Below are 111,965 nucleotides of genomic sequence, written 5' to 3'. Positions count from 1 at the left end.
CGGCCCTTGAACTCGGGCCAGAAGGTGCGGCCGTAGGGGTCTTGCAGCAGTTCGAAGGGCACCTCGGCTTCGGGCAAGCCGAGCTCCTCGCCCTGGTAGATGCTGGCGCTGCCGCGCAGCGCGAGCAGCAAGGCGAGCCAGAGGCGGTCGCGGCGCGTGTCGGGCGGCGCGCCATCGCTCCAGCGCGTGGCCACGCGCGGCACGTCGTGGTTCGACACCGCCCAGCAGCCCCAGCCGCTTGTGGGCGCCAGCGCCTGGTCGAGCGCTTCGACCTGATGGCGCAGATGTTTGGCGCTGTGCTCCGCCGTCAGCAGGCTGAAGCTGTAGGCCAGGTGCAGGCGCTTGCCCAGTTCGGTGTACTGCGCCATGACGGGCGGCGCGTTCTCGTCGCCGACCTCGCCCAGAGCCACCGCACCGTAGCCGTCGAGCAGCTGGCGCAGGCGCTCGAGGAACACCAGGTTCTCCTGCTGGCTCTTGTCGTACAGGTGCTGCTGCATCGCATACGGGTTGTCGGCGCGCACCGTGCTGACTTCGTCGATCGACGCGAGCGAGGCCGGCGGGTTGTCGCGCAGCAATGCGTCGTGGAACTGGTGGTTGCAGGCGTCGAAGCGGAAGCCGTCCACGCCGCGCTCGCACCAGAAGCGCACCTCGCCGAGCAGCGCGTCTTGCACCTCGGTGCAATGGAAGTTGAGGTCGGGCTGTTCGGTGAGAAAGCTGTGCAGGTAATACTGCCTGCGGCGCGAATCCCACTGCCATGCGGAGCCGCCGAAGACCGAGAGCCAGTTGGTGGGCGGCGTGCCGTCGGGCTTGGGGTCGGCCCAGACGTACCAGTCGGCCTTCGGGTTGTCGCGGCTCGAGCGGCTCTCGGCGAACCAGGCGTGCTGGTCGGAGGTGTGCGAGAGCACCTGGTCGATGATGAGCTTCAACCCCAGCGCATGCATGCGCGCGAGCATGGCGTCGAAGTCGGCGAGCGTGCCGAAGAGCGGATCGACCGCGCGGTAGTCGGACACGTCGTAGCCGAAATCCTTCATCGGCGAGCGGAAGAAAGGCGAGACCCAGATCGCATCGACGCCCAGGCCGGCCACATGGTCGAGCCGGGCCGTGATGCCGGGCAGGTCGCCGATGCCGTCGCCATTGCTGTCCATGAAGCTGCGCGGGTAGATCTGGTAGATCACCGCGCCGCGCCACCATTCGCTGTTGCTGCTATTGATGCTGCTGCCCATGCCTGCCCCTGTGGTCGGAATTCATTGTGGCATGCGAAATCCGGGCCAGTCATACGCACTTGCGGGCCGCCGGTCGCGATTCGCCGGGCCGCGAAGCTTTCTACACTGGGCGCTGTTTCCGGCTCTCCCAAATGACGACCTCAGATCCCGTTTCATCCCTCGCCGCGCTCGAGGCGCGGCTCGCCCAGGACCTCGACTACCTCGGCTTTCCCGGCCGCCAATGGATGCCCGTGCGGCAGAAGGACGGCGAGGCGATGCTCGACGTGGCCGTCATCGGCGGCGGGCAGGCCGGCCTCGCGGCCTCGGTGGCGCTGGCGCAGCAGGGCATCCGCGCCGTAATCTTCGACAGGTCGCCCGTCGGCAAGGAAGGCCCGTGGGCCACCACCGCGCGCATGGAAACGCTGCGCTCGCCCAAGGAACTCACCGGCCCCGCTCTCGGCCTGCCGTCGCTCACCTTCCGCGCGTGGTTCGAAGCGCAGTTCGGGCGCGAAGCGTGGGCGGCGATGGACAAGATCCCGCGCCTGCAGTGGATGGACTATCTCGCCTGGTACCGCCGCGTGATGAACGTGGACGTGCGCAACGACACTGCGGTCACCGGCATCCACCCGCTGCCCGATGGCACGGCGGTGCGGCTCGATCTGCGCACGCCGGCCGGCGTCGGTCGCGTGTTCGCGCGCCGCGTCGTGCTGGCCACCGGCCGCGACGGCCTCGGCGGCCCGGCGGTTCCGGCGTTCGTCAACGCGCTGCCGCGTTCGCAATGGGCGCACTCGTCCGACGACATGGACTACGGCCAGCTCGCCGGCCTGCGCGTCGGCGTGGTCGGCGCGGGCTCTTCGGCGATGGACAGCGCCGCCACCGCCCTGGAGGCGGGCGCGCGCAGCGTCGAGTTCCTGATCCGCCGCCCCGACCTGCCGCGCGTCAACAAGGGCAAGGGCGCTGGCGTGCCGGGGCTCACGCAGGGGCACTTCGACCTGTCGGACGAGCGCAAGTGGCGCATCCGCCACTACATCAACGTGGCGAACGTGCCGCCGCCGCACGGAAGCACGCTGCGGGTATCGGCATTTCCGAATGCGTTCTTCAACTTCGGCTGCCCGATTCTTTCGGTGGCGCCGCAAGGCGACTCGATGCGCGTCTCGACGCCCAAGGGCGATTTCGAATTCGATTTCCTGATCGTCTCGACCGGGTTCAAGGTCGATTGGCCGAACCGCCCCGAGTTCGATGCCATCGCTTCGCACATCCGGACGTGGAAGGACCGCTTCGTGCCCGCGCCCGGCGACGAAGACCAGGAGCTGGCCGACTCACCCGACCTCGGCCCGGTCTTCGAGTTCAAGGAGCGCGTGCCGGGCGAGTGCCAGGGGCTCGAACGCATCCATTGCTTTTGCTACCCCGCGGCGCTCTCGCATGGCACGGTGTCGGGCGACATTCCCGCGATCAGCGATGGCGCCAAGCGGCTGGCGAGCGGCATCGCGAGCCTGTTCTATCGCGAGGATTTCGATCACCACTTCGCCAACCTCGAGGCCTACAGCGAGCCCGAGCTGTTCGGCGACGAATGGACGCCCGCGCCGCCGCCCGGCGAGCGCAGCTGAACCTTCTGTTTCAAGGACTCCCTGCATGACGAATCTTTCCGTGGCGCTGCCGGCCATCGACGTGGTCGATGACGCCGTGCCCCTCGCCCCGAACCAGTCGATCTGGGCGCTGCGGCGGCGGCGCGACAAGGTCGTGGCGGCCACCCAGAGCAGCTACGACGCGATGTTCTCGCACGCGGTCGAGGGCCTGACCCGCACCGAGCGTTTGCTGGTGGCGCTGCATGCCTGCCGCGTCTCGCACGCGCCGAACCTCGCCGCGCGCTACCGCGAGGAACTGGCGGCCGAGAAAGCCGATGCCGCGGTGGCCGATGCGGTGGAGCGCGGCGACATTGCCTCGCTTGCCGATGCGCGCCTCCGCGCAATGCTGGACTTCGCGGGCAAGCTCATCGCGCGCCCGATCGAAGGCGACCGCGCGGCCATCGAGGCGCTGGCGGCCCACGGGCTGTCGACGCCCGCGCTCGTGGCATTGAGCCAGCTGATTGCCTTTCTTTCCTACCAGGTCCGCCTCGTCGCCGGCCTCAAGGCGCTGGCCGCCGCGGAGGCTTCGGCATGACGCTCCCGATCCGCATCAAGGGCTTCACCAACGAGGTGCTCAAGTGGAAGCCGTGGCTCGACATGGTGAACGTCGACACCGCCGCGCCGGCCCAACTGGCCGCGCTGGACGAGATGAGCCCGCAGGCGCGCAGCTCGCCGTATTTCCTGGTGCTCGCGCATCAGCCCGAGATCTTGCTGCAGCGCTCCATCGCCTTCAACGCGATCATGTTTGCGCCCGGCGGCATGCCGCGTGCCGAGCGCGAGCTGGGCGCCACGGTGGAGTCGCGCGTCAACGGCTGCGTGTACTGCGCGTCGGTGCATGCGCAGCGCTTCGAGCAACTGGCCAAGCGCAGCGACGTGATCGCGCAGGTGTTCGAGGAGCCGGCGTCGGCGGGAACCACGCCGCGCGAGAAGGCCATCGTCGCGTTCTCGATCAAGCTGGGCGCCGAGCCGGACAAGGTCTCGGCCGAGGACATCCGGGCGCTGAAGGAGGTCGGGCTGGAGGAACTGGAAATCCTCGACTTGGTCCATTCGGTGGCCCTGTTCGCCTGGGCCAACCGGCTGATGCTTAACCTGGGCGAGCCGGTCTTTCCCGCGGACGGGTCATAGGCGCGCGAGCAGGCCGGCGACGGTTTCGCGCTCCAGGCCGAGCGGCCCCAGCAGGTCGTTCTGCGCGCGGAAGTCGATGCCGTTGACCAGCGAGGCGGCATCCACGATGGTGCGCGTCGCGGGGGTTGGCACCCCGGCGATCCGCCCCAGCGCCTCCACGAAGGCCAGCCCGTAGGGCATGTCCTCGGTCACGTAGCGGGTGTCGGTGCGCACCGGCCCGGGCGGGCCGCCGCGCTTGGCGTGCAGCTCGGCCGCGATGTCCTCGAGCCGCGCCGACGCGGTGCCGAAGGAGCGCGCGAAGTGCTCCTCGATGGGGCCGAGCGCGATGCCGAAGGCCTGCGCCACGGCGCGGCGCTCCAGATCGAGCGCCTCGATGGCGCGCGACACGCCGGGTGTCATGCAGTGGTACTGCGGCCAGTTCTCGGCGCGCTCGATGCGGGTCCAGTTGAAGATCGCGAGCGGGCCGTGGGACTGCGGGTTGACGTTGGCGAGCGCGCTCGCGAGCACGCTGTCCTGCGGGAAGAAGCCGTCGCCGAACAGCGCGGTGCAGAGGGCGACGGCCTCGGCGACGTTCGCGCCCGGAAGCGCCGACACGCCGACGGCCTTGCGCCGCGTCATCACCCTGACCTGCGTGCCCGATTCGCGGCGCGCGGTCAGCACGGTCGTGCCGAAGCTCGCGACCGTCACCTGCTTGCCGGCGCGCCGCGCGGCTTCGTGAAGATAAAGAGACGAGAGCGAGGCCATCGAGCTGACGATCACGGTCTGGCCATCGCGCAGGGAGGGCAGGAGCGCGTCCATCACCTGCTTGTGTCCGTTGACCGGCAGGGCGAGCAGCAGCACATCGGAGGCGTGGCAGAGCTGGGCCGCATCGTCGGCGACTTCGACCGTCACGGTGCAGGGCTGCACGCCGCCGGCTTCCAGCGGCTGGGTGCGCAGCGTCTCGGCGCCCCGGCCGCCCGGCGACCAGAGCGTGACGCCGTGGCCCGCCTGGCGCAGCCATGCGGCGCTGGCCAGCGCGATGGCGCCGGTGCCTGCGATGCCGACGCGGTACTTTCCTGCGGAAACCTCAGTCAACCTTGATCCCGCCCTGCTTGATCACCTTGGCCCAGCGCTGGCTGTCTTCCGTCACAACCTTGCCGAGCGCCGCCGCATTGCCGCAGGTGTTGACCGCGCCCAGTTGGGCAAAGCGCTGCTTCGTCTCGGGCAGGTTGCACACCTCGACCAGCGCGGCGGAGAGCTTGTCGAGGGCCGCGGCCGGCATGCGCGCGGGCGCCATCACGCCGACCCAGACCGGCACTTCCATGCCCGCGAGGCCCGTGGCCTCGCCCACGGTCGGCGCCGTGCCCATGCTGGGCAGCGCCGCACGCGAGAAGGTGCCGAGCACGCGCGCCTTGCCGGTCGCGACCATGGGCTCGATCGAGGCGACGCTGGTGACGATCGTCGCGACCTGCCCGCCCAGGAGGTCGGTCAATGCCGGCGCCGCGCCGCGATAAGGCACGTGCAGCAGGTTCACGCCGCCCGCCTGCGCCAGCAGCGCGCCGGTGAGGTGCGACACGGTGCCGTTGCCGGTCGAGGCGTAGGTGACCTGGCCCGGCCGCGTCTTGGCGTCGCGCAGCACGTCGGCGATGGTCTTGTAGGGGCTCTCGGCGCGCACGGACAGCGTCATCGGCGTGTCGGCGACCAGCGCCACGGGCACCAGTTCGTGCACCGGGTCATAGGGCAGCTTGGATTGCAGGTGGGGCGCGATGGTGACTGCGCCGCCGGTGGCCAGCAGCACGGTGGCTCCGTCGGTCGCCTTGGCCACCGCATCGGCGGCGACGATGCCGCCGGCGCCGGCCTTGTTGTCGATGATCACCGGCGTGCCGAGCCTGTCGGTGAGCTTGGCGCCCAGGTAGCGGGCGATGACGTCCTGCGCGCCGCCAGGGGCGAAGGGGACGACGATGCGCAAGGGCTTGTCGTGGGCCGGCTGCGCCCACGAAGGCAGGGTGGCGAGGCAGGCGGCAAGGCCCAGGGCCAGGGGTTTCCAGAGCAGTTTCATGGCGTTCAGGCAGTACGAAAGCAGACGTTACCCAGGCAACATGCAGGTTGCGTGCCCCAAGTCTAGGGTCTGCCGCGCGGAGGGCATCGCCCGGGCGCGATAATCCGCCTTCCCCGGCCAGCCCGCGCCGGGCTCTTGCCGAACCGCCATGAACCCCAGCTACAAACCCAGCGACGTCGAGTCCGCTGCCCAGGCGCAATGGAGCGCCGCCGATGCCTACCGCGTCACCGAAGACGCGAGCCGCAAGAAGTACTACGCCTGCTCGATGCTGCCGTACCCCAGCGGCAAGCTGCACATGGGCCACGTGCGCAACTACACGATCAACGACATGCTCACGCGGTATCTGCGCATGAGCGGCTACAACGTGCTGATGCCCATGGGCTGGGACGCCTTCGGCCTGCCGGCCGAGAACGCGGCGCTGAAAAACGGCGTTCCGCCGGCCAAGTGGACCTACGAGAACATCGACTACATGCGCGGCCAGCTCCAGGCCATGGGCCTGGCGATCGACTGGAGCCGCGAGATCGCCACCTGCGATCCGAGCTACTACAAGTGGAACCAGTGGCTGTTCCTGAAGATGCTGGAGAAGGGCATCGCCTACCGCAAGACCCAGGTCGTGAACTGGGACCCGGTCGACCAGACCGTGCTGGCCAATGAGCAGGTGATCGACGGCAAGGGCTGGCGCACCGGCGCCACGGTCGAGCGCCGCGAGATCCCTGGCTACTACCTGAAGATCAGCGACTACGCCGAGGAACTGCTCGAGCACACCCAGCACAAGCTGCCGGGCTGGCCTGAGCGCGTGAAGCTGATGCAGGAGAACTGGATCGGCAAGAGCGAGGGCGTGCGCTTCGCCTTCACGCACGACATCCAGGACGCGAGCGGCCAGCTCATCCAGGACGGCCGCATGTACGTGTTCACCACGCGCGCCGACACGATCATGGGCGTGACCTTCTGCGCCGTGGCGCCCGAGCATCCGCTGGCTGCGCACGCCGCCACGCTCGATCCGAAGGTCGCGGCCTTCATCGAGGAATGCAAGAACGGCGGCACCACCGAGGCCGAGCTCGCCACCCAGGAGAAGAAGGGCGTGCCCACGGGCCTGACCGTCAAGCACCCCATCACCGAGGAGCAGGTGCCGGTGTGGGTCGGCAACTACGTGATCATCGGCTACGGCGACGGTGCCGTGATGGGCGTGCCTGCGCACGACGAGCGCGACTTCGCCTTTGCCAACAAGTACGGCATCGAGATCATCCAGGTCGTGCTGGTCGATGACGAGCCGCACTTCGACTATCACAAGTGGCAGGACTGGTACGGCGACAAGCAGCGCGGCGTGACCATCAACTCCGACAACTTCAGCGGCATGTCGTACAAGGAGGCCGTGGCCGCCGTGGCGCATGCGCTCGGCCAGAAGGGCCTGGGCGAGTTGCAGACCACCTGGCGCCTGCGCGACTGGGGCGTGAGCCGCCAGCGCTACTGGGGCACGCCGATCCCGATCATTCATTGCGAAGAACACGGCGCGGTGCCGGTCCCCGAGAAGGACCTGCCCGTGGTGCTGCCGACCGACTGCGTGCCGGACGGCTCGGGCAACCCGCTGAACAAGCACGAAGGCTTCCACGCCGGCGTGGTGTGCCCGGTGTGCGGCAAGGCCGCGCGGCGCGAGACCGACACCATGGACACCTTCGTGGATTCGTCGTGGTACTTCATGCGCTACTGCGACCCGAAGAACGACCAGGCCATGGTCGCCGAGGGCGCCGACTACTGGATGCCGATGGACCAGTACATCGGCGGCATCGAGCACGCGATTCTTCACTTGCTCTACGCGCGCTTCTGGACCAAGGTGATGCGCGACCTGGGCCTTGTGAAGGCCGACGAGCCCTTCGCCAAGCTGCTGACGCAGGGGATGGTGCTCAACCACATCTTCTACAAGCGCAACGAGAAGGGCGGCAAGGACTACTTCCCGCCTTTGGAAGTGACGCCCGTGCTCGATGCGCAGGGCCGCATCACCGGCGGCACCACGGCCGACGGCACGAAGGTCGAGTACGGCGGCGTCGGCAAGATGGGCAAGAGCGAGCGCAACGGTGTCGATCCGCAGGACCTCATCGAGAAGTACGGCGCCGACACCGCGCGCCTGTACACCATGTTCACCGCGCCGCCCGAAGCCACGCTCGAGTGGAACGACGCGGCCGTCGAAGGCAGCTACCGGTTTTTGCGCCGGGTGTGGAATTTCGGCGTGACGCAGGCGGACGTGGCGCCGGCCAAGGCCGGCACGCAGACGTTCGGCAAGGCCGCCCAGGCGCTGCGCCGCGAGGTGCACACGGTGCTGCGCCAGGTCGACTACGACTATCAGCGCATGCAATACAACACGGTGGTGTCGGGCGCGATGAAGCTCCTGAACGCGCTCGAAGGCTTCAAGCCCGACGGCAGCGCGGGTGACGCGGCCGCGGTGCGCGAGGGCTTCGGCATCCTGCTGCGCTGCCTGTACCCCGCCACCCCGCACATCGCCCAGCAACTGTGGACGGAGCTCGGCTACGACAAGGACCTCGGCGGCCTGCTCGACGCGGCCTGGCCGACGGTCGATGTCGAAGCGCTGGTGCAGGACGAGATCGAACTCATGCTGCAGGTCAACGGCAAGCTGCGCGGCAAGCTGCTGGTGCCGGCCGGCGCTTCCAAGGATGAGATCGAGAAGCTCGCGCTCGCCTGCGACGACTTCGTCGCCTTCGCCGAGGGCGCGCCGCCCAAGCGCGTGATCGTGGTTCCCGGCCGTCTGGTCAACGTGGTCCTCTGAACGATAGAAGCATGAACAAACGCAATGCCTCGTTGCCGCGCCGCGGCTTTCTCCTCGGTTTGACGGCCGTGGGCGCCAGCGTGGGCCTGGCCGGCTGCGGCTTCGAGCTGCGCAAGGCGCCGGTCTTCGCGTTCAAGACGTTGTCGGTCGAGGGCAATTCCGCGCTGATCAACCAGATCCGGCGCGACCTGCGCGCGGCCGGCACGGTGACGCTGGTGCCCAAGGAAGACGCCAAGACCGCCGACGCGGTGCTGGTGGTGCTGGGCGAAGACCGCGACCGCTTCGTGATCTCGACCAATTCGGCCGGCGCGCTGCGCGAACTGCAGCTGCGCCTGCGCGTGCGCTTCAGCCTGAAGACGCCGGGCGGCAAGGAACTGCTCGCGGCCTCCGAGGTGTCGCAGACGCGCGACCTGAGCTTCAACGAAACCAACGCGCTCGCCAAGGAAGGCGAGGCCGAACTGCTGTTCCGCGACATGCAGAGCGACATTGCGCAGCAGTTGATGCGGCGCCTCGCGGCCGTCAAGGAACTCTAGGCGCTCCGCGCCGCAGCGATTCCATGCAACTTGCCAGCGCCCAACTCGGGGGCCACCTGCAGAAGGGGCTCAAGCCGCTCTACACGATCCACGGCGACGAGCCGCTGCTCGCGCAGGAGGCGGCCGACGCCATCCGAGCCGCCGCGCGCGCGCAGGGCTACACCGAGCGCAGTTCGTACACCGTGGCCGGCGCGCATTTCGACTGGAGCGCGGTGCTGGCGGCGGGAGGCTCGCTCTCGCTCTTCGCCGACAAGCAGATCGTGGAGATCCGCATCCCTTCGGGCAAGCCCGGCAAGGACGGCAGCACGGCGTTGCAGCAACTGGCCGAAGCCGCGCCCGGCAACGACAGTACGCTCACGCTGGTGATGCTGCCGCGCCTGGACAAGGCCACGCGCACCGGCGCCTGGTTCTCGGCGCTGGAGAACAACGGCGTGAGCATCCAGGTCGATCCGGTCGAGCGCAATGTGTTGCCGCAATGGATCGCGCAGCGCCTCGGGCAACAGGGCCAGCGCGTGATGCCGGGCGACGAAGGCCAGCGCACGCTGCAGTTCTTTGCCGACCGCGTCGAAGGCAACCTGCTCGCGGCGCACCAGGAAATCCAGAAGCTCGCGCTGCTGCACCCGGCCGGCGAACTGAGCTGGGAACAGGTCGAAGGCGCGGTCAACAACGTGGCGCGCTACGACGTGTTCAAGCTTTCCGAAGCGGTGCTGGCCGGCAACCCGCAGCGCGTGGCGCGCATGCTCGATGGCCTGCAGGCCGAAGGCGAGGCCGAGGTGCTGGTGCACTACACGATCGCCGAGGACATCCGCGCCTTGAAGCGCGTGAAGGACGCCATGGCTGCCGGTCGGCCGCTGCCGATGGCGCTGCGCGAGAACCGCATCTGGGGCCCGCGCGAGCGTGCCTTCGAGCGCGTGCTGCCCCGGCTGGACGACCGCATGCTGGCGCGCCTGCTGCGCGCGGCCCACCTGGTGGACGGCATCTGCAAGGGCCTGAAGCAGCCCGACTGGCCCGCCAGCGGCTGGCAGGCGCTGCAGCGGCTGGCGCTGATGCTGTGCCGTGCGTGCAGCAGCGCGCCGGCGGCAGCGCGCCGCGCCTGATCTCTTTTCTTTCTTTGGCGGCTCCAGGCACCAAAAGGCCTGTGTAAGCCGGGCCACAGGTCGGCGTGGGAAAATGTTCGCATGAATGCGTTCAACGTCAGCGAGCACATGCAGGCCCTCGGCCTGCAGGCAAAGACCGCTGCTTTCCTCATGGCCCGTGCGGATGCAGCTACCAAAAACATAGCATTGAAGGCGCTCGCCCGGCGCCTGCGCGAAGCCGGCCCGGTGCTGGCGGTCGCCAATCAGAAAGACCTGGAACGCGCCACCGCCGCCGGCCTCTCGGCCCCGATGGTCGATCGCCTCAAGCTCACGCCGAAGGTCATCGAGACCGTGGCCCTCGGTTGCGAGCAGCTCGCCGGCATGGCCGACGTGATCGGCGAAATCATCGGCATGAAGCAGCAGCCCAGCGGCATCCGCGTGGGCCAGATGCGGGTGCCGATCGGCGTGTTCGGCATGATCTACGAGAGCCGCCCCAACGTGACCATCGAGGCCGCGAGCCTCGCGATCAAGTCGGGCAACGCCGCCATCCTGCGCGGCGGCTCGGAAGCCATCGAATCGAACAAGGCGCTGGCGCTGCTGGTGTCCGAGGCGCTGGCCGAAGCCGGCCTCCCGGTCGAGGCGGTGCAGCTGGTGCAGACCACCGACCGCGAGGCCGTGGGCCAGCTCATCGCCATGCCCGAATTCGTGGACGTGATCATTCCGCGCGGCGGCAAGGGGCTCATCGAGCGCATCAGCCGCGACGCCAAGGTGCCGGTCATCAAGCATCTGGACGGCAACTGCCACGTTTATGTAGACGACACGGCCGAATTCGGCATGGCGCTGCGCATCGTGGACAACGCCAAGACCCAGAAGTACAGCCCCTGCAATGCCGCCGAAGGCCTGCTGGTCTCGGAGGTGGTGGCGGAAGACTTTTTGCCCCAGATCGCCGCGATCTTTGCCGCCAAGGGCGTGGAAATGCGCTGCGACCCGGCCGCCGCCCGCATCCTGCGTTCGGACGAGGCGGCGCTCGACCCGGCTGCCAAGGTCATCGATGCGGTCGAGACCGACTGGTCCGAGGAATACCTCGCCGCCGTGATCAGCATCAAGGTCGTGGCCGGCGTCGATGAGGCCATTGCGCACATCAACCGCTATTCGAGCCACCACACCGACGCCATCGTCACGCGCGACCACGTGCATGCTCAGCGCTTTTTGCGCGAGGTCGATTCGGCCAGCGTCATGGTCAATGCGAGCACCCGCTTCGCGGACGGTTTCGAGTTCGGCCTTGGCGCTGAAATCGGCATCAGCACCGACAAGTTCCACGCCCGCGGGCCAGTCGGCATCGAAGGACTGACCTCGCTCAAGTACGTGGTGCTCGGCCAAGGCGAAGTGCGGACGTGATGCGTGCTGCTCCCGCGGTCTTGTCATCGGGGCATGTACCCCCAATTCCTACAATTCCGCTCCACCTCTAAGAAATCGAAGAAGGCCGCCGCATGGTTCCGCATCTCGTCACCGCCCTGACCGGCCCGATCAACGAACTGGAACAGCGGGTGCTCGACTCGATGCCCGCCATCGAGCGCTGGTTCCGCCTCGAATGGATGGAGCACACGCCGCCGTTCTACAGCTCGGTCGACATCCGCAATGCCGGCTTCAAGCTTGCGCCGGTCGATACCAACCTTTTCCCGGGCGGCTGGAACAACCTCACCAAAGAGATGCTGCCGCTGGCGGTGCAGGCGGCCCAGGCGGCCATCGAGAAGATCTGTCCGGAGGCGCGCAATCTGCTCGTCATTCCGGAAAATCACTCCAAGAACACCTTTTATCTCGCCAACATCGCGCAACTTGTGCGCATCTTCCACATGGCGGGACTCAACGTGCGGATCGGCTCCGTCGATCCGGCCATCAAGTCGTCCAAGAAGATCGAATTGCCCAACGGCGAGACCGTGACCCTCGAGCCGGTGGTGCGCGGCAAGCGTCGGCTGGGGCTGAAGAACTTCGATCCCTGCACAATTCTGCTCAACAACGAGCTTTCTGCAGGAACGCCGGGCATCCTCGAGGATCTTCACGAACAGTACCTGTTGCCGCCGCTGCACGCGGGCTGGTCTGTGCGCCGCAAGAGCAACCACCTGCACAGCTATGAAGAGCTGTCCAAGCGCCTGGGCAAGCTCTTGGGCATCGACCCCTGGCTCATCAACCCGATCTACGCACGCGCCGAAGGCGTCGACATTGCCGAGGGGCGCGGGATCGACGTGCTGACCAGCCATGTCGATGCGGTGCTCACCAAGGTGCGCCGCAAGTACAAGGAATACGGCATCAACGAAAAGCCGTTCGTGGTCGTCAAGGGCGGCCACAGCGGCAGCGGCAGCCCGGGCGTGGTGACAGTGCGAGATGCCAAGGAAGTCGAGGCGCTGATCGGCAAGTCGCGCACCAGCACGTCCTCTGCGGCAAAGACCTCCGCCGGCCGCGACCTGCGCGAACCCACCGAGCTGATCGTCCAGGAAGGCGTGCTGACCAACGAGCGCGTGCACAACGGCGTGGCCGAGCCGGTCGTCTACATGATGGACCGCTACGTGGTCGGTGGCTTCTACCGGGTGCACGCCGAGCAGGCCGCCGACGAGAACCTCAAGCTGCCGGGCGCGAGCTACGTGCCGCTGGCTTTCTCGGAAAGCACGCACATGCCCCAGCCTGGTGCCAAGCCCGGCGCGAGCGCGCCGAACCGTTTCTATATGTATGGCGTGGTCGGCCGCCTGGCCATGGTGGCAGCCAGCTACGAGATGGAAGCGACCGACCCGGACGCCGAAATCTACGAATGATTTCCGCCGCCGGGTTGCGGCGTCACCGGGCAACGGCAAAATAGCGGCCCCACAGCAACGGAAACAAAAGGGCGGGAGGGGTGACGCGTGGTGGAACAACGAATGAATGTTCCGCCGTCATGGCACCTCCGCGTGTCTGACGCGTCGATCCACAACGGCCAGCCCTTTTTCCCATCGACTTCGTGTCAGCCCCCAAAACAATCTCTGCCGGCCTGATCGTCGGCGCCATCGGCGTCGTCTACGGCGACATCGGCACCAGCGTGCTGTATGCGGTCAAGGAAGTGTTCGGCCACGGCCACGTGCCGTTCACTGTCCAGAACGTCTACGGCATCCTGTCGATGTTCTTCTGGACGCTCACCGTCATCGTCTCGATCAAGTACGTGGTGCTGGTGCTGCGCGCCGACAACGAAGGCGAGGGTGGCCTCGTCGCCATGCTCGCGCTGGCGTCCCGGGCCGTCGCGGACAAGCCGCGCCTTCGCCATGTGCTGCTGGTGATCGGTATCTTCGGCACCTCGCTCTTCTACGGCGACGGCGTCATCACGCCGGCCATCTCGGTGCTGTCGGCGGTCGAGGGCCTGGAGGTGGTGTCGCCGCACTTCAAGCACTACGTGATCCCGATCACTTTGGTCGTGCTGTTCTGCCTCTTCGCCGTGCAGAAGCGCGGCACCGCGGGCATCGGCAAGTTCTTCGGCCCGGTCACGCTGGCGTGGTTCGCGGCCATCGCGGTGCTGGGCGTGTGGCAGATCCTGCATCACCCCGAAATCGTCAAGGCGCTCAACCCCTGGTATGCGCTGAAGTTTATCTGGGACAACCCGGGCACCAGCTTCATCCTGCTGGGCGCGATGGTGCTGTGCGTGACCGGCGCCGAGGCGCTGTACGCCGACCTGGGGCATTTCGGCAAGAAGCCGATCCGCATCGCGTGGTTCTCGGTCGTCATGCCGGCGCTCACGCTCAACTACCTCGGCCAGGGCGCGCTGCTGCTGGAGAACCCCGAGGCGGTGAAGAACCCCTTCTTCATGATGGCGCCCGAGTGGGCGCTGATTCCGCTGGTGCTGCTGGCCACGTTGTCGACGGTGATCGCCTCGCAGGCGCTCATCACCGGCGCGTTCAGCGTGACGCGCCAGGTGATTCAGCTGGGCTACCTGCCGCGCCTGAACATCGAGCACACCAGCGTGCGCACGGCCGGGCAGATCTACATTCCGCTGGTCAACTGGGGCCTGTTCGTGGCCATCGTGCTGGCGGTGGTGATGTTCCGCACCTCGAGCAGCCTGGCCGCGGCCTATGGCATCGCGGTGACAACCGACATGCTGATCACCACGATCCTGACCTTCTTCGTGATCCGCTACGCGTGGAAGCTGCCGCTGGCGCTGTGCATCGCATCGACCGCGGTCTTCTTCGTGGTCGACTTCCTGTTCTTCGCCTCGAACCTGCTCAAGCTGTTCGAGGGCGGCTGGTTCCCGCTGTTGATCGGCGGCTTCGTGTTCACGCTGATGATCACCTGGAAGGAAGGCCGGCGCCTCATGGGCGAGGCGCAGCACGCCGACGCGATCGACTTGAAGTCGTTCCTCGACTCCGTGTTCGTGAGCCCGCCGGCGCGCGTGGACGGCACGGCCGTGTTCCTCACCGCGGAGCCGGGCGTCGTGCCCAACGCGCTCTTGCACAACCTGAAGCACAACAAGGTGCTGCACGAGCAGAACATGTTCGTCACCGTGCGCAACCACGAGGTGCCCTGGATTCCGATGGACAAGCGCATCGAGATCGAGGCGCTCGGCCACCATTGCTGGCAAGTCATCGTGCACTACGGCTTCAAGAACGACATCGACCTGCCGCGCGCGCTCGAGCATGCGCGCCTGCGCGGCTGCCAGCTGGAGCCGATGGCCACGAGCTACTTCCTCTCGCGCGACGTCGTGATCCCGACGCTGGGCAGCGGCATGGCGCCGTGGCGCGAGAAGCTGTTCGCGCAGATGCACCACAACGCGAGCGGGGCGGCGGCGTTCCTCGGGCTGCCGAACAACGCGGTGGTGGAGCTGGGGTCGAAGATCGAGATCTGAGGCCGATGAAGAGGCCGCGGCCTCTTCAGCCGAAGTCGTCTTCGGGCCGCTCCGCCGCAAGCTGCGTCATGTGCCCCGCGATCGCCCCCGGCGTCGTGAACCAGATCTCCCCACGATCCCGCGCACGCGCCAGATGCGAGAGGGCCGTGCGCAGGTGGCGCAGCCGGTATGGCTGGCCGACGATGTACGGATGCAGCGCGAGCCCCATCACCAGCGGCTGCGCGCGCGACTGCTCCAGCATCTCGTCGAAGTTGTCGACCACCATCGCGCTGAAATCCTTCGCATCCATCAGGCGTCCCACGATCATCGGGATGTCGTTGAGCTCCTGCGGATAAGGCACCGACCAGATCGAGCCGCCGCCGCGCGTGCGCATGCGCACCGGCTGGTCGTCGTGGCACCAGTTGAGCGTGTAGCCGTAGCCGGTTTCGCGCAGCAGGTCGGGCGTGACGGCGCTTTCCGAAATCCACGGCGACAGCCAGCCCGCGGGCGCCTGGCCGCTTTCGCGCAGCATGCGTTCGCGGCAGCGCAGCAGCAGAGCACGTTCGTGTTCTTCGTCGAGCGCGCCCTGGCGCTCCGCGTTGCTGTGGCCGTGGCCGATGAGTTCGTCGCCGCGCGCCACGCAGGCCGCAACCAGTTCCGGGCAGTGGTCGTAGAGCGCGGTGTTGATGAGCGCGCCGGTCGGCAGCGCGAGCGTGTCGAAGAGTTCGAGGCAGCGCCACGCGCCCACGCGGTTGCCGTATTCGCGCCAGCCGTGGTTCAGCACATCGGGCTGCGGCGAGGCCGGGCCGATGCAGGCGCCCAGGCCATCGCCGAAGGCAAAGTGCTCGATGTTGAAGCCGAGGTACACGGCCAGCCGCGCGCCGTTCGGCCAAACGTAGTCGGGGCGCTGCGTGATCGGTCGGTAGCCGAAGCGATCGTGCGAGGGCAGGAGGTCGGGCCAGCGTGTCGTCATGCGCTGTGCCTCACAGCACCGCGAGGCCGGCGCGCACCAGCAGCCACTCGGCGCTGTCGTTCCACACGTCCATCTGCACGATGAGCCCGTGGCTCACCACGTAGCGGTCGACATACCGGTTGCCTTCGAAGGCCGTGCCGTCGGGCCAGGCGCCGTACAGCGTGCCCAGGCTGTAGACCACGGTGGCTTCGGGCGTGCCGCCGGCCACCGTTTCGGTGCGCTCGATCTTCTTCTTGACCCAGGCGTAGCGCTTGGCGTTGAAGGCCGAAGTGTCGCCGGGCGCATGCATCTCGCGGTTGCCGGTGAAGCGGATGCGGATGTCGGGTGCGGTGAAGCGCGAGGCCGACTGCGGGTCGGGGATCATCACGAGCCGGAGGAATTCGTCGACGATCGCGGCGGGGTCGATTGGGGCGGGCGTGTTCATGAGGAGTCTCCGTCGAGCGGGCCACGCCGGTGCATGGCATCGCATGGTGAAAGAAATGAGTCCGGAAAGCCCGCAAGTCCTGTGCCGATCGGGCGTCGGGCGGCGACTCTTCCGCTCCCGGCACAATCGCGCGATGTCGTTTTCCAGAGACCTGCGCCTTCGGGTGCCCGCGGCCCGACAGAGCGGGCGCCGCCGCTTCGCAAAGGCCTCCGCCGGCAAGGGCATGGCAGCCTCCGGCAACATCGCGCCACAAACCAACGCGGCCGCCGCATCCGGCGCCGGAAAGAACGCCAGATGAAAAACATCCTCTTCGTCGCCGACCCGCTCGATCACTTCAAGATCTACAAGGACACCACCTTCTCGATGATGCGCGAGGCCCAGCGCCGCGGCCATCGCATCGCGGCTTGCCTGCCGCAGGACATCCAGTGGAAATCGGGCGGGCTGGTCACGGCGACGGTGCAGCAGATCACGCTGACCGGTGACGCCAAGGACTGGTACACGGTCGACATCACCGAATCGAAGGCGCTCAAGGACTTCGACGCGGTGCTGATGCGCAAGGACCCGCCCTTCGACGCCGAGTACATCTATTCGACGCACCTCCTGCAGCAGGCCGAGCGCGAGGGCGCGCAGGTGGTCAATTCGCCGCGCGCGTTGCGCGACCACCCCGAGAAGCTCGCGATCATGGAGTTTCCGCAGTTCGTGACCCCCACGCTGGTCACCCGCAGCGCGCAGGCCGTTCGCGACTTCCATGCCGAGCACGGCGACATCATCCTGAAGCCGCTCGACGGCATGGGCGGCATGGGCATCTTCCGCGTGAAGCAGGACGCGCTGAACCTCGGCTCCATCGTCGAGACGCTCAACAAGGACGGCGCCGAAACGATCATGGTGCAGCGCTTCGTGCCCGAGGTGGTTCAGGGCGACAAGCGCATCCTGATCATCGCGGGCGAGCCGGCGCCCTTTGTGCTGGCGCGCATTCCGCAGGGCACCGAGGTGCGCGGCAACCTTGCGGCTGGCGGCAAGGGCGTGGCGCAGCCGCTGACGCCGCGCAACCGCGAAATCGCCGAGGCCATCGGCAAGGTGCTCGCACCGCGCGGGCTGCTCCTGATCGGGCTCGACGTGATCGGCGACTCGGTCACCGAGATCAACGTGACCAGCCCGACCTGCTTTCAGGAAATCACGGAGCAGACCGGCTTCGACGTGCCGAAGATGTTCATCGACGCGCTGGAGAAAACCCTGCGTCCTGCCTGAACCCGGGCGCCGCGGTGCGGGCCTGTTCCCGCTCGCGCCGCGCCTGCAGGCGCCGTGAGCGCAGCTTGCGCGCCCAGATGACGATGCCGGTGATCGACAGCATCGCCACCACCAGCCCCAGCGCCGACATCATGATGCGGCCCGGCATGCCGAGGATGCGCCCGCCGTGCAGCGGCAATTGCAGCTGCGCGAACACGTCGGCCGCGGTGCCGTGCCACGGCTGGTTGCTGCCGATGAGGTGGCCGTCGCGTCCATCGAGGTAGAGGTTCGACAGGTCCATGCCGTCGCTGTCGTCGTGCGTCGCGTGGTCGAAGAACGAGATGTTGTAGAAGCCGCCGCGCGCGTTGTAGAACGCGCCGCCCAGCGGCGTCGTCCAGCCGCGGCGCCGGGCTTCGGCCTCGGCTTGCGCCACGATCTCGCGGAAGCCGATGGTGGGCTCGATGCGCGTGCCCAGCGGCGCGAGCGGCACCAGTGCCGAGGGCCCCGGCGTGGTCTTGGAGACCAGCGAGAGCATCGGGTGGAACACCTCCTTGTAGAGGTTCAGCGAGAACGAGGTGAAGGCCACGACGATGATCAGCCCCCAGATCCACAGCCCGCCCGCGCGGTGCAGGTCGAAGTTGAGCTTGTAGCCGCCGGCCGCCCAGCGCACGGTCCACGACGGCTTCCAGCGCTGCCACCAGGCGGTTGCCGGCCGGTGCGCCGGCTGCACGGCCTTGCGCAGGCGCCGCGGCATCGTGAGGTAGAGCGCGACGAAGCTGTCGAGCAGCCACACCAGCGCCACCGTGCCCATGATCCACCAGCCGATGCGGTCGGTGCCCCACATCGCCGGCACATGCAGCATGTAGTGGAGCTTGCGCAGGAACGGCATCAGCGTCTCGGGCTTGAGCGAGATGGCCGTGGAGTCGCGCCGGCCGCGCACCTCGGCAGTGACCGGGTCGACGAACACCTGGTTGTAGCCGAGCCTGAAGGGCTTTCCGGTGGCCGGATCGACGCGGGGCTGCACGAAGTAGCCGGCGGCGTGACCCTCTTCGAAGCCGAGCGGCATGTACGCGACCCGCGCGCGCGGATCGTGCGCCTCGACCGCGGCGGCCAGCTCGAACGGGTCCTTGAAGGGGCCGCGGCTTTGCGTGTCGTAGAGCTTGCGGTTGAGCCAGCCGTCGATCTCGTGGTCCCACGAGATGACGGCGCCGGTCAGGCCCGAGACGATGAGGAACAGCGCAACCGCCAGGCCCGCCCAGCGGTGGATGGCGGTCGCGAAGGCGCGCATCAGAAGTCGATGGTGCCGCTCACCGCGAAGGTGCGCGGCGCGCCCATCACCAGGTAGTTGGAGCCCTGCGTGCCACCCACCGAACCCCAGTACGACTTGTTGAAGAGGTTGTCGATGCGCGCCCGCAGCGTGAGCGCGCGGCCGTTGCCCAGGTCGACCAGGTAGCGTGCGCCGATGTCGACACGCGTCCAGCCAGGAATCTGCTGCGTGTTGGTGGCGTTGGCGTACTGCTTGGAGGTGTAGAGCAGGCGCGCATTCAGCGACAGGTTGCGCACGCCGGTCACATCCCATTCGGCACCGAGGTTGAGCTGCTGCTTGGCCACGCCGATGGCGGTGAGGCCGTCGGTGGCGCCGCCTTGCGTGTTCTTCTGCTTGGCATCGAGCAGCGTCAAGCCGCCGAGGAGGCGCAGGCCCTTCGTGGGTTCGCCGAACACCGAGAACTCGAGGCCCTGGTTGCGCTGCTTGCCGTACAGGCCGTAGACCTGGCCCGCGGCCTCGTCCGCGTATTGGTAGACGGGCTGGTCGATCGTGAAGAACGCGGCGCTCGCGCCCAGCGAACCGCCGTCGTACTTGACGCCGATTTCCTTTTGCTTGGCCTGGTAGGGCGCAAAGACTTCGCCGCCATTGGCGACCGGGCGATTGTTCGCCGTGGCGGGCGCCACCTTGCCCTGGACCAGGGCTTCGATGTAGTTGGCATAGGCCGACACGGTCGGCGTGATCTTGAACACGACACCCGCCACCGGCGTGGTCTTGCTCTTGTCGTAGGCGCTCGTTTCCTTGATCGTGTTGTAGGCGAAGCTGGTCTGCTTGATGGTCTGGCGGCGTGCGCCGAGCGTGACCAGCAGGCGGTCTTCCATGAAGGACATGGTGTCGGCGACGGCGACGCTCGAGGTGTCGATCTTGTCGGTCAGGCGCGGGTCTTCCAGCCGGTTGCCCACGAAGCCGCCGGTGCCGTTGGCGACGGGGTAGGGCGAGAAGAAGGGCGCATAGATGTTGTTGCGCACGCTGCCCGAAGAGATCGCATAGGCGTTGTCGCGGTCGTTGCTGTACGTGGTGGCCGAGGCCACCACCGTGTGCTTCACCGGGCCGGTGGTGAAGTTGCCGCGCACGCCGATTTCGGCGGTGCCGATGCGGTCCTTGCGGGTGTTGCTGAAGCGCGTGTTGCTGGTGTTGCCGAAGGAGTTGACGAGCGTCGGATTCGACAGCACGTTGTCTTCGTCGCTGCGGCGCACGCCGCCGGCGGCCCAGGCCGTGATGCTGTCGGTGATGTCGACCTCGCCGCGGAAGGTGGCGAACTTGTCCTTTTCCTTCGAGTAGGTCCAGGGCTGGGCGAAGTTGCTCTTCGCGTCGGGCACGCGCGGGATCGGCAGGCTCGAGGAGGGCGTGAGGCTCGGGCGGCCGTCCTTCAGGTCGTAGTCCTGATAGCCGAAGTCGGCCGAGAGGCGCACGTTGCGGTTGTGCCAGTCGAGGCCGACGGCGAAGGCGCTCAGTTGCTGGCTTTCCTTGAACACGCCCGTGCCGCCTTCGCGGCGCACGGCATTCACGCGAACGCCCAGGCTGTCGTCGGGGCCGAAGCGGCGCGCCAGGTCGAGGTTCACGAAGCCCTGGCCACCGCTTTGCACGCCGAAGCCGACGCGGGTGAGCGGCTCGTTGGGCGCGCGCTTGGGCAGCAGGTTGATCGCGCCGCCGATGCCGCTGCCGCCGGGCGCGGCACCGTTCAGGAAGGAGTTGGCGCCGCGGAACACTTCCACGCGCTCGAAGAATTCGGAGGCGATGTACTGGCGCGGCAGCATGCCGTAGAGGCCGTTGTACGCCACGTCGTCGGAGAACACGGGGAAGCCGCGCACCACATAGAGCTCCTGGAAGTTGCCGAAGCCGCGGGCCTGGCGCACCGACGGATCGTTGAGCAGCACGTCGGCGACGCTCTTGGCCTGCTGGTCCTGGATCAGTTCATTGGTGTAGTTGGTGCTCGAGAACGGCGTGCTCATCATGTCCTGGTTGCCCAGGATCCCGACCCGCCCGCCGCGCGCCACCTGGCCGCCGGCATAGGGCTTGGTCAGGCCTTCGGCCGAGGCATCGGCGCTGGCCTCGACGTTGACGGTCGCCAGTGTGCCGCTCGATGCAGCCGGCTCGGCAGCCGGGGTCTGCGCCAAGGCGCCGAGAGCGTGGAGGGCGAGGAGCGAAGCCGCCACGGTCGGGCGAAGGCGAAGGGAGGAAACTGCGGGCATGAACGGTCCGATGGTGTGCAAATGAGAACCGTTATTATTCCCTCGGGCATGCACGCCATCGATACTTTCTTGCAATGTTGCAAAAAAGTGTCAGTCAAAAGACTTCGTTTGGACCTCAGCCGACCGACAGTTGCCCGTCCACGAACACATGCAGTTCGCCTGGCGCGAACTGCGTCCATGTTTCGTTCGTGGTGAGCGGCGTGGTCACCACCACGGCCACGCGATCGGTCGGCGTGGTGTGCTGGGCGAAGTCGATCTCCAGGTCTTCATCGGACAGCTGCGCTGTCACGAACGGATGCCGGCGTTCCACGTACCAGAGGTGGGTCGATGCATGCGCCCACAGCGCCTGACCGTTCGACAGCATGAAGTTGAAGGTGCCGTGGCTCGCGAGTTGCGGCGCCAGTTCGCGCAGCGTAAGCGTCAGCTCCTCGATGCTCGGCACGCCCGCGTGCGACTTCGCCAGTTCCTGCATGAGCCAGCAGAAGGCGTGCTCGCTGTCGGTGTTGCCCACGGGATGGAAATTGCCATGCAGGCGCGGCCGAAAGTCCTTCAGGTCGCCGTTGTGGGCGAATACCCAGTAGCGCCCCCACAGCTCCCGCACGAACGGGTGGCAGTTCTGCAGGTTGACCTCGCCCTGCGTTGCCTTGCGGATGTGCGCGATGACGTTGCGGCTCTGGATCGGGTAGCGCCGGATCAGCTCCGCCACCGGCGATTCGCTGGCCGGCTGGTGATCGACGAAATGGCGCAGGCCCCGGTCCTCGAAGAACGCGATGCCCCAGCCGTCGGCGTGGTGGTCGGTGCGGCCACCGCGCTGCGCGAACCCCGTGAAGCTGAAGGTCACGTCCGTCGGCGTGTTGCAGTTCATCCCTAGCAATTGACACATGCTGACGATTAGACCGCGATTCCCGCCGGCTCCGCGCGCAGCTAGCGGATGAACTTGCCTTCCTTGGTCACGCGCACCATCTCGATGAAGCGCGAGCCTGTGTTGCTGGCGCCGGTGAAGTCGATCTCCATGCCGCCGATGCGCAGCTTCATCGCCTTCAGCGCGGCGTGCAGCTTCGCGCGCGTGAGGTCGCGGCCGGTGCGGCGCAGGCCCTCGATCATCACGAGCGCGTTCACATAACCCTCGTAGCTCAGGTAGCCCAGGTCCACCTTGGCGCGCTCGGCCAGTTGGCGGAATTCGCGCGCGGTGGCGTCGACCTCGCTCCAGGGGTACGGCACGATCTGCGAGATCGCCAGTCCGCTGGTCTTGTCGCCCACGAGCCTGGCGGTGACGTCGCCCGGCACGATCGACATCCCGTAGAACATCTGCCGACCGCCCGCGGCCCAGGCCGCCTTCATCACCTCGCCGCCGATGCCGCCGCCCAGATACATGATCACGGCCTGCGCCTTGCTGTCGGCCAGGGCCTTGCCGGATGCTTCGTTGGTCGTGCCGTCGCCCTTGACGGCCGCCGCGGCTTCGGGCTTCAGCTTGAGCGTGTCCAGTGCGGCTTCGACCAGCTTGGCGACTTCCGCCCCGCCGGGGTTGTCGAGGTACGCCACGGCGATCCGCGAGACGCCGATGGTCGTCAGGTGCTGCACCAGCGCCTGGGCTTCGCGCGCGAAGGTGGCGCGCACGAAGTAGCCGGCACCGCCCATCTTCTCGCGGGCCGAATCCGACACCGCATAGCCGCCCACCGTCGGCGCGCCGCTCTGGTTCACGACCTTGGCGCCCGCGGCGGTGGTGCCCGAACCCACGCAGCCGAAAAAGGCGAAGACGCGGTGCTCGGCCAGCAGCTTTTCGTAGTTGGCGAGGGCCTTCTCGGGCTTGAGTTCGTCGTCGAGCGAAACCAGCCGGATCTTGCGGCCCGACAGTCCGCCCTGCGCATTGACCGCATCGAAAGCCAGCCCGGCGCCCGCCATCACCACCTTGACCGGCACGCCGAGCGGGCCGCTCAGGATGCCGGTATGGCCGAGGACGATTTCGCTGTCCGAGACGCCGCTCTCGGCGGCAAAGGCTGGAAAGGAAAGAGGGCCGAGTCCGGCCGCTGCCGCCGCCGAGGCGGCGATGAAAGTTCTGCGATGCATGGAACCGTTTCGTTATCAGATACAACTGATAACAATTGAAAGCGAAAGCGCCTTCCGGGTCCGCCGGTGTTTACCCCGTGTTGCGCGCTGTCACGTCCGGCTGCTTCGGGCCTTCGCGCAGTTGCCATGCCGCGCAGATCGCCAACGCGCACAGCCCCGCCAGCATGGCGAAGACCTCGTCGAATGCAGCCAGCCGCGCCGGGCTGCTCACCGGATTGGCCAGCGAATCGCCGTGTGCCGCCAATCGCCACTCGAGCACGATCGCGCACAGGCTCACGCCGGCCGCACCGCCCAGCATGCGCACGAAGTTGATCGCGCTCGCGCCCTGCGGAATCAGCGGCTTGGCCAGCGGCCGCATCGAACCCAGGTTGAGCGACGGCAGGATGAACCCCAGCCCGATGCGCCCGATGATCGCGAACGCCACCAGCAGCCACAGCGCGCTGTCGAGCCTGAGCACCATCATCAGCGCGAACGAAGCCGCCAGCAGCGCGAGGCCGATGGTCACCAGCACCCAGGTCGGCTGCCGGTCGGCCAGCCGGCCGACGCCCGCGATGGTTACGGCCAGCACGATGCCGGCCGGCAGAAGAATGGTGCCGACATGCGACGCCGACAGACTCAGCCCCACCTGCATGTACACCGGCAGCAGGTAGGTAGAGCCGAACAGCGCCGTGCCGTAGATGAAGGCGACCACGCTGCCCATCGCGAACTGCCGGTACTGGAAGAGCGCGAGGTTCATCAGCGGCGTGCCGCCCGAAGCCGCGAGCCGGCGCTGCCACCACACGAATGCGATGAACGAGACCAGCGCACCGGCCAGCAGCAGCGCGGCCTGCAGCGGCGAATCGCCGCGCAGCTCGACCAGCCCGTTCAACAGGCACAGCGTGCCGACCGTGCCCAGCGCGAGGCCTCGCGCATCGAGCCCGCCGCCGCGCACCGCGGCCACGCCGCCCGGCGCCGTCTTGGGCACGAACTTGTAGGCCAGCCAGATCGACGCCAGGCAGAACGGCACCACCATGAAGAAGATCGAGCGCCAGCCGAACAGGTCGACCAGCACCCCGCCGATGCTCGGCCCGATGGCCGGCGCGAGCACCACGCCCATGCCGAAGATGCCGCTCGCGCGCCCCTGCTCGTGCGGCTCGAAGGCGCGCAGGATGATGATGGCCGGAATGGGCTGCACCACGCCCGCCGCGAGCCCTTCGGCCACGCGCGCGAACAGCACCAGCGAGAAGTTGTTGGCCAGCCCGCCGACGATGCCGCCCACGAGCAGCAGCAGCATCGTGCCGACGTAGGTGCGCCGGTAGCCGTAGCGCGACAGCAGCCACGGCGTGGTGAGCATCGAGACCGTCATCGCCACCATGAAGCCCGAACTCACCCACTGCGCGCGCTCCTGACCGAGCGAGAAGTGATGGCTCATGCCGGGAATTGCGACGTTGACGATGGTCGACGACATGATCGATGCCATCGTCCCCACCATCACCGACAGCAGCAGATACCAGCGGTAGCGCTCGCCATAGCGTTCGCGCAGGATGCTCATGGCGGGCGGCGCCGGCGTGACGGCGGCTTCGGGCGTGGGTGGGGAGGTCATGGGGCGGCGGAATGTCTCGGGGTCCGTCGTCCTACAAGCATATCGGTGTTTGCGCGGCGAAGGGCTCGGCGCGAGGCCGCAAAATGCGGCGGCTGTCCCCTCTGCGTCAAGTTCAAGAAGACAACAACATGGAGTCCCCGATCAACGAACCCGTCAACGAACAGGCCGCGAACCAGCAGGCACAGACCGCCCCCACGCTCGCCACCGAACTCGTCGCGCCGACTGTCAGCCGCGCCTACCGCTGCCAGTGCGGCCGCCCCGTGTTCCTGCGCAACAGCGAGTGCCTGGCCTGCCACACGCCGCTCGGCTACGTGATCGACCGCCTCGGCGTCATGCCGCTGGCACCGGCCGAAGGCGGGGGCGCGCTGCCCGACACCTTCACCGTGTTCGGCGATCCGCACGGCAAGACCTACCACCGCTGCGCGAACCTCATGACGCCGGCCGCCTGCAGCTGGATGGTCGCGGTGCCGCGCGAAGGCGAGACCATTCCCGCCGACACGCAGGGCCTCGCACCCGGCTACTGCCTCGCGTGCAGCGTGACGCGCACCATCCCCGATCTCTCGGTGGAGAGCAACGGCGAGCTCTGGCGCAAGCTGGAGACGGCCAAGCGCCGGCTCATCTCGCAACTGCTCGCGCTGGGCCTGCCGGTGGTGAGCCGGCATGCCGATCCGGTGCATGGCCTGGCGTTCGATTTCCTCAGCAACGTGCCGGGCGGTCCGCACGTCATGACCGGCCATGAGCACGGCGTGATCACCCTCAACGCCGAGGAGGCCGAGGACGCCGTGCGCGAACGCATCCGCGCCGAGATGCGCGAGCCCTACCGCACGCTGCTCGGCCACTTCCGCCACGAGATCGGCCATTACTACTGGGACCTGCTTGTGTTGCCGACCCCCTGGATCGACGACTTCCGCGCGCTCTTCGGCGACGACCGCGCCGACTACGCCGCCGCATTGCAGACCCACTACGAACAGGGCCCGCCGCCCGACTGGGCCGACCGCTTCGTGAGCAGCTACGCAAGCACGCACCCGTGGGAAGACTGGGCCGAGACCTGGGCCCACTACCTGCACATGGCCGACACCGCGGACACCGCGATGAGCTTCGGTGTCGATGCGACCAACGTCGAGCTGACGAGCGACCTCTTCACCGCAGACGACCTCTGGCAGCCCGACCATCCCGACGCCGCGAAATTCCTCGACTTCATCAACGGCTGGGTGCTGCTGACGAACGTGCTCAACGAGCTGTCGCGCAGCATGGGGCAGCCCGACTATTACCCGTTCGTGCTGCCGCGGGCGGCGGTGGGCAAGCTGCAGTTCATTCACCGCGTGATCACGGAGCAGCGGGCCGGGTCGGCGCCGACGATGGTGGTGGCCGGCGATGTGGCGGCGACTGAGCCTGAGCCCGTCGAGCCTGCACCCGAGCAGGTGCAGTCGCAATCACAGACGCAATCCCAGAGCGGCGTTCAGTCCTGAGGCGGTGTCCCCGCGGCGCAGCGCACGCAGATGCAGGCGAGACCGCGCGTCGACTCAGGCAACTTGGCGAGCGGCGCATTGCTGAAGTCGGCCTGCATGCACCAGCAAGGTGGCTGCGCCTGGCCCGTCTCGCGTTCGACCTCCATCGCGCAGCGGTTCGACTCGCCGCACAACGGGCAGCGCGAGACGTCGATGACCGCAGCGCCGGTCGTCATGCGAGCTCGAAGGCCGGCAGCTTCTTCGCCACCGCGACGTTCTGCAGCGTCACATACACCGGCAAACCGTTGCGGTAGGCGGGGTAGTCCTCGCCCTCGATCAACGGCAGCAGGTAGCGCCGGCACTTTTCGGTGATGCCGTAGCCGTCGTCCGAAATGAAATCGCGCGGCATCGGCTTCTCGACATTGGCCACCGATTCGAGCGGCGCGCTGCCGAGCGTGTACGCATAGGGCACGTCGGACGTTCGTTCGATCGTCGGCATCACCGCGTTGCGGCCTTCGAGCGCGAGCTCGACCGCGCGTTGCCCCAGTTCGTAGGCCTGCTTCACGTCGGTGGCCGAGGCAATGTGCCGCGCCGCGCGCTGCAGGTAGTCGGCCACCGCCCAATGGAACTTGTGGCCGTGCGCGTCCTTGATCATCTGCGCCACCACCGGCGCGGCGCCGCCGAGCTGCGCGTGACCGAACGCGTCGCGCGTGCCTTGCTCCGCGAGGAAGGTGCCGTCGGGGTAGTGGCAGCCCTCGGACACCACGACCGAGCAGTAGCCGTGCTGCTTCACCAATTCATCGACACGCGCGAGAAAACGCGGCTTGTCGAACTCGATCTCGGGGAACAGCACCACCACCGGAATGCCCTGGTCCGCGGCGAGCCCGCCAGCCGCGGCGATCCATCCCGCATGCCGCCCCATCACTTCGAGCACGAACACCTTGGTAGAGGTGGCGGCCATCGAACGCACGTCGAACGAGGCTTCGATCGTGGACACCGCCACGTACTTCGCGACCGAGCCGAAGCCCGGGCAGCAGTCGGTCAGCGGCAGATCGTTGTCGATGGTCTTGGGCACGTGGATCGCCTGCAGCGGATAACCGAGCGACTGCGAGAGCTGGCTCACCTTGAAGCAGGTGTCGGCCGAATCGCCGCCGCCGTTGTAGAAGAAGTAGCCGATGCCGTGCGCCTTGAAGACTTCGATCAGCCGCTCGTATTCGCGGCGGTTCTTCTCGAGCGACTTGAGCTTGTAGCGGCACGAACCGAACGCGCCCGATGGCGTGGTGCGCAAGGCCGCGATGGCCTCGGCCGATTCGGCGCCCGTGTCGATCAGTTCTTCCGTCAGCGCGCCGATGATGCCGTTGCGTCCGGCGTAGAGCTTGCCGATGCGGTCCGGGTGTTTCCGTGCCGTCTCGATCACGCCGCAGGCCGACGCATTGATGACCGAGGTGACGCCGCCCGACTGGGCGTAGAAGGCGTTGAGGATGGGCATGCAGGCATTCTCCCGCAGCCCCATGACAGGCGCCAGTACCGGCGTGTCGGGATGTCAGCGGCTTTCGAACGCAGGCGGCCGCTTCTGCAGGAACGCGCTAACGCCTTCGCGGAATGTCGGGCGATCGATCAGCTCGCGCTGGCGTTCGCTTTCGTAGTGCAGTTGTTCCTTCAGCGTGTGGCGCTCGGAGGCCTCGAAGGCTTCACGTGCCTCGATCACCGCATGCGCGGGCAGGCGTGTGAGGCGCTGCGCGATGGCGCGGGCATCGTCCATCAGTTGCTCGTCGTCGGCGCAGGCCCAGATCAGCCCCCACTGCACCGCGCGTCCGGCGCTCAGGCGCTCGTCGAGCAGCGCCATGCCCATCGCGCGCGCCTTGCCGGCCCGCCGCGGAATGGCCCAGGTGCAGCCCAGGTCCGGCACGATGCCGAGCTTCGGGAGAAAGGGCAGATAGAAGTACGCGCTGCGTGCCGCGATCGTCACGTCCGCGGCAAGTGCGAGGCCGACGCCCGCACCGGCCGCGGCACCGTTCACCGCGGCGACCACAGGAACCGGCAGCGTGCGCAGCGTCTCGATCAGCGGATTGCTCAGCGACTGCATCCACTCGGCCGTCTGCGTGCCGAGCGACTTGCCTTCTTCGCCGGGCGTCATCGCGCTCAGGTCGGCACCCACGCAGAAGGCCTTGCCTGCGCCCGTGAGGATCACGGCACGCACCGCGCGGTCGTCGCGGATGTGCTCCAGCGCGTCGCGCAGTTCGACCTGCAATCCATGCGCGATGGGATTCAGCTTGGCCGGCAGGTTCAGCGTGAGCGTCGCAATGCCGTCGGCCAGTTCGTAGAGGATCGGTGCTTGGGAGTCCATGGCATCGAGGGTCGATGCCGATGGCGTGCCGGTCAAGCCGGGGACAACCCGTGGGGCCGAAGTCGCCAAGGCGACCAGGCGCGGGCCGGTGGTGCAAGGGGCATCGCGGCGGGCTGTGCATCCGACACGGTGATGCACGACGAGGTCAGCGCCGAGACCAGGATGCGCCGGTGCTCGGTGCCGTCGAAGCGCTCGCCGGCTTCCAGAAAGATGTCGCGCGGATCGCGGTCGAGGGTGATCCAGACGGTGCCGCTGCGGCATTCGATGCCCACGCCCGCGCCGTCGGGCACGGCAAAGACAGTGCGTGTCGGCAGCGTGATGTGAAAGCGGGAAGAGGTGGTCGGTTGGGTGCTCATGGCAAGCTCCATTGCATTCGGGATACGAATGAATATAGTGAGCCGACCCTCTCTTTACACGCGGTCATTCGGAACTCGTTGCATGCCTCCAGCGAATGCGAAACCCCCAAAATTGCCGAACAGCGAGCTCCCGCCGCTGGATTTGCTGCGCAGTTTCGATGCCGCCGCGCGCCAGCTCAGCTTCACGCTGGCGGCCGGCGAACTGCACCTCACGCAGTCGGCCGTGAGCCGGCAGATCCAGCAGCTCGAAGCCAGCCTGGGCGTGCTGCTGTTCGAGCGCCGCCATCGCGCGCTGGCGCTCACCGAGGCCGGCGGCGTGCTGCAGCGCGCGGTCACCGACAGCCTGGAGCGGCTGCGCGATGCCACGGCCCGCGTGCGCGCGAGCGCCGCGCCGCGGCAGGTGGCGATCACCTGCACGCCGGGTTTCGCATCGCTCTGGCTCATTCCGAAACTGGCGCGCTTCACCGGCACGCATCCACAGGTCGACGTGCGCCTGTCGGCCACGCTCGACGTGCTCGACCTGGACGTGAGCCGCCTCGACCTCGCGGTGCGCTTCGCGCCCATCGCCCGCGGTGTCGGGCCGGCGCTGTTCGAGGAATCGGTGATCCCGCTGTGCGCGCCGCAGGTTGCCGCGTCGCTGCGGGCGCTGTCGGACTTTTCCGGGCTCACGCTGCTCACCATCGAATACCCGGACCACAGCGAAGCCCCGACCGCCGACTGGGAGCCGTGGCTCAAGGTGATGGGGCTGGAAGACCTGCGCGTGAAGAGCACGCTGCGCTTCACGCAGTACGCCGATGCGGTGGCCGCCGCGGTGGCGGGGCAGGGCGTGGTGATCGGGCGCTTGCCGTTGCTGCGCGAACTGGTGCGCGACGGCCGGCTCGTGGCGCCGCTCGGCGAGGGCGCGGCATCGCACCGCGGCTATTTCATCCAGATGTCCCGCCGCGCCGCGAGCAACCCTGACGCGCAGGACTTCGCGCAATGGCTTCGCGACGAAGCCGAGGCGGCGCAGCGGACCTGAGAACGTCCGCCGCGTTCATGCTCCGGGAATCAATCAGCCCGGCAGCAGCACCTTGTTCACGACGTGGATCACGCCGTTCGACTGGTACACGTTGGCGATCGTTACGGTCGCGGTGCCGCCCTTGGCATCGGTCACCATCACGTTGCCGCCGCTCATCGTCGCGGTGAGCGTGCCGCCGCTCGCGGTCTTCAGCACGGCCTTGCCGCCGCCCGCATTGATTGCGCTCATGAGCGCCGGGCCGTCCATCTTGCCGGGCACCACGTGGTAGGTCAGCACCTTGGTGAGCGTGGGCTTGTTCTCGGGCTTGAGCAGCGTGTCGACCGTGCCGGCCGGGAGCGCGGCGAAGGCGGCGTTGGTCGGTGCGAACACGGTGAACGGGCCCGGGCTCTTGAGCGTGCCGACCAGGTCCGCGGCCTTGACTGCGGCGACCAGCGTCGTGTGGTCCTTCGAATTCACGGCGTTGTCGACGATGTCCTTGGTCGGGTACATCGCGGCGCCGCCGACCATCGGGTTCGACGCGCCGCTGCCGCTCATGCCCATGCCGCCCGCGCAAGCGCCGAGCAGGACCGAAACGCCGAGTGCGATCACGAGTTTTTTCATGGAAGTCTCCTGGAAAGAAATGGTTGTCGAGGTTCTCTGTGGAAACCGCCAACAGCTCGGAGGCGCGATGCGCTTGCAACCAATACGGAGGTCGGATGCAACTGGATTCGTAGGACGGCATCTCGTCGACATCGTGTGGACATCGCGTAGGCTTTGCGCCACAGCGTTGCAAGTGGCGCTTGCGCATCACGCAGGGGCTCGACAGAATCCGCCCTTCGTTTTTCAGCAACAGTTTTTCCCAACGCGCCTGGCGACTTGCAACCTCCCGGGCGACAAACCAATTCAATGAACCGTTTCCTGAACACCTGACCCGCACACCGACCGCCCCGGCCGGATGTGCATCCATGCATCCGCCGAGGCCCTGTCGACAAAGGCCCCGCGCAGCCATTCGCCGGGGCCTTTTTGTTTTTGGAGTGTGCGCACATGAGTGCTCAACGAAAGGCCCGCGACGACGAGAAACGTCTGGGCCGGTTTTACTTTTCGGTGCCGTCCACGGCACCTCGCAATCCCGTCGTGGCCGCGATGGCACGCCGCGAATCGAGCCAGGGCGCCGGGCGCCACCTGCGCACGCACCGTGCGGAGCGGCGTGCGCAGAAGGTCGCGTTGCAGAAGGCTGCACGCAGCGTTGTACGAGGGGGCGAAGATGCGTGACGACATGGACAAGGTCATCGTCGAGCGGCCGCGCCGCGGCGGCAGCTGGCAGGGCGACGGGCGTGCATGGCGCAACAGCAAGGAGGCCGGTTCGCACCTGGGCATGAAGCGCGGCTACCACCGCACGAAGTGGCTCAACGAGAACCTCGCGCCGCTCAAGCGCTGGCTGCACAAGCAGGTGCACAAACCCTGGGACAAGGTGTACGCCGAACTCTGCAGCGGCATCGACCGGCGCAGCACGGTGCAGGCGCACATCTTCGAGCACATCGACCAGTTCGTCGTGCGCGACGCGGTGATGCGCGATGGCCAGGTGTGGGTGAGGGCGTCCTGGTGGGGACGCGGCGACCGCGCACCGCTCGAGGAGGCCTCGCATGTCGAGCTGTTCGTGCACCCGCTCACCGGCATCCTGCTGCCCAACCGGCGGCTGCGTGAAGCGCGCGCGGCGCAGAGGGCGCGCCACGGCAGCTGGGCCGAACGAAACGGCGACCAGCCCTATGCGGTCTACCACGTGCTCGACGAGCACACGCAATGGCACCGCGTCGATGGCTGCTGGTTCGAGATCACGCTCGCCAGGTTTCCCGAAAGGACTGGCGCGATGCAGCCGGAAGAGAAGTGCCACGACGTGCTGCGTCGCTGCCTTGTCACCCGCAGCGGCGCTGCACAGCGGCCCGGGCCCGGCATGCCCACCCACTGCGGCCTGTACGGACGCAACGATGTCTATGCCGCAGCCAAGCGCCAGTTGAGCCGCCGCGAAGTGCGCGCGCGTCTGGGCGCTGCCGCCTGAGGCGGCGCGCTGCCGCTAAGGGTTGTCGAGCTCGCGCTTGATCGACGCGTTGCCGATCTTCTTGCGGCACAGCAGCCGACGCGGCCCCGGCCCCACGGCCATGCCGAGGTCCAGCAGGAGCGCGTCGCGCAGCCGGGCGTCGCCTGCGCGCAGTGACTTGTCGAGCGCATCGACCTTGGCGACCAGTTCATCGAATGGGTCGTCGCCGTTGTCGAGGTTCTCTGCGCGCGGCCCCTTGGCATAGGCGCGCACCAGCAACTCTTCTTCCAACCCCGGCGTCGATGCGAACAGCGCCGGATGCGCGTCGATCCACGCGTGCATCGCCTGCACGCTGGCGGCGTCCGCATAGCTGCGCATCGCTGTCGCGCGATAACTCTCGCCGAAGCCCTTGGCCTCGTCGCACAGGCGAAGCGCAGCGTCGACGCCCTGCTGCGCAGCCACCTGTTCGACCAGCAGGTTGCGTGCATCGACCAGCGTGTGCCGCTCCTGGCGCTGACTGGCTTTCTTGTGTTTGCGGAGGAAAGCGTCGGCGTCGCCGCGACGTGCGTATTCCATCAGCAGCACGCGGTCGGCGCGGTACGCCATGTCGGGCTGCAGGCGCGGCGTGATCTCCTGTTCGACACGCGCCATCTCGCCTTCGAGCGCAAGGTCGGCGGCGATGTGCAGCAAGAGGTGGTCGCGCAGAATCTCGTCCTCGACCTGCAGCGTCCAGGCCAGCATGTCTGTCGCGCCGAGGCCGGCCGTGTCGAACAGCACCTCGATGCGGTCTTTCCAGTTCAGCCCATGGCTGCCGCGGCTGCCTCGCAGGCGGTACATCCTGTCGGCCCACGGCGTGCGATAGCCGCGGTGGCCGAGGTAGCCGCAGCCCAGGCCCTTGCCGGTGTAGGGCTGCGCGGCCAGCGCCTCGATCAGCGGCTGAACCTCGACGGCCAGCGCGTCGAGCTGCGCCTTCTGTTCGTCGCTCGGGTGATAGCCGAAGGCGTTGTCGAGGTTGATGGCGTGGATGCAGCGCGTGAGCGCGTCGTGGATGCGTGGGTCCATCGACGGGATGATAGAGGGGCGTCTTTGCAGGCGGAGCCGGCGCGCTTCGCCGCGATCTATCTCGGCGAGCGGCCCTTCGGGCGGGACGGCACGCTACCCAGGACGTGCAGGCGCCACGGCCCGCGGCAGCACGAGAAATGCCACGGTTCCCACCGCCAGCATCCCCGCCACCGTAAGGAACACCGCGCGGAACGGTTCGACGCCGTTCGCCACGCCCCATGAGGCGGCCACGCCGGTCGTCCATTGCATCAGCGACACGCCGAGGAACATCGCCATGTTGAGCAGCGCCATGGCACGTCCCGTCATGTCGGCCGGATAGGCGCTCTTGGTGTAGGCGTACTGCAGCACGCCGTAGCCCGAGAGAAGGCCATAGACGATCGGAAGGCCGATGTCGACCGCACGCGAATGCGTCAGGGCCATCGCGGCGAACATCAGCGCACCGGCGGATGCGCAGGCCGTCATCCAGCGCGCGCGCTGCGCGGGACCGGGGTCCAGGCGGCCGAAGAGCGCGGGGCTGATCATCCCGGTGACCGTCATCACCAGCGCCACGTTGCCGCTCGCCACGAGCGACAGCCCGTGGCGCTCGTGCAGCACCGGCCCGAGCCAGAGGCCGCGCAGCGTGATGAAAGCCGCATACGACACGCAGGCGAAGCAGAGCAGGCCGAGCGTGTGCGGCATCGCGAACAGCGGCAGCAGCTCGCGCACGGCCTTGCGCAGCGACTGGCGTTCGGCCGGCGCGGCCTGATCCACCCGGTCCGCCGCACGCGCCGGCTCGCGCACGCGCCAGAAGATGACGATCCACGACAGCACGGCGAATGCCGCCAGCACCGTGTAGCCGGCGCGCCATGAAGCAGCCTCGATCAGCAGCGCCAGCGGCGTGCCGGTGAAGAGAATGCCCAGCCCGGCGAGGCTCATCACCAAGCCCGACATCGCGGTGAAGCGCGCGGCATCGAAATGCCGCGCGATGAACACCGTGCACGCGAGGAACGCCGGCGCGCAGCCGACGCCGATCAGCGCCTGCCCGAGCAGCAGCATGTGAAAGCTCGACGCCACCGCGCAGAGCGCAGCCCCCGCGATGGCCAGCGGAAACGTGGTGAGCACCGTGCGGCGCACGCCGAACATGTCGATCGACACGCCCATCGCGAGCTGCATGATGCCGAAGGTGAAGTGGAAGGTGCCGGCCCACGTACCCAGTTGCTGCGGCGAGAGACCGAAGTGGCTGCCGAGCGGCGTGGCCATCATCGCGCCGACGGTTCGGAAGGCCTGGCTGAGCGCGAAGGCCGAAGCGAGGGCCACGAGCATGGCGGCCGCGGAGGTCGACCAGCGCGGCGGGGGCGGCGATGCCGCGTTCGTGTTCATCGGGAGGGGAGAGGCTGAAGGAAGAAGGGAGCGGCACGATGCTAATGGCATGCCGCCCTCCATGCAGAACGGCGCCCGAAGGCGCCGTTCGTTGGCTCAAGCCCGGCGCAGTGCCGGACGCAGGCCGATCAGGCCTCGCCCTTGACCTTCAAACGCCATGCATGCAGCAGCGGCTCGGTGTAGCCGCTCGGCTGCTCGATGCCCTTGAACACCAGGTCCTGCGCCGCCTTGTACGCGGCCGAGGTCGCGAAGTTGCCGGCCATCGGCTGGTACAGCGCGTCGCCCGCGTTCTGTTCGTCGACCACCTTGGCCATGCGCTGGAAGGTCTCGTCGACCTGCGCCCTGGTCACCACGCCGTGCAGCAGCCAGTTGGCGATGTGCTGGCTCGAGATGCGCAGCGTCGCGCGGTCTTCCATCAGACCCACGTTGTGGATGTCGGGCACCTTGGAGCAGCCCACGCCCTGGTCGATCCAGCGCACCACGTAGCCGAGGATGCCCTGCACGTTGTTGTCGATTTCCTGCTGGCGCTCTTCGGCCGTCCACTTGGCTTCGGGTGCGATCGGCACCTGCAGCAGCGCGTTGAGGATGTTGTCGCGCTCGGCGTCGGCATCGATCTTTTCCAGCTCCTGCTGCACCGCGGTCACGCTCACCTGGTGGTAGTGCAGCGCATGCAGCGTGGCGGCGGTGGGCGAGGGCACCCAGGCGGTGTTGGCGCCGGCCTTGGGGTGGCCGATCTTCTGCTCGAGCATCGCGGCCATGAGGTCGGGCATGGCCCACATGCCCTTGCCGATCTGCGCCTTGCCGCGCAGGCCGCACGAGAGGCCGACCAGCACGTTGTTCTTTTCGTAAGCACCGATCCAAGCGCTGGACTTCATGTCGCCCTTGCGGATCATCGGGCCGCCCTGCATGGCGGTGTGCATCTCGTCGCCGGTGCGGTCGAGGAAGCCGGTGTTGATGAAGGCCACGCGCGCGGCCGCTTCGGCGATGCAGGCCTTCAGGTTCACGCTGGTGCGGCGCTCCTCGTCCATGATGCCGAGCTTGACGGTGTTGGCGGGCAGACCGAGCAGTTGCTCGACGCGGCCGAACAGCTCGCTCGCGAAGGCCACTTCGGCGGGGCCGTGCATCTTCGGCTTGACGATGTAGATGCTGCCGGTGCGCGAGTTGCCCTTGCGCTTCAAGTCGATGGTGGCGATGGTGGTGGTCACCACGGCATCGAGGATGCCTTCCGGAATTTTCTTGCCGCCCGCGTACAGGATGGCCGGGTTGGTCATCAGGTGGCCCACGTTGCGCAGGAACATGAGCGAGCGGCCGTGCAGCTTCACGGGTTGGCCATCGGCGCCGGTGTATTCGCGATCGGCGTTCAGGCCGCGCGTGAAGGTCTTGCCGCCCTTGGCGACTTCTTCCGTCAGCGTGCCTTCGACGATGCCGAGCCAGTTCGCGTATGCGACCACCTTGTCGGCCGCATCCACCACGGCCACCGAGTCTTCGAGGTCGAGGATGGTCGAGAGCGCGGCTTCGAGCACCAGGTCGCTCACGCCGGCCGCGTCGGTCTTGCCGATGGCGGTGCTGCGGTCGATGCGGATATCGAGGTGAATGCCGTTGTGCTTGAGCAGCACCGAAGACGGCGCAGCAGCGTCGCCCTGGTAGCCGATGAACTGCGCGGGGTCAGCCAGGCCGGTGCTGCTGCTCTGCAGCGCGACGACCAGCTTGCCGTCCTTCACGCTGTAGCCGGTCGCCATCTTGTGCGAGCCGTTTTCCAGCGGCGCGGCCTGGTCGAGCACGTTGCGCGCGAACTCGATGACCTTGGCGCCGCGCACCGGGTTGTAGCCCTTGCCCTTTTCAGCGCCGCCGGTTTCGGGGATGGCATCGGTGCCGTAGAGCGCGTCGTACAGCGAGCCCCAGCGCGCGTTGGCGGCGTTGAGCGCGTAGCGGGCATTCAGGATCGGCACCACGAGTTGCGGACCGGCTTGCAGCGCGAGTTCGGAGTCGACGTTCGCGGTCGTGGCCTTCGCGCCCTTGGGTTGCGGCAGCAGGTAGCCGATCTTCTCGAGAAAGGCGCGGTAGGCCGGCATGTCGGCGATCGGGCCGGGGTTCTTCTTGTGCCAGGCGTCGAGTTCGCTCTGCAGGCGGTCGCGCTCGGCGAGCAATGCGACGTTCTTGGGCGCGAGGTCGCTCACGATGGCGTCGAAGCCTTTCCAGAAGGCGTCGCTGGCCACGCCGGTGGCGGGCAGGACCTTGTCCTCGATGAAACGGTGGAGCTCGGTCGCGACCTGAAGTCCGTGGGCGGTGGTGCGGGCGGTCATTTTTCTCTCCTGGAAATCGAAATACGGCGGAATACGGAAGCTAAAGACGTGGGTGTCGCAATGACGTAGGTCAACTTTATTCGATACCTTACGAAGGAGTAAGAGCCGAAAGTGGGATTTATCAATGACAAAAATGAGGGTAATGGCGGTTCGGCGCCGCTTTTTACGCAAAGGGTAGGCACTGATGGAGGCGCTGCGGGCGCGGGATATATTTAATTTCTTAAATAAATCCAGCACGCGCCGAAATGATCCTCCTGGCTTCCAACGAAAACCCGCTCGGCATGCCCGAGTCGGCCCGCCGCGCCGCGGCCGCCGCCCTCGAAGGCGCCGGCAACTACCCCGACAGCAACGGCACCACGCTCAAGAATGCACTGGCCGCCCGGCTCGACGTGTCGCCCGAGTGGCTCACGCTCGGCAGCGGATCGAGCGAAATCCTCGAACTCGCCGCGCAGGTGAGCTTGAAACCGGGCGAGAACGTCGTCTATTCGCAGTACGGCTTCATCGTCTACGCGCAGGCCACGGCGCATGCCCATGCACGCGCCACCGTCGTGCCCTCGCAAGATTTCGGCCACGACCTCGACGCGATGCGCGCCGCGATCGCCGAAGACACCAAGCTGGTCTTCGTCGCCAACCCGAACAACCCGACCGGCACCTTCATCGATGCTGCGCCGCTGCTGGCCTTTCTGCAATCGGTGCCCGCGCACGTGACGGTGCTGCTCGACGAGGCCTACACCGAATACCTCTCGCCCGCGCAGCGCTACGACAGCATCGAATGGGTGCGGCGCCTGCCGAACCTGATCGTCGCGCGCACCTTCTCCAAGGCCTTCGGCCTCGCGGGGATGCGCATCGGCTACGGCGTGTCGCAGCCGCCGCTGACTTCGCGCATGAACGCGCAACGGCCGCGCTTCAACGTGACGACGCCGGCCCAGGCCGCCGCGGTGGCCGCGCTCGGCGACACGGAATTCCTCGCGCGCACCTACGAACTCAACAGCGCCGGACGCGAGCAGCTCGCCGCGGGTTTCACCGAGCTGGGCCTGACGTGCATCCCATCGTCCGGCAACTTCCTCATGGTGCAGGTCGGCGATGCACAAGCTGTGCACGCGCGCCTCCTGGCCGCCGGCATCGAGGTCTCGCTGCTCGGCCCCTACGGCCTGCCGCAGTGGCTGCGTGTGAGCGTCGGCCTGCCCGACCAGAACAAGGCGCTGCTCGCCGCGCTGCGCTGAGCGCGATCCCGATTCCCACCACGACCCCCGAGGAGACAGAAGCATGAAACGCCGCCAGTTCGCAGCGCAGGCCGCTGCCGTCATTGCCGCCGCGGCCACCGCGCCGAGGGCCTTCGCGCAGGAGCGCACGACGCGCATCCTGATCGGGTTTCCGCCGGGCGGCTCGGCGGACGTGGTGGCGCGGCTCCTGGCCGACAAGATGCGTGTCTCGCTAGGGCATAACGTCATCATCGACAACAAGCCCGGCGCGGCGGGGCGCCTCGCGCTGGCGGAGCTCAAGCGCTCTCCGCCCGACGGCAGCGTGCTGATCTTCTCGCCGAGCGGCGCGATGGTGATTCACCCGTGGCTCTATGCGAACCTCGGCTACGACCCGGCGAAGGACTTCACGCCCATCGCGCTCGGCAGCACCTTCGACTTCGCGATAACCGCCGGCCCGGGCGCGCCGCCCGGCGACCTGAAGACGGTGCTGGCCTGGATGAAGGCCAACCCCGGCAAGGCCAACTACGCAACCTCGGGCGCGGGCACGGTGCCGCACTTCGCGGGCCAGTTGCTGGCGCAGGCGGCAGGCGTCCCGATGACGCATGTCGCCTACCGCGGCGGCGCGCCGGCCGCGCAGGACCTGATCGGCGGACAGGTGCCGCTGATGGTCGACACCGCCTCCGAAACCATCGAGCATCACCGCGCCGGCAAGGTGCGCATCCTTGCAGTGACGGGCGAGCAGCGCAGCCGCGCGCTGCCCGACGTGCCGACGCTGAAGGAGGCCGGCATCAACGTGACGGCCGATGCGTTCTTCGGCCTCTACGGCCCGCCGGGGATGTCGCCCGAAACGGTGGCGCGCATCGACAAGGCCGTGGCCGACGCGCTGCGCATGCCCGATGTGCAGGACAGGATCTATGCGCTGGGGCTCGTGCCGGCGCATGCGAGCCCGGCCGAACTGGCCGCTATTCAAGCGGCGCACCTCAAGCGCTGGGAAATGCCGATCAAGAACTCGGGCTTCAAGGCCGAATCCTGAAGGTCCCGCATTTCTCCCTCCCCTCCCGGGGGAGGGCCGGGGTGGGGGCAAGCGGCGGTCGATGAAACACATCGCTGAACAAGTGCCGCTTGCCCCCCATGCCAACCTTCCCCCGGAAGGGGAAGGGGCAAGAGCTTCACATCAGACCTGCCCGCTGAGCTCCTTCGCCGCAGCGCGCACGGGCTCGATGTAAGCCTCGTCATAGCGGTGCGTCGGCATCGTCAGCGTGACTGCCGCGGCGAGGCTGCCGTCCGCATGGAACACCGGCGCCGAGATGCCCGCGAGTTCGGCCGTTCGATCGCCCACCAGCGCGCAGAAACCCTGCGCGCGGATCGCTTCATACAGCTTGCGTTCCCTCGCGCCGCGCGGCCGTTCGGTATCGGGACCAAAGGCGATCAGCACGCGCGCACCGGCGCCGCGGTCATTGGGCAAGAGGTCGCCCGCGCGGACGTGGTCGCGCACCACATGCGATGAATCGACGCGGAACTGGCACAGGCGCACCCAGCCGTCGCCCTGGTCCTGCCGCACGTGGTACGCCGCGCTTTCGCCAGTGGCGGCTGCGAGAGCACGCAGCATCGGCAGCACGATGCGGTCGAGCGACTGCGACGCGGTATAGAGCCCATGCAGCCGCGCGATCTCCATGCCCAGCGCGTAGCGGCCGTCGTCCTGCCGGCGGATCAACCGCGCGTGTTCGAGCGATGCCAAAAGCCGCAGCGCCGTGCTCTTGTAGAGCTGCGTGCGCTCGGCGAACTGCGCGAGCGACAGCGCTTCGTCGCCCGGCTGGAACGCCGACAGCAGGCTCAGCGCGCGATCGACCGCGGCGGCACCGCCGGGTGCGGCGTTGAGGTCGGAAAGCGATTCGGTCTGGGCTTTGCGGGGCATGGGCGTGACTTGACAGGGAAAGTCGATCGACGGTGTAATTCTGTTTAACGGAATTTAGTTCTGTCCAGCAGAACAGTCAAGCGATCCACACCAAGATCGCTCCAAGGAGACGAAGTTGATGACACCCCCCGACGTCCTCATCAGCGAGGTCGGCCCGCGCGACGGCCTGCAATCGGTCAAGGCCACCATGCCAACGGCCGACAAGCTGCGCTGGATCGACGCGCTCTACGCCGCCGGCGTGCGCGAGATCGAGGTCGCTTCCTTCGTGCCAGCGAAGCTGCTGCCCCAGATGGCCGACGCCGCCGACGTGGTGCGGCATGCGATCACGCTGCCCGGGCTTACCGTGATGGCGCTGGTGCCCAACCGCAAAGGCGCACAGGCCGCGCTCGAAGCGGGCGTGCACAAGCTCACGATGCCGGTGTCGGCGAGCGTGGCGCATTCGCTCGCCAACGTTCGCAAGACGCCGACGGAAATGGTCGAGGAGGTGCGCGCCATCTCCGACCTGCGCCGCGCCATTGCGCCGCAGGTCAAGCTCGAAGCCGGCATCTCCACCGCATTCGGTTGCACGCTGCAGGGGCTGGTGCCGGAAGACGACGTGATCCGCCTCGCCGCGCAATGCATCGAAGCCGGTGCCGAAGAAGCGGGCCTTTCGGACACCGTCGGCTACGCCAACCCGGCGCAGGTGCGTCGACTCTTCAAGCGCCTGCGCGCGGAACTCGGCACGCACGCCGGTGCGGCCCACATGCACAACACGCGCGGCCTCGGCATCGCGAACTGCCTGGCAGCGTGGGACGAAGGCGTGCGCACCTTCGACGCCTCGCTCGGCGGTCTCGGCGGCTGCCCCTACGCGCCCGGCGCCTCGGGCAACGCCGTGACCGAAGACCTCGTCTTCATGTTCGAGGCCATGGGCGTCCGCACCGGCATCGACATCCGGAAACTCATCGCGGCGCGCGCGCCGCTCATGGCCGGCCTGCCCGGCGAACCGGTCTACGGCATGACGCCGGAAGCCGGGTTGCCCAAAGGTTTTGTCCAGGAACACAACACACATGTCTGAAGCCAATCCACCGCCCTCCCTTCCCTATGCGGGCGTCCGCGTCGTCGAGTTCACCCACATGGTCATGGGCCCGACCTGCGGGCTGCTGCTGGCCGACCTCGGCGCCGAGGTCATCAAGGTCGAGCCCATCGAGGGCGACAACACGCGCCGCCTGCTCGGTTCGGGCTCGGGTTTTTTCCCGACCTTCAACCGCAACAAGAAGAGCATCGCGCTCGACCTGAAGAAGCCCGAAGGCGTGGAGGCCGCGCTGCGCCTGATCGCCACCGCCGACATCGTGAGCGAGAACTTCAAGCCCGGCACGATGAAGAAACTGGGGCTCGACTACGAGACGCTCAGCAAGCTCAATCCGCGCCTCATCTATGTGAGCCACAAGGGTTTCCTGCCCGGCCCCTACGACCACCGCACGGCGCTGGACGAAGTGGTTCAGATGATGGGCGGCCTCGCCTACATGACCGGCCGCTCGGGCGACCCGCTGCGCGCGGGCACCAGCGTGAACGACATCATGGGCGGCATGTTCGGCGCCATCGGCGCGATGGCCGCGCTGCGCCAGCGCGATGCGACCGGCAAGGGCTGCGAGGTGCAGGCGGCGCTGTTCGAGAACAACGTGTTCCTCGTCGCGCAGCACATGATGCAGTTCGCCGCCACGGGCAAGGCGGCCGACCCGATGCCCAGCCGCATCTCGGCCTGGGCGGTGTACGACGTCTTCACCGTGAAGGACGGCGAGCAGATCTTTCTTGCGGCCGTCAGCGACAAGCAGTGGGCCATCTTCTGCAAGGCCTTCGGCCTGGAAGACATGCTGGCCGACCCGCGCCTGAAGACCAACAACGACCGCGTGCGCGCGCGCGACTGGATGATGCCGATCCTGCGCTCGCACCTGGCCGACCGCAGCGCGGCCGAACTCGCTGCCGTGTTCGAGCAGAACGAGTTGCCGTTCGCGCCGATCACCAAGCCAGAGGAGCTCTTCGACGATCCGCATCTGAACGCCACCGGTGGCCTCGCACCGGTGCGCATGAACGACGGCCACATGGCCAAGGTGCCGCTCGCGCCCTTCACGCTCGGCGGCCAGCGCCCCGGCATCCGCCTGCAGCCGCCGCGCATCGGCGAGCACGGCGACGAGTTGCTGAGGGAAGTGGGCTACAGCGAGCCGGAAATCGCCGCGCTTCGCGCCGCTGGCGCAACCTCCGGCGGCTGAGGCCTTATGGCGGGCTCTATCTATATAGTTCCCGCCCCATGGACCGCCTGAAGCAACTTGAATCCTTCGTCTCGGTCGCGACCCGCGGCAGCCTCACGGCCGCGGCCAAGGCCGAGGGGGTGGCGCCCGCGATCATGGGACGCCGGCTCGATGCGCTGGAGGAGCGCCTCGGCGTGAAGCTGCTGGTGCGCACCACGCGGCGCATCACGCTCACGCACGAGGGCAGCGCCTTTCTCGAAGACTGCCAGCGGCTGCTCACCGAATTCCAGAACGCCGAGGCCAGCGTGAGCGCCGGCGGCGTCAAAGCGAGCGGGCATCTGCGGGTGACGGCGCCGGCCGGCTTCGGGCGCCGGCATGTCGCGCCGCTGGTGCCGCGCTTTCATGCGCTGCATCCGGAGGTGACGATCTCGCTCAACCTCAGCGACCGCGTGGTCGACGTGACCGGCGAGAGCTTCGATTGCGCGGTGCGCGTGGGCGACCTGCCCGATTCATCGCTCGTGAGCGTGCGCCTCGCCGACAACCGCCGCCGCTGCGTGGCGACGCCCGATTTCCTGCGCCGCCACGGCACGCCGAAGCACCCGGGCGATCTGTCGCGCTTCGCCTGCCTCACGCTGTCGAGCGATGCCTCGCAGACGCGCGGCTGGGCCTTTCGCGTCACCACCGAGGCCGGCGTGGAAGAGCTGATCCACCTGCGCCCGAGCGGCCCGCTCGATTGCTCCGACGGCCAGGTGCTGCACGACTGGTGCCTGGCCGGCCACGGCATCGCCTGGCGCAGCACCTGGGAGGTCGAGGCCGAGATCGACGCGGGCCTCCTGGTGCCGGTGCTCGATGAATTCGCCGCGCCGCCCAACGGCATCTACGCGGTGTTCGCGGGCGCCAAGCACCTGCCGCTGCGGGTGCGACTGTGGCTTGATTTCCTCAAGGACCAATACGGACAACCGGAATTCTGGGGACGAACGGCCTGACGGTGCGAGAGCGGCGGCACAATCTGTTTGCATTTGCAACCCGTTCCGGAAGAAAGCCATCGATGACCCTCGAAGCCATCCTCGCCTACGTGCACTTGCTCGCCATCCTCACGATGGTCGTGTTCATTTCCAGCGAGGCCGCCCTGTGCCGCGTGCAGTGGCTCAACGCCGCGGTCGTCGAGCGGCTTGCCAAGGTCGACATGGTCTACGGCATCGCCGCCATCGCGGTGCTCGTCACCGGCATCGCGCGCACCTGGTGGGGCGTGAAGGGCACGGCCTGGTACTGGACCAACCCGCTGCTGCACGTGAAGCTGGGGCTCTTCATCATCGTGGGCGTGCTGTCGATCTTTCCGACGCTCACTTACTTCCGCTGGCGCAAGACGCTGCGTTCCACCGGCAAGCTGCCGGTCGAGGACGACATCAGGAAGACGCGCAGGCTGGTGATGGTGCAGGCCCACCTGATCGCACTGATCCCGCTGGTCGCCGTGTTCCTGGCGCGCGGCTTCGGCAAGTAATAAAAAAGCCCGCACGGGTCGGGCTCTTTCTTTCTGCGCTGTTCTTTATCAGCGCGACGCGGGCCTCATCAGGCCTTGGCGTCCTTCTCGCACTTCTTGATGAAGCTGTTCTTGGCGGCGCCGGCCAGCGGCTTGCCGTTCTTGTCGATGGCCTTGGCGGCGCAAGCGGGGGCTGCGGCGGCCTTGGTGTCTTTCTCGCATTTCTTGATGGAGCTGGCCTTGGCGGCGCCGGCCAGGGGCTTGCCGTTCTTGTCGATGGCCTTGGCATCGCAGGTGGCGCCAGCGGCGGGTGCCGCGGCAGCGGGAGCGGCGGCGGCCGGGGCGACAGCGGGCGCGGGAGCCTTGTCTTGTGCCTGTGCGGCGCCGAAAGTCAGGCAGGCGCCCAGGGCGACCAGGGAAAGGAACTTCTTCATGGTGATATGTCCTTGCAAGGTGGAGTTGTGACAGGTGCCCCGCCCCGGGGCCGCTCATCCTAACGGCCGGAGGCAACGATCGGATGACGATCGTCAACAGCGCCCGGGTTTGCCCCCGGTAAAATTCACAGATGCTATTGGTCAAACAGGAGCTGCTCGCGGCGCTCGCGAACACGCTCGAATCCCTCTCCCCCGGTGCCGGCGCCAAAGCCGCGTTCGAATCGCCCAAGGTGGCGGCGCATGGCGATTTCGCCAGCACCGCCGCCATGCAGCTCGCCAAACCGCTCGCGAAGAAGCCCCGCGAACTGGCCGAGCAACTGAGCGCTGCGCTGCTCGCCACCCCCGCTTTCGGCCAATGGGTCGAGGCCATCGAGATCGCCGGGCCCGGCTTCCTCAACATCCGCCTGAAGACCGCCGCCAAGCAGCAGATCGTGCGCGAAGTGCTGGCTGCAGGTCACACTTTCGGCCAGCAGCCCGCCACCGGCGAGAAGGTGCTGGTCGAGTTCGTCTCGGCCAATCCGACCGGTCCGCTGCATGTGGGCCACGGCCGCCAGGCGGCGCTGGGCGACGCCATCTGCAACCTGCGCGCCTCGCAGGGCGACAGCGTCTGGCGCGAGTTCTATTACAACGACGCCGGCGTGCAGATCCAGACACTGGCCAACAGCACGCAATTGCGCGCCCGCGGCTTCAAGCCCGGCGACCCGGAGTGGCCGAGCGGCGAAAAGGCACCCGCCTACAACGGCGACTACATCGCCGACATCGCCGAGGACTTCAAGGCCAAGAAAACCGTCAAGTCGGACGACCGCGAATACACCGCGAGCGGCGACATCGACGACATCGACTCGATCCGCGAATTCGCCGTGGCGTACCTGCGTCGCGAACAGGACCTGGACCTGCAGGCCTTCCGCGTGCGCTTCGACAACTATTACCTCGAGTCCAGCCTCTACATCAGCGGCCGCGTCGAGGCCGCCGTGGGCAAGCTCGTGGCCGCCGGCAAGACCTACGAGGAAGACGGCGCTCTCTGGCTCAGATCGACCGACTACGGCGATGACAAAGACCGCGTGATGAAGAAGAAGGACGGCACGTACACGTACTTCGTGCCCGACGTCGCCTATCACATTGCCAAGTGGGAGCGGGGTTTCCACAAGGTCGTGAACATCCAGGGCACCGACCACCACGGCACGATCGCGCGGGTGCGCGCCGGGCTGCAGGCGGCGGGCGAAGGCATTCCCGAGGGCTATCCCGACTACGTGCTGCACACGATGGTGCGCGTGATGAAGGGCGGCGAAGAGGTCAAGATCAGCAAGCGCGCCGGCAGCTACGTCACGTTGCGCGACCTGATCGAGTGGACGAGCACCGATGCCGTGCGCTTCTTCCTCCTGAGCCGCAAGCCCGACACCGAATACACCTTCGACGTCGACCTCGCGGTGACCAAGAACAACGACAACCCGGTGTACTACGTGCAGTACGCGCATGCGCGCATCTGCTCGGTGCTGGCCGGCTGGGGTGGCGACGCCGCCACGCTGAAGGATGTGGACCTGTCGCCGCTGGAAAGCCCGGCAGCGCAGGCGCTGATGCTGCTGCTGGCCAAGTACCCGGCCATGCTCACCGCCGCGTCGAAGGATTTCGCCCCGCACGACGTCACTTTCTACCTGCGCGAACTGGCCGCGAGTTACCACAGCTATTACGACGCCGAGCGCATTCTGGTGGACAACGAAAAGGTCAAGCTGGCCCGCCTGGCGCTGGTCGCCGCGACCGCGCAGGTGCTGCACAATGGCCTCGCGATTCTCGGCGTCAGTGCGCCGAACAAGATGTGAACAACCTCACTCCCATGAAGAAGACAACCAGACAACGCGGCAACATCGTCATCGGCCTGATCATCGGGCTGGTGATCGGCCTGGGCGTGGCGCTGGGCATCGCGGTCTACGTGACCAAGGTGCCGATCCCGTTCGTGACCAAGACGCAAAAGGGCGGCGCCGAGCAGGACGAAGCCGAGGCCCGCAAGAACCGCGACTGGGACCCCAACGCACCGCTGGCCGGCAAGGCCGGCGCCGCCAGACCGACGCCGCCGGCCGCTACCGGTCCGGTCAACCCGGTCACCGGCGAACCCGCCACCAGCACCACCGCCGTCGCACCCGGCACGCCGCCCCCGGCCACCGCACCGGTGCCGGTGGTGGTCGCGCCCAAGCCGACGCGTGCGGCGCCCGTGCCGGCCGAAGCCAATGCGCTGCCGGCGTCGAACGATCCGCTGGGCGACCTGGCCCGTGCCCGCGCGGGCACCGGCTCGGGCAGCACGACCGTGGCATCCGCCGCGCCAAGCAGCAATGCCAACAACAGCGCCGCGGCGTCTTCCGGCGCCGACCCGTTCATGTACTTCGTGCAGGCCGGCGCCTTCCGCACCACCGACGATGCCGAGGCACAGCGCGCCAAGCTGTCGCTGATGGGCGTCGAGGCCCGGGTCACCGAGCGCGAGCAGGCCGGCCGCACGGTCTACCGCGTGCGCGCCGGTCCGTTCAACAAGAAGGACGACGCCGACCGCCTCAAGGAGCGGCTCGATGGTGGCGGTCTCGAATCGGCCCTGGTCCGCGTGCAGCGCTGACCGTCCGGACGCTCCGTTGCTACCACAAATAGCCCTTAAGCTTCGCCGCGCGGCATTTGCCGCCACCATTCAGCGCCCCGGGCGTGCCGGGTGATCGCTTGCGAGGAACTCCTCGCCGCGCCCCGGCTCAGTCTGCCGTACCAACAGGAGAACCCTTTCAATGAAACGTCGTGACTTTTCGCTGGCCGCCACTTCGCTCGGGCTGCTTTCGCTGGCCGCCAACCCGGCCCACGCCCAGGCGCGCATGCCCAAGGCCGGCGCGGACTACCTCGTGCTCGACAAGCGGGTGCCTGTCGATGCACCGGCCGGCAAGGTCGAGGTGGTCGAGTTCTTCTCGTACAACTGCCCGCATTGCAGCGACTTCGAACCGTCGCTCGAAGCCTGGGCCAAGACGGCGCCGAAGGACGTGGTCCTGCGCCGCATCCCGGTGCCTTTCGTGGGCAACGACGTCGAAGCCAAGCAGCGCCTGTACTACGCGCTCGAGGCGATGGGCAAGGTCGACGAATTCCAGCCGAAGGTCTTCAACGCGATCCACAAGCAGCGTCAGAATGTGAACGGCGACGCCAACATCATTGCCTGGGTTGCGGCCAACGGCATCGACGGCACCAAGTTCAAGGAAATCTTCACCTCGTTCGGCGTGGCCAGCAAGGCCAAGCGCGCCTCGCAGATGACCGACGCCTACAAGGTGGCAGGCGTCCCGGCGATGGCCGTGGCCGGCCGTTGGTATGTGGACGGCGAGACCGCCGGCAACATGACCAACGTGCTGCAAGTGGTCAACTTCCTGGTCGGCGAAGCAAAGAAGGGCTGACCCCCCGGGCTGCGCGGTACATCGTGTCCGCTGCGCCACCCCTTGCAGGGAGCGACACCTGCGGCCGGCGGAGCCGGTTCCGCGGTGTCTCCCGATGGGAACACCGGCCCGCTTCAGCGGGCCTTTTTCATCGGGGTTGGTAACTGGTGTTAATCCGCCGCATACAATGGTTCAGAGCAAGTTTCGTGCCTCTATGACATTGCCCTCCTACCCAAACAACACCCCCCTCATCCGTCGCATCGGCCGCCTGGCCATCGGCGCGCTGTTGCTGGCTGGCCTCGCTTCGGGCGTCCTGGCCGAGACCGCCGACCGCAGCAAGCCGATGAACATCGAGTCGGACGCCATGCGTTACGACGACCTGAAGCAGACCAGCGTGTTCACCGGCAACGTGCTCGTCACGAAGGGCACGATCATCATCCGCGGCGCGCGCCTCGATGTGCGCCAGGATGCCGAGGGCTACCAGTACGGCGTGGTCACCGCGGCACCCGGCAAGCGCGCTTACTACAAGCAGAAGCGCAATGCGCCCGACGAGTGGATCGAGGGCGAATCCGAAGTCATCGAGTACGACAGCCGCGCCGACAACGTCAAGTTCATCCGCAACGCCACCATGCGTCGCCTGCTTGGCGCCACCCCGAACGACGAAAGCCAGGGCGCGCTGATCGTCTACGACCAGAGCAACGACACCTACACCGTCAACGGTTCGACCGTGCCGCCGAACACGGCGGTGAACGCATCGACCCCCACCGGCCGCGTCAAGACCATCCTCACGCCCAAGGCCGCCACCGCGCCGAAGCCCGGCGCCTCGGCCCCGGCCGGCGCGAAGCCCGCGGCACCGGCTTCCACCCCCGCGCCCGGCACCGGCCTGCGCTCGACCACCACGCTGAGTGGAGAGGGAGAAGGGCGCAAGTGATCGAAACCGCCGGAATCCAGGAAGCCAACACCGTCCCGGGCAGCCGCCTGGTCGCTCGCGGCCTGCAGAAAAGCTATGGCAGCCGCACCGTCGTGAAGGACGTCTCGCTCGACGTGCAGAAGGGCGAAGTCGTCGGCCTGCTCGGCCCGAACGGCGCCGGCAAGACCACATCGTTCTACATGATCGTCGGGCTGGTGCGCGCCGATGCGGGCGAGATCACCATCGACGGCGAGCCGATCGCCCACATGCCGATCCACCGGCGCGCCCGCATGGGCCTGAGCTACCTGCCGCAGGAAGCATCGATCTTCCGCAAGCTCACGGTCGAGGAAAACGTGCGCGCCGTGCTCGAGCTGCAGCGCGAACCCGACGAGAACGGCAAGGTGGTGGCGCTCTCCAAGAAGCACATCGAGGAGCGCCTGTCCGAACTGCTGACCGACCTGCGCGTCGATCACCTGCGCGATTCGCCCGCGCTTGCGTTGTCGGGCGGCGAACGCCGCCGCGTCGAAATTGCACGCGCGCTGGCCACCCAGCCGCGCTTCATCCTGCTGGACGAGCCGTTCGCCGGCATCGACCCGATCGCGGTGATCGAGATCCAGCGGATCATCAGTTTCCTGAAAGAACGTGGCATCGGCGTGCTCATCACCGACCACAACGTGCGTGAAACGCTGGGCATCTGCGATCACGCTTTCATCATCAGCGACGGGCACGTGCTGGCACAAGGCACACCCTCGGAGATCGTCGACAACGCCGAGGTACGCAGGGTGTACCTGGGCGAGCATTTCCGGATGTGATCGTGCGGCGAGGGTCAAGGATGAACGTGGCCAGCGCCCGCGCGGAGTTTTTTCGCGGGGGCCGCCGCGCACGGCCGCCCGAAGCGGCCGGCCCGCCCCCGGTAGGGGGTTGGCGAAGCGCGCAGCGCGCAGCCTGGGGGGGAGCCGTTTTTTCATGAAGCAAGGGCTGTCCCTTCGCGTTTCGCAGCATCTGGCGCTCACGCCACAGCTGCAGCAGTCGATCCGGCTGCTGCAGCTCTCCACGCTCGAACTGAGCCAGGAGGTCGAGCAGATGCTGGACGAGAACCCGTTCCTCGAGCGCACCGCTGAAGAAGCGGCCCGCGAGGAATTCGGTCTCGATGCCGTCGATACACCGGTGCCCCGCGACGACGGTGGCGAAACCGGCGAGAGCGATTTCGCCTCGGCCCCGCCCAGCAGCGCAACGACCTCCACCGCGGACGCCCCCTCGACGCCGGACACCGACGGCCCCGCCGCCGAGATCGCCGAGCGCGAGCCCGACTGGGAAGGCGACGGCACCGTCGACATGGCGCCCGATGACAGCGAGTGGGGCAGCGACGCCCCCGCGCGCCAGAACAACCTGGGCGACGACGAGCGCGCCGATGCCACCGAACTCGCGCGCAGCCAGGAGTCGCTGCAGTCGTTCCTGCACCGCCAGGCGCTGAGCCTGCGCCTGAACGAGAACGATAGCGCCGCGCTGCGCTTTCTCATCGAATCGCTCAACGACGACGGCTACCTCGAAGACTCGCTCCCCGCGCTGGCCTCGGGCCTCGCAGGCGACGACAACGACCAGTTCGACGACCTCGTGCACCACTTCCAGGTGGCACTCGGCCTGTTGCAGAGCCTGGAGCCCGCGGGTGTCGGCGCGCGCGACCTGGGCGAGTGCCTGGGCATCCAGCTGCGCGCGCTCGCGAGCGAAGACGAGACCGAGGACGAAGAACTCGTCCGCAAGACCGCCATCGCGATCTGCAAGCAGCCGATGGAGCTGCTTGCGCGGCGCGACTTCAAGCGCCTGGCCACGCTCACGCGCACCAACGAAGAACTCGTGCGCTCGGCGCTGCAGATCATTGCGCGGCTCGAACCCAAGCCGGGCCGCCGCTTCGTCGATGTCGAGCGCAACATCGTCATTCCCGACGTGATCGTCACCAAGACCGGCCGCGGCACCAACATCAAGTTCCGCGTCATGCTGAACCCCGAGGTGATGCCGCGCCTGCGCGTGCACGACATCTACGCCGGCGCGCTCAAGTCGCACAAGGGCGAGGGCAGCCAGGCGCTGTCGCAGCGGCTGCAGGAGGCGCGCTGGTTCATCAAGAACATCCAGCAGCGCTTCGACACCATCCTGCGCGTGAGCAACGCCATCGTCGAGCGGCAGAAGAGCTACTTCGTGCACGGCGAGCTCGCGATGCGCCCGCTGGTGCTGCGCGAAATCGCCGACGAACTGGGCCTGCACGAATCGACCATCTCGCGCGTGACCACCGCCAAGTACATGTCCACGCCCTTCGGCACGGTCGAACTCAAGTACTTCTTCGGCTCCGCGCTCGGCACCGAGACCGGCGGCAATGCGTCGAGCACCGCGGTGCGCGCGCTCATCAAGCAGTTCGTGAGCTCCGAGAGCATCAAGAAGCCGCTGTCGGACAGCCAGATTTCCGAGATGCTGAAGGAGCAGGGCATCGAGTGCGCGCGCCGCACCGTGGCCAAGTACCGCGAAGCGCTGCGCATCGCGCCCGCCAACCTCCGCAAAGCCCTTTAAAAAGTTACCGATGACCCGTCGCCTGCTGTCGCGTTGTGGGCACTGGGTCTTCGCCATGGCGACCGTGTTGCTTTTCGCGGGTTGCGCCACCTTGCCCGACGAGGCGCCGCGTGCGCCCACCAAGGCCATCGCCGTCTCGACCGACACCGCGCTCGGCCGTATCGCGCTGGCCTCGCAACCCGATGCCGACCTCAGCGGCTTTCGCCTGATGCCCGGCGGCGATTTCGCCTTCGACACCCGCATCCAGCTCGCGCGCCGCGCCCAGCGCACGCTCGACGTGCAGTACTACCAGATCGAGAACGACGAAACCGGCCGCTACCTCTTGCGCACCCTGCGCGATGCGGCCCAGCGCGGTGTGCGCGTGCGCCTCCTGATGGACGACCTCTATACGTCCGGCGAAGACGAGCTTTTGCTCGGACTGGCCGCCACGCCGAATGTCGAGCTGCGCCTCTTCAACCCGTTCCCGGCCGGACGCGGCAGCCTGCTCAAGCGCTTTGCCGCGTCGCTCTTCGATTTCAGCCGCGTCAACCGCCGCATGCACAACAAGCTCTTCATCGCCGACGGTGCGATGGCGGTGGCGGGCGGCCGCAACATCGGCAACCAGTACTTCACCCGAACCTCGGGCGAGAACTTCATCGACCTCGACACCTTCGTGACCGGCGCGCTGATTCCGCGCCTGGGTGTCTTGTTCGACCAGTACTGGAACAGCGTCTACGTGCGGCCGGTGCAGTCGGTCATCGCGAGCGACCTTTCGCGCGAGGAGTTGCAGAAGCGCTTCGATGCCGCCACCGGCCCCGACACCACGCCCCCGCCGCCGAAGCCCGCGCCCAACGACCTGCTCGGCTACAGCCCGATGGCCGAGGACCTGAACGCCGGCAAGCTCGGCCTGATCTGGACCCTGGCCGAGGCGTACGCCGATTCGCCCGAGCGCGTGATCGGCAAGACCGCGTCATACGGCGGCGTGCCGCTGCTCGATGTCGACAGCGTGCGCTACAACGTGGTCGAGCAGATGCGCCGCGCGCGCAGCGAGGTGACGATCGTCTCGCCCTACCTGATCCCGGGCGCCGCGGGGCTGGAGGTGATGAAGGAGATCCGTGGGCGCAACGTGAAGATCAGCGTAGTCACCAACTCGCTAGCCGCCACCGACGAGCCGCTGGTGCACACCGCCTACCGCCGCTACCGCCCCGAGATGCTCAAGCTCGGCGCCGATCTCTACGAGCTGAGCACCACGCGCACACGGCGAAGCGTTCGGCTGGGGTTGTTCGGTACTTCGGTGGGCCGGCTGCATGCGAAATCGGCGGTGATCGACCGCAGCATCCTCTTCGTCGGCTCGATGAATTTCGATCCGCGCTCGGAGACGCACAACACCGAGATCGGCCTCTTCATCCGCAGCGCGGAGATGGCGCAGCAAGCGCTCAAGCTCATCGATGTGCTCAAGCAGCAGGGCGCCTACCGGCTGCGCTTTGTCGAAGGCAGCGGGCAAGCGCACATCGAGTGGATCAGCGAAGACGCGGGCAAGACCACGGTGCTGAACGAGGAGCCCGACTCCGGCTTCTGGGACCGAACGATGCTCGAACTGCTGGCGCCGCTGACGCCGGAGAGCCTGCTGTGATTCCCCGGCAGCCTGCGTTCAAAATACCGTTCACGCTGAGCTTGTCGAAGCGCCGCGCGAGGCTTCGATCCTTCGACAAGCTCAGGACAGGCCAAGCTCAGCCCAAACGGTTGGGCCTCAGCTTTCGCGCACAGCGGACCACACGAGCCGCAGGCCGAGCAGTCCCATCACGCCACCGGCCGCGCGATCGATCCAGATCTTGTAGCGCAGGTACGCCGAACGCGGCGCCGCTGAAGAGAGCGCGAGCGCGACGATCGCGTACCAGCCCGTCTCGATGCAGAAGATGACTACCGGCACCGCGAGCGCCAGCACCAGCGGCACCTCGCGCGGCAGGAACGCCGCGAAGATGCTCGCGTACACCACGGCCGTCTTCGGGTTGCTGACCTGCGTCGCCAGCCCGAGAAGGAAGGTGCGGCCGCCGCGGCCCTGTTGCCGGGGCGATGCGTCGGTTGTGTCCTGCGTCATCGCAAGCGGCTGCCGCGCACCACGCCAGATGCGAAGGCCCAGGTAGATGAGGTACGCGCCGCCGAAGCCCTTGATCGCGAGATAAAGCCCCGGCACCGCGAGGAACGCCGCCTGCAGCCCCGCGAGCGCGGCAATCGCGAACACGAGTCCGCCCGCGCCCATGCCCAGCGCCGCAGCGAGCCCGTCGCTGCGCGAAGCCACGGCGGTGCGCGCGACCATGACGAAGCTCGGGCCCGGACTCATGGCGCCGACGGTCATCGCGCCGGCGATGCCCAGCAGGGAAAGGGTGGTGTCCATCATCGCGAGGCTCCCTTTATTACTGCACGTTCACCGCTTCCACCTGCACCAGCAGCTTCACCTTGTTCTCGAAGCCGAAGTTCAGCCCCCAGTTGATGCCCCAGTCGCTGCGCTGCACGGTGGTTTCGAAGTCGCCGCCGCAGACCTGGCGGTTGATCAGCGGGTTCAGGTAGCAGTTGAAGCGCACGGCCTTCAGCGTCACCGGCTTGGTCTGGCCCATGAGGGTGAGGGTGCCCGGCACGTCGACCACCTTGTCGCCGCTGAACTCTATGCGGTCGGCCACGAAGCGGCCGGTGGGGAATTCGGCGACGTTGAAGAAGTCCTTGCTCTGCACGTGGCGGTTGAGCAGGTCGACGCCGGTGTTGATGGTGCCGATGTCCATGGTGATGTCGACCTTGCCGCTCGTGCCCGTGCCGTCGATCTGCACCGAGCCGTCCTTGGTGCTGAAGCGGCCGCGGTTGGTGGTGGTGCCGTAGTGGCCCATCTCGTACATCACGAAGGTGTGCGTGGGGTCGATCACGTAGTTGCCGTTCTTCACCGGGCCGCCCGCGGGCTTGGCGGCGACGGCGGGGGCCGTGTATTCCTGCGCGATGGCGGCGAACGGGAGGGCGGCGGCAGAGAGCGCCGAGGCGAGAAGGAGCTTCTTCATGGCGTAAGGAATGAGGGACATGGAATGCAATCGAAAAAAGAGAGGCGGACTCAGAGCGGCCCGAGGCCCGCGAGCGTGAGCTTGAAGCGCACCTGCACGTCGTTGCCGACCACCGAGGTGTCGGTCCATTCGCCGTCGCCCACCTTGTAGTCGAGCCGCTGGATGGTGAAGTAGCCGGTGGCGACCGCGTAGTTGCCGCCGGCCGGCGCGATGGTGACGGGCACTGTCAGGTACTTCGACGTGCCCTTGATGGTGAGCTTTCCGGCCATCTCGAACTTGCCGTCGCCCAGTGCCTTGATGGCGCTCGACTGGAAGCTTGCCTGCGGAAACTTCGCCGCATCGAACCACGGGGCCTTGGGCAGTTCGGCATCGCTCATCGGCACGCCGAAGCCGGCGCTGGCGGTGTCGATCTGCAGCGCGACCGTGCCGCCTTCGGGCTTCTTCGGATCGAAGGCGATCTGCGCGTCGAACTTCTTGAAGGTGCCTTCCATCGGCACGCCCATCTGCTTGGTGACGAAGGCGATCTGGCTCTTGTCGGCCACCAGCCGTGCGGCGGGGTCGGCCGCGGCGGGCATTGCCGCAGCGAGGGTCAGCAGGATCGGGAGAAAGAGGCGCGTCATCCGGCAGGTTCCTTCAGTGGCGTGGGTGGCGCGGTTCGCGCGGTTCAGGCCACATGCGTTGCAAGAGACCGTCGCGGTCGATCCAGTGGTGCTTCAGTGCGGCCGCCACGTGCAGCAGCGCCACCGCTGCCAGCGTGAAGGCGCTGCCCTTGTGCAGCGGCTTGAGTATGGCCTCGGCGAGGTCCTTGTCGACCGGCACGAAATCGGGCAGCGGCAGCACGCCGAACCACACGACCGGAATGCCCAGCGCCGAGGTGTAGGCCCAGCCGAACAGCGGCACCGCAAAGAACAACAGGTACATCGCCGCGTGGCTGGTCCGGTAGCCTGCGATCTGCCAGCGCGGCATGGCGGCCAGCACCTGTGCCGGCAGCGCGGGCGGGCGGTGCGCAAGCCGCCACAGGAGCCGCGCCGCCGACAGCAGGAGGATCGTGACGCCGGCCCACTTGTGCCAGTTGTAGAGCTTGATCCGCTGCGGCGAGAACGGCAGCCCCGTCATGTATAGCCCCACGCCGAGCGAGCCGACGATCATGGCCGCGAGCAGCCAGTGCAGCACGATGGCCACGGTGCCATAGCGCTGGCGATGCGGAATGGCGGAAAGGGGAGGAAGAGGGGTGTCGGCAGACATCGGGGGCAGGGCGGGGGCCTGTGCGCGGAGCATATCCGGAAGGCGTGGCCTCCGGCTCGCATGGGTCGTGCCAGACCTGCCTCAGGGCCGCTGCCGCGCGCGCAGCAGCACCCCGCGCAGTTCCTCCGGCTGCACGGGCTTGCGCAGCGCATGCCAGCCGCGTTCGGTGGCCAGGCGCTGGGTGGCCTCGTTGATGTCGGCGGAGATCAGCGCGATGGTGAGTGCCGGGTTCTGCGCCTGGAGCCGCTCCGCCAGCGCGATGCCGTCGAGCGCGCCCGGCAGGCGGATGTCGCACAGCGCCGCATCGAGGGCGCGCAGGTCGGCCAGCGCCAGCGCCTCGGCGGCGCTGGCGTAGACGCGCGGCGACACCTCCCACTGCCGCAGCAGCGCATACAGGCTGTCGGCCACCACGGCGTTGTCTTCCACCACCAGCACGGCGAGGCCGGGGCGCAGCGCGGGTGCCGCTTCGGGGCGAGCCTGTGGTGGCGGCGCCGGCTGCAACGCCGCCGCGCCATAGCCCTGCGCCGCGGGCAGTTCGAAGCCGAACACCGAGCCCCGGCCCGGCGCCGAGCGCAGCGACACCTCGATGCCCAGCTGCGCCGCCAGCCGCCGCACGATCGCGAGCCCCAGGCCATGCCCGTGCTGCAGGTTGCGCTCGGCGTTGCCGATCTGCTCGAAGTCGTTGAACACGCGCTCCTGCGCATCCGCCGCGATGCCGATGCCGCTGTCGCGCACCTCGACGCGCCAAGCCCGTTCCGTGCCCCGGCGGCGCGCCCGCACCGCCAGCAGCACGCGGCCGCGCGGCGTGAACTTGACGGCGTTGTCGACCAGGTTGGCCAGCACGCGGCGCAGCGACACGGCGTCGGTCCACGCGACGGCGCCGGCCGGGCAGCGCACCTTCACGCGTCCGTTGCCGGCCTGGCGCGCCAGGTCCTGCAGCAACGGGGCCAACGCCACCGCCACGGGCCGCAGCGGATCGACCGCGGCCTCGATGCGCCCGATTTCGAGCAACTGGTTGGTGAGCCCTTCCAGCGCCTGCTGCGCCCGCGCCAGCGAGACCACGGTGTGCTGCACTGCACTGGCGTCCGCGCCGGTGTCCAGTTGCTGGCGCAGCACCTCGGCCTGGAGGCCGATGGCCATCACCGGCTGGCGCAGGTCGTGGTTGGCGGCCGAGAAAAACCGCAGCCGCTCGGCCTGCGCCTGCTCGGAGGCGCGCAGGCCCGCGAGCGCCTGTTCGCGCAGCGTGCGCTCGTTCAGGCGGAGGCCGATGTTCTCCTCGAGCTGGCGCGAGCGCTCGGCCACCAGCTTCCACATCATGGCCGTGAGCCCGATGCCGATCACCGAGACGGCCATCATGGTCGGCGCGCCCAGCGTGAGGCCGGTCACGATCACCGGCGCGAGCAGCAGCGTGATCGCCAGCTGCGTGGCCGGCGTGTAGAACGACACCGAGAACGCCGACGAGAGCGTCATGCCCATCAACATGAGGCCGAGCAACAGTTGCTGGTCAGGCCGCTCGGGATTGAAGAGCAGCACGCCGGCCAGCCCGTGCGCCAGCTCCCAGACGGCGGTGCGCAGCGTGTGCATGCGCTGGGCGTGGCGCAGGCTTTCGGGTGTGAAGGGATCGGGCAGGCGCTGGGGAAAGAAGCCGCGCATCACTGTCACCCCGGTGATGAGCGCGATCCACACCAGCGCGCGCGTGAGCGAGTACTGCCAGGCGAAGAGCGCCGCCACGCCGCAATTGAGCAGGTATTGCACCAGCAGCACCGGGCCGATGGGCCGGATCGAGAGCCGCAGCACCTCGCACTGGATCGCGAAGCGGTCGCTGCTGGCGTCGGCGGCCGGGGCGACCGAAGGTGCGGGTGTGGGAGTCATCGGCAAATCGACTATATAGAGAAGAACTGTGACGGGGCGACAATGGAGCCCCCCAAGTCGGGCTTCCCGATGGCCAACTTTCCGTGAACGATCTTTCCTTTTTCCTGCCTTGCGCCGCCGGCGTCGAGGAATTCCTTGCCCAGGAGGTGCACGCCTTGACGGGCCGCGTCGGGCAAGACCTGCTCACGCTGCGCGGCGGCGTGCGGGTGCGTGCCGACTGGCGCGATGCCCTGAAGCTCAACCTGCACAGCCGCCTTGCGCAGCGTGTGCTGGTCGAACTGGCCCATGCGCCTTACCGCAACGAGAACGACCTGTACGCCATCGCGAGCGGCGTGGCCTGGGAGATCTGGTTCACGCCCAAGCAGACGTTCAAGATCGAGACCACCGCCCAGCACAGCCCGCTGCAGAGCCTGAACTTCGCCACCCTGCGCATCAAGGACGCGATTGCCGACCGCTTCCGCGCCAAGGCCAACGGCGTGCGCCCGAGCATCGAGACCCAGTGGCCCGACACCCGCGTGTTCGCCCACCTGACCACCGAACACTGCACGCTCTACATCGACACCTCGGGCGAACCGCTGTTCAAGCGCGGCTGGCGCCAGGACAAGGGCGACGCCCCGCTGAAGGAAACCCTGGCCGCCGCCATGCTGGCCGCCAGCGGCTGGTGGAACCCCGAGACCGGCACCGTGTCGGAGCAGCCGCTGTACGACCCCTGCTGCGGCAGCGGCACCATTCCCATCGAGGCGGCGCAGATCGCGCGCGGCATCGCGGCCGGATCGCTCAGGCGCTTCGGCTTCGAGAAGCTGCTGCCGTTCCAGGCGCACGTGTGGGACGCGATCAAGAAGGAATCGCTCCTGGCCGTGAAGCCGGGCAGCGTCGCGATCTTCGGCTCGGACGTGTCGCACCGCATGGTCGACTTTGCCGAGCGCAACGCGGAGCGCGCCGGCGTCGCCGATGCCATCGAGTTCCGCGGCGGCGACGCGCTGCAGCGCATGCCGCCGGCCGAAGGCGGCGTGGTCATGCTCAATCCGCCCTATGGCGAACGGATCGAAGTCGGCGGCGTGGCCCGCGCGGGTGCACGCGAAACCGCGCAGACCGAGGAGGGCGATGGCAGCGAGTTCTTCCCCCAGCTCGCCACCCATTGGAAGAAGAACTATGCCGGGTGGACGGCCTGGGTCCTCACGCCGGACCTGAAGCTGCCCAAGCAGATGCGCCTGAAGGAATCGCGCCGCGTGCCGATGTGGAACGGGCCGATCGAATGCCGGCTGTTCCGCTTCGACATGGTTGCAGGGTCCGCGCGGAAGTAGGCCTGTCGTTCAGGGCGGCACTCCCGCCGACGGTGGGCTCTGTTTCGCGAATGTCCTCCGGCCTGCGGCCTCGCCCTTGATTTCGCGAAACAGAGCCCACCATCAGCGTGAGCGCTTCAGAGGGCCGTCGATCAGCTATCTGGTGCCGACATTGCAAGCCGCGTTCACCGTGCGCGCGGCCAACTCGGGCGGAGCGCCGGGCAGCGTCATGGGGCGGATGTCGTCGTCCTCGAACTGCTTGATCGCCACCGGCTCGCCGACGAAGTTCGGCAGGCCGTAGTAGGTGGCGCTCACATAGCGCGCGGTGCGCGCCTCGCAGTCGACGGTGACCCGGGCTTCGAACGAGCGCAGCTTGAAGCCGTCCTTGCCGGTGAAGTCCCGCGCGAGGCTCATGCGCAAGGTCACGCCGCGGCGCGCGCCGTCGACCTCGATGCGGGCCGGGTCGACCTGCACGTAGCTGCCGTTCGCATCGCCGGGCGTGCCGCTCAGGGTCAGCCATTCGGCCCGTGCGAGCGCAGAGGCGAGCAGTGCGAGGCAGAACAGCGGGAGTCGTTTCATGAGGGAGTGAAGGCGGCGTGTCCGGAAGCGCGCGCGGTGCGCGCCGCAGCATTGTGGGGCGTCGCGCCCGACCCGCGGCTGACAAGGGGCGCACATGGTGCAACATCGGCGCTCCTCTCTTCGCCGCCATGACCCTTCCTCAAGAAACCGGCCTTGTCGTCATCGACACCAACATCGCGCTCGACCTGCTCGTGTTCGACAACCCCGATTGCCTGCCGCTCGCGGCGGCGCTCGCATCCGGCGCGCTGCGCTGGATCGCCACCGCGCCGATGCGCACCGAGCTCGCGCGGGTGCTCGGCTATCCGCTGATCGCGCGGCGGCTGGCCCAGCGGGAGATGGAAGCAACCCGCGTGCTCGAAGCCTTCGATGCCCGCGTAAATCTTTTGACCGACACGCCACCGCGCGCGCCCTGCGTGTGCAAGGACCCCGACGACCAGGTCTTCATCGACCTCGCGGTGGCGCAACGCGCGCGCCTCTTCAGCAAGGACCAGGCGGTGCTGACGATGCGCAAACGTTTGGCTGCGCAAGGCGTGGTCGTGGCGACGGTGCTGGCCGCTGCCTGAGTGCGCTGAAAGCGGTTGGCGTGGGGTCGTCTAGACAAGCATCGCCCATCGATCGCCTCGCCCATGGCCGCACCGGCGTGCCCGCGTGCAAAGCAGTTGTCTAGACAACGCTGGCGGTGCAAATCGGGTGCTTGCCGTGCGCGCATACGAATCTTCGTAGTCCGCATAGGGTCTGGCAATTGCAAGGCCCAAACAATATCTTCCGCCCCGCGAACCCGGCCCCTGCGCTCACCATGACGTGCCCGCGCGCCGCAGGCCTGTTTGCTCCCGAAGATGCCATTCATCGCCGCGTCGCCCGCGAATCCCAGGATCGCGGGCGTGTTGTCTCCTGTCAGTCCAACAAAAAGCCATGACGAGTTCCAGCCAACGATCCCCGCGTCAACTGCTCCCCGAAGTGGAGGTCGAGCGCAGCCGCTCGACCGAGCTCGGCTACGAGCCATCGACCGAGGTGGGGCTGGTGCGTTGCCTCGAGCACGGCTTTCCGACGCCGCTCGCGCGCTGGCATTGCCATGAGGAGTACGAGCTGCACCTGATCGTCGCCACCTCGGGCCAGGCCTTCGTGGGCGACTGGATCGGCGCCTTCGAACCGGGCCACCTCGTGCTGTGCGGCCCGAAGCTGCCGCACAACTGGATCTCGCTCGACATGCCGCCCGAGGGCGTGCCGCAGCGCGATCTGGTGATCCAGTTCCTGCACGACCCGATCTTCGAGGCGGCCCAGCGCATTCCCGAACTGCAGGAGGCGGTGCGCATGCTGGAGCGCGCGCGCTACGGCATCGAGTTCTTCGGCATGGCGGCCAGCGCCGAGGCGCACTGGCACCGCGTGAAGGACGCGCGCGGCCTCAAGCGCTTCAGCCTGTTCTGCGACTTCCTCGCCGACATGGCGATGTGCACCGACTACCGCCTCCTGTCAGGCATGCAGACCGACGGCGACCACGGCATCGAGGCCATCAACGATGTGGTGACGCGCATCACCAACGAGCCCGCAAAGGACATCAGCGCGGCCGACATCGCGGCCGAACTCGGCATGAATGCGGGGCGCTTCGGCCGGCTCTTCCGGCGTGCCACCGGCCACAGTTTTCTGGGCTATGTGAACGAGGTGCGCATCAACAAGGCGTGCCTGCTGCTGATGCAGAGCGAGCGCTACGTGACCTCGATTTGTTACGAAGTTGGTTTCAATAACGTCTCGAATTTCAATCGCCGGTTTCTCGAGATCAAAGGTGTGACGCCGACCGAATTCCGCAGGCAAAGCCAACTGCGTTTCGAAGGCGCGGGCAGTTTGGAGAACTAAAGAATTCCGAGTGTTTTGCGATCTTTTTACGAATGTTAATTTGTATCGGGATTCGCAAAAACTGTATCGAACACGCGACGGATGCGTCCCTACGATCCGCCTGTTCTTTCAGCCACCTTTCAGGAACTTCCCTCATGCAAATCCATCGTCTGACCCAGCTGAGCCGCCAACTTGCCTCGAAGATCAAGATCCGCGGGCAAGGCATGACCGAGTACCTCGTGATCCTGGGCCTCATCGCCATCGCCGCGATCGCCGTGTTCAGCTTCTTCGGCCAGACCATGCGCAACCAGGTCGCCGGCATGGCCAAGGAAGTGGGCGGCCAGTCGGGCGCCACCGAAGTCACGAACGCGCAGACCGCCGCCGGAAAGGCGTCGACCAACGCCCAGGTCAACATGAACATGAGCACCTACACCAAGGGCGGTGCCGAGGCCACGAAGTAAGGCTTTCCTCGACGTCCTGACGGCCTGACCGACATCGCGCGATGCCCCCAGCCGCCGCTTCGCTCCCCCTGGCCCCTGCCGGCGCATCCGCGCGCCGGCGGCGCCAGTCGGGCCAGGCGATCGTGTACCTGGTGGCGATGCTGCCGGTCATCTTTTTGAGCGTGCTGGTGGTCTACAACACCGCCACCGCGGCGCGCGAGAAGATGAAGCTGCAGAACACGGCCGATGCGGCGACCTACAGCGCCAACGTGCTCACGGCGCGCACCCTCAACTACCTGGCCTACACCAACCGCGCGATGGCCGCCAACGAGGCGAGCATCGCGACGCTGGCGAGCGTGCAGACCTCGATGGCCATGCTCATCACGAGCGCGGCCAACATCCAGGAAGGGCTGGTCGTCGCGGAGGCCATGAAGGGCATCCGCAACCTGGAGCGCAGCCGCATCCCGATCGTCGGCCCGATCTTCTTCCTGCAGTACCTGGGCAACCTGTTCAAGGCACAGCGCCTGCAGCGCACCGCCGACCGCATCGCCGGTTTCGTCGAGCCCTCGGCCAAGCCGCTGCAGATCGGCGCCGACATCCTTCGCGCGTTCAACCAGGGCATCTCGGCCAGCCAGGCCGTGATGCTGCTGGGCACGACGGCGCAGCTGCCGCAACTGGTGAAGGACGTCGTCAACGCCAACGATCCCGACGCCTCGGTCCCGCCGACCGAGACAGCGATCTTCGTCATCAAGTTCGTGGCCGACGTGGGGACCTACCTGAAGACGTACCACCAGTCGGGCAGCCTCGGTTTCGACGACGAGGAGTTCAACGAGGTGCTGCGCTTCGCGCACGCCGCGCAGGCCACGCGCGACGACTGGACCAAGAACCGCCGCTTCCTGCCCAACGTGCTCGGCTGGGTCGCCTCAGGCATGTCCGGCGCGCTGCAGGGCATGGTGTCCAGCAGCCCGAATTCGCCACCGGGCTTCAGTGACATCACCGGCGACATGATGGGCGGGCTCCTCGAGTGGAAGGGCGGCACCGAGCTGGTCGCGACCGAAGGCATCGTGGGCGACGAGACCGGGCGCATCCGCTGGCAGTCGGCCGATTCGATCGAGATCAAGCTGCCCATCGGCGTGCTCTACACCGACCTCATCGGCGGCTGGGACGACATCTTGCGCGGCCGCTTCGGGCTTGGTGCAGGCGCAGCCGCCGCGGGCGGACCCAACTACATGAAGAGCTGGGAAGGCCAGCGCCTCACCCTTCGCAGCTACGCCCGCGAGGGGCGCACCTACGGCGGCCTGAACGGCGAGGTCGGGGACACCGCGTACATGGAGCGCGAATCCTTCGAGCGCGCCGCGCGCGACCGCGACGGCGAGATCCTGCTGGCCCCGCTGGCGGTGCTGGTGTTCAACGCCAAGCTGCACTACAGCCCGCGCACCGACATCGGCATCGTCACCAAGAACTGGGCGATGCCCCGCTTCACCGAGATCAAGGACCATCCGCCGATGGTGGCCAACGAGTCGGACAACTGGCTCAAGGAAAACGGCTTCAGCGGCGCCAACCCGCTCAAGTGGGGCAAGAACACCGACAAGGGCCCGGCCTTCACGCTCGTGGTGCAAAAGGGCGGCGACAAGGTGCGCACGGGCGAGGTCGCCGGCTTCGGCAATTCCGCGGCCGACGGCAAGGCGGGCCTGCGCGACAACTTCCAGGGCCGCGAGATCAAGGCGCTGTCGACCTCGCAGGTCTACTTTCGCCGGCCGCAGGACCGCTGGGCGCGCCGCGACAACGCGGTGGCCGATCCCTCGACCATCGGCAAATACAACGTGGGCTTCGCCGGCGGCTACATCGAGCACCGCAGCCTCTTCAGCCCCTACTGGCACGTGCACAACGTGGAGCCCTCGCTGTGGGCGCGCGCCATCGCGATGGGCGGCGCGGCGGTCGGCGGCTCGGCCGACGAAGACAACGGCAACTGATGAAGGACGCCCGCGCATGACCCGCCCGCATCGACGCCCGTTTGCACATCAGGCTCGCGCGAGCGCCGCCGTCGCCGGCCACGCGATGGTCGAGACGCTGCTCATCGTGAGCTTCGCGGCCATCGTGCTGGCAGCGATTCCGGCCATTGCCGAGTACGGCACCAAGCGCATGCAGACGGTGGCCGCCGCCAAGCTGGTGGCCTGGCAGCGCACCGTGTGGATGCCCGAGGCGCAGGGCATCACCGCGGAAGAAGCCAAGGGCGCATCGGGCGCCATCAAGAAGACCGATGCGGAGGTCACGCGCGACCTGCGCCGCCACATCTTTCGCGACCGCTCGGCGCCCGGCATCTCGATCCACGCCGCCGATATCGCCGAGTTCGAGCCGATGCTGCCGGCCATCGACCAGCGCACCACGGCGGTCACCGCATCGAGCACGGCCGCGCCCTTGCCCTCGCTGCTCAATGCCAGCGACGTGGTGTTCGACGGCATCCGCGTGGCGCAAGCCGCGCTGGGGGGCAACGCGATCACCGGGCCGCTGGGCAAGTTCCAGTTCGTGAGCAGCGGGTACCTGCGCCACGAGGTGAAGGTGAGCCAGACCTATACCAAGTTCAAGGATGTGCCGGCGCTGGACATGACCGAGCAGGTCACCATGCTCACCGAAGCCTGGAACGCCGGCGGCACGAACCGCGAGGAAACCAAGATCCAGGGCCTGGTGCCGATGAAGCTGCTGGACGCCGCCTTCTACCAGCAGCTTCGCGGCGGCATGCACCAGACGGCCTACCAGATCAAGCAGATCTTTCCGGCCTTCGACATGAACAACCTCACCATGGGCTTCACGCCGGGCGACGCACTCGAGAAGACGCCGCTGGACCGCTTCGAGCGCATCCCGCCCGGCGCCACCGGCGAGACCGGCGGCGATGGCGAAGCGAACGGCGGCAGCGTGAAGGACCACTTCCGCTACTACCGCGCCTTCCCGCCGACCCCCGTGGTCAACACGCTGCCCTGATGAGCCTCGCCGCGCCGTTTCTGCGATGGATGCTCGCTGCCGCATGGCTGTGCCTGTGCGGCGCGGCAGTCGCGGCGCCGCCGCAGCGCGACTGGCCCGCGATTCCATCGCCCGCGGCGGCCAAGACCTTCTGGATCGCCGAGTACATCGAGCAGAACACCATCCCCATGCAGATCCGCGGCATCGAGTCGAGCGATCCGCTGGAGGTCGTCTCGCGCTTCTACGAGAAGTGGCTGGCCGACAAGACGGGCTACGGCGTGACCACGCTCGGCCCCATGCGTGTGCTCGGTGCGCGCTTCGGCCTGTACCAGGTCACGGTGCAGTTGCGCGCGGTTCCTTCGGGCACGGCGGGCCGGCTGGTGGCTGCGGTGGTCTACGACGAAGTCAAGAGCGAGCAGGCGCTGCGCGAGCGCGCCGAGCGCATCGGCAAGGGCTTTCCGCGCCCGGCCGGCTCGCAGGTGGTGTCGGACACGCTCTCCTTCGACGAAGGCCAGCGCAACCGCACCATCGTCGTCACCAACAACGTGAGCGTGGAGACCAATGCGCTCTACCTGCGCGAACAGATGATCCGCCTGGGCTGGACGCTGATACAGGACCGCACGCTGGAGGGCGGCACGCGCTCTTCGCTGGTGTTCCGCCGCAACAGCGAGGAGATGACCGTGGCCATCTCCAGGCGCGACGACGGCTACTTCATCGTCGCCAGCCAGACCACGCCGGAATGAGCGCGACCGCCATGCGTCCACGTCGCCCATGTCGCCCACGTCGCCCACGTTCTTCTTCCCGCCGCGCCCAGCGCGGCCAGGTCATCACCGAATACGTGATCGTCGCCGGCATCCTGGCCGTGATGCTGTTTGCCACCTTCCCGGGCGCCGACCGCTCGGTGGTCGCGCTGCTCATCAAGGCCTTCCGCGACGCCTGGTCGACCTACTCGTACACCCTTTCCTATCCTTTGTAGCCAGGCATGAAATCATCTCCGGGACTCCTCAAGTTCAAGCAAAGCGTCAAACGGCTGTCCCCCCTGATCGGTGCCCTGATGCTGGGCCTTCTGGCCGCCGGCCTGGGCTGGTATTACCTCAGGGCCAGCGAGCGCGAGATCGCTGCGAGCCTGGAGAAGGACGCCGACAGCCAGCGCCGCGACGTGGTCGTGGCGAACCGCGCGCTGGGCGACGGCACCACCGTGCTGCCCACCATGGTGGCCAAGCGTTCGGTGCCCAACGAGTACGTGCACAACGACGCGATCACGCCCGAGACCTTCTCGCAGTTCGCGGGCCGCCAGCTCTCGGTGCCGGTGGCCGCGGGCAAGCCGCTGCTCGCGTCGTTCTTCTCGGCGCCGCGCAAGGTGTTCGCGCAGGAGATCGAGCAGGGCGTGCGCGCCATCACCATTCCGGTGGACGAGATCAGCTCCATCTCGGGCATGCTGCGCGCCGGCGACCGCATCGATTTCATGTACATGGTGGAGAAGTCCGCGGCCAACGATCCCTCTGTGGTGGTTCCGCTCCTGCAGGACGTGGAGGTGCGCGCCACCGGCCAGATCACCTCGGAGCAGTTCGCCGCGATGCGCAAACGCTCCGACGTCTCGGCCGACACCGACCCCTACGCGCAGCAGCGCTACTCGACCGTGACCGTGGCGATCCAGCCGCAGGACGCGCAGAAGCTCATCCTCGCGCAGCGCCTCGGAAAGATCATCGCCACGCTGCGCAACCCCGAGGACCGGGCCACCATGACCAGCGGCGTCGACGCGGGCGACCTCGACGCCATCGTGGCCGGCTTCAGGCCGCAGCGTTCGCATGCGATGGCCGTGTCCAGCGGACCTTCGGGGCCGAGCGTCGAATACATCGTCGGCGGCAGCGGCAACCGTGGCGCTCCGCCCGCGCCCGGCCTGGGCGCCGCACTGCCGACCGGCGCCGCGTTGCCGCGCTGAAGCCTCGCCTCCCTGACCTGAACGTCGCCCTCCGGGGCCGCGGCCCGATTGACTGATCTCCAGAAAAGTTCGATGAACCTCAAGCGATGCACTTTGGCAGCGACGGCGCTGTGTCTTGTTTTCCAGGCCGAGGCGCAGGGTCCGTACCCCGGCGCGCCGGCGGCATCGCCCGTGCCGCTGGGCACCGTGGCACCCGCGCCGCTGGGCGCGGTGACGGCTCCGCCGGCGTTCTCGTCGCCGGGCGCGCCGGCAGCCGCCCGCGCTGAAACTTCGCCGGGCATCCGCCCGCCCGCGCCGCCGCCCTCGCAGGCCTCCATCACCGAGGCCGAGTTGCAGCGCATCGCCGCGCGCGCCACCGTGCTGCAGCGGCTGCCCGACCTGCTCACGCTCTATGTCGGCCAGATGGCACTGGTCAAGATGCCGGGCGTCTCGCGCGTGGCCATCGGCAACGGCAAGGTGCTGGAGGCGCGCGTGCTCGACGGCGCCAACATGCTCATCACCGCGCAGGACGCGGGCGACAGCACGCTGCATGTCTGGGACAAGAACGGCACCGTGCGCAAGCTCAAGGTGCGGGTGAACGTGGCCGACCTGGAACGCATCGCCGACGAGCTGCGCGAGATCACGCGCGGCATCTCGGGCGTGAACATCCGCCGCATCGGCGAACGCATCATCATGGACGGCAACAGCCTCGATCCGGCCGCGATCGAGCGCCTCAATACGGTGGCGCAGCTCTACGCGCCCGCGGTGGTGTCGCTGGCCACGGCCGACCGCATCCGCGTGGACCGCATGGTCGACATCCAGGTGCGCATCGTCGAGTTCAGCAAGACCGCGCTGGATGACCTGGGCGTGCGCTGGCAGAGCTCGGGCGACGGCTTCAATTTCGGCCTGTTCTCGGACATCGCCTCCAGCGGCAGCTACCGCATCCTGCCCGATGGCTCGGCCTTCAACACCTCCACGCCGCAGGGCACGGCGCTGCTGGGCCAGAACCGGCGCATGCCCGAGGCGTACTTCGGCATCGGCCTCAGCCTCACCTCGCGCATCAACCTCCTGGTGCAGCGCGGCAACGCCTTCTTGCTCGCCTCGCCCAACCTCTCCACGCGCAGCGGCGGCGAGGCCAAGTTCCTGGCCGGTGGCGAGATCCCGCTGCCCGCGCTCAGCACGCAGGGCGCGGGCTCGGTCGAGTTCAAGCCCTACGGCGTGCGGCTGAACATCAAGCCCATCGCCGACGGCGAGGGCAACGTGTCGGGCAGCATCCTCACCGAGGTGAGCAGCATCGACCGCAGCGTGGCGGTGCAGGGCATTCCGGGCTTGCTGATCCGGCGCACCGACACCGAGTTCAATGTGAAGGCCGGCGAGACCATCGTGCTGTCGGGCCTCTTGAGCCGCGAATCGACGCGCTCCAGCGACGGCGTGCCGGGCCTGCGCAAGACGCCGATCATCGGCCGCGCCTTCCGTGCCGACAACGACACCGACAAGGAACAGGAAGTGGTGGTGTTCATCACGCCGCGCGTGGTCGGCCCGGCGGACAGCCGCCCGCGCATCGAGCGCGCGCGCGAACTCGAACGCGACGTGGGAAGCAACTTCGGCACGCTGACCGAAGACAAGTCGGACCCCAACGGTTCGCGCCCGCCTGCTGCTGCCGCGGACATCGGCGGCATCCCCGCCGGCACGCCGGGCCAGCCCGTCGCTCCTTAAGACCCGAGAGTCCGCCACCATGCACAAGGTCTTCGTCAATTCCCCGCAGCAGGTCGTGCGCGAGATCCCGATCGATGTCTCGGAACTCCAGGTCGGCAAGGATGCCGGCAACCACATCGTGCTGTCGGGCTGGAACGTCGCCAAGCTGCACGCCCAGTTCGTGCTGCACGACGAGGAAGTGTTCGTGCAGGACCTGGGCAGCCTCTTCGGCACCTGGGTCGACGGCAACCGGGTGACGCGCTTCGGCCCTATGAAGGGCGGCGAGGAAATCATCATCGGCGGCCACACGCTGGTGGTGTCGCTCGACGTGGCGCTCAAGCCCGCGGGCGCCGATCCGCAGGAGGCGGCCGAGGCCGCGCAGTACGCCGAAGCGGCGCTCGCCATCGAGGACCCGCTGCTGCAATGGCGCCGCTCGCTGCACCGCACGCTGCTGCAGCAACTGGACAACCGCCGCATCGACACCGCGCAGATGAAGGACGAGGAGCTGCGCTCCAACATCCGCGCGCTGATCGCCGAGATCATCCGCGACACGCGCGACATGCCGCCCGAACTCGACCGCGCGTTGCTGAGCCAGCAACTGCTGGACGAAGCCATCGGCCTCGGTCCGCTCGAGGTGCTGCTGAAGGACGAGAGCGTGACCGAAGTGATGGTCAACCGCTTCGACGAAATATGGATCGAACGTGCGGGGCGCCTGGAGCGCACCAACGTCGCCTTCACCAGCAACATCGCGGTGCTGGGTGCCATCGAGCGCATCGTGACGCCTCTCGGCCGGCGCATCGACGAAAGCTCGCCGATGGTGGATGCGCGCCTCAAGGACGGCTCGCGCGTGAACGCGATCATTCCGCCGCTGGCGCTGCGCGGACCCAGCGTCACGATCCGGAAATTCCCCAAGAACCGCATGGGCCACGAGGGGATGATCCGCACCGGCTCCATCACCGCGCAGATGGTGGACTTCATGCGCATCGCGGTGGAAGAAAAGCTCAACATCATCGTCTCGGGCGGCACGGGCACCGGCAAGACGACGCTCTTGAACATGGTGTCGAACTTCATTCCGTCCAACGAGCGCATCGTGACCATCGAGGATGCGGCCGAGCTCTCGCTGGGCCAGCCGAACCTGGTGTCGCTCGAATCGCGGCCGGCCAACATCGAAGGCAAGGGCGCCATCGCGATCCGCGACCTGGTGCGCAACTCGCTGCGGATGCGGCCCGACCGCATCGTGGTGGGCGAGTGCCGCGGCGGCGAGGCCCTGGACATGCTGCAGGCCATGAACACCGGCCACGACGGCTCGCTCACCACGCTGCACAGCAACTCGCCGCGCGATGCGATGTCGCGGCTGGAAGTGCTGGTGACCATGGCGGGCATGAACATCCCGGTGGCGGCGATCCGCGAGCAGATTGCTTCGGCGGTCGATCTGATCGTGCAGCTCACGCGCTTTCCGTGCGGCAGCCGCAAGGTCACGCAGATCACCGAGATCACGGGCTTTGCCGACGGCATGATCCAGATGCAGGACGTGTACGCCTTCCGCAAGACCGGCGTGGACGACAGCTTCAAGACCATCGGCCACTTCACCGCCGCGGGCACCGTGCCCGAGTTCTTCACGCGCCTGCAGGAGCATGGCCTGAAGCTCGACCTGGAATACCTCTTCGGGGAGACCACGGCATGAAGGGAATGATCCTGCTGGCCTCCGTGCTGTGCGGCATGGGCTTCATCACGCTGTGCGGCTACCTGCTGCTGCAGCGCTCGCCGGAGCTGGTCGGCAGGATGATGAGCAAGCTGCAGGCGAGCGGCCGCCGCACGCTGAACCTCTCGGAGTTCCAGGCGCAGCACGCGGTCGCGTTCGCTTCGGGTCATGCATTTCTTGTGGCGCTGTGCGGCGCGATCGGCTGGCTCATCTCGGGCAACCTGATCGGCGGCGTGGTAGCCGCGGTGGTGCTGTACCTCCTGCCAGCGCGTTGGTTCGCATGGCAGCGAAAAAAGCGCAGGCAGCAGATCGAATCGGAGCTGCCCGATGCGCTGCTCTTCATTGCGAGCGCACTGCGCGCCGGCAGCGCGCTCTCTGTGGCCATCCAGGTGCTGGTGCGCGACCAGGTGGGGCCGCTCGGCCAGGAGTTCGGCCTGGTGCTCAAGGAGCAGCGCCTGGGCGTGAGCTTCGACGATGCGATCCAGAAGATGTCGCAGCGCCTGGGCATCCCCGACTTCGTGCTGGTGGTGGTGGCGCTGCGCGTATCGAAGGAAGTGGGCGGCAATCTCTCGGAGCCGCTGCAGGTGCTGGCCGAGACACTGCGGCGCAAAGCCATTCTCGAAGGCCGCATCAAGGCGCTCACGGCGCAGGGCCGCATCCAGGGGCTGGTGATGACGCTCTTTCCGCTGCTCCTGATGGGCGTGCTCTACCTGATGCAGCCGACCATGTCGCTCCTGTTCACCACGACGATCGGCTGGGTCGTGCTGACCGTGATCGCCATCATGCTGATGCTGGGCTACGCGATGATCCGCAAGATCGTCGCCATCGATATCTAGGAAGAATCATGCGCTCGCTGATCCTCCTGGCCATCATCTTCCTGTGCGCGACCACGGGCGTGATCCTGCTGCTCTACATGATCTCGCTGATCCGCAAGGCCAGGCCTTCGGAGCGCACGCACATGGACCCGCTGCCGCGCTTGCTGCGCCTCGTGTGGCCGGTGGTGAACATCCTGCAGTTCCATGTGTCGGAGATTGCGCCGACCTCGATGCTGGTCAAGCGCAAGCGCCAGTTGCAGCTCGCGGGGCTGGAGTTCGTGCTGAAGGCCGAGGAGTTCATCGCGGTGCAGTGCGTATCGATGCTCATCGTCGCTGCGCTCGGCCTCTGGACCGCTGGCCTGCTCGACGCAACGGCCGGCACCAAGATCTGGGTCACGCTGGCATCGTGCGTGACGGGATGGCTCTACCCGGTGATGTGGATGCGCGACCGCCGCAAGCGCCGCGAGAAAGACATCCTGCGCACGCTGCCCGGCTACCTGGACATGATCACGCTGTGCTGCCAGGCGGGCCTGAGCCTCACCGGCGCCATCGCGCAGGCGGTGCAGAAGGGCCCCGGCGGCGCGCTCGGCCAGGAGTTCGACCGGATGATGCGCGAGATGCGCACCGGCGCAAGCCGCATGGACGCGCTCAACGCGCTGGCCGATCGCCTGGACAACAAGCACATCAAGAGCCTGGTGTCGAACCTCACGCAGGCCGAGTCGCTGGGCGCGAGCCTGGCCGACACGCTCTCGGCCATTTCGGACCAGCGCCGCACCGAGCGCTTTCAGATGGCCGAGAAGCTCGCGATGGAAGCGCCCGTGAAGATGATCGGGCCGCTGGTGATCTTCATCTTTCCGGTGACCTTCATCATCATTTTCTTCCCGCTGGTGATGCAGTTCCTCGAAACGCAGAACCACTGACACCACCGCAACCGCCGACACCACCGATGCGCATCGTCTCCCTACGCTCTCCCCAGGCCCAGCCCTTCGGTCCCGTGCGCGTGGCCGAGCGCGGCTGGGACCGCACGCGCGGGCTGCTCGGGCGGCCCCGGCTGGCCGCGAGCGAGGGCCTTCTGATCATGCGCTGCAGCTCGGTGCACACGGTGGGCATGCGCTATCCGATCGACGTCGTCTTTCTCGACCGGCATGGCGGCATCGCGCGCGTGGTCGAGAGCCTGCGCCCGATGCGCGTGGCCATGTGCCTGCGCGCGGCCCACGTGCTCGAACTGGCGGCGGGCCAGGCGCGGCGGCTCGCGCTGCGTCCGGGGTCGAAGTTGTCGGGCTGGTAACTACACACAGAGGAGAACAGCAATGCATTCCACTCTCCAGCAGAACCAGAGGCGTCGCCTTGCGCGGCGCCAGCGCGGCGTTTCCATGACCGAGACCATGATCGCGCTGCCGGTGCTGATCCTGTTCGTGATGTGCGTGGTGCAGTTCGGCCTCATCTACCGCGCGCGCCTCACGCTGGAGTACGCCGCGCACGAGGCCGCGCGTGCGGGCTCGCTCAACAACGGCATGCCGCTGCCCTTCATCTTTCGCATGGGCAACTCGACCGTGCCGGGCCTCTCCACGCTCAACAGTGCGGCGCTGGAACTCACCACCAACGCGCTCACGCGCGGGAGCGTGTGGCAAGGACTGGTCAAGGGGATGATGCCGCTCAATGTGCGCGAGGCCAGCGTGGGCGGCATGTTCAAGGGCTGGATCGACACCAACACCGACCTCATCCAGTCGGCCTGCATCGAGTACCTGAATCCGACGCAGACCACTTTCATCGACTGGGCCTTCATCGAGAACTTCGGCCAGAACCGCTGGATCATGCAGATTCCCAACGACACCATGCGCTACCGGAAGCCACTGCCCTACGACTTCAAGGCCAAGGCCATGAGCACCACCGTGGGCATCGGCGATCCGCTGCCGCCCGATGCGGAACTGCGCGGCAACGTGTCGAACAAGACGCTGGGCGAAGCCAGCGTGCTGCACCTGCGCGTGCACTACGGCTACCGGCTCGGGATTCCGGTGGCCAACAAGATCATCCTCACCGCGCTCAAGGGCTACCAGTTCGTGGGCGAGGCGTGGTTCAAGCTCATGTCCACCGACGGCGCCACCGCGCCCGGCACCGATTTCCGCCTTAACCAACTGGATGCTTACTACATCGCCAATGGCAAGATCCCGTTGTCGGCCGAGGGCGTGGCGGGCATGGAGTCGCCGATGTTCTGGCACCCGTTCTATTCGTTCGGCCCGCGGGGCGATCGCAGCATCGAGCTGCAGTGGGACCCGGCATGGAGCAACAATCTGGGCATCAACGTGCTGGAGAAACCGCAGGACGCCATGACCAACATCTTCGCCTTCGTGCGCAACAACAGCACCGAGTGGGCTTCGCAGTTGCTGGCCAGCGGCGTCGACGCGCTGGCCGACAAGGTCGGCGACGGCAACTCCTTCTGCCCGGCCATCTGGGACGCCTCGGTCAAGGGCCAGCTCGACCAGGTGCCGAACCCGGGCAAAGCGCCCTGATGCAAGAGGCAGTGCACGACGGGCATGGCGCGGGCGCCGCGCAGGACGCGCATGCTGCGCGCGGCGCTGGCGCGCTGGCGCTCTGTGCATCGACGATCTTCGTCTCGGCCTTCCTGCTGTTCCTCGTCCAGCCGCTGATCGCGCGACAGATCCTGCCGTGGTTCGGCGGCTCGGCCGCGGTGTGGACGCTGTGCCTGGTGTTCTTCCAGGTCGTGCTGCTCGTCGGGTACTTCTATGCCGATTGGCTCTCGCGCCGGCCGCTGCGCACGCAGGCCGTAGTGCATGCACTCCTCCTGCTCGCGGCCTGCGCGATGCTGCCGGTGATTCCCGATGCGGCGTGGAAGCCGACCGGGCAGGGCGACCCCTCGGCGGGCGTGCTCGCGGTGCTGGCCGCCACGATCGGCCTGCCGTACCTCGCGGTGTGCACCACCGGGCCGCTGGTGCAGAGCTGGGTCGCGCGGCTGCATGCGGGCGATGCACCGCGGCAGGCGAAGGTCTACCGGCTGTTCGCATTGTCGAACCTCGCGGCGCTGGCCGCGCTCGTGGTGTATCCCTTCGTGCTGGAGCCGGTGTTCGCGCTGCGTGCGCAGGCCATCGCGTGGTCGATGGGCTTCGGGCTGTTCGCGCTGCTGGCGATCGTGTCCGTGGTGGCCGTAGGCAAGGCGCGACCGACGCAGACTCGCGCCGAAGCGGCTGCAACGACTGCCGCCGCACCTGCGGCACCGTTGTCGTGGGGTGACCAACTGCTGTGGCTGGTGCTGGCCGCACTCGGCACGGTCGCGCTGCTCGCGGTGTCGGCCTTCATCACGCAGGACATCGCCTCGGTGCCGATGCTGTGGATCGTGCCGCTCGCGCTCTACCTGCTGAGCTTCGTGCTGTGCTTCGACAGCGACTTCTGGTATCGGCGCTGGCTCTTCTGGCCTGCGGTGGTGGTGCTCCCACCGGTGATGGGCTGGTACCTGAACACGCCGCAGCGATCGCTGCCGATCGCCGCGGCCATCGGGCTCTATTGCGTCGGCCTCTTCGCGATCTGCATGTTCGCGAACGGCGAGCTCGCGCGGGCGCGGCCCGGGCCCGAGCGCCTCACGCGCTTCTACCTGCTGCTGGCATTGGGCGGTGCGGTGGGCGGCATCTTCGCTGGCGTGGTCGCGCCGCATTTCTTCAACGGCTACTGGGAACTGCCGGCGAGCCTCGCGGCGCCGGGGCTGATCGTGCTGTGGCTCACGCGCGGGCGCCTGCAATGGGTGTGGACGGTGTTCGCGTTCGCCGTCGTGGTGGGCTTTGCGGCGTTTCTGCGGATGGACGCGGTGGCCGTGTCGCTCAACGTGCTGTATGCGGCGGTGAGCGCGCTGGCGCTCTTCGCGGTGGGCTACACCGCGTGGCGCGCACGCTCATGGCCGGCTGCCGCGGGGCTCGCCGGCGCGCTGGCCGCGGTGGCGGTGGCCTGGCTCTCGGTGTACAGCGTGCTCGAAGCCGACAACCGCACGATGCTGCGCGTGCGCAACTTCTACGGCGCGCTGCGCGTGGAGCAGTTCGGCATTCCGGGCGCGCTCACTGCGTCGCGTCGGTTGATGCACGGCGTGATCTCGCACGGCGAGCAACTGCAGGGCGCAGTGCAGCGGCGCCTGCCGAGCACCTACTACGGGCCGAAGTCGGGTGCCGGTCTCGCGCTGCTCACGAACCGCAGCGAGACCCAGCGCGTGGGCGTGATCGGCCTGGGCGTGGGCACGCTCGCGGCCTACGGGCGTGCCGGTGACACGGTGCGCTTCTACGAGATCAACCCGCGCGTGACGGCGGCGGCGCGCTCGCATTTCACCTATCTTGCCGATTCGCCCGCGACGGTCGAAGTCGCGCAGGGCGACGCGCGCCTCTTGATGCAGCAGGAGCTCGATGCGCAGGGTTCGCAGCGCTTCGATGTGATCGTGGTCGACGCCTTCTCGGGCGATGCGATTCCCATGCACCTGATGACGCGCGAGGCACTGGCGCTCTACGGCAAGCACCTGCTGCCCACGGGCGTGATCGCTTTCCACATCAGCAACCGGCACCTGCTGCTCGCGCCGGTGGTCAAGCGCCTGGCCGAGGATGCGGGCATGCAGGCGCTGCGCGTGCATTTCGAGCCCGTGCCCAACAACCTCACGCTCGACCATTCGTCGGAATACGTGCTGCTCACGCGCGACCCGCGCTTCCTGCAGGACCCGGTGATCCGCGAGCGCGGCGAGGCCATCGATGCCGCGGGCGTGACGACGTGGACCGATGACCACAGCAACCTGCTGGGCGCGCTGCGGTGGACGGTCAAGCCTTGATCTAGAGAGTCAGGCGGCTGCGTCGTGCCAGCGACCGAGCAGCCGGGCCACCGCGCGCACGCGCTGCGTATCGCGCCCCCAGCGGCGGCTGGCGGGCAGCTTGCGCGCCCACTTCATGCGGCGCGCTGCATTCGCGATGCGCTCGCGCACCTCTTCGTTCACCGTGGCGAGCGCCGCATGCCAGTGCTGGCCGGCGGCTTGCGGCGCGGCGGCCTCCAGCATCATGGCCGTGGAGTGCAGGTAGCTGAGCCAGTCGCGCGCCTGGCATTCGGCCAGCGTCATGACCTCGGCGGGGTCGTCCTCGAAATCGATGTAGCCGATCACGCCGTCGGGGCACTGCACGAGGTTGCGGTCGAAAGCCTGGCTCAGGTGCTGGCCGCGCACATGCACGGCCGCGATGGCGGCAAGCCCTTCGCGCCATACCGCGAGCAGCGCGGCGGGGCCGGCCGCGGCTGCTTGATCGAGCCGCTCCTGCAGCACGACGGTGGCACGGCCGCTTTCGCCGAGGTCGGAGATCAGCAGGCCGTCGGGTTGCTGTGCCAGCACGGTCGGTACGCGCAGGCCCGCGGCCGCGAGTTGCTTCAGGCGCCGCGCCTCGGTGGCAATGGCGGCCTCGCCGCCCGGATTGGGCACCGGCTTGATGATGTCCAGCCGCGCCATCCGCGCGACCGCCGCCATCACGCGGTAACCCCACTTGCCGTGGCGCGGCCCGGCCTTCTTGAGCCACACGCGCTCGCTGCCGAGACGGTGGCTCGCCACGTTCTTCTCTTGCTTGGGCAGGGTGACGCGCAGGAACTCGGCGTAGTCGCCGGGCGCGGGCGGATTGGGCAGCGCGTCAAGCGGCGCCGGCGCGGAAGCCGCGCCTTTTGCGCTGTGCAGGCGCGTCGAAGCGCCTCGTCTCAGTGGATTCATCAGGTAGGTACCTCCGCACTTTGTGCTGCGGTACAAGCTTGCTTGGGGCGGCCCGGCGCTGCGCTCATGCGGCCATTGCAAAGCCCGGAACCAAGCCCTGCGGGCTCTGCGTCACGGGCTGAAAACTCTCTGCACTGGCCAGCGGCCAGTAGGTACGAAAGACATTGTGCTGCGCGTCGAGCGGCCCGAGCAGCGCGCCCGGCTGCACCTGCATCACCAGGTTGCTCAACAGGCGCACCTCGGTGTCGGAGATGCGGCGCACGATGTGGTGGGCGGTGATCTGCTGCGGATGATCGAGGCCCGCGGCCTGCACCAGCTCCTGCAGCGCATGCAGCGTGCTGCGATGGAAGTTGCGCACCCGGTCGGCCTTGGTCCGCACCACCAGCGCCTGCTGGCGCAGCGGGTCCTGCGTGGTCACGCCCGTCGGGCAGTGGCCGGTGTGGCAGCTCTGCGCCTGGATACAGCCCAGCGCCATCATGAAACCGCGCGCCGCGTTGCACCAGTCGGCGCCCAGCGCCATCATGCGGGCCACGTCGAAGGCGGTGATCACCTTGCCCGCGCAGCCGATCTTGATGCGGTGGCGCAGGTTCACGCCGATGAGCGTGTTGTGCACCAGCAGCAAACCTTCCTGCAGCGGCGCGCCCACGTGGTCGCTGAACTCCACCGGCGCCGCGCCCGTGCCGCCCTCGGCGCCATCGACCACGATGAAGTCGGGCGTGATGCCGGTCGCCTGCATCGCCTTGACGATGCCGAACCATTCCCACGGATGGCCGAGGCAGAACTTGAAGCCCGTCGGCTTGCCGCCCGAGAGCTCGCGCAGCTTCGCGATGAAATGCATCATTTCCGTCGGCGTGGAGAACGCGCTGTGCGAGGAGGGCGAGATGCAGTCCACGCCCACCCGCACGCCGCGCGCGGCTGCGATCTCGGCCGTGACCTTGGGGGCAGGGAGCACGCCGCCGTGGCCGGGCTTGGCGCCCTGGCTCAGCTTGAGCTCGATCATCTTCACCTGCGGGTCGCGCGCGTTGGCGGTGAAGCGTTCGGCGTTGAAGCTGCCGTCGTCGTTGCGGCAGCCGAAGTAGCCCGAGCCGATTTCCCAGATCAGGTCGCCGCCGTGCACCCGGTGGTGCTGCGAGATCGAGCCCTCTCCGGTGTCGTGCGCGAAGCCGCCCATCTGCGCGCCCTTGTTGAGCGCAAGGATGGCATTGGCCGACAGCGCGCCGAAGCTCATCGCGGAAATGTTGAACACGCTCGCGCTGTACGGCTGCGTGCAGACCTGGGCCGGGTTCGCGTCGGTCGGCTGCGGCGTACCGATCACGATCCGGAAGTCGTGGTTCGCGAGCTTGGTCGGCTGCATCGAATGGTTGATCCACTCGTAGCCCGCGATGGTCACGTTCAGCTGCGTGCCGAAGGGCCGGTTGTCCGGATCGCCCTTGGCGCGCTGGTAGACCAGCGAGCGCTGCGCGCGCGAGAAGGGGGCAGCTTCGGAGTCGCTCTCGATGAAGTACTGCCGCATCTCGGGCCGGATGAATTCCAGCAGGAAGCGCAGGTGGCCGATGACCGGGTAGTTGCGCAGGATCGCGTGCCGCGCCTGCCGCAGGTCGTGGATGCCGGTGGCGGTGAGTGCCGCGAAAGCCGCCACGCCGATCCACGCAAGCCACAGGTGCGGCGACACCAGCACGAAGGCCAGGCAGGCGACCAGGCCGACCACGCACAAGGCAAAGGCGCTGTAGCGCGCCGGAAACGGAATAATCGTGGGCATAGAAATAGATGACTCCGGGAGCCTGCTGCATCATAGAGGGCTGCCCCGAACCTGCCATGACGACTTCCCCCCCTACCCCCGAGACCCCACAGACGCCCGTCACACCCGCCCAGGAACCCCTCGGCCCCGACGATTTCGATGCCCTGGACACCGCGCTGGACGCCATGCGCGAGCACGACGAGGAAATCCCCCAGTGGGAGTTCTGCGAAGGCTTCATGGCCGCGCTGATCTGCACCCGCCGGTCCATCGAGCCTTCTGAATACTGGCCCGTGCTGCTGGGCGACAGCTTCGTGCCGGCCCAGCACATGGAGTTCGTCTGGAACTGGAAGCGCCGCTGGCGCGAGATCGAAGAAGGCCTGGACGCCCCCGTCGAAACGCTCGACGACGAACGCAGCTGGCAGCCCGAGGTGCTCGACACCCGCGGCGCCATCGCATCGCTCCCTGAGGAAGAGCGCGCCGAAGTGGCCGGCGAGGAGATCCCCTCGTTCGCCCAGGTCTGGGCGCTCGGCTTCATGTACGCCGTCGAGAACTGGCCTGAAGACTGGGCCACCCCGCGCGACAAGGACGCCGCGCAGATGCTCGACGACGCGCTCGACAACATCGTCGCGCTGACCGAAGACGACAAGGCCAAGCCCACGGTGTCGATGTACAGCGACGACGGCCCGCCCAGCGTGAGCCAGCAGCGGCTGGACGACTTCGGCGCCGCCATCTGGGCGGTGTACGACCTGCGCCAGCTCTGGAAGAGCCTGGGGCCGAAGGTCGAGACGATCCGCAAGGAAGCCACGCCGGGGCGCAACGATCCTTGCCCTTGCGGCAGCGGCAAGAAGTACAAGAAGTGCCACGGTGCCACCTAGCACTGGTCCGGAGAGCGCCGCGCCGCTGACGCCGCGCGCGGCCTGGGTGATGGTCCTGGCGCTCTGCGCCGGGGTCGCACTCAGTCAGGCCTTCCGCACAGTCGGCGCCATCATGGCCAGCCCGCTGCAGACGGATTTCAAGCTCTCCGCCCAAGCCCTCGGCATCTTCTCGGGGGCTTTTCATTTCGCCTTCGGCGCGATGCAGCTTTTCATGGGCATCGGCATCGACCTGCACGGCGTGCGCCGCACGGTGCTGGTGGCTTTTCCGATCGCCATCGCGGGCGCGCTGCTCTCGGCCGTGTCGTCCAGCTATCTCGTGCTGGTTGCGGGCCAGGCGCTGATCGGCGTGGGCTGCGCGCCGGCCTTCCTGGTGTGCACCGTCTTCATCGCACGGCACTTTCCGGCGGCGCGCTTCGCCACCGTGTCGGGCATGGTGCTCGCCATCGGCGGCATCGGCATGCTGGTCACCGGCACGCCGCTCGCGTGGCTGGTCGAGGCGTATTCGTGGCGCGCGGGGTTCCTTGTTCTGGCCGTTGCCGCCGCGCTTGCATGGCTCGCGATCTGGTACTGGGTGCATGAGCCCGCGTCCGCCGTGCCGCAGGTGAAAGAGTCGATTCCGGAAGCAATCCGCCAGTTCGGCGCGCTGTTCGCGATGCCGCACACGCTGGGCATCATGGTGCTCGGCGCGGTGACGTATGCGGCCTTCATCTCGCTGCGGGGCCTGTGGCTCGGGCCGCTGATGATGGAGCGCCACGGCTACTCGCTGGTGCAGAGCGGCAACGTCGCGTTGGCGGTGTCGGTGATCTCGCTCGTCGGCGCGCCGCTGTTCGGACGCCTGGACCGCGACGGCGCATCGCGCCGCCGCTGGATCGTGATCTGCGGATGGATCTACGCCGCGCTCTTCGCGCTCATCGCCGTGCTGCACTCGGCGTGGCTCGACATCTTCGGCATGGTGCTGATCGGCGTGCTATCGGGCTTCATCGTGTGGCAGTACGCCGATGTGCGCGTGGCCTATCCGGTCACGCTCACCGGGCGCGCGATGGCTGTCTTCACAATGGCGATGTTCCTCGGCGTCGCGCTGATGCAGTGGGGCACCGGCGTCGCGGCTTCCATTGCCACGGCGCATGGCGGCGATCCGCTCACGGCCGTGCTGGCCACCATCGCCACGCTGCTGGTGACCGGCATCGCGGCCTTCGCGTGGCTGCCCGCGCCGAAGGCCGTCAGCCTCAGATCTTGAAGGCGCGCTGAATGTCCGGCCGCACGAGGTCGGCGTATTCGCGGTGCTTGCGGATGTAGCCCGCGATGAACTGGCACACCGGAATCACATGCAGCCCCTTCGTGCGCGCCTCGCCGAGCACATGCTTCGCGATGCCCGAGCCCACGCCCTTGCCTTCGAATTCGGGCAGCACCTCGGTGTGCGTGAACATGATCGCGTCGGTCAGCAGGTTGTATTCGGCATAGCCCGCGAGCTTGCCGTCGATGGCGGCTTCGTAGCGGTGGGCTGCTTCGTTGGAAGTGAAAACGATGTCGTTGTTGCTCATGAGGGTTGGCTCGAAAGAAATTTGGAAAGATTGCCGGCCGCCGTGGCGCGCACCTTGTTGCGCAGCATCGGCGTCCAGCCCAGCAGAAGGCCCGGCGTGCCGAGCGCCTGGCGCGACCATGTCCAGAACGCAAAAGTATCGCGGTGCGTGGCGATCAGCCCCTCGGGCGTGAAGGTGAAGCGTGCATCGATGCTGTTGTCCACCAGCCGGCCCGTGGCGCTGAAGCGGTAGTGCGCGTCCCAGTGGGCGCTGCCGGTGGTGTCGTCGGCCTGCACGTCGCGAAAGGTCAGGCGCCACACGTCAGCGCCCTTGGCCTTGGTGGCGCCGGCCAGCATGCGCCACATGCCGCCCACCTCGCGCCGCCCGCGCAGGGAAAAGGCCTCGTCGTCGAACACCGCATCGGGCGCGTAGCAGGCCTCCATGGTGGCGGCGTCGAGCTTGGCGAACGCGCTGTAGAAGCGCTCGATGGTCTGGGCGTTGGTGGCTGCTGTCATGAGGCTTTCTTGGAGTTCTGGGGGACTTAGATCGACGCCGGGATGTTGCGCGCGAGGAAATCATAGACGGCGCGGATGCGCCGATCGGTGCGGATCTCGCGGTGCACCGCGAGCCACACCGGCAGCGACGGGATCTTCAGTTGCGGCAGCACGCGCTGCACCTGGCTGTCGGTGCGCGCGAGCGATTCGCTCACGAAGCCGATGCCCATGCCCTGGCGCAGCGCCTCCCAGTAGGCGCCCATGTCGTCGGTGCGAAAACAGAAGTCCTCGCGCTGCAGCGGCGTGCCCAGTTGCGCGGACATGCGAACGATGGTGTCGATGCGGTCGTAGCCCAGCACGTCGTGCCGCAGCAGATCGGCCGTCTGGCGCGGCGTGCCGCGGCGGCGCAGGTAGTCGGCCTGGGCAAATGCGCCGAGCGCGAAGCGCCCGATGCGCCGTGCCACCACCGTGGCGGTGGTGGGCTCGGTCATGCGGATCGCGATGTCGGCCTCGCGCCGCAGCAGGTTGCTGACCTCGTTGGTCGACACCAGCTCGACCTGGATCTCCGGCAGTTCCTGCCGCATGCGCACCAGCAGGGCCGGCAGCATCTGGCGCGCGGTGGCCTGGCTGGCCGAGATGCGCACCGTGCCCGCGGTGGTCGCATTGGCGCCCGACACGCTGCGCGACAGCGAGACCGCGCCGCTTTCCATGGCCCGCGCCGATTCGGCGAGCCGCGCCGCCATCGCCGTGGGACGGAGGCCCCGGCCGGTGCGCTCGAACAACACCACGCCCAGTTGGGTTTCAAGTTCGGCGATGTGGCGTCCCAGCGTCGGCTGGCTCGACCCCAGTGCGCGCGAGGCGGCCAGGAGGCTCCCGTGGTCGAGTGCGGCGAGGAAAGCGCGCACCAGTCGCCAGTCGAAATCGAGGTTGCTGTTCAGACCCACGTATTCAGTTCCGCATAACAGGTATCAAAAGTTGACGCATTGTGAATTGAAAGGCGTCTTTCGATAATGCGGGCAATGGACGAACGAAGAAATTTTGTCCGGCTGCTGGGAGGCGGTGTGGTGGTGGCGGCAGGCGCGGTTGCTCTGGCAACCTGGTGGCTGCACTCCGACATACCGGCTGCCGCACTCGAGATATGGAACGGCCCCGGCAACGAGCCCGATGCGCGCAGGCGCGCCGTGGCCTACGCGGTCACCGCGCCCACTGCCTACAACTGCCAGCCGTGGCTGGTGGACCTGCGCGAGCCCGAGGCCATCGTTCTTTACTGCGACCGCGAGCGCCTGCTGCCCAAGACCGATCCCTACGGCCGGCAGGCCCTCATCGGCCATGGCGCCTTCATCGAGCTGCTGGTGATGGCGCTGGCGCAGCAGGGCATCCTGGCCAGCGTGCAGCTGTGGCCGCAGGGCGAATTGCCGCTGGAGCCGCGGCATTGGCCGCACGTGCCGGTGGCGCGGCTGCGGCTGGCGAGTGGCGGCGCGCCCGATCCGCTGTTCGCGCAGGTGCTGCGCCGCCGCACGCCGAAGCAGCGTTTCGACACCGCCCGGCCGGTGTCGAGCGACATGCTGCAGGGGCTCACCGCCATCGCGCCCGCCGGCGGCACGGTGCAGGCCGACGGCACGGTCGACATGGCCCGCGTGCGGGTGCTGCGCAAGCTCTGTGCGGCGGCCGCGCGCGTGGAGATCGCCACGCCCGGCACCGCGCTGGAGAACCTGCGGATGCTGCGCGTCGGGCCGCAGGAAATCCTCGAACACCGCGATGGCTTCTCGCGCAACGATCCGGCGCTGCGCCTGGCGATCGCGCTGGGGCAGTTCGACCGCAACGTGCCCGCGCCGGAAGACAGCGAATCGTTCAAGCAGACCTTCCAGGTGTTCGAGGACCAGGCCAACACGGCGATGGGCTTTGTCTGGCTCAGCACGCGCGGCAACAGCCGCACCGACCAGATCGCCGCGGGTCGCGCCTATGTGCGCCAGCAGCTGCGCGCCACCGACCTGGGCGTGGGCCTGCATCCGATGAGCCAGCCGCTCGAGGAATTCGCGGAGATGGCGCCGCACCACGCGGCGGCGCACGACCTGCTGCTGGGCACCGAGCCGCCGCGCAATGCGCGCAGCCCGACGCTGCAGATGATGTGCCGGCTCGGCTACCCGATCTCGCCTGTGCAGGCCGCGCCGCGCCGCGCCATCAGCGATTTCATGATGGCGTGAATAGGCACTCCCCCCAGGCTACGCGCACTTCGTGTCGCTTCTCCAACCCCCTCGCCGGGGGCAACACCTGCGGCCCGGCAGAGCCGGTTCCGCGGTGTTCCACGAAGAAGACCGGACGGCTGCGAACAAGCGCAGGCGGCCTATTCCGTGAGCAGCGTCACCAGCGTCTGCAGCGCGTAGTGCACCGTGGCCGCGCGCACTGTGGCGCGGTCGCCGTCGAAGCGGCGGCGCTCGGTGCGGATCTGCCCGTCGACGCACCAGCCGAACCACACGGTGCCGACCGGTTTCTCGGGCGTGCCGCCCGTGGGGCCGGCGATGCCGGTCACCGCGATGGCCGCGCGCGACGGGGCCGAGCGCGCGATGGCGCCGAGTGCCATGGCGCGTGCCACCGGCTCGCTGACCGCGCCGTGGGCATCGATCGAGGCCGCATCGACGCCCAGCAGCTCGGTCTTCGCCGCGTTGGAGTACGTGATGAAGCCGCGCTCGAACCAGGCGCTGGAGCCGGCCAGCTCGGTGCAGGCCGCGGCGATCAGGCCGCCGGTGCAGCTCTCGGCCGTGGAGAGCATCCAGCCTTTTTGCAGCAGCCGTTCGGCCACCGCGGCGACCAGCGCGGGCGTGTCCTGGTCGGGGAGTGGCGACAACAACGTCGAAGGAAAAGAAGAATCCATGGTGTTCACCAGGCTCGCCACAGGGCAATGACCAGCAGCGTGCAGAAGGCCGCCACGAGGTCGTCGAGGATGATGCCGAAGCCCGCGCGCCACCAGCCTACCTGGGTGGTGTCGCGCTGCTTGAACAGCGCGTCGGCCCAGGCGACCGGACCGGGCTTGGCGGCATCGAAGAAGCGGAACAGGCCGAAGGCGATGGCCTGCGCGAAGAGCCCGGCCGGCGTGACCAGCCAGAGCACGATCCAGAAGGCGACGACCTCGTCCCACACGATGGCGCCGGGGTCGGCAATGTTCATGTCCCGCGCCGTCACCGTGCAGGCCCACCAGCCGATGGGGAGCGACGCCAGGATGATCCAGCCGATGGTGGCGGGCGTGAACCACAGCTGCATCACCGCGAAGGCGACCCAGGCCCAGAGCGTGCCCACGGTGCCCGGCGCGAAACGCGGCAGGCCCGAGCCGAAGCCCAGCGCGATGGCGTGCGCCGGGTGCCCGAACAGGAAGCGCAGGGTGGGGCGGCGGATCGAGGGTTGCGGCATGGCGCCGGAAGCGGTGGCGTGGGAGGAGGAAGAAGGGGAAGCGGCTTGCATCAGGCCCGAAGTGTCGCGCATCCGGGCTCCGGGCGATCAAGGGCTTCGGCCTTTTTATCAAAGCAATAGCTTGTTTAATTGGTCTTGGGCGCCTAGGATCCGGGCTCCTTTCCAGTCTTTCGGGTTCGCCATGCCGCCTGCCGCCGCTTCCTCCTCCGATCCTTCCTCGATCTCGCCGCCGGCCACGGCCGGGTGGGGCGAACTCTTCACCGGCCGCAACGGCTGGCGCGCGCTGGCGCTCACCGGCGGCGTCGCGCTGCACGCGGTCAACGTCCATATCGTGACCACGGTGCTGCCCTCGGTGGTGCGCGAGATCGGCGGGCTCGATTGGTATGCGTGGAGCACCACGCTCTTCGTGGTCGGCTCGATCCTCGGCGCCACGCTGTCGGTGCGGCTGCTCGCGGTGCTGGGACCGCGCGGTGCATGCCTTGCAGCGCTGGCCGTGTTCACCGCCGGTTCGGTGGGCTGCGCACTCGCGCCGGCGATGCACTGGCTGCTCGCCGGACGCACGGTGCAGGGATTGGGCGGCGGGATGCTCGCGGCGCTGAGCTATGGGCTGATCCAGTTGGTGTTCGCGCAGCGGCTGTGGCCGCGCGCGGTGGCGCTGGTGTCGGGCATGTGGGGCGTCGCCACGCTGTGCGGGCCGGCGGTGGGCGGGCTGTTCGCGCAATCCGGGCACTGGCGCTGGGCTTTCTGGTTCCTGCTGCCAGTGGCCGCGGCGCAGGCGCTGCTGGTGGCGGTGCAGTTGCGGCCCGGCGCCGGCGTGCATCACGCAAGGCCGGCGAACATGCCGCGCATTCCGGCGCTGCAGATCGCGCTGCTCGCGATTTCGGTGCTGGTGATCGCGGCGAGCGGACTCCTCGCCGACCTCGTCTTGCAGGCGGCGGGCGTGGTGCTCGGCCTGGGCATCGGCGTCGTCGCCACGCGCGTCGATCGCCAGGCCACGGTGCGGCTCCTGCCGACCGGCGCGTATGTGTTGAGCGCGCCGCTGGGCGCCATCTACGCGAGCGTGGCGCTGCTGCTGATCGGCACCACGACCGAAATCTTCGTGCCGTACTTCCTGCAACTGCTGCACGGCCATTCGCCACTTGCGGCGGGCTACCTCACGGCCGCCATGGCCGGCGGCTGGAGCGCGGGCTCGCTGTTGTCGTCGGGGCGCAGCGGTGCGGATGCCGACCGCATGCTGCGCGCCGGGCCGGTGGCCTGCCTGCTGGGGCTCGGGGCGTTGGCGCTGCTGCTGCCGTTCCCGGGACATCTGGGCGCGGGCTTCGAGACCGCGCTGGTCGCCGTGGCGCTCGCCGTTGTGGGCGCGGGTGTGGGCATCGGCTGGCCGCACCTCGTGACGCGCGTGCTGTCGCTGGCACCCAAGGGAGAAGAGGGGCTGGCCTCCGCCTCGATCACCACGATCCAGCTCTACGGCATGGCGGAGGGCGCCGCGGTGGCGGGGCTGGTGGCCAACGCGGCGGGCCTCACGCTGCCGGGCGGCGTCGAGGGTGCGCAGTCGGCGGCGGTGTGGCTCTTCGCGAGCTTCGCGCTCGCCCCAGCGCTGGCCGCGTGGCTGGCGTACCGCGTGGTCGCGGCACGTTCCTAGGCCACGCGCTCAGGCAGCGGCGACGACACCTTCCCAAGCCAGCGCCCGCTTGCGCTCGCGCACCCGCTTGGCATCGCCGCGCAGGATGGCGACGAAGTCGTACACGTCGAACGGCAGGTGCGCACCGCGCCAGGCGACGTGCTGGTCCGCGCGGCACAGCACCAGGCGGTGGGCGTAGACCTTGGGCACCTCGGCGGTCTCGATGTCGAGCACCGTGAGCGGCATGTTGTAGCTCTGCGCGGCGCGCTCCAGCGGCCGCACGTCGACGCTGCGGTCGAAGCGCAGCAGCGTGTAGCCGGGGCCGAACGCGTCGTACAGCGAGCGGCCGTCGGCCAGCCAGAAATGCGGCGCGCGGCAGCCCGGCACGGTGGACGGCGTGAAGTCGCCCATCGAGTAGGGCGGCGCGGTGTGCTCGCCGTCCGCGATGATGATCGGCGAGCCCGTGTAGAAGTAGCCGAAGTTCAGCCCCGCGCAGCAGAACTGCTGCACGTTGAGCGCGTAGGCCTCGCTGCCGATGTCGGCGCGCAGCGCGTCGCCCTCGGGGCCGGGCGCCTCGATGTTCTGCGGCACGGCGCGGCGCGCGCGGATCATCTTCTGCGCATGGTCCATCGCGAAGTTCGACACCTGCTCGGTGATCGGCTGGCGCTCGGCCTCGTAGGCGTCCAGCATCGCCTCGTCGCCCCAGCCCTGCACGCAGGCGCCGAGCAGCCACGAAAGATTCAGCGCATCGGCGATGCCCGCGTTCATGCCGTAGCCCGCGTACGGCACCCACAGGTGCGCCGCATCGCCCGCGAGGAACACGCGGCCGTCGCGGAAGCGGTTGGCCACGAGGCGGCGACCGATCCAGTCTTCCTTGCTGATGACTTCGTACTGGAAATCAGCGCCCACGCCCAGGATGTCGCGCAGCGCCTGGTCGCGGTCGACCGAATCGAACTCGGGCTCCTCGGCATTCAGGTGGTTGTGCACGAGCCAGGTCTCGTGTCCGTCGATGGCGAACATCGTGCCGCAGCGGCGCGGGTTCATCGCGTAGGTCGACCACGCGGGCTTGCCGGGGATCATGTCGCGCAGTTGCGGCGCGCGGATGAAGGTCGACTGCACGCGCTGGATGACGGCCGTGCCTTCGAGCTTGGCGCCGATTTGCTTGCGCACCATGGAGCTGCCGCCGTCGCAGCCGACCATGTAGCGGCAGCGGATGCTGCGCGTGACGCCACTGTCCATTTCGATGGCGATGGCGGTCACGCCTTCCCTGTCCTGCGTGAAGCCCGCGAACTGCGTGCGGTTGAGCAACTGCACGCCCGGCAGCGCCGCCGTGTGCTTCAGGAGGATGGGCTCCAGGTAGATCTGGTTGATGCGGTGCGGCGGCTCGGGCGTGGGCCACCAGGCGTCGGGGCCTTCGGTCTCGGTGTAGCGGTCGCGCCGGCACGGGATCGGAATGCGCGTGAGCTCCGTGCCCGTCACGGTGGTGCGGAACACCACGTCGTTGGGATAGTCGGCGGGGAGGCCCGCATCGCGCAGTTTCTGCGCCACGCCCAGACGCCGGAACTGCTCCATGGTGCGCGAGGCCACATGGTTGCACTTCACGTTCGGCGGTTCGGCGAAGCGGCGGGTCTCGCAGACGATCACCGAGACGCCGCGCGATGCGAGGTCCATGGCCAGCGTGAGGCCCACGGGGCCCGCGCCGATGATGAGAACGTCGGCCTTCAGTGTGGTGTCGTTCATGGTTCGTTCTTCCCTGTTGTCTCTGTCTGTCTTGTTCTGTACTGTCAGTCGAGCTTGATGTTGGCGACCTGGATCACCTTGGCCCACTTCTTCGTCTCGCTGCGGATGTAGGCCTCGAAGGCCTCGGTCGATGTCGGCGCGGGCTCCGCGCCGAGATTGCGCATCGAGGCCTTGATCTGCTCGTCGCCGAGCGCGGCGTTGAGCTCGGCGTTGAGCCGCGCCACGATGGGCGCGGGCGTGCCAGCCGGTGCCACCACGCCGAACCAGCCGGTCGAGTCGTAGCCCGGCAGGCCCGCTTCGGCCACGGTGGGCACATCGGGCAGCATCGGCACGCGCTGTGCGCTCGTCACCCCGAAGGCGATCAGCTTGCCGGCCCGGATCTGCTGCAGCGAAGCGGGCAGGTCGACCAGCGCGAGCTGCACCTGGCCCGCCATGGCATCGAGCGCGGCCGGGCCCGAGCCGCGGTAGGGCACCTCGATCAGCTTCACGTCGGCCATCTGCGCGAAGAGGGCGGTCGAGAGGTGCATCGCGGTGCCGTTGCCGCCGTGGCCCATCGAGAGCGTGCCCGGCTTCGCCTTGGCCAGCGCGATCAGTTCGCGCAGCGTGCGCGCGCCGATGGAGGGATGCCCGACGATCACGAACGGCGTGGCGGCGACCATGCCGACCGGCTTGAAGTCCTTCACCGGGTCGAAGGGCATCTGCGGATAAAGGTTCACATTGGCGGTGAGCGCCCCCGCCGCGCCGAGGCCGAGCGTGTAGCCGTCGGCCGGTGCCTTCGCCACCAGCGTGAGGCCCACGTTGCCGCCCGCGCCGGGCCGGTTGTCCACCACCACCTGCTGCCCCAGCTTCTCGTTGAGCCGGGGCACCAGCATGCGCACCACCGCGTCCGCGCTCCCGCCGGGCGGAAAGGTCACGACCATGCGGATCGGATGGGAGGGGAAGTCGGCGGCCGGGGCCTGTGCCAGGGCGGTCCCGGCCAGGAGGGTGAAGGCGGTGGCCAGCAGCAATTGCCTGCGAAGCGGTGGCGCCTTGCGGGCGATCGATGCTGTCATGGAGGGCTCCTTGATTGTCTTTTTACTTTGTTTGGAGCCATTGAACGATGCGGAAATTCATTCGTAAATCCAGAAATTTCGTATCAAATATCAGATTGCCTTATGAATGAAAACTTCAGTCCTACGTTCAGCCCGACGATCCGGCAACTGCGCGCGTTCCTCGCGGTGCACCAGTTGCGCAAGCTGAGCGCGGCTGCGCAAAGGCTCTTCGTCACCCAGTCGGCGGTGAGCATGCTGGTCCGCCAGCTCGAGGAGGGCCTGGGCACGCGCCTGTTCGACCGCACCACGCGCTCGCTCAAGCCGACGGCGGCGGCCAACGAAATGCTGCCCGTGGCCGAGCGCATCCTGCGCGACGTCGATTCGCTCTCCACCGGCTTTCGCGAACTCACCACGCTGGAGCGCGGCCGCGTGTCGGTGGCGATCACGCCCACGCTGGCCACCTTCCTGCTGCCCGATGCGATCCGCAGCTTCAGCCAGGAGCACCCGAAAGTTCGCGTGCTGGTCAACGACTGCGCGCCCGACCAGTTCATCTCGCGCATCCTCGGCGAGCATGTGGACTTCGGCATCGGCACGCCCGAGCGGCCCGGTGCCGAGGTCGAGGTCGAGCGGCTCATGCGCGACCACCTCGCGCTCGTGTGCCGCGACGACCATCCGCTCGCCAAGGCGCGCGTCGTGCGCTGGACCGACCTCGCCGGCCATCCCTTGATCACCGTGCGCGCGGGCTACGGCGTGCGGCCGCTGATCGACGGCACCGCGGCCGATGCCGGCGTGGCGCTCGACGTGGTGAACGAGGTGTCCTTTCTCTCCTCCGCGATCTGGATGACGGCCATCGGCATGGGCGCATCGATCATGCCCTCGGCCTTCGCCCGCGCCGCGGACGATCCGTCGCTGGTGGTCAAGGTGCTCAGCGCGCCGCGGGTCTCGCGCGACATCTCGCTGGTCATCAAGCGGGGACATTCGCTGTCGGTCGCGGCGCGCGCCTTCATTGCGGCACTGAAGAAATCTCTGTAGCTACCTCGCCGGTCCGCTCGGGCGATCGTGCGGCGCCTCTGAAAGCCATATGCCGGACGTATGCTTGACGACTCACATCCACAAAGAAAACACTCCCTCCATGAAGAACATCGTTCGTCTCGGCGTCCTCGGCCTGTGCCTCGCCTTCAGCTTCATGCTCGCGGCCTGCGGCAACAAGGAGGCTGAGCAGCGCACCGCCTTCATCGAATTCCTGCAGACCCGCGTGCTCGACAAGCCGGGCCTGCGCGTGCCGTCTCCGAGCGAAGAGCAGAAGAAGTCCTTCGGCGACTACGCCCAGCACTACGCGGTGATCACCGATTTCACCGAGGGCATGAACAAGTCGGTGAGCCAGCCGATGGGCGAGGTCATGGCCAAGGGCGCGCTGCGCTCCATCGGTGATCTCGCGACCCGCCGCGACGACCTCAAGGCCGCAAAGGAAGGCCTCGCGGGCCTTCGCACCGCGCTCGACCAGCAACTGGCCAAGGCCGATGCAGCGCGCGCGGCGCTCAAGCAGCCCGACGACCTCAAGCAGGTCTACGACAAGGCCTACGAGAAGACCGTCTCGACGCCGGCCGCCACCTTCAAGGAAGTCTTCCCCGCGCTCGACACCACCTTCGACGGCGCGCTGGCCGTGGGCGAGTTCCTGCAGCAGAACAAGTCGAAGATCCAGATCTCCGGCGCCTCGGTGACGGTGACCGATCCGGCCGTGCAGGCGGAGCTCAACAAGATGCTGCAGAACCTGAACGGCCAGTCCGCGGCGATCAACGCCGCACAGCGCAAGATGCAGGCGGTGGTGCGCGGAAGCTGATCAGACGAAGTGGTCGAACGAGCCGAAGCGCTGCGCCACCGGCGCGCCGCTTGCGTCGGCGATGCGGAGGCCCGCTTCCGCATCGATGCGACCGATGCGCGTCACGCGCGTGGCGCTGTCCTTGCCGGCCTGCTCCACCGCTGCGCGCGCCGAGGACGATGCGGTGAACACCAGCTCGTAGTCGTCGCCGCCTGACAAAGCGCAGGTGCGCAGCATCTCGACACTCAGGTCGGGCGTGCCGACCGCAGCCACGGTGCCCACGGCCGCATCCACATCGAGCGTGGCGCCCACGTTGCTCGATCCGAGGATGTGCCCCAGGTCGCCGACCAAGCCATCGCTCACATCCACTGCCGACGAGGCAATGCCGCGCAGGGCCTGGCCCAGCGCCACGCGCGGCGTGGGTTGCTCCATCCGCATGCGGGCTTCTGCGAACACCTCGGCAGGCAGCGCGATCGTCCCGCGGAACACTTCGAGCGCCAGCCGCGCATCGCCGAGCGTGCCGCTGACCCAGATGTCGTCGCCCGCCCGAGCGCCCGAACGCAGCAGCGCCGAGCCGGCCGGCACTTCGCCGAATACCGTGATGCAGATGTTGAGCGGGCCGCGCGTGGTGTCGCCGCCCACGAGTTCGCAGCCGTGTTCGTCCGCGAGCGCAAAGAGGCCGCGCGAGAAGCCTTCGAGCCAGTGCTCATCCACGCCCGGCAATGCGAGCGCGAGCGTGAAGGCCAGCGGCTTCGCGCCACAGGCCGCGAGGTCGCTGAGGTTCACCGCCAGCGCCTTGTGGCCGAGCCTTGAAGGCTCGACGGTCGAGAGAAAGTGCCGACCCTCGACCAGCATGTCGGAAGACACGGCAAGCTGCATGCCCGGTGCGGGCGCGAGCAAGGCGCAGTCGTCGCCCACGCCCAGCGGGGAGCGCTTGGCGGGACGCTTGAAGTAGCGTGTGATCAGGTCGAATTCACCCATGGGGGCTGCGTTTGTGCTGAGCTAAAGGGTCAGTCCGCGAGAACAAAGCGGGCATCTAGGCGGTCCAACATATCGAAGGTGTTGATGCACTCGACACCGTAATGCGCACAGACATTAGGGATCAAAAATTTCCGGCGGTTGTTCGCATCCAGTCGCTCGTGCGTGACCACTGTATGACCTGTGACGCGAGCCTTGGCAATCAACCAAGGGTCTGCACCGCCGAGAAATTCTTCAAGCGCTCCGACCTTCATGATCGCGGCTTGACCTGCAATATGCGCTGCAATCTCCGCAAACGCACCTTGTGTCGCTTCATCGGATTCCGGCAAGAACAGGTTGGTTTGTGTTGTCACCCATTGTGCGAGTTCATCATTGCCGCGGCGAAGCTCTGTGCTGACGCTTTCGACGCTCGCTAGTCTTCCCGCTTCTTTGGTTCGAGTCAGCCACGTCCAATAACCGGGACAAAAACGCATCTGGTAGTAGCGATTTTTTGCCTCGATGAGAGTGTTTGAATCTAGGAGGTAGCTCATATGCCGATTTGATCCGCGAATTCTCGAATCTTGTTTGGCTGCACTCCTAGCAAGCGCCCCGCTTCTCTGAGGAGCAGGCGGCCACTCAACGCTTCAGTCACAACAGCTTGCGCGAACCGCGTGCTGTTTTTTGCACCCGCAGTGCGATAGAAATTCCCGCCGCCATTCTCTTGATTTCTGAATGCTGCGAGGACCGCCAGATAGTGATCGTTGTACGTCGCGTGATCTACCAGGCCCAAATCAAATGCGCGGCGCATGATGACAAGACGACTGACGTGAAATCGTCGAGCTAACTCCGCTACCCGAAGGTCTAGCTCTGCGGGACCTCTTTGCCAATGCGGCAAGAATATTTCTTGAGGAACGAGAAACTCTCCGGCGACTGCATTGCAGAAAGCTTCCTCGCGACGGTTATTGCCAGGTGCACCGCTAGAAACACCACTGGTACCGATCCAGATGTGCGCCAGCTCATGCATCAGCGTGAAAAGTCTTGCTGCGGGTGCGTCTGCCGAATTGATGAAGACGACGGGCGCGAAATGGTCGCTGATCGCGAATCCCCGGAACTCACTGACGTCGAGCTTGCGATGCGTGTTGCTACCTACGATACCGCTACGCATTATCAGGACGCCTGCGCGCTCTGCAGCCTCTATGAGTTCACGGAAATAGATCTCCCAGGTCCTCTGACCTTGCTCGACGGTCACGTTCAAAGTATTTCTGATATCCGCTGCGACCTCGATCACAGGCGAGTCCAATCTAAAGCGCCCGACAAACGGGAGCGGTTCAAGACCATGATCCTTCTGGTAGTCGAGGTACCACTCGAGCCGCTGCAATGCGATGCGTACCGTTTCCAGCAGATCAATGCTGGGCCGCGGTACCGGAGCTCCGCCTACTGTCCGTAGATCAGGTAACGGAAGAGGCTCAGCAGGTGGCTCCTGCAGGAACAGGTAACCAAATGGAGCGTGATAAATATGCGCAAGATTCTGAGCTTGGCGGAACGTAGGGCGACTCTCCCCTTTTTCCCAAGACTCTAGCTGTGTTGGCTTAACGTTGGCACTCAGCGCAGCGTCTTCGAGATCAAGATCTGCGCGTTCCCGTGCCCAACGCAGAAGCGTCGGGTTGATGAGTGCTTGGGTCGCCATGGGCTAAGGATAAGGGATGCCGCCCGCAGAATGGTCAGGAGTACTAACCGAATCTACACGTCTACTACCGTCTCATGGGCGCAGTGAATCGCACCCTCTTGGAGTAGCTCCTCCGCTCAGGCCGCGCCCCTGAACCTCAACGCCGCCTGCCGCACCACCTCCGCCAGCAGCCGCTCCTTCCCCTGCTTCTCCCGCAGCCATCGCGCGTCATTGCGGTTGGCCTCCACGCTGGTGCGAAGTTCGCCCAGTGCCTGCGTGGCGTTCAGCGCCTCGCTGTGCCATTCGAGCTGCGTCATCGTCATCAGGATGTGGTCGCGCAGCGGCATGTGCTGGCCGCTGGCCGGGTCGACATACACCGCATCGAGCCCGAAGCGGCAGGCCTGGAAGCGGTTGTAGGTGTAGACGAGGTAGTCGTCCTCGCTCGGCTCGAAGGGCTGCTCCTGCAGGAACCATGCGGCGAGCGACTGCACATAGCCCGCGAGCGCGGCGGCGCGTTCCACCGTGAGCGGCGTGTCGAACACGCGGATCTCGATGGTGCCGAACTCGGGCTTGGGGCGGATGTCCCAGTAGAAGTCCTTCATGCTGCGCACGACGCCGGTGCGGGTCATGCGCTCGAAGTACGCCTCGAATTCTTTCCAGCTCGTGGTGAACGGCGCGCGGCCCGAAAGCGGGAACGCGAACACCGAGTTCAGGCGTGCCGAGTCGAACTGCGTGTCCTGCCCCTGCACGAACGGCGACGAGGCCGACAGCGCGATGAAGTGCGGGATGTAGCGCGACATGCGGTGCAGCATCAGCAGGGCCGCATCCGCATCGGGGCAGCCGATGTGCACGTGCTGGCCGAAGATGGTGAACTGCTTGCTCAGGTAGCCGTACAGCTCCGAGAGTTCGCGAAAGCGCGGCTTGTCGTATATGCGCCGCTCATGCCACTGCTGGAACGCATGCGTGCCGCCGCCGACCACCGCGATGTTGAGCTTGTCTGCGTTCTTGATCAGCGCCTCGCGGATCGGCGAGAGCTGCTTGATCACGTCCGCCGCCGAGTGGCAGATGTCGGTGGAGATCTCGATCATGCTCGAGGTCATCTCGGGCACTACGCTGCCGGGCAGCGGGGTCTGCGCCATCAGGCGCAGCATGTCCTCGGCGTAGGGCGCGAGGTCGTAGTCGTGCGTGTTCACGAGCTGCAGCTCGAGCTCGACGCCGAGCGACAGCGCCTCGGACTTGTTGAACGGCTCGAGCTTGACCGCGCGGCTGTCGGGGTCGGCCGCAAGCGGCGCCGAGCGCACGTCGTCGCTGTCCGGATCGATGGGGGTCTGGAGGGCGGTGCTCATCGCTGCGTGTCCTCGGTGGTGCTGAAGGCCTGGGGCGCCCAGGGCACCGAACTCTCGCCGACCGCATGGATGGCCACGGTGGCGAGCACGGCGCCCACCACTTCCATCAGCAGGATCGAGGGCAGGGCGACCTGCGTGATCATGGTGCCGAGCAGCGGCGACGCGGTGGCGAAATTCGATGCGATCAAAAGGGCGATCGACGACAGCGGCGACATCGCGCAGCCGACCCAGAAGGCCTGCTTCCAGCTCGCGCCGCTGCCGGGGTTGGCGATGGCCACGCCGGAGATCTTGGCGATCATGCGCACGCCGATCACGGCGAGCACCACGCTGGCCACCGGCAATGTCCAGTCGGCCTGCGCCGCCACGATGGAGACCAGCACGAACATCAGCATGGTGAGCAGCGACGCCGCGGTGCCGAGCTGCCGCTGCCACGCCCAGGGCTTGGGATTGAGCGTCTTGAGCAGCACGCCGCCGATCAGCGCGGCAAGCGGTGCCGAGCCGCCGACATGCGCGGTGAGCGCCGCGCCGGCCGCGATGATCGCGAGCAGCAGGATCGATGTGTTCTCGCTCGTCGGGCTCATCACGCGCAGCGCGGAGCGCAGCGCAAGCGCCATCAGCGCACCGACGACGAACGAGAGGCCGAGCACCACCGCCACCGGGTAGAGCTTCTGCAGCATCGTCTGCGGCGCGCGCTCGATGAGGCCGGCCTGCGCGTAGCCGAGTGCGAGCGCGTAGAAGGTGTTGAGCGTAGCCAGCGTCATCGCGCGCTCGGTGACGGGGCCCGCGGCGCGCGTGTCGATGATCACGCGGCTCAGCACGGCCGGCGAGGCGACGATGGCCATCAGCGCGATCGGGTTGGCCACGGGCTCGGGCAGGCCCAGCAGCGTGAGCACCCAGTACACGCCGAAGTAGGTCAGCGTGGCTTCGAGCAGGCTCTGCACCAGCACCATCGGGTTGTGGCGGAACCAGCGAAGCGGCAGCCGGCCGCCGGCCTCGAACAGCACCACGGCCACGCCCAGTTCAAGAAGGAAGAGGCTGATGCCGCGCAGCGGCCAGATCGCGCCCTCGAAGCCGGCAAAGCCGACGACCGCGCCGACCAGCGAATAGCCGATCACCTTGGGCAGCCCCAGGTAGCGTTGGACCAGGTGGCCGGAGGCCGCAGCGGCCGCCAGCAGCAGCGACCACAGCACGGTGGGCAGGCCCGCCGAAGGGCGCACCCATTCGGACCAGAAGCCCAGCAGATCGTTGATGAAGCTCGTCAAATTCATGCAGGTAGAAAAAAGCTCACAGGCCGGCTGCGCCAGCGCGCCCAGATGGCGCTGCGGATGCGGGCGCGGTCACCGAGGCTCACGCTGTGCGCACGCAGCGCAAGGCGGAATGCGAAATAGAAACTCACGCTCACATTGAGCGCGCCGATCACCGGGATCGCCGCCACCGCCCACCAGAGGGCGGGCTGCTGCAGCACCGACAGGCCCGTGGACGCCGCGGCCGCGGCAATCTGCCCGGCCGAGAGTGTCACGTGACGCACATCCAGCCCGAGCCCGAAGAAACCCGCGAACGCGGGCAGCAGGCCCAGCATGAGTCCCAGCGAGATGTTGGAGGCGAAGCCTGAGATGTGTGTGCGCATGAAGGTGGCCCAGCGGCGAGCCCGGGCGGCACCCAGAAAGGCGCCGATGCGTGGGTTGTAACGCATGGCGGAGTCCAGGCGATGCAGGACAAAGGCGTTTTCTGTCCATCCGGCGACGATGCTGGCCGAAAACAGCAGGATGCCGGTGATTGCCGCGAAAAGCGCGGTCGGCCCGGCGAGCGAGAGCGAATGCAGCGTGGCCGCGGCATGCGCCGCGTCCAGCAGCGGCCGTCCGAGCGCGTACTGCACCAGAAGCGCAAGCGCGACCATCGCCGGCACCACCACCAGCACGTTGCCCAGCACGGCGGCCACCTGCGAGCGCACGAGGTTGGCCACTTCGTCGACGAAATCGTCGACCGCGCCATCCGCCTTGATGTCGCGCAGCCGCGCCGCGAGCGCCGGTGCCGTCATCGCGGGTTGCTTGGTGGCCAGCGTCAGGTGCAGCAACTGGATCGCGACGAAGCTCGCCGCATACATCAGGCCCGAGGCGAGGCCGGCCCAGAAGGCCGACAGCGCCAGCGCGTAGATGCCGAACTTCAGCAGCACCGTCACTGCAGTGAGCGCGCCGCCGCCCGCGGCCTTCTTCACCATCTGCAGGTAACTCGCGCGGTCGCGGGTGATGTAGTGCTCGCCGGTCTCGGCGCTGCGCTCGGTCACCTTGGCCGCGAGCATCGACGAGTTCGTGGCAACGAGCGCGCGGATGCTGTTGCGCTCGCCGCCCGCCAGCACCAGCTTGCCGATGAGCCGCGCCACGCTCGGCGCGGGCGAGGGCGACATCAGGCAGTCGAGCAGCTCGCGGATGCGCAGCACGCGCTCGCGCAGCTGGCGCAGCCGGAACACCAGGCCGACCGAGATGCCGTTGTCCTCCAGGTGCGTGTAGACCGATGAGGCGCTGGCGCGGCAGGCGTCGAGCCGGTCGCGGAAGGCCACGAAGGCGGCCTGCAGGGCCTCGTCGCTTTCTTCGCCTTCGGGCTGCTCGAACATCTGCTCGCGCAGTTCGTCCAGGTCGGCCATCAGCGCGTGGAAGGGACGGTTCTCGTGGTGCTCCGCGCTGATGCGCAGGCGCAACTCGGGCGAGAAACCGGCCGCCACCACCTGGCTGCCGCAGTAGGTGACCGCGTCCATCACGGTATGGCGCCAGCGCGGCGAGCCGTCGGTGTCCACGGTGGCATCGGCCAGCAGCGCGCCGATGCGGGTGAGCTGGGTGTCATCGAGCAGCGCGATCCAACCCGCGTCGAACACGCCGGGCAGCACCATGCGGAACAGGTCCGAGGCATCGGTGGTCTCGGGCGTGCCGGGCAGGATCTTCCGGCGCAGCCGTTCGCTCAGTTCGCTCACGAACGCGGTGCGCGGCGCGAAGCCGTAGTCGGCCAGGAGCGTGGTCAGGTCGACCGATTGGGTGAATACGCGCCACCAGACGCGCAGCCGCTCGCGCAATTCGGGCCGCGCCTCGACGGCATCGAGCAGCAGCGAGACACGGCCCATGGCCGCCTGCGGCGAGGCGCGGTCACCGCGCAGCCAGTCGAAAAGATTGATGAGCCAGATGTGGCGCTGCGCCACATCGGCCGTGGGGTCGAGGCCGGCAAGCAGCCCCTGCAAGTCGCGCGATGCTGCGGCCATGGTGAAAGGAGAGGAGAGGAGAGGAAAGTCAGCGCGGTAACACCGCGGAGCCGGCTTCGCCGGGCCGCTGGTGCCGCCCCCGGCGAGGGGGGAAGAGGAGGCGATACGAAGTGTGCGAAGCCCGGGGGCGTGCCTAGTGCAGCACCCGCGAAACGGGTGCACCGCCGATGTCGGCTTCGAGCACGAACATGGGAACCGGCACGTCGAAGCGCTCGCCTTCCTCGGTCACCACGAAGAAGCTGCCGTGCATCGTGCCGCTCGCCGCCTGGAGCCGGCAGCCGCTGGTGTAGCGGAACGATTCGCCGGGCGCCAGCAGCGGCTGCTGGCCGATCACGCCCAGGCCCTTCACTTCCTGCGGATGGCCCGAAGCGTCGTTGATGAGCCAGTGGCGCGCGATCAGTTGCGCGCCCACCGTGCCCACGTTGGTGATGGTGATCGTGTAGGAGAAGGTGTAGACGTCGTCCTTCGGGGAGGACTGGTCGGCCAGGTAACGCGGTTCGACCTGGACGCTGAAGGGGCTGTGTGACATGGGGCGGATGGTAACGGAGGCCTCAAGCCTCCGGGGTCGAGGATGGCGCTACTTGCCAGACTGGGACGGAACCACGGCTCGCGCCAGTTGCCCGCAGATCGCCTGGGCCAGTGCGTCGCCTTGCGTCCCGGGCTCGATCGGCTTCATGGCCGCGGCGGCTTCATCGTGCGAACGGACCATTTCACCCACCACGGCGCCCCGACCCTGCGGGCTTTCGTACTTCGTGATCTTCTGATCCGCCACCGTCCGGCGTTTGCAGTCGAAGCGGGTGTAGCGCACGTCCGAGAGGTAGCGCTTGCCATCGAAGCGCTTGGCCCTGGCGTCGTCGAACATGATTCTCGCGTAGACAGCGCCTTCCTTGGCGGCCACGCTGGCCGGCTCGAAGAACGCCCCGGCCTTCGGATTCCCGGCCACCTTCCATTCCTGGGCCGCAGCGGGCGCGGCGAAAACCGAGCAGGCAATCGCGAGAACGCAGAGGCCGGCGGCGCGGTGCAGTGGGGGCGTGAGGGTGGTCATTCGTTGCCATGGAAAAAGCCCGCACCAGGTGGTGCGCGATGCCCGAATGTATCGGCAGGCAGGAAACCCCCAAAGGCTGAAAAGACGGCACCGGAGCGACAATCGCAGCCATGAGCACCCCGTTCCGCATCGCCCCCTCCATCCTTTCCGCCGATTTCGCGCACCTCGGCCAGGAACTGACCGACGTGATCGCCGCCGGCGCCGACTGGATCCACTTCGACGTGATGGACAACCACTACGTGCCGAACCTGACCTTCGGCCCGATGATCTGCCAGGCGCTCAAGCCCTATGCCAAGACGGCGGACGGCACGCCGGTGCCCATCGACGTGCACCTGATGATCCAGCCGGTCGACGCCCTGGCGGCCTCTTTCGCGCAAGCGGGCGCCGACTACATCAGCTTCCACCCCGACGCATCGCCCCATGTGCACCGCAGCATCCAGGCCATCAAGGCCGCGGGCTGCAAGGCGGGGCTGGTGTTCAACCCGGGTCTGGGGCTGGAGGCGCTGGACTGGGCCATCGACGACATCGACCTCATCCTCATCATGAGCGTGAACCCCGGCTTCGGCGGCCAGAGCTTCATCGACTCGGCCCTGCGCAAGATCGAACTCGCGCGCAAGCGCATCGAGCAGAGCGGGCGCGACATCCGCCTGGAGGTGGACGGCGGCATCAAGGCCGACAACATAGCGCGCGTGGCCTCTGCCGGCGCGGACACCTTCGTGGCCGGCAGCGCGATCTTCAACGCCAAGGACTACGGCGCGGTGATCGGCGAGATGCGCAAGAACCTGGCCGGCGTCAGCGCCTGACCTTGTCGTTGTAGACGCGGTCGGCCTCCGGCCCGCGGTCGGTGTCGACCACGCCGCGTTCCACGTCGTCATGCGCTTGGCGGCCCACCTTGGGCGGCCGGCCGTCCTGGGTCTGCTGGCTGTCCGAGGACTGGTCTCGTTCGTGCGGCAGGCGCGGCGCCGATTCGCCGCCCTGCTCGACCTTGGTCTTGCCGCCGCCCGCGTCCTTCGACGGGTCTTTCGGGTCGGTGGGCGGGGTCTTGCTGGTCTTGGCTTGGGTCATGCGATGGCTCCTTCGTGCGTTGCCTTGCAGCGTGCCCCGCAGGGCGCGCCCCGGCGGTAGGACATGCAAGGCAGGCCCTGTAGGTGGCCGCTCGGGCGCTATGAAACGGATAGCGGCTTTGCGCCGGCGGACGGGCCTCCGCAATAATCCCCGCATGTCTTCCGATCCTTTTGCCGGCGTGGCGACCGACAGCCTGCGCATCCACACCTTCGCCTCGCTCCAACCCGGTCCGCGCCTTCTCGTGATCGGCGGCGTGCACGGCAACGAGACCTGCGGCACCGCGGGCATCGAGCGCATCCTAGCCGAGTTCGATGCCGGCACGCTGCAACTGCAGCGCGGCGAACTAACGCTCGTGCCCGTGGCCAACCCGCTCGCGCGACGGCGCCTGCAGCGCGAGGGCGAGCGCAATCTCAACCGCCTGTTCCGCCCGACCGACGAACCCGCCGACTACGAAGCCCGCATCACCAACCGCCTTGCACCGGTCATCGCGCGCCACGAGGTGCTGCTCGACCTGCACTCCTTCCAGAGCGAGGGCGAGGCCTTCGCGATGATCGGCCCGCGCGACAACACCGGCACGCTGGAGCCCTTCGCCCGCTCGTACGAAGAGGGCCAGCTCGCGCTGCACATCGGCACGCCGATCGTGGTGGAAGGCTGGCTCGACATCTACGCCGCCGGCCTCGCGCAGCGCGCGGGCGGCGCGCCGGCCGACGAGGCCGCGCTCGACTTCGGCCGCGGCACCAACGAATACATCCGAAGCTGCGGCGGCTACGGCGTCACGCTCGAATGCGGCCAGCACGACGACCCCCAGGCGCCCGAGGTGGCGTGGCGCGCCATCCGCCGAACGCTCGCGCTGCTGGGCATGGCCGCCTTGCCGCCCGGGCTCTCGGGCGCGCCGGCGCAGCCGCCGAAGCTGCTGCGCCTGGCCAGCGTGACCGACCGCCTGCATGAAGAAGACAGCTTCGTGCGCGACTGGGCCACCTTCGACGAGGTGCGGCGCGGCGAGCCCATCGGCATGCGCCACGACGGCACGATGCTCAACGCGCCGGACGACGGCTTCATCGTGTTCCCCAATGCGCTCGCGCTGCCGGGCACCGAGTGGTTCTACTTCGCACACCCCAGCGAGCGCTTCCTCGGGCCGGTGACCGGCACGGCCTGAGGCCGCGTTCCTACACCGCGCGGCCCGGGGCGCGGCACACATTCCGAACCTGAAGGAGTGTGCCCATGCCCGTCTCGAAGAAAGCCCCCGCGCCGCGCGTCCTGTGGAAGGGCGCGATCAGTTTCGGCCTCGTCCACATTCCGGTGGCGCTCTATTCGGCCACCACCGACCACGGCATCGACTTCGACTGGCTCGACAAGCGCAGCATGGACCCGGTCGGCTACAAGCGCATCAACAAGAAGACCGGCAAGGAAATCACGCGCGAGAACATCGTCAAGGGCGTGGAATATGAAGACGGCGAGTACGTGGTGCTCAGCGACAAGGAGATCGCGGCCGCCTACCCCAGGACCACGCAGACGATCGAGATCGAGACCTTCGTGCCCGCGAACGGCATCCCGTTCGTGTACCTGGAGCGGCCCTACTACGTGGCGCCGATCAACAGGGGCGCCAAGGTCTACGCGCTGCTGCGCGAGACGCTGCAGCGCAGCGAGCGCGTGGGCGTGGCCCGCGTCGTGATCCAGACCAAGCAGCATCTCGCGGTGCTCGTGCCCGTCGGCCCCGGCCTCGTGCTGAACCTGCTGCGCTGGGGCGCCGACATCCGACCCTGGAACGACCTGCCGCTGCCGTCCGAAGATGCGAAGAAGGCGGGCCTCACCGACCGCGAGCTCAAGATGGCCCAGCAGCTCGTGGAGGACATGAGCGGCGAGTGGGACCCGACGGAATACAAGGACGAGTTCAAGGACGAGATCCTGCGGCTGATCGATCGCAAGGTGAAGGCAGGCCAGACCGAGACGGTGACGCAGCCCGATCCCGAAGAGGGCCAGTCCACCGAGGGCAAGGGCGCCAAGATCATCGACCTCACCGAGCTGCTGCAGCGCAGCCTGCGCAGCAAGGGCGGCAAGACGAAGGCCGTGGCCAACGATGAGGACGAGGACGAAGAAGCCGACGCGCCCGCGCCTCGCGCCAAGCCGCCGGCCAGGAAGCGCAAGCCCGCCGCAAAGGCCGCTTCGAAAGCGGCCTCGAAGACCGCAACTCGCCATCGCCGCGCAGCCTGAGGTGCCTTCGCCATGGGAACCCGCACCGCATCGACCGCGCGCAAGGCGCTTTCCCGCTACCACGGCAAGCGCGATTTCTCGCGCACGCCGGAGCCCAAGGAGGGCGGCCGCACGGGGCAGGGCGTGCTCTCCTTCGTCATCCAGAAGCACCACGCGAGCCGCCTGCACTACGACTTCCGGCTCGAACTCGACGGCACGCTCAAGAGCTGGGCGGTGCCGAAGGGCCCGTGCCTCGATCCGACGGTCAAGCGCATGGCGGTGCATGTCGAGGACCATCCGATTTCGTATGCGGACTTCGAGGGCACCATTCCGCCGAAGCAATACGGCGCCGGCACCGTCATCGTGTGGGACCGAGGCGACTGGCTGCCGGAGGGGGGCGGCGAAGCCGAGGCGCGCAAGGCGCTCGCGGCCGGCAAGCTCAAGTTCGAGCTGCGCGGCGAAAAGCTCAAGGGCCACTGGACGCTGGTGCGCATGCGCGGCAAGGGCGACGAGAAGCAAGAGCCGTGGCTGCTCATCAAGGAGCGCGACGACGCGGCGCGCGATCTTGCCGACTACGACGTGCTCGAAGACCAGCCCGCAAGCGTGCTGACCGGCCGCGGCGTGGACGAGGTGGACAGTCCGCCGAAGAAAGCGGCGCCCGCCAAAAAGGCCGCGGCGAAGAAGCCCGAGAAGAAAGCGGCAAGGAAGGAGGTCAAGAAGAAGACCGCCTTGCCCGCCACCTTTCAACCGCAACTCGCGACCCTCGCCGCTTCGCCTCCGTCATCGCCCGACGACTGGCTCTACGAACTCAAGTTCGACGGCTACCGCCTGCTCGCGCGCATCGACAAGGGCAAGGTGCGCTGCTTCACCCGCAACGGCCATGACTGGACCGACAAGCTGCCCGTCATCGCCAAGGCCCTCGCGAAGCTGCCCACCGATTCGGCCTGGCTCGACGGCGAGATCACCGTGGAAGGGGGCAACGGCGCGCCCGATTTCCAGGCGCTGCAGAACGCCTTCGACCGCGGCGCGACTTTATCCATCGTCTACTGGCTGTTCGATGCGCCCTTTCTCGACGGGCAGGACCTGCGCGACGAACCGGTCGAAGCGCGGCGCGCGCACCTGGCCCGCCTGCTCGGCAAGCGGCCGCCGGCGCCGCTGCACTTGAGCGAGGCCTTCGATGCGTCGCCGCGCGACCTGCTCGCGTCGTCCGCGCGCATCGGCTTCGAGGGCATCGTCGGCAAGCGGAAGGGCTCGCCGTATGTGTCGCGCCGCTCGGCCGACTGGATCAAGCTCAAGAACCAGCAACGCCAGGAGTTCGTGATCGGCGGCTACACCGCGCCCAAGGGTTCGCGCTCGGGGTTCGGTGCGCTGCTGCTGGGCGTGCACGACGACAAGGGGCGGCTGCGCTATTGCGGCAACGTGGGCACCGGATTCAACGCGGATCGCCTCGCCGACATCAAGGCGCGGCTGGACAAGCTGGCCACCGACGACTGCCCCTTCACGCCCACGCCGGACGGCGCGAATGCGAAGGCGCAATGGGTCAAGCCCACGCTGGTGGCCGAAGTCTCCTTCGGCGAATGGACGCGCGAAGACCGCGTGCGCCAGGCGGTGTTCCAGGGGCTGCGCACCGACAAGCCCGCGCGCGGCATCGTGCGCGAACGGGCGGCGCCTCCCGAGACATCGCCCGAGGCATCAGCCGACACATCAACCGACACAGCCGCGAAGAAGCAAGGAGCAAGGAAACCCATGGCGCTGAAGATCACCCACGCCGACCGCGTGATCGATGCGAAGAGCGGCATCACCAAGGGCGAACTCGCCGCCTACTACGACGCGGTGGGCACGCTCATGCTGCCGCACCTGCGCGGGCGGCCGGTGTCGCTGGTGCGCGCGCCCGACGGCGTGGGCGGCGAGCTGTTCTTCCAGAAGCACATCCAGAACCGCGAGATACCCGGCGTCAACCTGCTGGACCCCGCGCTCGATCCGGGCCACGAGCCGCTGCTGCAGATCGACAGCAAGACCGGGCTCATCGGCGCCGCGCAGATGAACGTCATCGAACTGCACACCTGGAACGCCACCTCGCGCGCCATCGACCGGCCCGACCGCATGACCTTCGACCTGGACCCCGGCGAAGGCGTGGACTGGCCGCAGATCCAGGAAGCGACGCTGCTGGTGCGCACGCTGCTCGACGAACTGGGCCTGCCGTCGTTCCTGAAGACCAGCGGCGGCAAGGGCATGCACGTGGTGGTGCCGATCCGCCGGCAATACGGCTGGGACGAGGTCAAGGGGTTCTCGCAGGCCGTGGTGGTGCACTTGGCGAAGACGATTCCGGAACGCTTCGTCGCCAAGAGCGGGCCGCGCAACCGCGTGGGGAAGGTGTTCGTCGATTACCTGCGCAACGGCTTCGGCGCAACCACGGTCAGCGCGTGGTCGGCGCGGTCGCGCCCGGGGCTGGGCGTGTCGGTGCCGGTGGCGTGGGAGGAGTTGCCCGCCCTGACCGGCGCCGCGCAATGGACCATCGCCAACGTGGCCGAGCGCCTCGCCACCGGCAACAAGCCGTGGGCGGCGATGGAGCGCAGTCGGAAAGGCATCGCGGCGGCGATGAAGATGCTCGACTACAAGCCGCGGTAGTGCCCGTTTTTCTCCCTCCCCTTCCGGGGGAGGGTTGGGGTGGGGGCACGACGGCCTGCACAACAGCACGGCGCCTCATTGAAGGCCTGCCCCCATCCCAGCCTTCCCCCGGAAGGGGAAGGAGCGAATACCGAACCGCCTACTGCAGCACTTCCTCCGTCGTCACATCGAAGCGCTCCAGCGTGTTCGCGCCGAACACCATCGTGATCGGCACGTCCGCCGCGTCGCGCCCCCGCGCCATCACGATGCGGCCGATGCGCGGCGTGTTGTGGCGCGCATCGAAGGTGTGCCAGCGATCGCCCAGGTACACCTCGAACCATGCGCTGAAGTCCATCGGATAGCGCACCGGCGGAATGCCGATGTCCCCCAGGTAGCCAGTGACATAGCGCGCCGGGATGTTCATGCAGCGGCACAGCGTGATTGCCAGGTGCGCGAAGTCGCGGCACACGCCCGTGCCCTCGCGAAAGCCCTCGAGTGCGGTGCGTGTGGCGCGGGCGTTCTGGTAGTCGAAGCGCAGGTGGCCATGCACGAAGTTGCAGATCGCCTGCACGCGGCTCCAGCCCGGGGCCAGGTTCGCGAAGTTGGCCCAGGCGAACTGCAGCAGTTCGCTGTCGACCTCGCAATAGCGGCTGGGCAGCACGAAAGGCAATGTGCCCACCGGCAGGTCGGCCGGCGCGTGCTCGATGGCCCCGAGGTCGACCGGATCGGGCGCGCCGGTGTCGAACACGGTCGCCGTGTTGCGCAGCCGCACGCTGCTCACGCCCAGGGGCACATGCACGCGCGCGCAGTGGTTGTCGAAGCTGTCGCGGTAATGGTCGGTGACCAGCGGCGGACTGATGGTGATGTGCTCGCTGCCCTGGATGTCGGCGGCGCGCGAAGGGTGCACCTGCAGCATGTAGATCAGCGCGGTGGGGGCGGTGACGCCCAGCTGGATGTCGTAGCCGATCCTGATCTGCATTTTGGATTTCTTCCCTGGATGAACCAACCGGTGAGGCGACCGGTGCGCAAGAGACGCCGAGAACACGACAAGCACGATCGGTGCCGTCTTCGGCCCATGCTATGCGACCGGGGGGAGGAAGCCGCGCGCCACATCCCGCAAACCCTCGTAGGCCGCCGCGAGGCGCCGAGGAACGTGTAGTCGCGCTCCTACCCCCGGGGCGCGCGCCCTCCCACATGCGAGGGCGGGGCGCCACTACGGGTAACAGACGGTGCAAAACATAACCTTCCAGATCTGTACAGATCGATTCCTTGGAGGGAAATCATGGAGTTCGCAACCCTGTTCGATTCGCTCACCGGTGCGTGGGGCGACGAAATCCTGGTGTGGGCCGTTGCCGCGGTCGCCGGCTGCATCTGCCTGGTCGCGGTGGTGAACGTGCTCGACATGTTCCTCGACAGCAACGAAATGGGCTGACGACCCCGGGGCCAGGCGCCTTTTTTTCTTCTCCCGTTTTTCCATGAAAGATTCCAGGTCCCCGATGACGCCACAGAACAAAGCCGCCGCAGGTCGCCGCGCCAATGCCACCAAGACCGCCAAGTCCGGTGATGGCCGCAACACCAAGCAGCTGCAGCTCGATGGCTTCACCACCGAGCATCCCGCGCACCTGACCACCAACCAGGGGCTGCAGATCCCGGACAACCACAACTCGCTGAAGGCGGGCGTGCGGGGACCCACGCTCTTAGAAGACTTCATCCTCCGCGAGAAGATCACCCACTTCGACCACGAGCGCATTCCCGAGCGCGCGGTGCATGCCCGGGGTTCGGCGGCGCACGGCTACTTTCAGGTCTACAAGTCGATGTCGCAGTTCACCTCGGCCGACTTCCTGCAGGACCCGGACGTGAAGACGCCCGTTTTCGTGCGCTTCTCGACCGTGGCCGGCGAACGCGGATCGGCCGATACGGTGCGCGATGTGCGCGGCTTCGCGGTCAAGTTCTACACCCGCGAAGGCAACTACGACCTCGTGGGCAACAACATCCCGGTGTTCTTCATCCAGGACGCGATGAAGTTTCCCGACCTCATCCACGCCGTCAAGCCCGAGCCGCACCACGCGATGCCGCAGGCCGCGAGCGCGCACGACACCTTCTGGGACTTCGCCTCGCTCATGCCCGAGAGCACCCACATGCTGATGTGGGCCATGAGCGACCGGGCCATTCCGCGCAGCTACCGGATGATGGAAGGCTTCGGCGTTCACACCTTCCGTTTCGTCAACAGCCACGGCGAGAGCCACTTCGTGAAGTTCCACTGGAAGCCCAAGCTCGGCATCCACGGCCTGGTGTGGGACGAGGCACAGAAGATCGCCGGCAAGGACGCCGACTTCCACCGCCGCGACTTGTGGGAAGCCATCGAGAACGGCGACTTTCCCGAATGGGAGCTCGGCGTGCAGGTCATTCCGGCCGACAAGGAGCACTCGCTCGGCTTCGATCTGCTCGACCCCACCAAGCTGATTCCCGAAGAAATGGTGCCCGTGCAGCGCATCGGCAAGCTGGTGCTCGACCGCAACCCGGACAACTTCTTCGCCGAGACCGAGCAGGTGGCTTTCCATCCCGGCCACGTGGTGCCCGGCATCGACTTCAGCAACGACCCGCTGCTGCAGGGGCGCTTGTTCTCGTACACCGACACGCAGATCTCGCGGCTGGGCGGCGCGAACTTCCACGAGCTGCCGATCAACAAGGGCGTGTGCCCGTTCCACAACTTCCAGCGCGACGGCATGCACCGCCAGACCATCGCGCGCGGCCAGGTGGCCTACGAGCCCAACACGCTGGGCAGCGGCACCGAGTTCCGCGTCGATGGCGGCAGCAACGGCTTCCAGTCGTTCCCCGAAGAAATCGATGCGCCCAAGGTGCGCCGCCGCAGCGCGTCGTTCGACGACCACTTCACGCAGGCGCGCCTGTTCTTCAACAGCCAGAGCGTGGCCGAGAAGGAACACATCATCGCGGCCTTCCGCTTCGAGCTTTCCAAGCTCGAGGTGCCGGCGATCCGGCAGCGCATGGTCGACAACCTCGCGCACGTGGACGAGAAGCTCGCGCGCCGCGTGGCCGAGCCGCTGGGCATCGGCGAGCCCGATGCCAAGGCGGCGGCGGGACGCGCGGGCTTTCGCGATCACCGCATCGCCCTGCCCATCGACGAGTCGCCCGCGCTCAGCATGGCGGACACCGGCGACGGCTCGATCCGCACGCGCAAGATCGCGATCCTCGTGGCCGACGGCATCGATTCGGCTTCGCTCAAGCCGATCCGCGAAGCGCTCGAACAAGCGGGCGCGCAATGCAAGATCGTCGGTCCGCGCCTGGGCACCGTGGCCAGCGCATCGAAGCGCCAGATCGATGTGGAGATGACCTTCTCGAACACCCCCTCGGTGATGTTCGATGCGGTGCTGGTGCCGGCCGGCGCCGACAGCGCGGCCACGATGTCGGCCACCGGCGATGCGGTGCACTTCGTCCTGGAGGCCTACAAGCACTGCAAGGCGATCTGCACGGTGGGCGAGGGCGTGAAGCTGCTCGCGTCGCTGGGCATCGGCGCGGAGGGCGATGCGCCCGCAGGCGTCGTCGTGGCCGCGACGCCTGTCACCAACCTGGGCGACACCACGGCGGCCCAGCAGATCGCGCAGGACTTCGTTGCGGCGATTGCGAAGCATCGGCATTGGGACCGGGCGAATATCGAGGCGGTGCCAGCGTAAATGTTGTAGAGGCGAACGGCGCTAACTGTCGATGATGGCCAGCGTCACATGCACGTGGCCCGAGGCATCCTGCCGATTGGCATCACCGATCCAATGCCACCGGATGTCCCTCTCGGCCACGGTGAGTCCTCCCGCTTCGTGCAGCGTGGTTGGCACCGGGAAGGGGTGGCCCTGCTCGATGTAGGTTTGCTGCCACTGCTCATGGAATACCGCGTAATGCGGGTGCTCCCTCTTCAGGCGTGCCGACCAGATACCGGTCTGCGGACAAAGAACGGTTCCACTGCAACTGCGGGGCGCTTCAGGTACCGGCACATATCGCGCAATGCCCTGTGCGACGTATGGATGGCTCGATGCAGCCTGCTGCACCGGCAGTCCCTTGTAGTGCCAGGACACCGCGCCATAGCCGGGTGGAACCTGTTCCGCCAGATTGGGTAGCGGCTCGCCGAGGTTGAAATTCCACGGCACCTGTGCCGCGTTCCAGTTGGCTTGCCAGTCACCCCGGATCACATCGATCTGAGGCAGCCAGTAGCCGGTGAAATGGGCGTGCTGCCTGGCCTTGAGGCTCCAAGGCCTGCCGTGGTTGTCGTAGGCGTTTTCGTCGGGCGGTGGCGCGATGTTGCCGGTCAACACATAGCCCTGAGGGATGTGGGTACGACCGGTACGGTTCGCGCCCGGCGTGGCCGGTGTTGGCTGCTTGACGATGACCGCTTTGGCCGCATCGATCAACGTCTCGCGTTTGCCGTCCCAGAAGGGCAGTGAGGCTGGTGGCAGGGGCAGGACTTTGTCGAGATTGGGGAAGCGCAGGTCGGGGTTGAGTTCGAGGGCATCGCCTAAAAGGCCGTAGCGCTCGGCACGCGTTCGATCAATCAGATTACCTGTAAGAGGGGTAACTCGCGTGAAATAAGAAGACAAGCCATTGGCAGCATCCACGCTGCCGAATTTGACGCCCTCGTGATAGATCAGCAGCGCTCGGGCGTAATCCTTGTCGATCATCAGCGTTTGCCCGAGCCTGTACGCGGCCTCGCCATACCCTTGTGCGAATCCACACTCCAGCATTTTCAGTCCCACCTTGCGGTTGCCCCAGATACCCATTTGCGCATCGTCATAGGCGGCATCCAGCTTGTTGCCGATATATGTCTGCGCTGAAGGACTCCCCATGTCTGCCGCCAATTGCCAGAACCCGTAGGCACGGTCAATGTCTTGTTTGACGCCGATGCCGCTCTGATGGTATGTACCCATCTTGTCGAAGGCACCAGGCACGCCCTGCTTCATCAATCCTTCGACGATCAGCACCGCTCGTTCGGTATCACGCTGCATACCCAGGCCACGCTCATGCAAGCCCGCGAGATTCATTGCGGCTTTCCAATGCCCCATGGCCGCAGCCTGCTCCCAGAGCTGTGCCGCCTTCTTATAGTCGCGCTGGTTTGGCCAGAGTTCATTGCTGGTCATCGCCATACCTCGCTGGAACAGCATTTCCGATTCGTTCGTGATCGGAGGCAGCTTGGACGCTTCGTGCAAGCAGGCGAAATCAGCCCGGTGCGGCTTGAAAGCCTTCAGATTCATATTGCGGGGCAGATCATTCATAGCACAGGAGGTCAAAGTGAAGAGAACCAGTAGCGCAGTCCATGCCGCACGCGGATAAGAGATGTTGCAAAGACGGAATAGCTTCAAGGTGATCAACCCAACCGGATGTTGCTGGTGCGTTCGTCGTGGAATGCGATAAGGAAACAGGATGGAGTTGCACCTCGAGCCTTCTTCTGGAGGTTCGTGCTGGCGTCTTCTTTCCAGTTTTTGAATGTCTCAGCCATCACCGTCTGATCCGTCGCCACCCCGCCCGCGAACTTCCCGTCGGTGTGCTGCCCCCACACCCGTTCGCGCAGATTCTTGGCAGTGACCGGATCGTCGCTCGCGATATTGATCTCGCTGTCCACCGCAAAGCTGCGCAAGTTCAAGTTCGCGCTGCCCAGCGTGAACATGCTGTCGTCGATGACCATCAGCTTGCTGTGGATGTAGATCTCGCGATAACGCGCCTTGAGCAACTGGTTCTCCAGATCCTTGATGTAGTTGATGCCCCCGGCGTAGCCGGGGGAGTTCGGGTCGTAGTTCGCCGACTTCTTCCATCCGTCGAGTTTGGCCAGCCTATCTCTCTGGGTGGTTTGCCAGTTCGTATCGAAGGTCCACAGGCTCGCCACCAGCGAGCGCATGGCGAACTGGCCCTCGAGCGCTTTGCGCGCCATCTCGTCGTCCTTGCCGCCGCCCGCGTCCTTGTAGGCTTGGGCGATGCTGGACAGCGGTTGGGGCGGAGGGATCATGAGCGGATCCCGACTGCGCCTGCGGGCCTCTTGTACGGCGTCGTAGCGCGCGATTTCCTCCTCCACCAACTTTGTCTGATTGGGCATGGACGAACCATGCCCCAGCTCTGTCACGGTGTCGTGCGTGCGCGGAACCATCTGCTTGCGCTCCGGCGTGGGCGTCACGACCATCACGTGTAGCTTGGGCACATCGGCCATGCCCAGCTTGCCTTTCTGGAAACCCGCTAAGTACTCCGTACGCAAGCGCTTCAGTTCCTTGACCCAAGCCGCATGTTGAAAGTACTGGTTCTCTACATACAGGTAGTGGCGTGCGAAGCTGATCGCATGGTTGTAGAGACGGTGGATGGATTTCTCGCTGCCATCGGTGGCAGGCGAGGTGCGCAGGATTTGCGCGCTCTGATGCGGAGCGACCAGGTTCCTGGTCAAGTTTGCAGGCGTGGCCTTGAGATTGAATTCACGGCTCACATTGCTGCCCGCGCCTTTGCCGTTGGCTTCGGCCTTGTTCCACGCGTCGGTGAAGTTTTTGCATACCGCCGCCAGCACCTGTCCCTCGACACGGCAGCCGTAGTCCTGATACGGCTTCAGGCCGGGCTCCGCGTCGTTCGCACCTTCCCAGCTCTTGCCGCGCCTGGGGTCGTCGAACTTGTGAACCGTGGTATCCCAATAGTCGGTGACCGAATTCAGGCCGAGTACATAACCGCAGGGTTTGTCGCCTTCATAGTCGATGACGATGGTTTTCTGATGATGAGTGGCCAGGTATTCGAAGCCCAGGCGCTCGATGCGGCCCAGGCCATTCATGCTCGCTTCACTCCTCAGACTGGTCATCACGTCGTCGTGAACGCCGCCGCGCGTACGCAGCGACAGGGCGTTGTGCTTTCCCGCCACAACATCCCTGTACCAATGCGAATTGAATATCTCCCGTCGATCACGCGCGGAAGGAGATGGAGGAAACAACAAACCCGGTTTGCTGCGTTCATCGAGAGACTCAGTCTTGTAGCCAGGCATGTTGTTCACCGCAGCGCTACCGATGAAGTCGTACCACACCAGAAGACGCACATTGACCGGCTTGCCGTTGTTGAACTTGCCCTGCGCAGCGCCCAGCAGCAAATCGCCCCAGGTGTCACCCCTCGGCCATTGGTCGGCCGTCTCGCGAGTGAGCTCCATCGCCGGATCGAAGCCCCAGCAGACGAGGTCGATGCTGTGCTGTGCTTTTCGGATGTCGGCCGCGATCTGTTTGAAGGTCTCCTCGCCGCATATGTAGAGGCGCAGATTGTTGTGATGAAAAACCGGCGTTTTCTCGTCTTCGCCCCTCTTCTCGAGAAACCATTGCGCGCTGCCGGTGGCGGTGCCTGTGGCCGCGCACAAGGGGACGGTCGATCTGTGTTGCGTGTCGTTCGTTGGTCGCAGGTCGCTCACGAATTTCCTTCGTCGTCACGGTGCCATAGGTAGTGCTGCATCCGGTTCTTCGTGTCGCGGTGAGCCGCG

103 protein-coding genes (2 of these 103 cut by a window edge) are annotated in these 111,965 nt (G+C 67.4%); 55 read left to right on the top strand and 48 right to left on the bottom strand.

All coding sequences use genetic code 11. The features are described 5' to 3' along the window. On the bottom strand, positions 1–1,223 hold the 5' portion of the coding sequence (locus tag QF040_RS22505) for an alpha-amylase family glycosyl hydrolase (RefSeq protein ID WP_429612889.1). It extends 457 nt beyond the left edge of the window; only the first 1,223 of its 1,680 coding nucleotides appear in the window; its start codon is at positions 1,221–1,223; its stop codon lies off the left edge, out of view. Positions 1,224–1,354: 131 nt separating this feature from the next. On the opposite strand from QF040_RS22505, the gene QF040_RS22500 reads away from it, so the two are divergent. Genes QF040_RS22500 through QF040_RS22490 form a run of 3 tightly spaced genes read left to right on the top strand, consistent with a single transcriptional unit; the run spans position 1,355 to position 3,952 of the window. Further along, the gene (locus tag QF040_RS22500) at positions 1,355–2,809 is read left to right on the top strand and encodes an NAD(P)-binding domain-containing protein (RefSeq protein ID WP_429612888.1); all 1,455 of its coding nucleotides are present in this window, start codon (positions 1,355–1,357) and stop codon (positions 2,807–2,809) included. Positions 2,810–2,834: 25 nt separating this feature from the next. Beyond that, positions 2,835–3,362: a CMD domain-containing protein gene (locus QF040_RS22495; protein WP_429612887.1), complete on the top strand. Its 528-nt coding sequence runs from the start codon at positions 2,835–2,837 to the stop codon at positions 3,360–3,362. Continuing rightward, a complete protein-coding gene (locus tag QF040_RS22490; RefSeq protein ID WP_429612886.1) occupies positions 3,359–3,952 on the top strand; it encodes a peroxidase-related enzyme in 594 nt (197 codons plus the stop codon). The genes QF040_RS22495 and QF040_RS22490 overlap by 4 nt, the downstream gene beginning before the upstream one ends. Here the strand turns inward: QF040_RS22490 and QF040_RS22485 are convergent. Both QF040_RS22485 and QF040_RS22480 read right to left on the bottom strand, forming a co-directional pair. After that, a complete protein-coding gene (locus QF040_RS22485; RefSeq protein ID WP_429612885.1) occupies positions 3,947–5,026 on the bottom strand; it encodes an NAD/NADP octopine/nopaline dehydrogenase family protein in 1,080 nt (359 codons plus the stop codon). The two genes, QF040_RS22490 and QF040_RS22485, sit on opposite strands and share 6 nt — an antisense overlap. Beyond that, complete coding sequence (locus tag QF040_RS22480; RefSeq protein WP_429612884.1) at positions 5,019–5,990, bottom strand: Bug family tripartite tricarboxylate transporter substrate binding protein; 972 nt, start codon at positions 5,988–5,990, stop codon at positions 5,019–5,021. The genes QF040_RS22485 and QF040_RS22480 overlap by 8 nt, the downstream gene beginning before the upstream one ends. A 148-nt stretch (positions 5,991–6,138) precedes the next feature. Between QF040_RS22480 and leuS the strand changes: the two genes are divergently transcribed. The 6 genes from leuS to QF040_RS22450 all read left to right on the top strand — a co-directional run bounded on the left by leuS (position 6,139) and on the right by QF040_RS22450 (position 15,236). Beyond that, a complete protein-coding gene (gene leuS, locus QF040_RS22475) occupies positions 6,139–8,769 on the top strand; it encodes a leucine--tRNA ligase (RefSeq protein ID WP_429612883.1) in 2,631 nt (876 codons plus the stop codon). An 11-nt stretch (positions 8,770–8,780) separates the two neighbouring features. Continuing rightward, positions 8,781–9,302 carry an LPS assembly lipoprotein LptE gene (lptE, locus tag QF040_RS22470; RefSeq protein WP_013538915.1) on the top strand — a complete coding sequence of 174 codons (522 nt, stop codon included), beginning with the start codon at positions 8,781–8,783 and terminating at the stop codon, positions 9,300–9,302. Between the two features lie 23 nt (positions 9,303–9,325). Further along, positions 9,326–10,399 (top strand): DNA polymerase III subunit delta, encoded by a 1,074-nt coding sequence (holA, locus tag QF040_RS22465; protein WP_429612882.1) that lies wholly within the window; start codon positions 9,326–9,328, stop codon positions 10,397–10,399. Positions 10,400–10,480: 81 nt separating this feature from the next. Continuing rightward, entirely contained in the window at positions 10,481–11,776 is a 1,296-nt protein-coding gene (locus QF040_RS22460) for a glutamate-5-semialdehyde dehydrogenase (RefSeq protein WP_307512193.1), read from the top strand. A gap of 92 nt (positions 11,777–11,868) precedes the next feature. Beyond that, entirely contained in the window at positions 11,869–13,185 is a 1,317-nt protein-coding gene (gene gshA / locus QF040_RS22455; RefSeq protein WP_429612881.1) for a glutamate--cysteine ligase, read from the top strand. 182 nt (positions 13,186–13,367) lie between these two features. Next, the gene (locus tag QF040_RS22450) at positions 13,368–15,236 is read left to right on the top strand and encodes a potassium transporter Kup (protein ID WP_306881947.1); all 1,869 of its coding nucleotides are present in this window, start codon (positions 13,368–13,370) and stop codon (positions 15,234–15,236) included. Positions 15,237–15,261: 25 nt separating this feature from the next. Here QF040_RS22450 and QF040_RS22445 read toward each other — a convergent pair whose 3' ends face one another. Next, positions 15,262–16,188 (bottom strand): polysaccharide deacetylase family protein, encoded by a 927-nt coding sequence (locus tag QF040_RS22445; protein ID WP_429612880.1) that lies wholly within the window; start codon positions 16,186–16,188, stop codon positions 15,262–15,264. A gap of 10 nt (positions 16,189–16,198) precedes the next feature. Next, positions 16,199–16,612, bottom strand: coding sequence for a nuclear transport factor 2 family protein (locus QF040_RS22440; RefSeq protein ID WP_429612879.1), 414 nt, complete (start codon positions 16,610–16,612; stop codon positions 16,199–16,201). A gap of 294 nt (positions 16,613–16,906) precedes the next feature. Here QF040_RS22440 and gshB point away from each other — a divergent pair, with 294 nt between their 5' ends. Continuing rightward, a complete protein-coding gene (gshB, locus tag QF040_RS22435; RefSeq protein ID WP_307598292.1) occupies positions 16,907–17,860 on the top strand; it encodes a glutathione synthase in 954 nt (317 codons plus the stop codon). Here the strand turns inward: gshB and QF040_RS22430 are convergent. From QF040_RS22430 to QF040_RS22410, 5 genes are all read right to left on the bottom strand, one after another. Then, the gene (locus tag QF040_RS22430; RefSeq protein ID WP_429612878.1) at positions 17,823–19,127 is read right to left on the bottom strand and encodes a PepSY-associated TM helix domain-containing protein; all 1,305 of its coding nucleotides are present in this window, start codon (positions 19,125–19,127) and stop codon (positions 17,823–17,825) included. The genes gshB and QF040_RS22430 overlap by 38 nt on opposite strands. Further along, the gene (locus QF040_RS22425; RefSeq protein ID WP_429612877.1) at positions 19,127–21,355 is read right to left on the bottom strand and encodes a TonB-dependent receptor; all 2,229 of its coding nucleotides are present in this window, start codon (positions 21,353–21,355) and stop codon (positions 19,127–19,129) included. The genes QF040_RS22430 and QF040_RS22425 overlap by 1 nt, the downstream gene beginning before the upstream one ends. A gap of 115 nt (positions 21,356–21,470) precedes the next feature. Then, positions 21,471–22,238 carry a class II glutamine amidotransferase gene (locus QF040_RS22420; RefSeq protein ID WP_429612876.1) on the bottom strand — a complete coding sequence of 256 codons (768 nt, stop codon included), beginning with the start codon at positions 22,236–22,238 and terminating at the stop codon, positions 21,471–21,473. Positions 22,239–22,279: 41 nt separating this feature from the next. After that, positions 22,280–23,422: an ABC transporter substrate-binding protein gene (locus QF040_RS22415; RefSeq protein ID WP_429612875.1), complete on the bottom strand. Its 1,143-nt coding sequence runs from the start codon at positions 23,420–23,422 to the stop codon at positions 22,280–22,282. A gap of 70 nt (positions 23,423–23,492) precedes the next feature. After that, a complete protein-coding gene (locus QF040_RS22410; protein ID WP_429612874.1) occupies positions 23,493–25,004 on the bottom strand; it encodes a DHA2 family efflux MFS transporter permease subunit in 1,512 nt (503 codons plus the stop codon). A gap of 128 nt (positions 25,005–25,132) precedes the next feature. Between QF040_RS22410 and QF040_RS22405 the strand changes: the two genes are divergently transcribed. After that, positions 25,133–26,473 (top strand): zinc-binding metallopeptidase family protein, encoded by a 1,341-nt coding sequence (locus tag QF040_RS22405; RefSeq protein ID WP_429612873.1) that lies wholly within the window; start codon positions 25,133–25,135, stop codon positions 26,471–26,473. Here QF040_RS22405 and QF040_RS22400 read toward each other — a convergent pair. The 4 genes from QF040_RS22400 to QF040_RS22385 are packed head-to-tail and all read right to left on the bottom strand — an operon-like array spanning position 26,464 to position 29,155. Then, positions 26,464–26,688 (bottom strand): cysteine-rich CWC family protein, encoded by a 225-nt coding sequence (locus QF040_RS22400; protein ID WP_429612872.1) that lies wholly within the window; start codon positions 26,686–26,688, stop codon positions 26,464–26,466. The genes QF040_RS22405 and QF040_RS22400 overlap by 10 nt on opposite strands. Next, on the bottom strand, positions 26,685–27,941 hold the full coding sequence (locus QF040_RS22395) for a 6-phosphofructokinase (protein WP_429612871.1): 1,257 nt from the start codon (positions 27,939–27,941) through the stop codon (positions 26,685–26,687). The genes QF040_RS22400 and QF040_RS22395 overlap by 4 nt, the downstream gene beginning before the upstream one ends. Positions 27,942–27,995: 54 nt before the next feature. Next, positions 27,996–28,799 (bottom strand): enoyl-CoA hydratase-related protein, encoded by an 804-nt coding sequence (locus QF040_RS22390; RefSeq protein WP_429612870.1) that lies wholly within the window; start codon positions 28,797–28,799, stop codon positions 27,996–27,998. A 32-nt stretch (positions 28,800–28,831) separates the two neighbouring features. Further along, entirely contained in the window at positions 28,832–29,155 is a 324-nt protein-coding gene (locus QF040_RS22385; protein WP_429612869.1) for a DUF2917 domain-containing protein, read from the bottom strand. Between the two features lie 82 nt (positions 29,156–29,237). Here QF040_RS22385 and QF040_RS22380 point away from each other — a divergent pair, with 82 nt between their 5' ends. Further along, positions 29,238–30,173 carry a LysR substrate-binding domain-containing protein gene (locus tag QF040_RS22380; protein WP_429612868.1) on the top strand — a complete coding sequence of 312 codons (936 nt, stop codon included), beginning with the start codon at positions 29,238–29,240 and terminating at the stop codon, positions 30,171–30,173. Positions 30,174–30,206: 33 nt separating this feature from the next. On the opposite strand, the gene QF040_RS22375 is transcribed toward QF040_RS22380, so the two are convergent. After that, positions 30,207–30,713 carry a fasciclin domain-containing protein gene (locus tag QF040_RS22375; protein WP_416367506.1) on the bottom strand — a complete coding sequence of 169 codons (507 nt, stop codon included), beginning with the start codon at positions 30,711–30,713 and terminating at the stop codon, positions 30,207–30,209. Between the two features lie 483 nt (positions 30,714–31,196). Here QF040_RS22375 and QF040_RS22370 point away from each other — a divergent pair, with 483 nt between their 5' ends. Together QF040_RS22370 and QF040_RS22365 are read left to right on the top strand one after the other, a co-directional pair. Then, entirely contained in the window at positions 31,197–31,424 is a 228-nt protein-coding gene (locus tag QF040_RS22370) for a hypothetical protein (RefSeq protein ID WP_429612867.1), read from the top strand. Continuing rightward, positions 31,417–32,208, top strand: a complete 792-nt coding sequence (locus QF040_RS22365; protein WP_429612866.1) for a hypothetical protein — start codon at positions 31,417–31,419, stop codon at positions 32,206–32,208. Before QF040_RS22370 ends, QF040_RS22365 begins: the two co-directional genes overlap by 8 nt. Positions 32,209–32,223: 15 nt before the next feature. Here QF040_RS22365 and QF040_RS22360 read toward each other — a convergent pair whose 3' ends face one another. The 3 genes from QF040_RS22360 to QF040_RS22350 all read right to left on the bottom strand — a co-directional run bounded on the left by QF040_RS22360 (position 32,224) and on the right by QF040_RS22350 (position 36,911). Beyond that, the gene (locus QF040_RS22360) at positions 32,224–33,249 is read right to left on the bottom strand and encodes a hypothetical protein (RefSeq protein ID WP_429612865.1); all 1,026 of its coding nucleotides are present in this window, start codon (positions 33,247–33,249) and stop codon (positions 32,224–32,226) included. A 93-nt stretch (positions 33,250–33,342) separates the two neighbouring features. Next, entirely contained in the window at positions 33,343–34,608 is a 1,266-nt protein-coding gene (locus tag QF040_RS22355; protein WP_429612864.1) for an MFS transporter, read from the bottom strand. 128 nt (positions 34,609–34,736) lie between these two features. Then, the gene (locus QF040_RS22350) at positions 34,737–36,911 is read right to left on the bottom strand and encodes a malate synthase G (protein WP_429612863.1); all 2,175 of its coding nucleotides are present in this window, start codon (positions 36,909–36,911) and stop codon (positions 34,737–34,739) included. 245 nt (positions 36,912–37,156) lie between these two features. Between QF040_RS22350 and hisC the strand changes: the two genes are divergently transcribed. Then, entirely contained in the window at positions 37,157–38,134 is a 978-nt protein-coding gene (gene hisC / locus QF040_RS22345) for a histidinol-phosphate transaminase (RefSeq protein WP_429612862.1), read from the top strand. A gap of 43 nt (positions 38,135–38,177) precedes the next feature. Continuing rightward, a complete protein-coding gene (locus tag QF040_RS22340; RefSeq protein ID WP_429612861.1) occupies positions 38,178–39,146 on the top strand; it encodes a Bug family tripartite tricarboxylate transporter substrate binding protein in 969 nt (322 codons plus the stop codon). A gap of 141 nt (positions 39,147–39,287) precedes the next feature. On the opposite strand, the gene QF040_RS22335 is transcribed toward QF040_RS22340, so the two are convergent. Beyond that, positions 39,288–40,028 carry an IclR family transcriptional regulator gene (locus QF040_RS22335; protein ID WP_429612860.1) on the bottom strand — a complete coding sequence of 247 codons (741 nt, stop codon included), beginning with the start codon at positions 40,026–40,028 and terminating at the stop codon, positions 39,288–39,290. A 118-nt stretch (positions 40,029–40,146) separates the two neighbouring features. On the opposite strand from QF040_RS22335, the gene QF040_RS22330 reads away from it, so the two are divergent. The 4 genes from QF040_RS22330 (at position 40,147) to QF040_RS22315 (ending at position 43,754) form a co-directional block, all read left to right on the top strand. After that, on the top strand, positions 40,147–41,082 hold the full coding sequence (locus QF040_RS22330; RefSeq protein ID WP_429612859.1) for a hydroxymethylglutaryl-CoA lyase: 936 nt from the start codon (positions 40,147–40,149) through the stop codon (positions 41,080–41,082). Further along, on the top strand, positions 41,075–42,274 hold the full coding sequence (locus QF040_RS22325; protein ID WP_429612858.1) for a CaiB/BaiF CoA transferase family protein: 1,200 nt from the start codon (positions 41,075–41,077) through the stop codon (positions 42,272–42,274). The genes QF040_RS22330 and QF040_RS22325 overlap by 8 nt, the downstream gene beginning before the upstream one ends. 38 nt (positions 42,275–42,312) lie before the next feature. Continuing rightward, positions 42,313–43,239 carry a LysR family transcriptional regulator gene (locus QF040_RS22320; RefSeq protein ID WP_307644782.1) on the top strand — a complete coding sequence of 309 codons (927 nt, stop codon included), beginning with the start codon at positions 42,313–42,315 and terminating at the stop codon, positions 43,237–43,239. 62 nt (positions 43,240–43,301) lie between these two features. After that, the gene (locus tag QF040_RS22315) at positions 43,302–43,754 is read left to right on the top strand and encodes a DUF2214 family protein (protein WP_429612857.1); all 453 of its coding nucleotides are present in this window, start codon (positions 43,302–43,304) and stop codon (positions 43,752–43,754) included. Positions 43,755–43,822: 68 nt separating this feature from the next. On the opposite strand, the gene QF040_RS22310 is transcribed toward QF040_RS22315, so the two are convergent. Next, a complete protein-coding gene (locus QF040_RS22310; protein ID WP_429612856.1) occupies positions 43,823–44,167 on the bottom strand; it encodes a hypothetical protein in 345 nt (114 codons plus the stop codon). Between the two features lie 131 nt (positions 44,168–44,298). On the opposite strand from QF040_RS22310, the gene argS reads away from it, so the two are divergent. The 7 genes from argS (at position 44,299) to QF040_RS22275 (ending at position 52,634) form a co-directional block, all read left to right on the top strand. Next, entirely contained in the window at positions 44,299–45,984 is a 1,686-nt protein-coding gene (argS, locus tag QF040_RS22305) for an arginine--tRNA ligase (RefSeq protein WP_429612855.1), read from the top strand. Positions 45,985–45,998: 14 nt separating this feature from the next. After that, complete coding sequence (locus QF040_RS22300) at positions 45,999–46,766, top strand: SPOR domain-containing protein (RefSeq protein ID WP_429612854.1); 768 nt, start codon at positions 45,999–46,001, stop codon at positions 46,764–46,766. Between the two features lie 160 nt (positions 46,767–46,926). Then, positions 46,927–47,574, top strand: a complete 648-nt coding sequence (locus QF040_RS22295) for a thiol:disulfide interchange protein DsbA/DsbL (protein WP_429612853.1) — start codon at positions 46,927–46,929, stop codon at positions 47,572–47,574. Positions 47,575–47,767: 193 nt separating this feature from the next. Continuing rightward, positions 47,768–48,484, top strand: a complete 717-nt coding sequence (gene lptA / locus QF040_RS22290) for a lipopolysaccharide transport periplasmic protein LptA (RefSeq protein WP_429612852.1) — start codon at positions 47,768–47,770, stop codon at positions 48,482–48,484. Then, positions 48,481–49,275, top strand: coding sequence for an LPS export ABC transporter ATP-binding protein (lptB, locus tag QF040_RS22285; protein WP_013538951.1), 795 nt, complete (start codon positions 48,481–48,483; stop codon positions 49,273–49,275). Before lptA ends, lptB begins: the two co-directional genes overlap by 4 nt. Before the next feature lie 154 nt (positions 49,276–49,429). Next, positions 49,430–51,022 (top strand): RNA polymerase factor sigma-54, encoded by a 1,593-nt coding sequence (gene rpoN, locus QF040_RS22280; protein WP_429612851.1) that lies wholly within the window; start codon positions 49,430–49,432, stop codon positions 51,020–51,022. Positions 51,023–51,032: 10 nt separating this feature from the next. Beyond that, positions 51,033–52,634, top strand: coding sequence for a phospholipase D family protein (locus QF040_RS22275; RefSeq protein WP_429612850.1), 1,602 nt, complete (start codon positions 51,033–51,035; stop codon positions 52,632–52,634). 117 nt (positions 52,635–52,751) lie between these two features. On the opposite strand, the gene QF040_RS22270 is transcribed toward QF040_RS22275, so the two are convergent. The 5 genes from QF040_RS22270 to QF040_RS22250 form a co-directional block, all read right to left on the bottom strand. Further along, positions 52,752–53,399 (bottom strand): LysE family translocator, encoded by a 648-nt coding sequence (locus tag QF040_RS22270; protein ID WP_429612849.1) that lies wholly within the window; start codon positions 53,397–53,399, stop codon positions 52,752–52,754. 16 nt (positions 53,400–53,415) lie between these two features. Then, on the bottom strand, positions 53,416–54,045 hold the full coding sequence (locus tag QF040_RS22265; RefSeq protein WP_429614685.1) for a YceI family protein: 630 nt from the start codon (positions 54,043–54,045) through the stop codon (positions 53,416–53,418). 50 nt (positions 54,046–54,095) lie between these two features. Next, complete coding sequence (locus QF040_RS22260) at positions 54,096–54,665, bottom strand: YceI family protein (protein WP_429612848.1); 570 nt, start codon at positions 54,663–54,665, stop codon at positions 54,096–54,098. 13 nt (positions 54,666–54,678) lie between these two features. After that, positions 54,679–55,290 carry a cytochrome b gene (locus QF040_RS22255; protein WP_429612847.1) on the bottom strand — a complete coding sequence of 204 codons (612 nt, stop codon included), beginning with the start codon at positions 55,288–55,290 and terminating at the stop codon, positions 54,679–54,681. A gap of 81 nt (positions 55,291–55,371) precedes the next feature. Continuing rightward, on the bottom strand, positions 55,372–57,162 hold the full coding sequence (locus tag QF040_RS22250; RefSeq protein WP_429612846.1) for an ATP-binding protein: 1,791 nt from the start codon (positions 57,160–57,162) through the stop codon (positions 55,372–55,374). An 83-nt stretch (positions 57,163–57,245) separates the two neighbouring features. Between QF040_RS22250 and QF040_RS22245 the strand changes: the two genes are divergently transcribed. Continuing rightward, positions 57,246–58,466: a THUMP domain-containing class I SAM-dependent RNA methyltransferase gene (locus QF040_RS22245; RefSeq protein WP_306881911.1), complete on the top strand. Its 1,221-nt coding sequence runs from the start codon at positions 57,246–57,248 to the stop codon at positions 58,464–58,466. A gap of 135 nt (positions 58,467–58,601) precedes the next feature. Here the strand turns inward: QF040_RS22245 and QF040_RS22240 are convergent, their stop codons facing one another. Continuing rightward, positions 58,602–59,024, bottom strand: coding sequence for a surface-adhesin E family protein (locus tag QF040_RS22240; RefSeq protein ID WP_429612845.1), 423 nt, complete (start codon positions 59,022–59,024; stop codon positions 58,602–58,604). A 128-nt stretch (positions 59,025–59,152) separates the two neighbouring features. On the opposite strand from QF040_RS22240, the gene QF040_RS22235 reads away from it, so the two are divergent. The 15 genes from QF040_RS22235 (at position 59,153) to QF040_RS22165 (ending at position 75,198) form a co-directional block, all read left to right on the top strand. Beyond that, entirely contained in the window at positions 59,153–59,587 is a 435-nt protein-coding gene (locus tag QF040_RS22235; protein ID WP_306881909.1) for a putative toxin-antitoxin system toxin component, PIN family, read from the top strand. 349 nt (positions 59,588–59,936) lie between these two features. Continuing rightward, the gene (locus QF040_RS22230) at positions 59,937–60,875 is read left to right on the top strand and encodes an AraC family transcriptional regulator (protein WP_429612844.1); all 939 of its coding nucleotides are present in this window, start codon (positions 59,937–59,939) and stop codon (positions 60,873–60,875) included. Positions 60,876–61,009: 134 nt separating this feature from the next. Beyond that, positions 61,010–61,315 carry a Flp family type IVb pilin gene (locus tag QF040_RS22225; protein ID WP_013538963.1) on the top strand — a complete coding sequence of 102 codons (306 nt, stop codon included), beginning with the start codon at positions 61,010–61,012 and terminating at the stop codon, positions 61,313–61,315. A gap of 41 nt (positions 61,316–61,356) precedes the next feature. Continuing rightward, the gene (locus QF040_RS22220; RefSeq protein WP_429612843.1) at positions 61,357–63,267 is read left to right on the top strand and encodes a Tad domain-containing protein; all 1,911 of its coding nucleotides are present in this window, start codon (positions 61,357–61,359) and stop codon (positions 63,265–63,267) included. A 16-nt stretch (positions 63,268–63,283) separates the two neighbouring features. Beyond that, a complete protein-coding gene (locus QF040_RS22215) occupies positions 63,284–64,273 on the top strand; it encodes a hypothetical protein (protein WP_429612842.1) in 990 nt (329 codons plus the stop codon). After that, complete coding sequence (locus QF040_RS22210) at positions 64,273–64,995, top strand: hypothetical protein (protein ID WP_429612841.1); 723 nt, start codon at positions 64,273–64,275, stop codon at positions 64,993–64,995. Before QF040_RS22215 ends, QF040_RS22210 begins: the two co-directional genes overlap by 1 nt. Before the next feature lie 11 nt (positions 64,996–65,006). Beyond that, positions 65,007–65,228 (top strand): hypothetical protein, encoded by a 222-nt coding sequence (locus QF040_RS22205; RefSeq protein WP_429612840.1) that lies wholly within the window; start codon positions 65,007–65,009, stop codon positions 65,226–65,228. Between the two features lie 6 nt (positions 65,229–65,234). Continuing rightward, positions 65,235–66,194 carry a Flp pilus assembly protein CpaB gene (cpaB, locus tag QF040_RS22200; RefSeq protein WP_429612839.1) on the top strand — a complete coding sequence of 320 codons (960 nt, stop codon included), beginning with the start codon at positions 65,235–65,237 and terminating at the stop codon, positions 66,192–66,194. Between the two features lie 72 nt (positions 66,195–66,266). Beyond that, positions 66,267–67,889 (top strand): pilus assembly protein N-terminal domain-containing protein, encoded by a 1,623-nt coding sequence (locus QF040_RS22195; RefSeq protein WP_429612838.1) that lies wholly within the window; start codon positions 66,267–66,269, stop codon positions 67,887–67,889. 19 nt (positions 67,890–67,908) lie between these two features. Then, positions 67,909–69,552: an ATPase, T2SS/T4P/T4SS family gene (locus tag QF040_RS22190; RefSeq protein ID WP_429612837.1), complete on the top strand. Its 1,644-nt coding sequence runs from the start codon at positions 67,909–67,911 to the stop codon at positions 69,550–69,552. Beyond that, the gene (locus QF040_RS22185; RefSeq protein ID WP_429612836.1) at positions 69,549–70,406 is read left to right on the top strand and encodes a type II secretion system F family protein; all 858 of its coding nucleotides are present in this window, start codon (positions 69,549–69,551) and stop codon (positions 70,404–70,406) included. Before QF040_RS22190 ends, QF040_RS22185 begins: the two co-directional genes overlap by 4 nt. An 8-nt stretch (positions 70,407–70,414) precedes the next feature. After that, positions 70,415–71,305 carry a type II secretion system F family protein gene (locus QF040_RS22180; protein WP_306881903.1) on the top strand — a complete coding sequence of 297 codons (891 nt, stop codon included), beginning with the start codon at positions 70,415–70,417 and terminating at the stop codon, positions 71,303–71,305. Positions 71,306–71,331: 26 nt separating this feature from the next. Next, entirely contained in the window at positions 71,332–71,673 is a 342-nt protein-coding gene (locus QF040_RS22175) for a DUF192 domain-containing protein (protein ID WP_013538973.1), read from the top strand. 22 nt (positions 71,674–71,695) lie between these two features. Continuing rightward, on the top strand, positions 71,696–72,895 hold the full coding sequence (locus tag QF040_RS22170) for a TadE family protein (RefSeq protein ID WP_429612835.1): 1,200 nt from the start codon (positions 71,696–71,698) through the stop codon (positions 72,893–72,895). Further along, positions 72,895–75,198 (top strand): fused MFS/spermidine synthase, encoded by a 2,304-nt coding sequence (locus tag QF040_RS22165; RefSeq protein WP_429612834.1) that lies wholly within the window; start codon positions 72,895–72,897, stop codon positions 75,196–75,198. The genes QF040_RS22170 and QF040_RS22165 overlap by 1 nt, the downstream gene beginning before the upstream one ends. Before the next feature lie 9 nt (positions 75,199–75,207). Here the strand turns inward: QF040_RS22165 and QF040_RS22160 are convergent, their stop codons facing one another. Together QF040_RS22160 and QF040_RS22155 are read right to left on the bottom strand one after the other, a co-directional pair. Next, positions 75,208–76,110, bottom strand: a complete 903-nt coding sequence (locus QF040_RS22160) for a hypothetical protein (protein ID WP_307644802.1) — start codon at positions 76,108–76,110, stop codon at positions 75,208–75,210. Positions 76,111–76,174: 64 nt separating this feature from the next. After that, the gene (locus QF040_RS22155; protein WP_429612833.1) at positions 76,175–77,869 is read right to left on the bottom strand and encodes an FMN-binding glutamate synthase family protein; all 1,695 of its coding nucleotides are present in this window, start codon (positions 77,867–77,869) and stop codon (positions 76,175–76,177) included. Positions 77,870–77,925: 56 nt separating this feature from the next. Here QF040_RS22155 and QF040_RS22150 point away from each other — a divergent pair, with 56 nt between their 5' ends. Next, positions 77,926–78,723, top strand: a complete 798-nt coding sequence (locus QF040_RS22150) for a UPF0149 family protein (RefSeq protein WP_429612832.1) — start codon at positions 77,926–77,928, stop codon at positions 78,721–78,723. A gap of 49 nt (positions 78,724–78,772) precedes the next feature. Further along, positions 78,773–79,960, top strand: a complete 1,188-nt coding sequence (locus QF040_RS22145; RefSeq protein ID WP_429614684.1) for an MFS transporter — start codon at positions 78,773–78,775, stop codon at positions 79,958–79,960. Here QF040_RS22145 and QF040_RS22140 read toward each other — a convergent pair. From QF040_RS22140 to QF040_RS22130, 3 genes are read right to left on the bottom strand one after another with little or no spacing between them, the layout of a single operon-like run. After that, on the bottom strand, positions 79,950–80,264 hold the full coding sequence (locus QF040_RS22140) for a GNAT family N-acetyltransferase (protein ID WP_013538979.1): 315 nt from the start codon (positions 80,262–80,264) through the stop codon (positions 79,950–79,952). The genes QF040_RS22145 and QF040_RS22140 overlap by 11 nt on opposite strands. Further along, positions 80,261–80,758 carry a nuclear transport factor 2 family protein gene (locus QF040_RS22135; RefSeq protein WP_429612831.1) on the bottom strand — a complete coding sequence of 166 codons (498 nt, stop codon included), beginning with the start codon at positions 80,756–80,758 and terminating at the stop codon, positions 80,261–80,263. The genes QF040_RS22140 and QF040_RS22135 overlap by 4 nt, the downstream gene beginning before the upstream one ends. A gap of 26 nt (positions 80,759–80,784) precedes the next feature. Beyond that, positions 80,785–81,681: a LysR family transcriptional regulator gene (locus tag QF040_RS22130; protein WP_429612830.1), complete on the bottom strand. Its 897-nt coding sequence runs from the start codon at positions 81,679–81,681 to the stop codon at positions 80,785–80,787. Positions 81,682–81,756: 75 nt separating this feature from the next. Between QF040_RS22130 and QF040_RS22125 the strand changes: the two genes are divergently transcribed. Next, positions 81,757–82,941 carry an Acg family FMN-binding oxidoreductase gene (locus QF040_RS22125; protein WP_429612829.1) on the top strand — a complete coding sequence of 395 codons (1,185 nt, stop codon included), beginning with the start codon at positions 81,757–81,759 and terminating at the stop codon, positions 82,939–82,941. Between the two features lie 140 nt (positions 82,942–83,081). On the opposite strand, the gene QF040_RS22120 is transcribed toward QF040_RS22125, so the two are convergent. Together QF040_RS22120 and QF040_RS22115 are read right to left on the bottom strand one after the other, a co-directional pair. Then, positions 83,082–83,609 (bottom strand): CinA family protein, encoded by a 528-nt coding sequence (locus QF040_RS22120; protein ID WP_429612828.1) that lies wholly within the window; start codon positions 83,607–83,609, stop codon positions 83,082–83,084. Between the two features lie 5 nt (positions 83,610–83,614). Next, positions 83,615–84,142 (bottom strand): phosphatidylglycerophosphatase A family protein, encoded by a 528-nt coding sequence (locus QF040_RS22115; protein WP_429614683.1) that lies wholly within the window; start codon positions 84,140–84,142, stop codon positions 83,615–83,617. Between the two features lie 181 nt (positions 84,143–84,323). Between QF040_RS22115 and QF040_RS22110 the strand changes: the two genes are divergently transcribed. After that, the gene (locus QF040_RS22110; protein WP_429612827.1) at positions 84,324–85,784 is read left to right on the top strand and encodes an MFS transporter; all 1,461 of its coding nucleotides are present in this window, start codon (positions 84,324–84,326) and stop codon (positions 85,782–85,784) included. A gap of 9 nt (positions 85,785–85,793) precedes the next feature. Here the strand turns inward: QF040_RS22110 and QF040_RS22105 are convergent, their stop codons facing one another. Further along, positions 85,794–87,503: an FAD-dependent oxidoreductase gene (locus tag QF040_RS22105; protein WP_429612826.1), complete on the bottom strand. Its 1,710-nt coding sequence runs from the start codon at positions 87,501–87,503 to the stop codon at positions 85,794–85,796. Positions 87,504–87,547: 44 nt separating this feature from the next. Continuing rightward, the gene (locus QF040_RS22100; RefSeq protein WP_429612825.1) at positions 87,548–88,555 is read right to left on the bottom strand and encodes a Bug family tripartite tricarboxylate transporter substrate binding protein; all 1,008 of its coding nucleotides are present in this window, start codon (positions 88,553–88,555) and stop codon (positions 87,548–87,550) included. Positions 88,556–88,657: 102 nt separating this feature from the next. On the opposite strand from QF040_RS22100, the gene QF040_RS22095 reads away from it, so the two are divergent. Both QF040_RS22095 and QF040_RS22090 read left to right on the top strand, forming a co-directional pair. Next, positions 88,658–89,566 carry a LysR family transcriptional regulator gene (locus tag QF040_RS22095; RefSeq protein WP_429612824.1) on the top strand — a complete coding sequence of 303 codons (909 nt, stop codon included), beginning with the start codon at positions 88,658–88,660 and terminating at the stop codon, positions 89,564–89,566. Positions 89,567–89,666: 100 nt separating this feature from the next. Next, positions 89,667–90,374, top strand: a complete 708-nt coding sequence (locus tag QF040_RS22090; RefSeq protein ID WP_429612823.1) for a DUF3053 domain-containing protein — start codon at positions 89,667–89,669, stop codon at positions 90,372–90,374. On the opposite strand, the gene thiL is transcribed toward QF040_RS22090, so the two are convergent. From thiL to QF040_RS22050, 8 genes are all read right to left on the bottom strand, one after another. Beyond that, on the bottom strand, positions 90,375–91,334 hold the full coding sequence (gene thiL, locus QF040_RS22085; RefSeq protein ID WP_429612822.1) for a thiamine-phosphate kinase: 960 nt from the start codon (positions 91,332–91,334) through the stop codon (positions 90,375–90,377). 29 nt (positions 91,335–91,363) lie between these two features. After that, positions 91,364–91,861: a DUF4411 family protein gene (locus QF040_RS22080; RefSeq protein WP_429612821.1), complete on the bottom strand. Its 498-nt coding sequence runs from the start codon at positions 91,859–91,861 to the stop codon at positions 91,364–91,366. After that, a complete protein-coding gene (locus QF040_RS22075) occupies positions 91,858–92,997 on the bottom strand; it encodes an ImmA/IrrE family metallo-endopeptidase (RefSeq protein ID WP_429612820.1) in 1,140 nt (379 codons plus the stop codon). Before QF040_RS22075 ends, QF040_RS22080 begins: the two co-directional genes overlap by 4 nt. 116 nt (positions 92,998–93,113) lie before the next feature. Further along, positions 93,114–94,322: a YbdK family carboxylate-amine ligase gene (locus QF040_RS22070; RefSeq protein WP_013538991.1), complete on the bottom strand. Its 1,209-nt coding sequence runs from the start codon at positions 94,320–94,322 to the stop codon at positions 93,114–93,116. Further along, positions 94,319–95,590 carry a cation:proton antiporter gene (locus tag QF040_RS22065; protein ID WP_013538992.1) on the bottom strand — a complete coding sequence of 424 codons (1,272 nt, stop codon included), beginning with the start codon at positions 95,588–95,590 and terminating at the stop codon, positions 94,319–94,321. Before QF040_RS22065 ends, QF040_RS22070 begins: the two co-directional genes overlap by 4 nt. Continuing rightward, a complete protein-coding gene (locus QF040_RS22060) occupies positions 95,587–97,569 on the bottom strand; it encodes a site-specific recombinase (RefSeq protein WP_429612819.1) in 1,983 nt (660 codons plus the stop codon). The genes QF040_RS22065 and QF040_RS22060 overlap by 4 nt, the downstream gene beginning before the upstream one ends. A 133-nt stretch (positions 97,570–97,702) precedes the next feature. Next, positions 97,703–98,098, bottom strand: coding sequence for a Co2+/Mg2+ efflux protein ApaG (gene apaG / locus QF040_RS22055; RefSeq protein WP_013538994.1), 396 nt, complete (start codon positions 98,096–98,098; stop codon positions 97,703–97,705). Between the two features lie 48 nt (positions 98,099–98,146). Next, positions 98,147–98,614, bottom strand: coding sequence for a surface-adhesin E family protein (locus tag QF040_RS22050; protein ID WP_429612818.1), 468 nt, complete (start codon positions 98,612–98,614; stop codon positions 98,147–98,149). A gap of 110 nt (positions 98,615–98,724) precedes the next feature. On the opposite strand from QF040_RS22050, the gene rpe reads away from it, so the two are divergent. After that, positions 98,725–99,417: a ribulose-phosphate 3-epimerase gene (gene rpe / locus QF040_RS22045; protein WP_013538995.1), complete on the top strand. Its 693-nt coding sequence runs from the start codon at positions 98,725–98,727 to the stop codon at positions 99,415–99,417. Here rpe and QF040_RS22040 read toward each other — a convergent pair. After that, positions 99,407–99,679 (bottom strand): hypothetical protein, encoded by a 273-nt coding sequence (locus QF040_RS22040; RefSeq protein WP_429612817.1) that lies wholly within the window; start codon positions 99,677–99,679, stop codon positions 99,407–99,409. The genes rpe and QF040_RS22040 overlap by 11 nt on opposite strands. A 154-nt stretch (positions 99,680–99,833) precedes the next feature. Between QF040_RS22040 and QF040_RS22035 the strand changes: the two genes are divergently transcribed. The 3 genes from QF040_RS22035 (at position 99,834) to ligD (ending at position 104,497) form a co-directional block, all read left to right on the top strand. Beyond that, positions 99,834–100,835 carry a succinylglutamate desuccinylase gene (locus QF040_RS22035; RefSeq protein WP_429612816.1) on the top strand — a complete coding sequence of 334 codons (1,002 nt, stop codon included), beginning with the start codon at positions 99,834–99,836 and terminating at the stop codon, positions 100,833–100,835. A gap of 65 nt (positions 100,836–100,900) precedes the next feature. After that, positions 100,901–101,890 (top strand): Ku protein, encoded by a 990-nt coding sequence (locus tag QF040_RS22030; protein ID WP_429612815.1) that lies wholly within the window; start codon positions 100,901–100,903, stop codon positions 101,888–101,890. Between the two features lie 12 nt (positions 101,891–101,902). Further along, a complete protein-coding gene (gene ligD, locus QF040_RS22025) occupies positions 101,903–104,497 on the top strand; it encodes a DNA ligase D (protein ID WP_429612814.1) in 2,595 nt (864 codons plus the stop codon). A 139-nt stretch (positions 104,498–104,636) separates the two neighbouring features. On the opposite strand, the gene QF040_RS22020 is transcribed toward ligD, so the two are convergent. After that, complete coding sequence (locus tag QF040_RS22020) at positions 104,637–105,455, bottom strand: transglutaminase-like domain-containing protein (RefSeq protein ID WP_429612813.1); 819 nt, start codon at positions 105,453–105,455, stop codon at positions 104,637–104,639. A 303-nt stretch (positions 105,456–105,758) separates the two neighbouring features. On the opposite strand from QF040_RS22020, the gene QF040_RS22015 reads away from it, so the two are divergent. Continuing rightward, the gene (locus QF040_RS22015) at positions 105,759–105,908 is read left to right on the top strand and encodes a hypothetical protein (RefSeq protein WP_429612812.1); all 150 of its coding nucleotides are present in this window, start codon (positions 105,759–105,761) and stop codon (positions 105,906–105,908) included. Positions 105,909–105,972: 64 nt separating this feature from the next. Then, positions 105,973–108,168 carry a catalase HPII gene (katE, locus tag QF040_RS22010; RefSeq protein ID WP_429612811.1) on the top strand — a complete coding sequence of 732 codons (2,196 nt, stop codon included), beginning with the start codon at positions 105,973–105,975 and terminating at the stop codon, positions 108,166–108,168. A 21-nt stretch (positions 108,169–108,189) separates the two neighbouring features. Here katE and QF040_RS22005 read toward each other — a convergent pair whose 3' ends face one another. From QF040_RS22005 to QF040_RS21995, 3 genes are all read right to left on the bottom strand, one after another. Beyond that, positions 108,190–109,752: a DUF6396 domain-containing protein gene (locus QF040_RS22005; RefSeq protein ID WP_429612810.1), complete on the bottom strand. Its 1,563-nt coding sequence runs from the start codon at positions 109,750–109,752 to the stop codon at positions 108,190–108,192. Between the two features lie 92 nt (positions 109,753–109,844). Then, complete coding sequence (locus QF040_RS22000) at positions 109,845–111,896, bottom strand: phospholipase D-like domain-containing protein (RefSeq protein WP_429612809.1); 2,052 nt, start codon at positions 111,894–111,896, stop codon at positions 109,845–109,847. Next, positions 111,893–111,965, bottom strand: partial view of a type VI secretion system Vgr family protein gene (locus QF040_RS21995; RefSeq protein WP_429612808.1) — the end only. 2,762 nt of this gene lie beyond the right edge of the window; 73 of the gene's 2,835 nt are visible here — the last part of the coding sequence; the start codon falls outside the window, past its right edge; it ends in the stop codon at positions 111,893–111,895. The genes QF040_RS22000 and QF040_RS21995 overlap by 4 nt, the downstream gene beginning before the upstream one ends.

This window comes from Variovorax sp. W2I14 (assembly GCF_050435205.1).
Taxonomy (GTDB): Bacteria; Pseudomonadota; Gammaproteobacteria; order Burkholderiales; family Burkholderiaceae_C; genus Variovorax; species Variovorax paradoxus_C.
The sequence above is the reverse complement of the archived record's forward strand: the minus strand, read 5'-3'. Positions and strand labels throughout refer to the sequence as shown.

What these genes read in the sequence shown, in the direction of transcription:
- QF040_RS22115 (WP_429614683.1), bottom strand. Translation starts at nt 84,142, where the DNA reads ATGCCGCAACCCTCGATCCGCCGCCCCACCCTGCGCTTCCTGTTCGGG.
- QF040_RS22250 (WP_429612846.1), bottom strand. Translation starts at nt 57,162, where the DNA reads ATGACTCCCACACCCGCACCTTCGGTCGCCCCGGCCGCCGACGCCAGC.
- QF040_RS22040 (WP_429612817.1), bottom strand. Translation starts at nt 99,679, where the DNA reads ATGACCCAAGCCAAGACCAGCAAGACCCCGCCCACCGACCCGAAAGAC.
- QF040_RS22380 (WP_429612868.1), top strand. Translation starts at nt 29,238, where the DNA reads ATGCCTCCAGCGAATGCGAAACCCCCAAAATTGCCGAACAGCGAGCTC.
- QF040_RS22460 (WP_307512193.1), top strand. Translation starts at nt 10,481, where the DNA reads ATGAATGCGTTCAACGTCAGCGAGCACATGCAGGCCCTCGGCCTGCAG.
- QF040_RS22350 (WP_429612863.1), bottom strand. Translation starts at nt 36,911, where the DNA reads ATGACCGCCCGCACCACCGCCCACGGACTTCAGGTCGCGACCGAGCTC.
- QF040_RS22315 (WP_429612857.1), top strand. Translation starts at nt 43,302, where the DNA reads ATGACCCTCGAAGCCATCCTCGCCTACGTGCACTTGCTCGCCATCCTC.
- QF040_RS22110 (WP_429612827.1), top strand. Translation starts at nt 84,324, where the DNA reads ATGCCGCCTGCCGCCGCTTCCTCCTCCGATCCTTCCTCGATCTCGCCG.
- holA (WP_429612882.1), top strand. Translation starts at nt 9,326, where the DNA reads ATGCAACTTGCCAGCGCCCAACTCGGGGGCCACCTGCAGAAGGGGCTC.
- QF040_RS22385 (WP_429612869.1), bottom strand. Translation starts at nt 29,155, where the DNA reads ATGAGCACCCAACCGACCACCTCTTCCCGCTTTCACATCACGCTGCCG.
- QF040_RS22205 (WP_429612840.1), top strand. Translation starts at nt 65,007, where the DNA reads ATGCGTCCACGTCGCCCATGTCGCCCACGTCGCCCACGTTCTTCTTCC.
- thiL (WP_429612822.1), bottom strand. Translation starts at nt 91,334, where the DNA reads ATGGGTGAATTCGACCTGATCACACGCTACTTCAAGCGTCCCGCCAAG.
- gshA (WP_429612881.1), top strand. Translation starts at nt 11,869, where the DNA reads ATGGTTCCGCATCTCGTCACCGCCCTGACCGGCCCGATCAACGAACTG.
- QF040_RS22065 (WP_013538992.1), bottom strand. Translation starts at nt 95,590, where the DNA reads ATGAATTTGACGAGCTTCATCAACGATCTGCTGGGCTTCTGGTCCGAA.
- QF040_RS22500 (WP_429612888.1), top strand. Translation starts at nt 1,355, where the DNA reads ATGACGACCTCAGATCCCGTTTCATCCCTCGCCGCGCTCGAGGCGCGG.
- QF040_RS22260 (WP_429612848.1), bottom strand. Translation starts at nt 54,665, where the DNA reads ATGACGCGCCTCTTTCTCCCGATCCTGCTGACCCTCGCTGCGGCAATG.
- argS (WP_429612855.1), top strand. Translation starts at nt 44,299, where the DNA reads ATGCTATTGGTCAAACAGGAGCTGCTCGCGGCGCTCGCGAACACGCTC.
- QF040_RS22030 (WP_429612815.1), top strand. Translation starts at nt 100,901, where the DNA reads ATGCCCGTCTCGAAGAAAGCCCCCGCGCCGCGCGTCCTGTGGAAGGGC.
- ligD (WP_429612814.1), top strand. Translation starts at nt 101,903, where the DNA reads ATGGGAACCCGCACCGCATCGACCGCGCGCAAGGCGCTTTCCCGCTAC.
- QF040_RS22215 (WP_429612842.1), top strand. Translation starts at nt 63,284, where the DNA reads ATGACCCGCCCGCATCGACGCCCGTTTGCACATCAGGCTCGCGCGAGC.
- QF040_RS22395 (WP_429612871.1), bottom strand. Translation starts at nt 27,941, where the DNA reads ATGCCCATCCTCAACGCCTTCTACGCCCAGTCGGGCGGCGTCACCTCG.
- hisC (WP_429612862.1), top strand. Translation starts at nt 37,157, where the DNA reads ATGATCCTCCTGGCTTCCAACGAAAACCCGCTCGGCATGCCCGAGTCG.
- QF040_RS22150 (WP_429612832.1), top strand. Translation starts at nt 77,926, where the DNA reads ATGACGACTTCCCCCCCTACCCCCGAGACCCCACAGACGCCCGTCACA.
- QF040_RS22170 (WP_429612835.1), top strand. Translation starts at nt 71,696, where the DNA reads ATGCATTCCACTCTCCAGCAGAACCAGAGGCGTCGCCTTGCGCGGCGC.
- QF040_RS22270 (WP_429612849.1), bottom strand. Translation starts at nt 53,399, where the DNA reads ATGATGGACACCACCCTTTCCCTGCTGGGCATCGCCGGCGCGATGACC.
- leuS (WP_429612883.1), top strand. Translation starts at nt 6,139, where the DNA reads ATGAACCCCAGCTACAAACCCAGCGACGTCGAGTCCGCTGCCCAGGCG.
- QF040_RS22080 (WP_429612821.1), bottom strand. Translation starts at nt 91,861, where the DNA reads ATGAGCTACCTCCTAGATTCAAACACTCTCATCGAGGCAAAAAATCGC.
- lptE (WP_013538915.1), top strand. Translation starts at nt 8,781, where the DNA reads ATGAACAAACGCAATGCCTCGTTGCCGCGCCGCGGCTTTCTCCTCGGT.
- QF040_RS22340 (WP_429612861.1), top strand. Translation starts at nt 38,178, where the DNA reads ATGAAACGCCGCCAGTTCGCAGCGCAGGCCGCTGCCGTCATTGCCGCC.
- apaG (WP_013538994.1), bottom strand. Translation starts at nt 98,098, where the DNA reads ATGTCACACAGCCCCTTCAGCGTCCAGGTCGAACCGCGTTACCTGGCC.
- QF040_RS22210 (WP_429612841.1), top strand. Translation starts at nt 64,273, where the DNA reads ATGAGCCTCGCCGCGCCGTTTCTGCGATGGATGCTCGCTGCCGCATGG.
- QF040_RS22220 (WP_429612843.1), top strand. Translation starts at nt 61,357, where the DNA reads ATGCCCCCAGCCGCCGCTTCGCTCCCCCTGGCCCCTGCCGGCGCATCC.
- QF040_RS22225 (WP_013538963.1), top strand. Translation starts at nt 61,010, where the DNA reads ATGCAAATCCATCGTCTGACCCAGCTGAGCCGCCAACTTGCCTCGAAG.
- cpaB (WP_429612839.1), top strand. Translation starts at nt 65,235, where the DNA reads ATGAAATCATCTCCGGGACTCCTCAAGTTCAAGCAAAGCGTCAAACGG.
- QF040_RS22425 (WP_429612877.1), bottom strand. Translation starts at nt 21,355, where the DNA reads ATGCCCGCAGTTTCCTCCCTTCGCCTTCGCCCGACCGTGGCGGCTTCG.
- lptA (WP_429612852.1), top strand. Translation starts at nt 47,768, where the DNA reads ATGACATTGCCCTCCTACCCAAACAACACCCCCCTCATCCGTCGCATC.
- QF040_RS22070 (WP_013538991.1), bottom strand. Translation starts at nt 94,322, where the DNA reads ATGAGCACCGCCCTCCAGACCCCCATCGATCCGGACAGCGACGACGTG.
- gshB (WP_307598292.1), top strand. Translation starts at nt 16,907, where the DNA reads ATGAAAAACATCCTCTTCGTCGCCGACCCGCTCGATCACTTCAAGATC.
- QF040_RS22370 (WP_429612867.1), top strand. Translation starts at nt 31,197, where the DNA reads ATGAGTGCTCAACGAAAGGCCCGCGACGACGAGAAACGTCTGGGCCGG.
- QF040_RS22405 (WP_429612873.1), top strand. Translation starts at nt 25,133, where the DNA reads ATGGAGTCCCCGATCAACGAACCCGTCAACGAACAGGCCGCGAACCAG.
- QF040_RS22330 (WP_429612859.1), top strand. Translation starts at nt 40,147, where the DNA reads ATGACACCCCCCGACGTCCTCATCAGCGAGGTCGGCCCGCGCGACGGC.
- QF040_RS22490 (WP_429612886.1), top strand. Translation starts at nt 3,359, where the DNA reads ATGACGCTCCCGATCCGCATCAAGGGCTTCACCAACGAGGTGCTCAAG.
- QF040_RS22140 (WP_013538979.1), bottom strand. Translation starts at nt 80,264, where the DNA reads ATGAGCAACAACGACATCGTTTTCACTTCCAACGAAGCAGCCCACCGC.
- rpe (WP_013538995.1), top strand. Translation starts at nt 98,725, where the DNA reads ATGAGCACCCCGTTCCGCATCGCCCCCTCCATCCTTTCCGCCGATTTC.
- QF040_RS22300 (WP_429612854.1), top strand. Translation starts at nt 45,999, where the DNA reads ATGAAGAAGACAACCAGACAACGCGGCAACATCGTCATCGGCCTGATC.
- QF040_RS22075 (WP_429612820.1), bottom strand. Translation starts at nt 92,997, where the DNA reads ATGGCGACCCAAGCACTCATCAACCCGACGCTTCTGCGTTGGGCACGG.
- QF040_RS22090 (WP_429612823.1), top strand. Translation starts at nt 89,667, where the DNA reads ATGAAGAACATCGTTCGTCTCGGCGTCCTCGGCCTGTGCCTCGCCTTC.
- QF040_RS22145 (WP_429614684.1), top strand. Translation starts at nt 78,773, where the DNA reads ATGGTCCTGGCGCTCTGCGCCGGGGTCGCACTCAGTCAGGCCTTCCGC.
- QF040_RS22295 (WP_429612853.1), top strand. Translation starts at nt 46,927, where the DNA reads ATGAAACGTCGTGACTTTTCGCTGGCCGCCACTTCGCTCGGGCTGCTT.
- QF040_RS22185 (WP_429612836.1), top strand. Translation starts at nt 69,549, where the DNA reads ATGAAGGGAATGATCCTGCTGGCCTCCGTGCTGTGCGGCATGGGCTTC.
- QF040_RS22020 (WP_429612813.1), bottom strand. Translation starts at nt 105,455, where the DNA reads ATGCAGATCAGGATCGGCTACGACATCCAGCTGGGCGTCACCGCCCCC.
- QF040_RS22400 (WP_429612872.1), bottom strand. Translation starts at nt 26,688, where the DNA reads ATGACGACCGGCGCTGCGGTCATCGACGTCTCGCGCTGCCCGTTGTGC.
- QF040_RS22190 (WP_429612837.1), top strand. Translation starts at nt 67,909, where the DNA reads ATGCACAAGGTCTTCGTCAATTCCCCGCAGCAGGTCGTGCGCGAGATC.
- QF040_RS22135 (WP_429612831.1), bottom strand. Translation starts at nt 80,758, where the DNA reads ATGACAGCAGCCACCAACGCCCAGACCATCGAGCGCTTCTACAGCGCG.
- QF040_RS22175 (WP_013538973.1), top strand. Translation starts at nt 71,332, where the DNA reads ATGCGCATCGTCTCCCTACGCTCTCCCCAGGCCCAGCCCTTCGGTCCC.
- QF040_RS22445 (WP_429612880.1), bottom strand. Translation starts at nt 16,188, where the DNA reads ATGACGACACGCTGGCCCGACCTCCTGCCCTCGCACGATCGCTTCGGC.
- QF040_RS22265 (WP_429614685.1), bottom strand. Translation starts at nt 54,045, where the DNA reads ATGAAGAAGCTCCTTCTCGCCTCGGCGCTCTCTGCCGCCGCCCTCCCG.
- QF040_RS22410 (WP_429612874.1), bottom strand. Translation starts at nt 25,004, where the DNA reads ATGACCTCCCCACCCACGCCCGAAGCCGCCGTCACGCCGGCGCCGCCC.
- QF040_RS22180 (WP_306881903.1), top strand. Translation starts at nt 70,415, where the DNA reads ATGCGCTCGCTGATCCTCCTGGCCATCATCTTCCTGTGCGCGACCACG.
- QF040_RS22230 (WP_429612844.1), top strand. Translation starts at nt 59,937, where the DNA reads ATGACGAGTTCCAGCCAACGATCCCCGCGTCAACTGCTCCCCGAAGTG.
- QF040_RS22160 (WP_307644802.1), bottom strand. Translation starts at nt 76,110, where the DNA reads ATGAATCCACTGAGACGAGGCGCTTCGACGCGCCTGCACAGCGCAAAA.
- QF040_RS22255 (WP_429612847.1), bottom strand. Translation starts at nt 55,290, where the DNA reads ATGTCTGCCGACACCCCTCTTCCTCCCCTTTCCGCCATTCCGCATCGC.
- QF040_RS22125 (WP_429612829.1), top strand. Translation starts at nt 81,757, where the DNA reads ATGGACGAACGAAGAAATTTTGTCCGGCTGCTGGGAGGCGGTGTGGTG.
- rpoN (WP_429612851.1), top strand. Translation starts at nt 49,430, where the DNA reads ATGAAGCAAGGGCTGTCCCTTCGCGTTTCGCAGCATCTGGCGCTCACG.
- QF040_RS22310 (WP_429612856.1), bottom strand. Translation starts at nt 44,167, where the DNA reads ATGAAGAAGTTCCTTTCCCTGGTCGCCCTGGGCGCCTGCCTGACTTTC.
- QF040_RS22120 (WP_429612828.1), bottom strand. Translation starts at nt 83,609, where the DNA reads ATGGATTCTTCTTTTCCTTCGACGTTGTTGTCGCCACTCCCCGACCAG.
- QF040_RS22360 (WP_429612865.1), bottom strand. Translation starts at nt 33,249, where the DNA reads ATGGACCCACGCATCCACGACGCGCTCACGCGCTGCATCCACGCCATC.
- QF040_RS22325 (WP_429612858.1), top strand. Translation starts at nt 41,075, where the DNA reads ATGTCTGAAGCCAATCCACCGCCCTCCCTTCCCTATGCGGGCGTCCGC.
- QF040_RS22060 (WP_429612819.1), bottom strand. Translation starts at nt 97,569, where the DNA reads ATGGCCGCAGCATCGCGCGACTTGCAGGGGCTGCTTGCCGGCCTCGAC.
- QF040_RS22240 (WP_429612845.1), bottom strand. Translation starts at nt 59,024, where the DNA reads ATGAAACGACTCCCGCTGTTCTGCCTCGCACTGCTCGCCTCTGCGCTC.
- QF040_RS22390 (WP_429612870.1), bottom strand. Translation starts at nt 28,799, where the DNA reads ATGGACTCCCAAGCACCGATCCTCTACGAACTGGCCGACGGCATTGCG.
- QF040_RS22095 (WP_429612824.1), top strand. Translation starts at nt 88,658, where the DNA reads ATGAATGAAAACTTCAGTCCTACGTTCAGCCCGACGATCCGGCAACTG.
- QF040_RS22015 (WP_429612812.1), top strand. Translation starts at nt 105,759, where the DNA reads ATGGAGTTCGCAACCCTGTTCGATTCGCTCACCGGTGCGTGGGGCGAC.
- QF040_RS22440 (WP_429612879.1), bottom strand. Translation starts at nt 16,612, where the DNA reads ATGAACACGCCCGCCCCAATCGACCCCGCCGCGATCGTCGACGAATTC.
- QF040_RS22105 (WP_429612826.1), bottom strand. Translation starts at nt 87,503, where the DNA reads ATGAACGACACCACACTGAAGGCCGACGTTCTCATCATCGGCGCGGGC.
- QF040_RS22335 (WP_429612860.1), bottom strand. Translation starts at nt 40,028, where the DNA reads ATGCCCCGCAAAGCCCAGACCGAATCGCTTTCCGACCTCAACGCCGCA.
- QF040_RS22495 (WP_429612887.1), top strand. Translation starts at nt 2,835, where the DNA reads ATGACGAATCTTTCCGTGGCGCTGCCGGCCATCGACGTGGTCGATGAC.
- QF040_RS22100 (WP_429612825.1), bottom strand. Translation starts at nt 88,555, where the DNA reads ATGACAGCATCGATCGCCCGCAAGGCGCCACCGCTTCGCAGGCAATTG.
- QF040_RS22420 (WP_429612876.1), bottom strand. Translation starts at nt 22,238, where the DNA reads ATGTGTCAATTGCTAGGGATGAACTGCAACACGCCGACGGACGTGACC.
- QF040_RS22005 (WP_429612810.1), bottom strand. Translation starts at nt 109,752, where the DNA reads ATGAATGATCTGCCCCGCAATATGAATCTGAAGGCTTTCAAGCCGCAC.
- katE (WP_429612811.1), top strand. Translation starts at nt 105,973, where the DNA reads ATGACGCCACAGAACAAAGCCGCCGCAGGTCGCCGCGCCAATGCCACC.
- QF040_RS22235 (WP_306881909.1), top strand. Translation starts at nt 59,153, where the DNA reads ATGACCCTTCCTCAAGAAACCGGCCTTGTCGTCATCGACACCAACATC.
- QF040_RS22050 (WP_429612818.1), bottom strand. Translation starts at nt 98,614, where the DNA reads ATGACCACCCTCACGCCCCCACTGCACCGCGCCGCCGGCCTCTGCGTT.
- QF040_RS22415 (WP_429612875.1), bottom strand. Translation starts at nt 23,422, where the DNA reads ATGCATCGCAGAACTTTCATCGCCGCCTCGGCGGCGGCAGCGGCCGGA.
- QF040_RS22195 (WP_429612838.1), top strand. Translation starts at nt 66,267, where the DNA reads ATGAACCTCAAGCGATGCACTTTGGCAGCGACGGCGCTGTGTCTTGTT.
- QF040_RS22480 (WP_429612884.1), bottom strand. Translation starts at nt 5,990, where the DNA reads ATGAAACTGCTCTGGAAACCCCTGGCCCTGGGCCTTGCCGCCTGCCTC.
- QF040_RS22355 (WP_429612864.1), bottom strand. Translation starts at nt 34,608, where the DNA reads ATGAACACGAACGCGGCATCGCCGCCCCCGCCGCGCTGGTCGACCTCC.
- QF040_RS22320 (WP_307644782.1), top strand. Translation starts at nt 42,313, where the DNA reads ATGGACCGCCTGAAGCAACTTGAATCCTTCGTCTCGGTCGCGACCCGC.
- QF040_RS22365 (WP_429612866.1), top strand. Translation starts at nt 31,417, where the DNA reads ATGCGTGACGACATGGACAAGGTCATCGTCGAGCGGCCGCGCCGCGGC.
- QF040_RS22375 (WP_416367506.1), bottom strand. Translation starts at nt 30,713, where the DNA reads ATGGGCATGAGCGGCAGCGGCGCGTCGAACCCGATGGTCGGCGGCGCC.
- QF040_RS22155 (WP_429612833.1), bottom strand. Translation starts at nt 77,869, where the DNA reads ATGCCCACGATTATTCCGTTTCCGGCGCGCTACAGCGCCTTTGCCTTG.
- QF040_RS22035 (WP_429612816.1), top strand. Translation starts at nt 99,834, where the DNA reads ATGTCTTCCGATCCTTTTGCCGGCGTGGCGACCGACAGCCTGCGCATC.
- QF040_RS22275 (WP_429612850.1), top strand. Translation starts at nt 51,033, where the DNA reads ATGACCCGTCGCCTGCTGTCGCGTTGTGGGCACTGGGTCTTCGCCATG.
- QF040_RS22165 (WP_429612834.1), top strand. Translation starts at nt 72,895, where the DNA reads ATGCAAGAGGCAGTGCACGACGGGCATGGCGCGGGCGCCGCGCAGGAC.
- QF040_RS22430 (WP_429612878.1), bottom strand. Translation starts at nt 19,127, where the DNA reads ATGCGCGCCTTCGCGACCGCCATCCACCGCTGGGCGGGCCTGGCGGTT.